Raw genomic sequence first — 115,343 nt, forward strand, 5'->3', positions numbered from 1 at the left:
TACCTCATCCTCGATGAACCGCTGAACGGCCTCGATCCGGGAAAGCGGAAAACCTCCTGCGACGCGATGCGCAGCGAAGTGGCGCGGGGACGCAGCGTGCTCATTTCAAGCCATCTACTCGACGACCTGGCAGACCTTACCAACTCGTTCTACTTCATCGAAGCCGGCACGCTCGTGGAAAAGATCAAGTCGTCCTCGCAGACGCTCAAGCAGGAATACCTCGATACATACGAGGGAGGTGAATGACATGAAACTATTTGAACAGCTGAAGTCCAATGCGTCGCGCATGGCTGTCTACGCCATCCTCGTGGCAACGGCTTTATGCGGAATCGCGGCACCCGTCTATGCGCTCAACGGGGAGAAAGGCGATGTCGAACCCGCGTACATGGCTTCGACGGTTAAGGACCGGTACAAAGCCTTCTCTGGAGACACGTTTTACGTAGCAGAGTACGACACGACCTACCGTCAGCTTCGCTACAACAAGGGCTACGACTATCTAGGCGCAGAGGCAATCAGCTATACGTCGGGTTGGTACCGCTCCAACTATGGACACATAACCCAGTTCAAGTGTAACTACCGTGTGTACAACTAAAGCAACCGGCTGGGACGAGGGGCGACGCAAAAGCGTCGCCCCCGTTTTTAACCATGTCAACTGAACCTAGTTCAGTTTGGTTGATTTCCGATCTCAGCCGAACACATTGAGCGGAAAGGCCGTTCCCGCAGTCAGTCGAACGTCCCCGGGGCCCTTCTCAGGCCCCGGGGACGGCATTTTCCCAGTTGAAGGAACGGTGGAGATGTGTTTCGATGGGTCAGATTCGTGTCGTTCCGAAAAGACCGTGAACCTTTTGTGGGACACGCGGCGCCGTGGTACCATAGCCAAGTTTGTTGTCTTGGTCGGAAACCAAGACGCCTTATGCGCTGATCGGTAACCAGCGCCTGACCAATAAGGAGTCCTACCATGAAGCAGGGTATCCATCCCCAGTATGTCGAGTGCACGGTGACGTGCTCCTGCGGCAACACCTTCAAGACGCACGCTACCGTGTCCGAGATGAAGGTCGAGCTTTGCAACGAGTGCCATCCGTTCTACACCGGCCAGCAGAAGTTCGTCGACACCGGTGGACGCGTCCAGCGCTTCGCCGACAAGTTCGGTGGCGCCGCTGCCGCCCAGCTCAAGAAGGCTGAGGAGGCCAAGGCTGCCAAGGCCGCCAAGGCTGCTGAGGCCGAGGCCGCTCGCAAGGCCGCCGCTGAGGCTAAGGCTGCCGAGAAGGCTAAGCGTGCCGCTAAGTTTGCCGAGGAGGCTGCCAAGCAGGCCGCCGAGGCTCCCGCAGAGGCTCCCGTCGAGGAGACCGCTGCCGAGGCCGAGACCACCGAGGCTGCTGAGTAAATAGCTCGCCGCGGAATCACTCGCATTCATGGCATAAGGGCCGTGCATCCGTTTGGGTGCGCGGTCCTTTTCTTTTTATTGGTGCAAACCAACCTGCCCCCATTGCACCAAATGGCAGAGAGGCGGCGTTTGCCCAGATAAAAACTGCCAAAATAAACCAGTCCCCTTTTGGCAGGTTGGTCGTAGTTATTACGTGGCGGTCGAGGTCGACCGTATAGGCCGCGCCTTGTTTGGCTAAAGTACAATCATCTGTGTTTAACTCGCCCGCAGCTGCACGGCGTGGGCGATGGCCAAAAAGGAAAACCACATGGGATTCATGTCAAAGCTGCTGTCCTTTGGATCCGATAAGGACCTTAAGCGCTATTACAAGATCGTCGACCAGATCAACGGTCTTGAGCCCCAGTTTGAGAAGATGACCGAGGAGGAGCTCCGCGGCCAGACCGATAAGTTCCGCGAGCGTTACGCCAACGGCGAGTCGCTCGACGACATGCTTCCCGAGGCCTTTGCCACCGTGCGTGAGGCTTCCAAGCGCACCATGGGCATGCGCCACTTTGACGTGCAGCTCATTGGCGCCATGGCACTGCACGAGGGCCACATTGCTGAGATGAAGACTGGCGAAGGTAAGACCCTCGTCTCCACGTTGGCCGGCTATCTCAACGCTATTGCCGGCAAAGGCGTACACGTCGTTACTGTCAATGATTACCTTGCCAAGCGCGACTCCGAGTGGATGGGCCGCATCTATAAGTACCTGGGCATGACCGTCGGTCTGCTCCAGAACAACATGCCGCTCGAGCTCAAGCGTCCGGCCTACCAGGCAGACGTCACCTACGGCACCAACTCCGAGTTCGGTTTCGATTACCTGCGCGACAACATGGTTACCCGTCCCGAGCAGCGCGTACAGCGCGGCCACAACTACGCCATCGTCGACGAGGTCGACTCCATCCTGATCGATGAGGCCAGGACGCCGCTCATTATCTCGGGCGCTGGCACCAAGTCCGCCAGTACCTACAAGGACTTCGCGCGTGCCGTGCGTGGCCTTGAGCGCGGCGAGGACGTGTCGCACGACATGCTCACCGCCACCGAGGATGCTGAACCCACGGGCGACTACGTCATGGACGAGGCCAAGCATACCATCGCCGCCACCGAGCGCGGCCTTAAGAAAATCGAGCGCCGCCTGGGTATCGATGACATCTATGCCGATCTCTCCGGCCAGCTGGTCAACCACCTGCAGCAGGCGCTGAAGGCCCAGTACATGTTCCACCGCGATAAACAGTACGTGGTCACCAACGGCGAGGTCAAGATCGTCGACGAGTTCACCGGCCGCATTATGGAAGGCCGCCGTTACTCCGAGGGCCTGCACCAGGCCATCGAGGCCAAAGAGGGCGTGCTCGTACGCGAGGAGAACCAGACCCTGGCCACCATCACCCTGCAGAACTACTTCCGTCTGTATGACAAACTCTCTGGCATGACCGGTACGGCGCTTACCGAGGACGCCGAGTTCCGCGAGATCTACAAGCTGCCCGTCGAGGTCATCCCCTCCAACAAGCCCGTGCAGCGCGTGGACCACGAGGACCTGGTGTACCGCACCATTCAGGCCAAGTACAACGCCGTTGCCGACGACGTTGAGCGTCGTCACGCCAAGGGCCAACCGGTCCTGGTGGGCACCGTCTCCATCGAGAGCTCCGAGAAGCTGTCCGCCGCCCTTACCAAGCGCGGCATCGCACACGAGGTCCTCAACGCCAAGCACCATGAACGCGAGGCCCACATCGTTGCCCAGGCCGGACGCTACGGCGCCGTGACCATCGCTACTAACATGGCCGGTCGTGGTACCGACATCCTGCTGGGCGGCAACCCCGACGAGCTGGTGCGCGAGCGCCTGGAGTACGAGGGCCTGACCATGGAGGACGTGACGCCCGAGCAGCTCGAGCAGTTTAACGCCGAGGCCAAGGAGACCTGCAAGGCCGAGCGCGAGCGCGTGCTTGCCGCCGGCGGCCTGACCGTTATCGGAACCGAGCGCCACGAGTCCCGTCGTATCGACAACCAGCTGCGCGGCCGCTCCGGTCGTCAGGGCGATCCGGGCGAGACCCAGTTCTACCTGTCGCTCGAGGACGACCTCATGCGCCTGTTCGGCGGCGACAAGATGGACCGCGTCTCCAAGATGATGGTCACGGCCGACATGGGCGACGACATGCCCATTCAGCACAAGATCATCTCCAAGGCCGTCGAGAGCGCCCAGCACAAGGTCGAGAGCATCAACTTCTCCATGCGTAAGAGCGTCCTTGAGTACGACGACGTCATGAACAAGCAGCGCCAGGTCATCTACGCCGAGCGCAATAAGATTCTGGACGGCAAGGACCTGACCGACCACATCACCGAGGTCATGCACGACACCGTGTACCGCTGCGTGCAGGAGTTCTGCACCAAGGACAGCCACGATGGCGAGCGCGACCTGGAGGGTCTGCGCAAGTGGGTTGTGGAGCTCACCGGCCACATCGATACGCCGAAGTTCCCCGACGAGGATTATGAGGCCCTGGCTGCCGATGTCCTGGCTTACGTAGAGAAGTGCTACAACATGAAGGCCGAGCGCTTGGGCGAGGACCTGATGCGCGAGCTCAACACCCAGGTCATGCTGCGCGTCATCGATACCCGCTGGATGAACTACCTGCAGGAGATGGACTACCTCAAGACCGGCATCGGCCTGCGCGGCTTTGGCCAGCGCGACCCGCTGGTTGAGTACAAGACCGAGGCCTACGGCGCGTTCCAGATACTCGTCGATACCATGTACGAGGATTATCTGCGTACGGTTCTGCGCATCGAGATCAAGGCTGCCCCGCGTGCCGTGGAGCACAAGGAGGAGCCCGCGCTCGAGGGTGCGCACTTCTCCGGTCCTGCCGAGGTCGATGGTGACAACGGCGGCTCGGTGCTGCGCAAGCAGGCGCAGGTGCAGGCCCGCACGGCTGTCCAGGGTGGTCCGGCTGCCGTCAACAACGGTGGCAAGGTGACCACCTATCGCAAGTCCGAGAGCGACGATCCGTACGTCAACGTGGGCCGCAACGACCCGTGCCCCTGCGGTAGCGGCAAGAAGTTTAAGTACTGCCACGGCAGGAATCGTTAATGGCTGAGGCTTTAGAGGTAACGCCCGCCGAGCTGGACGCGTTTGCGGACCGGCTCGGTGAGGTCGAGTCGTATCTCCACCTGGACGAGAAGCGTACCCGCGTGTTCGAGCTCGAGGCCAAAAGTGTTGCCCCTGGCTTTTGGGATGACGCCGACGCCGCCCGTGCCACCATGGAGGAGATCGCGCGCACCAAGGAAGATATCGCTGCTGTGGACACCGCGCGCGGCGAGCTTTCCGATGCCCGCGCCGCGCTGGAGCTTGCCGAGGAGATGGGGGATGACCCCGACGCCGCCGCCCTTCGCGAGGAGGCTGCAGCCACGGCTGAGCGCCTGGCCCGTGCCATCGATGAGCTTGAGCTTTCGAGCTGGTTTACCGGTGAGTTCGATCACGGCGATGCCATTGTGACCATCAAGCCCGGACAGGGTGGTCTGGAGGCCCAGGACTGGACCTTCATGCTCTTTAAGATGTACATGAAGTACTGCCAGCGTCGCGGCTGGAAGGTCACCATCAACGACTGTCCCGCGGCCGAGGTCATCGGCATTGACCGTGCGACCTTTACCGTCGAGGGCAAGGACGCATTTGGCATGCTGCGCGCCGAGGCCGGCGTCCACCGCTTGGTTCGCATTAGCCCCACCGACGACAAGAAGCGCCGCCAGACCACGTTTGCCGGCGTCGAGGTCATCCCCGTGCTACCCGATGATATCGACATCGAGATCAGTCCCGATGACATCCGCGTGGACGTGTACCACGCGAGCGGCCCGGGCGGTCAGGGCGTCAACACCACCGACTCCGCCGTGCGCGTGACGCATTTTCCCAGCGGCATTGTGGTCACCTGCCAAAACGAGCGCAGCCAGATTCAGAACAAGGCCGCGTGCATGCAGATCCTCAAGGCTCGCCTGTACGAGATTGAGCTCGAGAAGCGCGCCGAGGCGCTCGATGAGATCCGCGGACCCAAGACCACGATTGGTTTTGGCAACCAGATTCGCAGCTACGTGCTCTACCCGTACCAGATGGTCAAGGACTTACGCACGGGCGTGGAGACCAGCAATGTCGAGGCCGTCCTTGACGATGGCGACCTGGACCCGTTTGTTATTGGCTACCATCGCTGGGCTACCGGCAACGCCGATGCAGAAGGCTCGGAGGTCTAAAACATCGGGTGGCTTCAAGCCGATGCCAAGCCCAACGGTTGGACGGGTTTGTATCCAGAATAAACCCTGCGCAGGGGTGGTTTTTGTCCGGCGAATCGGTAGAATCGAATACAAGAAGAAGTTCAAAGCGCATCCGTTTGGGTGCGCTTTTTTGAGGGAGGCAGCATGGCATATCGTCTGGACATCAAGCGCATTCTTTCGATGAACTTCTTTCACGACCTGCCCCAGATCATGTTGGGGTGTGCCTTGGCCGCCATCGCGACCGACTTGTTTTTGATTCCCAACGGTCTTGCCGCCGGTGGCGTTACGGGCCTTGCCACCATTATCCAGGCGGTCGGCGCGGCGCGCGGCCTATCGCTTCCCGTTGGTATTCAGACGATCGTGATGAACGCCTTGCTGTTGTTGGTCGTTATGCGCGAGGGCGGCATGTTCTACGTGGTGCAGACCGCGACGGGCTTTGTGCTGCTGGGCTTCTTTACCGATCTGTTCGCCCCGTTTGTAGCACCTCTGGCGGATGCGGACCTGATGCTCCCTGCCATGTGGGGCGGCATTATTACGGGCATCGGTTACGGCATGGTGTTGCGCGCCGGCGCCAACACCGGCGGCTCGGACACGATTGGCCAAATCATCTCGCGTAACACCTCGCTGCCGGTGGGCTCGACCGTCATGGCGATCGATGTTGCCGTATGCGCGCTATCGGCTCCGGTCTTTTCAATCGAAAACGCACTGTATGCAGGCCTTTCGATGGTCATTAGCGGCTACGTGATCGATGCCGTGGTCGATGGTGGCAACAAACGCCGTATGGTACTCATCATCTCGGACAAGTTCCCTGATATCGCTGCCGATATCATGTATGGCCTGGGTCGTGGTTGTACCAAGTTTAAGGCGACTGGCATGTATTCGGGTGCCGAGAAGCCAGTGATTATGGTCATCGTGAGCCGTCGAGAGCTCAATACCCTCAAGACGATCGTGCGCGAGCGCGATCCTCATGCCATCGTGACGGTTGCCGACGTTACGGAAGCCTTCGGCGAGGGATTCAAGGACATTAGCGCGTAGGGTCGATCGCGTTCCATCCAAAAGACGTTCACATTGATAAACCGTTTCATCAGCGGTTCTGCCTGCTAAATTGTTCAAATAATGATAAAAACTCTGGTAAAGCCATCAGTTTCCAGCATAATGAATGACGTACGTGCATTGCGGCTGTGTTGGGATTACCTTTCCGTGCCGTGCGCATTTTGTCTAATGAGGATGAAAGGAAGGCACAATGAGCGACGAAGAGCTCAAAAAGGTTGCCAACGAGGTAAGGAAGGGCATCGTCACCGGCGTGCACGCTGCCAAGTCCGGCCATCCGGGCGGTTCGCTCGGCGCTGCCGACATCATGACCTATCTGTACTTTGAGGAAATGAACGTCGACCCGGCCGATCCCCGCAAGGCCGATCGCGACCGTTTTGTGCTCTCCAAGGGCCATTGCGCTCCGGGCCTGTACGCCGTGCTCGCCGAGCGTGGGTTCTTCCCCAAGGAGGATCTCGAGACGCTGCGCCATATCGGCAGCCACCTGCAAGGTCATCCCAACATGAACGACACCCCGGGCGTCGATATGTCCACCGGCTCGCTCGGCCAGGGCATCTCCGCCGCCGTGGGCATGGCGGTTGCCGCCAAGCACTGGGGCGATACTTACCGCACGTACGCCCTGCTGGGTGATGGCGAGAGCGAGGAGGGCCAGGTCTGGGAGGCAGCCATGTTTGCCGGCAACCATCAGCTCGATAACCTCTGCGTGATCGTCGACCACAACGGCCTGCAGATCGACGGCCCCGTCGAGGAGGTCAACGACCCCATGCCGCTCGCCGACAAGTTCCGCGCCTTTAAGTTCCACGTGGTGGAGCTTGCCGACGGCAACGATTTCGATCAGATCCGCGCCGCCTTTGCCGAGGCCCGCGCCACCAAGGGTCAGCCGACCGCCATCATCGCCGAGACCATGAAGGGCAAGGGCGTTTCCTTTATGGAGAACCAGGTTGGTTGGCACGGCAAGGCCCCCAACGATGAACAGTTTGAGCAGGCCATGGCAGAGCTCACGGCCGCCGGAGAGGAGCTCTAGGATGGCAGACGTCAAAAAAATCGCCACGCGCGTAAGCTACGGCGAGGCCCTCGTCGAGCTCGCCAACGAGCACGATGACTTTGTGGTCCTCGACGCCGACCTGGCCGCCGCCACGCAGACCGGCAAGTTCAAGGCCGCCTGCCCCGATCGTTTCTTCGATGTGGGCATTGCCGAGAGCAACCTGATGGGCGTCGCCGCCGGTATCGCGACCACCGGCCGCGTTGCCTTCGCGAGCACCTTTGCCATGTTTGCCGCCGGCCGCGCCTTTGAGCAGGTCCGTAACTCCATCGGCTACCCGCATCTCAACGTTAAGATCGGTGCCACGCATGCCGGTATCTCGGTGGGCGAGGATGGCGCCACGCACCAGTGCTGCGAGGATATTGCCCTCATGCGCGTCATCCCCGGCATGACTGTGATCGTTCCTGCCGACGACGTCGAGGCCCGCGCCGTAACGCGCGCCGCCTACGAGTGCGACGGTCCGGTGTACATGCGCTTCGCTCGTTTGGCCTCGCCGGTTATCAACGACCCCGAGACCTACAACTTCGAGTTAGGTAAGGGCATTGTCATGCGCGAGGGCGCCGACGTCACCATCATCGCCTGCGGCCTGATGGTCGGCGAGGCTCTCGAGGCCGCCGAGCAGCTCGCTGCCGAGGGCATCGACGCCGAGGTCATCAACATGCACACCATCAAGCCCATCGATGCCGACCTGATCGTCAAGAGCGCCACCAAGACCGGCCACGTCGTGACCGTCGAGGAGCATTCTGTAATCGGTGGCCTGGGCAGCGCCGTTGCCGACGTCCTGTGCGAGCAGTGCCCGACGCCCCTCAAGAAGATCGGCGTCAACGACACCTTTGGCGAGTCCGGCCCGGGTGCCGAGCTCTTGCACAAGTATGGCCTGGACGCCGCCAACATCGTGGCGACCACCAAGGAGTTCTTGGCATAAGGCAAGGCGGATCTCAAGGACTGCTTCGCCAGAACTATGGAAACCCGGCAGGGGCGCTCTCTTGGAGAGCGCCCCTGTTTCAGTTGCGGTGAAATAAGGACTGATTAGACCTTTTAACTGGTAAAACAGTCCCTATTTCACCGCAACTCATGAAGACGCCCCTCAAGCACGGTCCCATCAGGAAAAAGGGCATATATCGACAAAGCGCAATTCAGACCCTTCCAGCTTTGTATATGCAGCACCTCAAGATAAACGCGGCGACCCCTTAGTTATCGCAGGCCGGGCACAGGGTTACTCTCCAAATCTTTCCGCAGGACGGAGGAGCCCCCGCCGCGCGAAGCGCGCAGCGGGGGCTCCGACATGTCCGAGGACGATTTGGAGAGTAACCCTGTGTCCGGCCGACGGGATCCCTAACCACGCCATGCTTCTTATGTGCAGCAAAGCTAATGCTGCTAAAATACAAAGCGCTCATGTAGTTTAAACGCACGACGATAAGGAGCACCAGTGGGTAACCACTTCCGTACCTCCGGTGCGGGCGATGATGCCCCCAAGACGCAGGCAGGCGTCCAGGGCAGTCGTTTCGCCACTCCGGATTCAGAGGGCCAGCCTGTTGCTCAGGCCCCCGCTCAGCCGGCAGATCAGGCACAGCCGGCATCCGATCCCTTTGCCTACAATCCAACCAGCGATGTCGCGCTTTCCGGCACGGCGGGTTTTGAGCCCGTTCAGGCCGTGACCGCTCGCGTGGAGCAGCCTCAGGCTGGTGCCGCCACGCCGCAGCCTACCATGGCCGGCATTCCCGACCCCTTGGCCCCTGCGACGCCGGCTCCTCAGCCTGCGCAGTCCGGTCTCTTTGCCGCTATTCCCGACCCCACGCAGCCTGCTGCCCCGGTGGTCGAGAGCGATCAGGCAGCCGAGGTCGCAAGCCTCGATAACGCGCTCAACAACCCCGATTTTACGTCGGTGTTTGCGCCCATCGATCCGCAGGCCAGCCGCAAGAAGATGGCCAAGCAGGCCGGTGTCGAGCCCGTCATCCTTATGGAGCATGTCACCAAGATCTATCCGGCACAGCCCAACAAGCCTGCACTCGACGACATCAACATCGAGATCTATCCGGGCGAGTTCGTCTTCCTGGTCGGTCACTCCGGCTCGGGTAAGACCACGCTGCTGTCGACGCTCAACCGCGACGTCAAGCCGACGAGCGGCCGCATCCTGGTTGCCGGTCAGGACCTCATGAAGATCAAGAACCGCAAGGTTCCGTTCCTGCGCCGCCAGATTGGCGCCGTGTTCCAGGACTTTAAGCTTCTGCCGCAAAAGACCGCCTACGAAAACGTGGCGTTTGCCCTGCAGTGCATCGGCAAGCCCAAGGGCGTCATTCGCAGCCAGGTGCCCGAGGTGCTGCGCCTGGTCGGTCTGGCCGATCAGATGGACTCGCTGCCCGACCAGCTTTCCGGTGGCGAGCAGCAGCGCGTTGCCGTCGCCCGTGCTATGGTCAACCGTCCGCCGCTGCTGATCTGCGACGAGCCCACGGGCAACCTCGACCCGGCGATCTCGCTGGGCATCATGAAGCTGCTTGAGCGTATTAACCGCACCGGCACCACCGTGATCGTCGCCACGCACGACCGCGAGATGGTCGATAGCATGCACCGTCGCGTGATCGCCCTCGAGGGCGGTCACGTCATCCGCGACCAGGAGAGGGGAGGTTACGGCAACTATGGCACCAACTAACGTGGGCTACTCCTTCAAAGAGGCAATCAGCCACTTCTTCCGTAACTGGACTACCTCGCTCGGCGCCGTCATCACGATCTTCCTTTCGCTGTTTATCATCGGCCTGTTCATCATGGGCTCTGCGATGCTGAACTCCGTGATCGGCACCGTCGAGGATCAGGTTGTCATCAACGCGTTCATTAGTGATGACGCCGATCAGGCCGATGTTCAGGCTTTTGAGGCCGAGCTTAAGACGTGGAATAACGTCAAGTCCGTGACCTATAAGGACAAGGACGACGCGCTGGCCGAGTATACGAGCAAGATGTCGGGCAACGCCGACGCCACCATGAGCGCGCTCGATGGCCAGAACCCGCTGCCGGCTTCCTTCGCTATTGAGATGGACGATCCGTCCAAGGTCGAGAGCACGGCAAAGAAGCTCAAGAAGGATGCCGATTTCCAGAAGATCGCGGATGACGGCGACGTCAACGCGAGCGTGCTGTACGGCCAGGAGGAAGTGAGCCGCCTGTTCCAGGTGACCAACTACATCCGCATCGCCGCCGTGGTGCTCGTTGGTCTTCTGACCTTTATCGCATTCATCTTCATCAACAACACGATTCGCCTGTCCATCACGGCGCGTCGTCGTGAGATTGCGATTATGCGTCTGGTCGGCGCCAGCAACGGCTTCATTCGTGGCCCGTTTATCACCGAGGGCGTGCTGCAGGCCATTTTGGGCTCGCTGCTTTCCATCGGCGTTCTGGAGCTGCTGCGCAATCTGATGATTCCGCGTCTGCAGGAGAGCATCGGCTGGATGTCGTTTGCCCTGCCGATGCAGTACTACCTGGTGACCTATGCTGCGCTGATTCTGGTCGGTGTGATTATCGGTCTCTTTGGTTCTGCCATCGCCATGCGCCGCTACCTGCGCGTGTAGGCATGCTTGGAATTCATCCCTTCCAACGGGTCGTCTCTTATGGGGCGGCCCGTTTTTTGATCCCTAGGGGACGGCAGGAAAGCGAATCATTTGGGTAGACTCTTTGGAGTTCGCAATCGATAGTTAGGAGGCGCCATGGGGCGCAATAACAAGCATAAGCGTGGAGCTCGCAATCAGCGCGGGCCGGTGCGCAGCGAACGCCGTCCGAGCCTGACCGGGCGCGTGCAGCTCCATGAGCACAGTGCCTATGTCATAACCGAGAATGGCGACTACAAGGTCATGGGCCGCGGCAAGCGCGAGATTATGGATGGCGATACCGTTGCCGTGAGCATTAAGAACAGCCCGCACGGTGAGCGGCGCGCCGTGATCGAAGGCGTGGTTGAGCGCGCAGCCATAAGCGTGGTGGGTACGTACCAGACCGCCGGTCCGCTTGGTGTGATTGAGCCGCTCGATTCGCGCCTGAAGGCCGACTTCTTCATTTTGCCCGAGGATACCTCGGCGGATCGTCTGGGTGTCCACCCGGGTGATGCCGTTGTCGCGCGCATTTTGACCTACCCGACGCGCCTGGAATCGGGCACTGTGACGATCGAACGCCGCATTGGCGGAGATGACGCGCCCGATTTGGGCGTTCAATATGTGATGGCGCGTTACGGCTATACCGATAGCTATCCCGAGGCCGCTCTGGCCGAGGCCGAGGGGCTTTCGCTCGATGTGTCCGCGGCGCTTAAGGACCCGCTCCGCCGCGATCTGCGCGACCGCTTTGTCATCACGATCGACCCGGTCGACGCGCGCGACTTTGACGATGCCATTTCGTTGGAGCGCACGCCCGAGGGTGGCTACAAGCTGGGTGTGCATATCGCCGACGTTTCACACTATGTGGCTTGGGACGGGCATATCGATCTTGAGGCTCGCCATCGTACGACATCGGTGTATCTGGCCGATCGCGTGCTTCCCATGCTGCCCGAACGCCTGTCCTGTGACCTGTGCTCGCTTCGCCCTGACGAGGACCGTCTTGCGTTTACCGTCGATATCGAGCTCGATGAGCAGGGTCGCGTGCGGCATTACGATCCGTACCCCAGCGTGATTCGCTCGCGTGTGCGTATGGACTATGACGGCGCCGAGGCGCTGCTGGTGCGTGCCGGCGCGGTTGAGTATTCGGTGCTGGAGGGTGCAGCCGAGGATGTTGCGGCTGCCGAGACCTCGCGCGAGGAAGCGCTTGAGCGCGGTCTTGCGTGCGAGGAGGCCGCCCGCGGCTACAACATCGACCTCGGCGATTTCCTTGTCGCCGCTAACGAACTCGCCGAACTTCGCCGTCGTATTCGTCGCGCCCGCGGCTCAGTCGATTTTGACACGGCCGAGATTCGCGCTCTATTGGATGAGGACGGAGTGCCCGTGCAGATTGTGGCGCGTGAGCGTTCGTGTGCCACGTCGCTTATCGAGGAAGCCATGCTGCTCGCCAACGAGTGCGTTGCAGAGTGGCTGGCAGACCGTGATATCGAGGCCTGCTATCGTGTGCATGAGGATCCGAGCCCCGATAGCCTGCACGGTGCTGCCGTTGCGCTGGCGCAGCTAGGCATCATCGACGATCGCCGTGCTGCCGGTATTGCCCTGGGGAGCCCCGATGAGCTGCAGGCTGCAGTTGATGCTGCCGCCGGTACGGCCAACGCACCGCTCGTCAACACGCTGCTTCTGCGCAGCATGCAGCGCGCGCTGTACAAGCCGCGCAACGAGGGCCACTTTGCGCTCGCCGCGCCGTGCTACTGTCACTTTACGAGTCCCATCCGTCGCTACCCCGATCTGGTGGTGCACCGCGTGCTCAAACTGCAGTTGGCCTATGAGCGGCTCGGCGGCAAGGACGCCTTGGTCCGTACGCCGCGGCTGATCGGCAAGGGGCGCGAGTCGCTGCCGCGCATTCTGCCGCAGATCTGCCGCGCATGCAGCGATGCCGAGCGCGCGGCAGATGCCGCCAGCCATGCGACGCAAAAGATCAAGATTGCCCAGTACTATGAGGACCGTCTGGGCGAGCGCTATGCCGGAACCGTCTCGTGGGTTAGCAGCATGGGCCTTTTTGTGCGCTTGGATCTAACGCAGGTCGAAGGCTTGGTTTCGATCAAGAGCCTGGGCAACGAGTGGTTCGAGTTCGACGAGGACGCGCTAACGCTCACAGGTGCCGACACGGGCGCCCGTTACGAGCTGGGGCAGCGCGTGATCATCGAGGTCTCGCGCGTCAATACCACGCGTGGGCACTTGGACTTTAAGCTTATCCATTAGCCAAATCCCGACTCATGGTGGGGGAGCGGAGGGCGGCCTTTCGGGACCGCCCTTCGCATTTGAATCGTGAGTACCTTGCCGTCTGCTCGGCCGCCCGCTTACCTGCTATTTGAGAGGTAAAACCTACCAAAATAAACCTGTCCCTTTTGGCAGGTTTACAAGAAAGCGGGGATGAGATGGCGACGGTGTACGGTTATGCGCGGGTGAGTTCGCGCGATCAGAATCTGAATCGGCAGCTGGATGCGCTGGGCGCCTATGGCGTGGGCTCAGCGAATATTTATGCCGACCATGCGAGCGGCAAGGACTTCGATCGACCGCGTTATCGCGAGCTGCTGCACGTCCTGGGAGACGGGGACGTGCTGGTGGTGCTTTCTATCGACCGACTTGGTCGTAATTACTCCGAGATTCTTGAGGAATGGCGACGCATTACCAAGGAGCTCGGGGTTGCCATTGTGGTGTTGGACATGCCATTGCTTGACACGCGCGCTAGGGCCAGCGGCGCGCCGGATGTGACCAACGTCCTGATTGCCGATATTGTGCTGCAACTGCTGAGCTACGTGGCGCAGGTGGAGCGCGAGAATATCCATCGGCGCCAGGCGGAGGGAATTGCAGCGGCGCGGGCGCGAGGGGTCCGTTTCGGTCGACCCCGCAAGCCGTGCCCTCCTCAGTTTGAGCTGGTGCGCGATAGCTATGAGGCGGGCGATATTACCCGCAGCCAGGCAGCAAAGTGCCTGGGCGTGTGCGTGGGGACGTTCGATCGCTGGATGCGCGAGGCGGGGTAGGGGTTTGCGTCGCTTTGTCGCTTCCTGTTGCGATTCAAATTTTGATACGGTGACGATGTCATTTGGGGCTACACTCGCTGATATTCAAAAAAAGGAGGTTGGCCCTTGGCGCGCGTAAAACAAATAATCGGATGGACCGCGATCGTTCTGTTCGCTGTAACGCTGGCGGGCATCTGGGTGCTGACGGAGCAAAATGCGGTGGAGACGTCGTTGCTGAGCGAGTCCACCGCGCGTGTGGTGGAGGGTCAGGCTACGGGCGTTCAGGCCGCCGATGCCACGGGTGAAGCCCAGACGGAGAACGGAATGACCGGGGGCACCGATTCGGCTGCCTCGAATGTCCGGTCTGGCCGACTTGCTTCCATTCGCATGTGGGTGGGCGCGAACGTCCGTCGCGTTGCCCATACCGTAGAGTTTTTCTTCGTCGGATTGTTCGCCTCGGTGATCGTGGCTTGCTTTTCCAGGCGTCCGTGGAGCGTGTGCTCCCGTTGCGTGCCCGTATTGCTCTTTTGCGCCGCCTGCTCCGTTGGCGATCAGGTACATAAGATCTTTGTTCCCGGCAGGCATTTCGACGTTATCGATTTAGGATTCGATGCTGCGGGCTATATCACCGCTATGCTGTTGGTATTGCTGGCAGCGGCGTTGGTACGCCATGCGACTCGGCCGATCGGCGCCCATGCGAGGCGCTAGCCGGTAACAAACCCGTTTCTGATAATGCGACCTTGTTGAATTATTTTGTGTCGCGCGTATTTCCGAGCGGTCGGATTTGAGGGGCGAGCGGTAGAACGCTCGCCCTTTGTGCGCCACGATGCGGCACAATGTACCGCAAAAGCTGTTTGTATCCGGTACGAATCGTTCGTTGGTCTTTAATTCTTCTCAACGGAGGTGTTTGAGATGGCAAACGGATTGCTTTTGCGGCTTCGCGAGCGTGAGCTCAGCGCGTGCCCGGCGGAACGCAATGTCATCGCATATGTAAGCGCTCATCCGCACGAGGTGGTCGGGCTGTCCGTCCGCGGTCTTGCCGATGTCACGTTCTCCTCGCCCTCGAGCATTTTGCGCTTTTGCAAGCGTTTGGGTTTTGCGGGCTACAAGGAGTTCCAGCGCGAACTGATTGCCGAGCTGGCGCTCTTAGGTGACAAGAAAGACGTAGCCCTCGAGGACATCTCCATGGATGACAGCGTCGAACGTATCGTGGGGAAGGTGATGAAAAGCAACGTGCGCACGATCGAGGCGACGGCGCGAACGCTCGATTACACCGTCTTGGAGCGATGCGCGGCCCGTCTTAAGCGGGCACGCGCGGTCAATCTGTTCGGTATTGGTGCCTCTCGTTTGGTCGCGCACGACCTGGCGCAAAAGCTCATGCGTGTCGACAAAGAGTGCCATCTGTACGACGACTGGCATGATCAGCTCTTATGTGCCAAGAACATGCATGAGGGCGATATGGCAATCGCCTTTAGCTACTCGGGCTTGACGCAAGAGGTGCTGGACTGCACCGTCGAGGCTCAACGTCACAACTGTCCCGTTGTGGCCGTTACCAAAGTAGATGGATCATCCAAGCTTGCCACCATGGCCGATGCCGTGCTCGGCGTTGCTGCGAGTGAACCCTTGGTCCGCAGCGGTGCCATGGCTTCGCGTATGGCCCAGCTTATGGTTGTCGATGCCCTGTACGCTGCTTACGTTGCCAGCGACTACGAACGGGCGACGCATGTCATTAAGCAAAACTACATCGAGAAACAGGAAAGATGAGGTGAATGAAATGCTCGATTTAACAAAATTCACGACCGAACAGCGTAATCAAAGGTCAATGGACCTCGATACGATGACATCGCTGCAAATCGTCACGACGATGAACGATGAGGATCTTCGTGCCGTCCAGTCGGTCACGAAAGTGTTGCCCCAGGTTGCCACAGCAATCGACTGGGCTGCTGAGGCACTCGAGCGCGGCGGGCGCGTCTTTTACATGGGCGCAGGCACCAGCGGTCGTCTGGGCGTACTCGACGCTTCGGAGTGTCCGCCCACGTTTGGCGTGTCACCCGATCTGATTGTCGGGCTCATTGCCGGAGGCGAGACGGCGTTTATCAAGGCTGTCGAAGGTGCCGAAGACAGCGATGAGCTTGGCGCGAACGACCTGCGAGAGCGTGGACTCTCGGACAAGGATCTTGTCGTTGGCCTGGCGGCAAGCGGTCGTACTCCTTATGTGGTGGGCGGCCTTGTGTACGCCAAGGCAGCTGGGTGCAAGACCATTGCAATTGCCTGCAACCAAGGGTCGAAGATCGGGGAGAGCGCAGATCTTGCCATTGAGCCCGTGCCCGGTCCCGAGGTGCTGACCGGCTCAACGAGGCTCAAGGCGGGAACGGTTCAAAAGCTCATTCTCAACATGATTTCGACCGGTGCCATGGTCAAGATTGGCAAGGTATACCAAAACCTGATGGTCGATGTGCAGCAGACGAACGAGAAGTTGGTGGTGCGCGGCCAGAACATCGTGATGGAGGCGACCGGCTGCACGCGCGAGCGCGCCGTTCAGGCGCTTGCAGATGCCGGCGGCCACGTAAAAACCGCTATTGTCTCGGTACTGCTGGACTGCGATGCCGAGCAGGCTGCGGTGGCTCTTGAGCGGGCGCGAGGCCATGTCCGTGCTGCGGTGAGTGGCCATGAGAAGAGCAATGCCGACGCCCAATAGGTGCGCGGCGTGAGCTGATATGACATCCAGACGAGATACCCAATACAAGGAGGAGTTATGACGAACAAAGAGCTGGCTCAAAAGCTGCTGGACCTTTTGGGCGGTAAAGACAACGTGCTGGCAAACGCGGCGTGCATGACGCGCCTGCGCGTGACCGTCAAAGACGCGGGCAACGTCGACACGGAGGGCATTAAGGCACTCGACGGCGTGATGGGCCTGGTCGAGGACGACACGATGCAGATCGTGCTGGGTCCGGGCAAGGTGAATAAGGTGCTCGAGGAGTTCTCCAAGCTCACTGGCCTTGCGAAAGGCGTTGCCGACGAGAGCGTGGTTGACGCTGCGGCCACAAACAAGGCCGCGCAGAAGGCCAAGTACGAGTCTAAGCCGGTTCAGGCCTTCCTCAAGAAGATTTCCAATGTCTTCGTCGCCCTGCTTCCCGGCATCATTGCGGCTGGCCTCATCAACGGTATCTGCAACGTCATTAACGTCTCGACGGCAGGCGCGCTTGCAGGCGAGTGGTGGTACCAGGGCATTCGTTCCATGGGCTGGGCCCTGTTTGCCTATCTGCCCATCTTGGTGGGCTATAACGCGGCACGTGAGTTTGGTGGCTCCGCTGCGCTGGGCGGCATCGCCGGCATGATGTGTATCGCCAACAGTGCCATGCCCCTGCTTGCGCCTGGCGCGGCTGATCCTGCCACTGCCATTCTGCTGCCGCTCACCAGTGCGCAGTACAACCCCGCAGCGGGCGGCATGATCGCGGCTCTCATCGCTGGCGCATTTTTTGCCTGGATGGAGCGTCAGATTCGCAAGGTTATGCCCAACGCACTCGACACGTTCTTGTCTCCGCTGCTGGTGCTCATCATCGGCGCCTTTGCTCTGATGCTCGTCATCCAGCCGGTTGGCGCATGGCTGACGACTGCCATCTTTAGCGTTTTGACCTTTATCTTCGAGAAGCTGGGCGTCCTGGGCGGCTATATCCTGTCGGCAGGCTTCTTGCCGCTGGTTTCCGTCGGCCTGCATCAGGCGCTCACGCCGATCCACGCTATGCTCAACGATCCCGACGGCGCTACCAAGGGTATCAATTACCTGCTTCCCATCCTTATGATGGCTGGCGGCGGCCAGGTCGGTGCCGGTTTGGCGCTGTACTTTAAGACCAAGAACGCCAAGCTCAAGAAGTACGTCGCAGAGTCCATTCCCGTTGGAATCCTGGGTGTGGGCGAGCCTCTGATGTATGCTGTTACGCTGCCGCTCGTTCGTCCGTTTGTGACGGCCTGCCTGGGTGCCGGATTTGGCGGCGCGCTCGCGGCGCTGCTTCACATCGGCACGGTTTCTCAGGGCGTTTCCGGTCTGTTTGGCCTGCTGATCGTCGTTCCTGGCCAGCAGCTCGGCTACGTTGCCGCTATGCTGCTTGCCTATGCCGCCGGCTTTGTCCTGACGTGGTTCTTTGGCGTCGACGAGCAGAAGATCAACGAGTTCTTTGGCGAGTAGTTTGATATCGCGAGCCGTGTTGCTCGGGGCTCGCGGTGCGCGGCAGATTTCTTGATGCTATGGTTGTGCCGGCGGGGCTAACTGCTCCGCCGGCCTTTTTTAAAGGAGCGTTGAAGCGTGAAAACGGGTATTTCGATTTATCTTTCCAGCCCTCTGCAGGATATTGAGCGGACGATTGAGCGTGGTGCCGCGGCGGGTGCGCGCTATGCGTTCACCTCGCTGCATATTCCCGAGGATGGGGGAGCGGCGTATGCCGATAAGGTCCGTCATGTGCTGTCGCTGCTTTCCGCCCGCGGCATTGCGCTCATTGCCGATGTGGGGCCTCGCACGTGCGATTTGCTCGGGCTTGAGCGCATCGAGGACCTGCGCGATCTGGGGTTGGAATACCTTCGTTTGGACTATGGCTTTAGCGACCAGCGGGTCGCGGAGCTGTCCGGTGTATTTCACATTGTGGTCAATGCATCGACGGTGAGTTCTGATGAAATCGCATCGTGGCGTGAGGCCGGTGCCGATGTGACTCGTTTTGCCGCCTGCCACAATTTTTACCCCAAGCCTTATACCGGTTTAGCTCTGGAGGACATTGCTCGGGTGAATCTTCGTCTTGCGGCGCTTGGATTCGAAATCATGGCTTTTGTGCCGGGTGATGCTAACGTTCGCGGGCCGGTATTCGAGGGACTGCCGACGGTCGAGGCGCAGCGCGGTCGCGCGTCAAAGGTTGCTCTCAATATGCTTGAGCTTGCACATGGCGCCGATTGCGACATTGTGTTGGTCGGCGACCCCGATCTATCCGATGCGGGCTGGGCGCAGTTTGCTCAAGTTTCCGCCGGATACGTGGATTTGCAATGCGAGCTTGAGCCCGGTTATGCCTATGTGCGCGGGCAGATTCATCACGACCGGCCCGACTCGAGCGTCCTCATTTTTAGGTCTCAGGAGTCACGTACGACGCTTAAGCCGGATTCCGTGCCGACGGATGTCGGAGCCGGCCTGCCGCGAAAGGCGGGGTCGATCGCTGTGAGCAATAGCGGATATGGGCGCTACGAAGGCGAGCTTGAGATTGCGCGGGTCGATCTTCCCGGTGACGAGCGCATGAACGTTGCGGGCCATATCACGCCCGAGGCAATGGAGCTGCTGCCGTTCATTAAACGCGGATTCGGGGTACGGTTCGTTTAGCGTGTGACCCGTGGGCTACAATTGGCCCATCATACGAAGGCGCCTCGTGTGGCGTGTGCCTGCGTTGGCCGATCTATATTCGGAGGATTCCCATGACCGTACTGTTTGTTGAATATCCCAAGTGCTCGACCTGTAAGAAGGCCAAGGCATGGCTGGACGAACATGGGGTAGAGTATATCGATCGCGATATCGTTTTGGACAATCCCACGGCTGATGAGCTTGCGACCTGGATTGCTCGTTCGGGGCTGCCGGTGCGGCGCTTCTTTAATTCGTCGGGCATGAAATATCGAGAGCTGGGCCTGAAGGCGCGTCTGGATGCGGGCATGACGGATCGGGAGTGCTACGAGCTGCTGGCGACCGACGGCATGCTGGTCAAGCGTCCGCTGCTGGTGGGCGACGACTTTGCGATTCCCGGCTTTAGGGAATCGGCTTGGGCCGAGGCGTTGCTGTAGCGGCTGCGGAAAGTGCGTCCCGGAATTCGCTTCCAGAATGGGATGCACTTTCCCAAAGTGGCCGGTTGCGGAAAGCACGTCCCATTCTGAGCTTCGATTGCGGGACACGGTTTCCGGTTGAGGGCTCAACGGGAAAGTGGGGACCAGTTTGAGCTTGAAATCTGGGACGCACTTTCCGCCGGCGGGCCTGCCCCAGTCAGTCCGCCAGCTGTGCCCATTCGTGCGGATCGTAGACCTTTACGTGTTTGTTGGGCTTGCCGCTCCAGTACTCCTCGTCCATAAAGGGCAGATATGCCTGAACGCCGGGGCAGATAAAGGGAATCCGCTGCTGTTGCAGTCGCTCGCGCTGGCGCTGCTCCAGATGCGCCTCGGATATGACGGTCGGCATGCCGGACAGCTCGACGAGGCTTGCCTGGATTCGCTTAAGGTCGGGGAGTCCCGCGTGCCATGACATCCGCATGATCAAAAAGGATGCACGGCGGTATTTTGCCTGCACCACAGTAATGGCGGGGCGCAGTGTGGGATGGATTTTGTCCCGTTCGGGCCAAAGGTCGGCAGTGATCTCGAGGCCCAGGGTCTCCCATAGGTAATCAAGCTCTTCGTCCATGGCGCCTCATATCTACGCGATCATTGATACTTCGATTGTGTTGCCTGGCGCTATCGTTTTCACGGTAGAATCTGCCAACGGTTGACGGCTACCGCTCGCGGCGTTTTGCCCTTCGCGTACAGCGGTTGGCTTCACAGGTCCTTCACGGGTTGGACTAAATTAGGCCAATTTGACTGAATTTCAAAAAAGTCAAAATTGGGGCTTGCGTCACGGCGAGACTTCCCGTATATTTCTTTCTTGCGCAAAGGCACAGCCGAGCGCAGCGATGCAGTCATTGGGATGTCGTCTAATGGCAGGACAGCGGATTCTGGTTCCGTCAATGGGGGTTCGACTCCCTCCATCCCAGCCATTGCATTTGCTACATATGGCCCGTTCGTCTAGCGGTTTAGGACGCCGCCCTCTCAAGGCGGAGATCACCAGTTCGAATCTGGTACGGGCTACCAAAATTGAACGCCCGGGCCTCGTAAGAGACCCGGGTTTTGTGTATTGACCGTATATACGGCGCCTGCCGTGTTTCGCTCAGATCGAGGAGTAGCCATGGATCTGCCCATCAGCTTGCAAGACATCACGTATGCCGAGAACTATCTGGCGCAGGGCGACTTGGCTACGGCGACGCCGCTGCTGGAGCGTCTGGTGGAGCTCGCCGAGGAGTATATTGATGCTGAGTGCAAGACGGAGGAGAAGCGTCAATACTTTAGCTTCGATAGCAAGTTTGAGCGCTTGGCCTATCGCCGCGTGGAGAAGGATCCGCGCGAGCTCGTGCAGGTCGAGGTGCCGTTTGACCGCCTGTACTCTGACATGGCGTTTGCCTACATTCGCCAGCAGGATTATGTGAGCGCTCGTAATGCCCTGATGCAGGCTGTGCGTTGGGACCCCATGAACTGCAACTATCGCTTGGATTTGGCCGAGCTGTTCCGCGCACTCGAGGACAAGCAGGAATGGGCATCGCTCTCGTTCTCGGTGCTGGAGCGTGCAAGCGATGGCAAGTGCGCCGCCCGCGCTTACGCCAATCTAGGTCAGTACTTCTTGGAGCCCGAGACCGAGAACGTTTCGGCTGCCGTGGGCTGCGCGCGTCTGGCGCTGCGCCTGGCGCCCAACGATGCGCATACGACGCGCCTGCTCAACAAGATCCATACCACCTATCCGGATGCCGCTGATGAGAGCGACGACCACGTGATGGGTGAACTGGCCCTGCAAGGCGTGCCGACCTCGCCTTCGGCCGAGATTGCCATCTGCCTGATTATGTGCGCGACCGATGCTGCAAGTGACGGCGACAAGCAGGAGGCGACGCGCCTGACGGTGCGTGCTCGCGACTTGGTGGGCGAGGAGGCCTGCGCGGCGATTATCAAACTGGTGCGCGAGAGCGATGCCGAGCTCAATGCCGAGCGCAAGGCAAAGCGCGAGACTGCGGGCTCAAACGCCGATGGAGCCAAGGAGGCCGGCGATGCCCAGTAAGCGCGAGCGCAAACTCATTTCCAAGAATCGCTCGGCACATCACGAGTACTTTATCGATGAGACGTTTGAGTGCGGTATTGAGCTGAGCGGCACCGAGGTCAAGTCGATTCGCGAGCGCGCCTGTCAGATCACTGACACTTTTGCGCTGATTCGTGGCGGCGAGTGCTGGCTCGTCGGACTGCATATCCACCCTTATAGCCATGGTGGCGTGTGGAATCGCGATCCCGACCGTCGGCGTCGTCTGCTGCTGCACCGCAAGGAGATCGACTTTCTTGACGGCAAACTTCGCAACCGTGGTTATGCGCTGGTTCCGTTGGAGCTCTACTTTAATATCGACGGCCGCGTAAAGCTGCTGCTGGGTCTGGGTCGCGGCAAGAAGCTCTACGACAAGCGCGAGGACATGGCCAAGCGTGATGTCCAACGCGAAATCGACCGCGCCCTTAAGGAACGCAACCGTTAGGCACTCTGCATAAGTTGCGGTGGAATACGGACTGTTTTGCCTGTTTGAGGGGCTATTCAGTCCCTATTTCACCGCAACTGCGGGCGTCTCATCTTTCTTACTGTTCTGACACATATGTCTCAAAGGCGGCGTCCGTTATGGGTGCCGCCTTTTTTTGTGGGTACATACATTCATGAGGTTCCAACCCGAGCTAGGGGAGTGATCGTTATGGACAAAACTGCGTTCTTTACCATGCCGAGTGGCCTGTACGTGGTGAGCGCCGCGGCAGACGGGCTGCGCGCCGGCTGCGTCATCAACACTGCGGTGCAGGTGACGTCCATGCCGCCGCGTATTTCGGTTGCCGTGAACAAGGACAATGTCACCTCGGGCGTCATCGCATCGGCCAAAGCGTTCGCGCTGACCGTGATCGATCAGACGGCCGATATGCTCTACATTGGCAACTTTGGATTCCGTACCAGTAGCGACTATGACAAGTTTGCCAAGTACGAGACCCACGAGACCGCGCTGGGCATGCCCTATGTGCCCGAGCACGCGGCGGCGCTGTTTAGCTGCCGTCTGATTGATGCCGTGGATGTGGGCACGCACCTGCTCTTTATCGGTGAGGTCGAAGATGCCGAGCGTCTGAGCGGCGAGGCCCCGCTGACCTATGACTACTACCACAAGGTGTTAAAGGGCAAGACGCCGCCCAAGGCTTCGTCGTATCAAGGCTAGAAATGTTCTAAAAATACTTGCATTATATTATTGAGAATATATACTAATAAGCAAGTACACCAGCAGTCACGTTCGAGAGGAAAACATCATGGCTGAGGAGAAGAAGACGTATAAGTTCGTGTGCACCGTTTGCGGTTACGAGGTTGAGGTCGACACGCCCGAGCTGCCCGAGGACTACGTGTGCCCGGTGTGCGGCGTCGGTCCCGATCAGTTTGAGCTCGTCGAGGAGTAACTCGCAGGCACACGGCGAAAGCCGAACATAGCTCTGTCCAAGGGTCCCGGTCGAATTCTCGGCCGGGACCCTTTTGATTTATCTGACGGTTTAAAACGGTCTCACGTGTTACAGATTAAGACGTTATATCTGGACAGTCACGCCATCCCAATTACATCCCCGTTAGCAGCACGATGTCGAGAATCGTCACGATGACGCCGATCCCTACGAGCAGCGCGTTGAGCGGGCGCGAGTTGGCGTATTTGCCCATAACGCGGGCTGAGCTGGTGAGCCGTATGAGCACAAAGACCGTAATCGGCAGCTGAAGCGACAGCAGCGCCTGACTCCAAATGAGACCCTCAAAAGGATTCGGGACGACCAGGCACGCCGCCACTGCGCCGACGAAACAGGCCGCCACTCCGATCGAGGAATGTCGGTCGTGGATGTCATATTCCTCGTAGAACATGCCCGCGGTGATGGTGCCCGCCGCCATGCCCGCCGTCACACTACTCGAGAGCCCCGCAAATAGCAGCGCCACGGCAAAGATGGTCGAGCTTGCCGGGCCCAGAATGGGGGAGAGCGTGGCCGCTGCGACGGCGAGGTCGTCTACGACCATGCCGTGCGCAAAGAAGGTCGTTGCGGCCAGGATGACCATGGCCGAGTTGATTGCCCAGCCCACGCCCATCAAAAGAGCGTGTCGAAGAGCTCGTAGCGCAGACGTTCTTCGATAACCCGCTCGCCTTGGCCTTCGAAGTGCATGGATTGGATGACTTCGGAGTGCAGGAAGAGGTTGTGGGGCATAACGACCGCGCCTAGGACACTTACGATAATCGCTGCCGAGCCGGTGGGCATACTGGGTGTGATCCAGCTTGTGGCGGCTTGCGGCCAGTCGATCTTGACTAGTGCAAGCTCGGCTAAAAACGAAAGTCCCACCACGCCCACGAAGGCGATGATCCAGCGTTCGGCACGCTTGTAGGAGTTCGTCATGAGCATCGCCATCGATACTGCCGCCACGATGATGCAGCCGGTGCGCACAGGCAGCTCAAAGAGCATTTGAAGGGCAATCGCGCCACCCAGGACTTCGGCCATGGCGGTGGCGACCGTGGCTAGATACGCGCTGCCGAGTATCGCACGCCCGACGAGGCGGGGCAGGTGGCGCGTCGTGGCCTCGGCAAGACACATGCCCGTGGCGATGCCCAGGTGCGCCGCGTTGTGCTGCAGCACGATGAGCATGATCGTGGACAGCGTGACGATCCACAGCAGCGCGTAGCCAAACTGCGAGCCGGCGGCCATATTGGAGGCCCAATTGCCCGGGTCGATAAAGCCAACGGTCACGAGCAGCCCAGGGCCGATATGCCGTGCGATGTCGAGTCCGCCGTGGCCACCGGTGCGCCGGGAACCAAAGTGTTGTTTGAGATGGTTGATCATGGTGCGCTCCTGCGTGCCGTTTGCTTGACGCCGCAAAGGATACCCGTTTTAGGCTCGAAGTTAACCAAGACTAACAAAATAGCTGTATTTGAATAGGATGAGGAAGGGGACTGCCGAAATGTCTTGATCTGTAACAACTAGGGATGGAAATTGGACCTAGCTGTTACAGATCAAGACAGGAAGAAATGGTTCTATGGAAAATCTCGATCTGTAACAGCTGACCGCCAAAACCGGCCCTTCGTGTTACAGATTGAGACATTCGGAGCCGTCTCTCAAAAACATCTCAATCTGTAACAGTTGGGCGCCAAAATTGGGTCTTCCTGTTACGGATTGAGATGTTTGAAGCGGTGAGCATACGGGCTGAACTTGGGGGCCTATGTTGTCGCCCTTGAGGTCGGCGGTGTCCACTCGTAGGGCGTGCGTTAAGCGATTGTTTCGAAACGGGCGGGAAACACAACGGACCGGTGATGCTTCTAGTATGCCTAGTCAACTGACTGTCTAACACCTAGGGGAGGATCGCGATGCAGGCAGATTCCGCTCAGCAGCAGGGCCTTTATCGCCCCGAATTCGACCACGATGCATGTGGCATCGGCGCGCTTGCCGATATCAACGGCGAGCGCCATCACCAGATTCTGGACGACGCACTGTCCATTCTGGTCAACTTGGAGCACCGCGGCGGCACCGGACTCGAGAAGAACACCGGCGACGGCGCCGGAATCCTGTTTCAGGTTCCGCATCACTTTTTCCGCAAAGAGGCTCAAAAGTGCGGCCAGATTCTGCCGGCAGAGGGCGACTATGGTGTGGCCATGCTGTTCTTCCCGCAGGACGACAAGGGCGTAGAGGATGCCCGCCGCGTGTTTGAGGAGGGCTGCGCCGAGGCCGGCGTGCCGCTGCTCTTTTGGCGCGAGGTGCCCGTCGACCCGCACGACCTGGGCGAGACGGCCCGCGCCTGCATGCCCACAATCTTGCAGGCCTTCCTGGGCCGCCCCGACGACACGCCCGCCGGCGACGCCTTCGAGCGCCGCCTGTATGTGTGCCGCCGCACCATCGAGAAGAAGGCCGACGCCGAGTTCGCCCTGCGCGACAAGATCTTCTATGTGTGCTCCATGAGCTCGCGCACCATCGTGTACAAGGGCATGCTTGTGGCCACGCAGATGCGCCGTTTCTTCATCGACCTCAACGACGCCGCCGTCAAAACGGCCGTGGCGCTCGTCCACTCGCGCTACTCCACCAACACCACGCCCAGCTGGGAGCGCGCACATCCCAACCGCTTTATCATCCACAACGGCGAGATCAACACTCTCAAGGGCAACGTCAACTGGATTCGCGCCCGCGAACCCAACCTGTACAGCCCCGTGCTGCAGCACGATCTTGAGCGCGTGATGCCCATCATCAACCGCGAGGGCTCCGATTCCGCGATTCTGGACAACGTACTCGAGTTCCTGGTCATGAACGGCCGTCCGCTCACGCGTGCCGCGTCCATGCTGCTGCCCGAGCCGTGGGACCACAACGACAGTCTGAGCGAGGAGCGCCGCGCCTACGACGCCTACCAGTCCATGCTCATGGAGCCGTGGGATGGCCCGGCGGCCATCGCCTTTACCGACGGTCGCACGCTGGGTGCCGCCCTCGACCGTAACGGCCTGCGTCCCGCCCGCTACTATGTGACGCGCGACGGTCGCTTTATGCTGGCAAGCGAGGTGGGCACCATCGAGGTGCGCCCCGAGAACATCCTGACGAGCGGCTGTCTGGGGCCGGGCCAGATGCTCGAGGTCGACTTTGCCCGCGGCCGCGTGATCTACAACGACGAACTGCGCGCCCGCTATGCCAAAGAAAAGCCCTACCGTGATTGGATTGCCGAGGAGACGCTGACCGTTGACGCGCTCGATGAGCCCGTTGCGGCAACGCCCGCCGAGGACGCCGAGGTGCCCGCCGCCGTACGCATGGCCAAGCTCGGCTATCACTGGGATGATGTTGACGAGGTCGTGCGCCCCATGGCCCAGCAGGGCAAGGCCCCGCTCGCCTCGATGGGCATCGATGCGCCGCTGGCCTGCCTGTCCAAGAAGACGCGCTCGTTCTTTGACTACTTCTATCAGCTGTTCGCCCAGGTCACGAATCCGCCGATCGATGCCCTGCGCGAGCACATGGTCACCTCGACCACGCTCTACCTGGGCAACCACGGCAACCTGCTCGAGGACTCCCGTACGGCCTGCCAACTGGTGCGCCTGGAGCGCCCGTTGCTCAACGAGGAGGAGTTCGAGCGTATCTGCGCCATCGACCGCGTGGGCTTTAAGACCCGCCGTTTCCGTGCCGTCTACCGCCGCGATGCCGGCGAGGGTGCGCTGCAGGCTGCGCTCAAGCAGCTTGCAGAGGACGTTGAGGCCGCGGTCCGCGACGGCGTGAACATCGTGGTGTTGAGCGATCGCGCCGGAGCGGGCGAGGTGCCCGTGCCGTCGCTGCTCGCCGTGGGCTGCGTGCACAACCACCTGATCCGCGCCGGCGTGCGTACCTTTGCCGACATCGTGGTGGAGTGTGGCGACGCCGTGTCCCCGCACGACTTTGCGGCGCTGGTGGGCTATTCCGCGAGCGGTATCTATCCGTACAACGCGCATGCGTGCATCCGCGACTTGGCGGCGCACGGCGATCTGGACGTGACAGCCGAGCAGGGCATCGCCAACTACAACAAGGCCGCGACGGCGGGCATCGTCTCCATCATGTCCAAGATGGGCATCTCCACGGTGCAGAGCTACCACTCCGCGCAAATCTTTGAGGCCGTCGGCTTTACGCCGGAGTTCGTCAACGCGTACTTCGCCGGCACGGTGAGCCGTGTGGGCGGTATGGGTGTCGAGGACGTTGAGCGCGAGCAAAACGAGCGTTACGACGCCGCGCTCGCTATCCTTAAGAGCCCGGCTCCCGATCAGCTGCCCACGTTGGGTCTGACCAAGTGGCGCCCGCTCGGCGGCGAGGATCACCTCATCGATCCGCAGACTGTCTACTTGCTGCGGACCGCCTGCCGTGAGGACAGCTACGACACCTTTAAGGAGTACAGCGCCCGCCTGCACCGCACCGGCCGTGCCGTGCGCCTGCGCGACCTGCTGGACTTTGATGCCGGCGGCCGCACCCCGGTGGCACTCGACGAGGTCGAGCCCGCGCTCAACATCGTTCGCCGCTTTAACACCGGCGCCATGTCGTACGGTTCCATCAGCAAAGAGGCACACGAGTGCATGGCCATCGCCATGAACCGCCTGCACGGCCGTTCCAACTCGGGCGAGGGCGGCGAGGATCCGCGCCGCGAGACCCCGCTGGCTAACGGTGACTCCAAGAATTCCGCCATCAAGCAGGTGGCAAGCGCGCGCTTTGGCGTGACGAGCCGCTACCTGTGCAGCGCCTTTGAGATTCAGATCAAGATGGCCCAGGGCGCCAAGCCCGGCGAGGGCGGCCACCTGCCCGGCAAGAAGGTCTACCCCTGGATCGCCGAGGTCCGTCAGTCCACGCCCGGCATCGGCCTGATCTCGCCTCCGCCGCACCACGACATCTACTCCATCGAGGACCTGGCGGAGCTTATCTTCGATCTTAAGAACGCCAACCCCGGCGCACGCGTGTCGGTCAAGCTGGTCAGCGAGGCCGGCGTCGGCACCATCGCCACCGGTGTGGCCAAGGGTGCCGCCGACAAGATCTTGATCAGCGGCCACAACGGCGGCTCCGGTGCTGCGGCGCGCGATTCGATCTGGCACGCCGGTCTGCCGCTGGAGCTTGGCCTTGCCGAGGCCCAGCAGACGCTGCTGCAAAACGGCCTGCGCTCACGCGTGGTGCTCGAGGCCGATGGCAAGCTCATGGACGGCACCGATGTTGCCGTCGCCTGCCTGCTGGGTGCCGAGGAGTTTGGCTTTGCGACCATGCCGCTCATCTCCATGGGCTGCCTCATGCAGCGCGACTGCCAGCAGGATACCTGCCCGGCCGGCATCGCTACGCAAAACTGCCGCCTGCGTCGCGGCTTCCGCGGCAAGCCAGAGCACGTCGAGCATTTTATGCTCTTTGTTGCCGAGCAGCTGCGTGAGGTCATGGCGAGCCTGGGCTTCCGCACCGTCGACGAGATGGTCGGCCATCCCGAGTGCTTGCGCCAGATTGAGGTCCCGGGCAACCGCAAGGCCAACCTGCTCGATCTGTCGCCCGTGCTGGCGAGCGCGACCTGTGAGTTTGGTGCCCATATCCCGGATGCCGACGGCCGTCACTTCCTGCCCCAGATGGCTGCGGACAGCGAGCTCGACAAGACGCTCGACTCCACGTTGTTTGTGCCCTATACGGCCGATGCCCGTGCGCACCTGCGCCCGATTCGCTTCCGCGCCGATATCGCCAACGTCAACCGCTGCGTGGGCACCATCTTGGGCAACGCGGTGACCAAGGCGCATCCCGAGGGCCTGCCCGCCGGCTCCATCACCATCGATTGCGATGGTTCGGCCGGTCAGAGCTTTGGCGCCTTCCTGCCGCGCGGCATTACGCTCAACGTGTGCGGCGACGCCAACGACTACTTTGGCAAGGGCCTTTCGGGCGGCGAGGTGTCGGTGCGCCCCAACCCGCATGCGACCTACAAGTTCGACGAGAACATCATCGTGGGCAACGTTGCGTTCTTTGGCGCTACGAGTGGCCGCGGCTTCATTAACGGCCTGGCCGGCCAGCGCTTTGGCGTACGCAACTCCGGTGCCACGGTGGTGGTCGAGGGCTGCGGCAACCATGGCTGCGAGTACATGACGGGCGGTCTGGCGCTCATCTTGGGCGAGGTCGGGCAGAACTTCGCCGCAGGTATGACGGGTGGCGTGGCTTATGTCTTCGATCAGTACGGCACGCTCGATGCCCGCGTGAACCACGAGAGCGTTGAGCTCAAGGCCCCGACGGCCGGCGAGCTGGCGCAGATTCGTGCGCTCATCCAGGAGCACGTGGACGCGACTCAGAGCCCGCGCGGCATTAAGCTACTCTACAGCTTTGAGACGATGAGCAAACACTTTGTGAAGGTCATTCCGACCGAGTACGAGCGCGTGCTGGCGATTGTCGCCGCCGCCGAGGCCATCGGTAAGACGCATGCGCAGGCTGAGGAGCTGGCGTTTGACATTGTGACCGGTCGCGCGAGCGCCGCGGATGTCGCTCGCTTTGATGTCGCGGGCGGTACTGCGGGTGCTGTGCCCGTGGCTGCCAGCCCTTTTGCTTCGACCAAGAAGGAGGCGTAAGTGCCATGGGTAAGCCAGGTGCTTTTCTTGATATCGATCGCGTGGCCCATGAGTTGCGCCCCGTGGAGGAGCGCAGCCGCGATTTCGATCCGCTGTTCGTGGAGCTCGACGACGATGCGCGCCGTGCCCAGGCGAGCCGCTGCATGATGTGCGGCGTGGCGTTTTGCCAGATGGGCGCGAGCTTTGGCAAGGCACGCCTGAGCGGCTGCCCGCTGCACAACCTGATTCCCGAGTGGAATGAGCTGGTGTACCGCGGCCGCTGGGATGAGGCTGCCGAGCGACTGTCGCTCACCTCGCCCATGCCCGAGTTTACGAGTCGCGTGTGCCCGGCGTTGTGCGAGGCCGCGTGCAACCTGGGTTCGGTCGATGGCCAACCCACGACGATCCATGACAACGAGCGTGCGATCAGCGACCATGAGTGGGCAAATGGCGGTCCGCGCCGCTTTGAGCCGGCAGGGGAGGATGCACCCACGGTCGCTGTGATTGGCTCTGGCCCGGCTGGCCTGGTGGCTGCATGGGAGCTTGCACGTCGCGGTGCCCGTGTGACGGTATTTGAGCGTGACGACCGCCCGGGCGGCCTGCTCATGTACGGCATTCCCAACATGAAGCTCGAGAAGTCTGTGGTCGAGCGTCGCGTGGCACTCATGCGCGAGCTGGGCATTGTGTTCGAGCTGGGTGCCGACGTGAGCGATCCCAAGGTTACCGCCAAGCTCGACGACTTTGACGCCGTCGTGGTGGCTGCCGGCGCCCGTGCTCCGCGTGGGCTTTCGGCTGCGAACATTGATGCCCCGGGCGTGGTGTATGCCGTGGACTACCTGACGGCTTCGACCGTCTCGGTGCTCGATGGCGGCGAGCCTGTCATCGATGCACGTGGCCTGGACGTCGTCGTCATTGGCGGCGGCGATACCGGTAACGACTGCGTGGGCACCGCGGTACGTCAGGGTGCGCGCAGCGTGCGCCAGTTTGAGTTCTTGCCGGCTGCGCCCGATAAGCGCGCGGCGAGCAACCCCTGGCCGCAGTGGCCCAACGTTAAGAAGACCGACTACGGCCAGCAGGAGGCTATCGCTGCGATGGGCGGCGAGATGCGTGCCTGGGGCGTGGATACGCTCGAGGTGCTGCTGGACAAGAAGGGTGCGGCCGCGGGTCTGCGCGTGGTCGATCTGGACTGGTCGGCGGGAAAGCCCGAACGCATTGCAGGTTCCGAGCACGAGGTGCCGGCCCAGCTGGTGCTCATCGCCTGCGGCTTTACGGGTCCCGAGCATGGCGTGTTCGATGCGGTAGGCGTGCCTGTTGCCACCGCTGGTCGTCCGCTGCCTGTGATGGCTGCCGAGGGCTCGCACCTCGCGGCGCGTGTCGACGGCGTCGCCGCGGATGCCGCGCCGGTGTATGTTGCCGGTGACGCTCGTAACGGCAGCTCGCTCGTGGTGAACGCTATGGCCGACGCCCTGGCCTGCGCAGCCGAAGTCGCCGAGGCGCTGGAGCTGTAAGGCGGCTGTCCACAGCTGAATCGACAAGGGCTGTCCCCAACGGCTGGCCCAAATGGAACGTCCCCAAGTGCCGGCAGCTGGGGACGTTCCTTATGTGCCGGCATTCGGGGACACTCCTTGCGGGTTTGCGACCGATTTGTTCGTTTGCCGACGTACGGGTGTTCATTTGTCGACTTCTTGGGCTGTGGTCACCTGTTGTTTCTGTGGTGGCTACGGGCATCTGGTTCAAAAGAGCGGGTTGGCCGTCTATGTTTACCTGCGGTTTTGTTGCGGCGCGCATATTCGGTCAAGTGTCCCGTCAAGTGTTTGGTCAGCAGTTGGTTTGCAGCCGGCGGCCTATTTTGTCCGTGCTGACAGTGGCTGCCCACCCTCCTCGTAAGCTCAAATTGAGGTTCATCAGTTTGAGGAGGATGCCGTGACTGACCACGTTTTAGACCGAGCTCATCTGGCCGAAGCCGTCGGCAACGATATTGCCGACATGGCCCATTTTTGGATGCTGCGGAAGTTTCAGTTTTTGGAGCCGGCGCGCGAGCAGTTTGAGATTATTGTCGACCCGTGGCTCAGCTATCGCACCGAGCCTTCCCAAAACGAAATCATGGCCTACAACATGGCGTTTACCGATTGGCTGCTCTTCGAGCGCCCCTATCGCCATGGCAAGACGCTGCTCGAGCTGTATGTTGATGAGCCGCCGGCATCGTTTTCGCCTGCCTCGCTTAAGCGGCTCGAGCAGGTGCGCGACACACAGTATTTCTCGCGCTTTGGCATTTTGGACAAGGATCCTGCGAACGGCATGGTTGCGCTGAAGGATACGCGCGCCGACCTTCGCTTTGATGTCTACGACCCGCATATCGTGCAAAAGGAGCATTGGAGCGACGGCGCGATCGCGGTGCGCCTCGCCTGCGTCGACGATGTCTGGCTGACGGCGGGACAGCTCTATCTGTATGACATCGCGCGCCTGAGTGACACGGCGGTCGATGGACCGGGTGCGGTGCATCCCGAGGATCTGCAGGACGGCTTTGACACCTCGTGCGTTAGCTTCTTTTTGCGCCTGGTCCGCGACATCATGGGCGCCCAGGGGCGCTACGTGAAGTCCCTCAACATCTACGAACAAGAATGGGAGTAGGGGATGTGACTGGTGCCGCCCTACAGCCCTGACTTTGTCTCAATCTGTAACGTTTGGCGGCTGTTTGGGCCCGTAACTGTTACAGATTGAGACGGAAGGTTGGCGGCTGCCGAAAGATCTTGTTCTGTAACAACTAGAGGCTTAAAGACTGTCTTCCTGTTACAGATCAAGACATTTGCCAGCGGAGGCAACGGTGACGATGGTCCATTTGTCTGACGTGGTGGTGATGAAAGTGTCTAATACCGTTCTCAAACACAAACATGCGACTCGCAACACGTTGGCGCGGAATAGGATGCTCGCGCGGCTCACGGAGACGGCCAAGCAAGGTGCGCTGCTCGCAACGCATGACAATACCGAGCTCATGTGGCTGCGACGCCATGTTGGAACCGACGATATCGCGGAGCCCGAGCCGTACCTGTTCTGTTTTCAGCATGATTGGGATGCATTGACGCCGGCGGAGCGAGCGCTGAGGACTATCAAAGGGCTTGCGGAATTTCATCCCGATTGGGCGTTTTGGGGTTATGACGCGGCACTTTTGTGGGGCCTGGAGGTGCCGAATGATCTGCTCGGGCCGCGTTTTCTTGTTAAGACGGGTTGTTCGGTGACGTTGAGCAGCGGGTGCAGGTTGTTGCGTCCTCAGATGGCGGGAGCGCTTGAGCGCGTCGACGGCGTGCGGGTGACGTCGTTTTGGCGCACGGTGGAGGATTGTCTGCTGCGTGCGCCGTTTTCGTATGGTCTGGCGATCGCCGATTCTGCATTGCGGGCGAAGGGCGTATCACGTGGGGATTTGTGCGAGCGCCTCCGCGCCGATTGCGAGGGCAGGCGAGGGTATCGCAGGGCACAGGCGATTGCGTCGTATGCGGACGGGCTGTCCGAAAACGGCGGCGAGTCTCGGTTCCGAGCGTTCTTTATTGCGTACGGCTTTCCGGTTCCGGAGCTGCAGGCGGAGTTTCGCGACCCGCTCGATCCGAGCCAGGTGTTTCGCGTCGACTATTTTTGGCGGCTCGAGGACGGGACGTGTGTCATCGGCGAGCTCGACGGAAAGGGGAAGTACACCTTGCAGAACGGTGAGGGCCGGGAGTCGGTCGACCCATTCGTGGCAGAGCGTCAGCGGGAATCTCATCTGACAATGCTCGGGCATAAGGTGCTTCGGTTTACGTTTAACGAACTCAAAGACCCGGGGAAGCTGGTCGAGAAAATGAGGTTGGCGGGTATTCCTCGGCAGGCTGAATTGGCTGAGGAGTGGAGACGCCAGTGGTATGGGCGCTGAGAGGTTTTGTCTCGATCTGTAACGTTTAGAAGTTGTTTGAGTTCGTAATTGTTACAGATCGAGACAAACCGGTGAAACGTCGACCGAATGTCTCGATCTGTAACATCAAGGGGCCCAATAACCCTGTACCTGTTACAGATCGAGACATTCCCCTGATGTTGCTGGGGTGGGGCTGCAACGTATTCCGTCCCCCACATCCCCTCTTCCCTCCGTTAACCGATATGCTCGACTTTAGGTCGCTGCATTAGGTGATAATGGACAAATGTTCATGTTAATCGTGAGGGAGGAGCTCGATATGGCGTCTGCCGATCGTCCCACGTTGTTTATCAATGCGACCGTCTTGGATGGCTCGGAGCATATGGAGCCGCAGCCCGATATGGCCGTGGCCGTTGAGCGCGGTGTCATCACATGGATGGGGCCGAGTGCTGTGGCGCAGGCGCCGGCGGGCGCCGAGGTCATCGACCTGGCAGGGGCGTATCTCATGCCGGGCCTCATCAATATGCATGTGCATCTGTGCGGTTCGGGCAAACCGGTTTCGGCGGGCGATGCGGGCGCGCTGATGAAGAAGCTCGATAATCCCGTGGGGCGCGCCATCGTGCGCCATATCCTCAAGGGCAGCGCTCAGCAGCAGCTGGCAAGCGGCGTGACCACGGTGCGCGGCGCGGGCGACCCGCTGTTTGCCGATCTGGCCGTGCGCGATGCTATCGATGCCGGCAAGTATCAAGGTCCTCGCCTGGTGGCGCCGGGAACGGGCGTCACGGTGCCGGGCGGCCATGGTGCGGGCTTGTTCGCCCAGGTGGCAAACAGTCCCGCCGAGGCAGCCGAACAGGTGCGCGACCTGTATGCGCGCGGTGCCGACGTCATTAAGCTGTTCGTAACGGGCGGTGTGTTCGATGCGACCGAGGTGGGCGAGCCGGGCGTGCTGCGTATGCCGGTGGAGGTTGCCGCGGCGGCGTGCAAGGCGGCGCACGATATGGGCCTTCCGGTCATGGCCCATGTCGAGAGCACCGAGGGCGTGAAGGCCGCGCTTGAGGCCGGCGTTGACACGATTGAGCACGGCGCTCCGTTGACACCCGAAATCTTGGAGCTGTATCGTGGCGCCGCGGGCACACAGCTCGAGGGGCGTGCGCCGAGTGTGACCTGCACTATCAGCCCGGCGCTGCCGTTTGTATTGCTCGACCCGAAAAAGACCCATTCTACCGATACGCAAAAGAAGAACGGCGACATCGTGTGCTCGGGCATCATCGAGAGCGCCCGTGCCGCACTGGAAGCTGGCGTTAAGGTGGGCCTTGGCACGGACTCGAGCTGCCCGTTCGTGACGCAGTACGACATGTGGCGTGAGGTGGCCTATTTTGCCAAGTATGTCGGCGTGGGCAACGCCTTCGCGCTGCATACGGCCACGCAGGTCAATGCCGAGCTACTGGGGTTGGGCGGCGAGACCGGCACAATCGAGTGCGGCAAGGCCGCCGATATCCTGGTGACGCGCAAGAATCCGCTCGATGACCTGTGCGCACTGTGTGAGCCGACGCACGTGATGTGTCGCGGTGATCTGGTGCGCAAGCTCAAGGTAAAGCGTATTCCCGAGGTGGACGCCGAGCTCGACGCGATTATGGCCATGCCTGCCGAGGCGTTGGCCGAGGAGCTTGCCCGCGATGGCGTGGCGTAAGCGCGCGATATGGCGATGCGACAAAGGGACAATCCTTTTGTCATAATCAGAAAAAGCCGAGGTCCCAGTGCGAGGCCTCGGCTTTTATTTGTCCCATGGTATGGCGGCTATGAGCGCGTCTCCATCTTGGCATGGCACTTGGGGCAGGTGACGCGGATCTTGCCTTTGCCCTTGGGAACGGAGAGCATCTGGCCGCAGTTGGGGCACTTGAGATAGGCCGTGGTCTTGCGGCCCTTCCACATCTTCTTGGCTGTGCGCTTGGCACGTTCAAAGTCTTCCTTGCTAGTACCGGCTGCGCGCGAGGCGTTGGCCGCTGCAGCTCCGCCGCCCAAGCTAGCTACAAACTTGCCCAAGCCGGGTACGTTTGCAGTCGCGGCGACAAAGGCCTCGTTCTCCTTGTGACGTGCGTCGATATTTTTGGACAGGCCGCGCAGCACGCCGATCACGATGACGGCGATGGCGATCCAGCTGAGCCACTGGAAATGTGCGAGCGACCCGATCATCGCGAGGATGATGCCGAAAAAGCCGAGCACGATGGTGAGTTCGTCGGCGCCGTTGCGACCTTTCATAAAGTTATCCATGCAAACTGCCTCTCATTCGATATGCTGCACGCCTTTATACCCCATTTGGTGCATGGGGGACAGGTTAATCTGCACCAAGGTGGTGCAAACGTACCTGTCCCCCATGCGCCAAGGTGGTGCAAAGAAACCTGACCCCAATGCGCCAATTACTTGGCGAGCTTGTCGACGACGCGTTCGATTTCGGCGAGCTTGGCGGCTTTGAGCTCCTCGTTACCCGATTCGATGGCCGAGGCGACGCAGCCCTCGATATGGGCCTTGAGCACATCGGCGTTAATGCGCGCGATGAGTGCCTGCGTCGCCATGAGCTGCGTGGAGATGTCGACGCAGTAACGGTCCTCCTCGACCATCCGCAGGATGCCGTCGATCTGCCCACGCGCCGTCTTGAGCATGCGGGTCACCGATTTGTGATCTGCCATCATGGCGAGTCCTCGTTTCTGGTCGATCTTCCGGATGTCCCCATCAGTTGCTAGGCGGCGGTCACGGACAGGGCGTGGAACTTCTCGCCGGCGCCTTCGACGGCGGCGGCGAGCTGCTCGGCGGTTATGGTGTCGGCGCACTCAACCTGGACGGTCTGGGTCTCGTGATCGGCATCGGCGTCGGTCACGCCGGCCACGTTGAGCAGCGCGGTCTCGACAGTGGCGTCGCAATGGCCGCACATGAGGCCCGAAGTCTTGATCGTGTAATTCATGGTTGTCTCCTTATCGATTGAGATTATCTGACAGTTTAGTTGTGAACAAGGTCATCTTAAAGGTGCATTGAGGTGCCCGAGATTGCCCCGAAAGAGGAGCGAAGCGTACTTGGGTACGCGAGCGACGGTTTGAGGGGCAAGGTCGGGTGCCTCAACGCGCCGTCTTGGGTTTAAAGGATTTTAGGCGCAGAGCGTTGCTTACGACACATACGCTCGACAGACTCATGGCCGCGGCGCCAAACATCGGCGAGAGCTGCCAGCCGGTGAGGGGGAAGAACACGCCCGCGGCCAGCGGAATGCCGATGCCGTTGTAGAACAGCGCCCAGAACAGGTCCTGCTTGATGTTGCGGATCGTGGCGCGCGACAGCTCAATAGCGCGGGCGACATCCATAAGATCGCTGCGCATGAGCACCACGTCGGCACCCTCCTTGGCGATGTCGGCGCCGGTACCGATGGCAAGGCCCACGTCGGCGCGCGCCAGGGCGGGGGAGTCGTTGATACCGTCGCCTACCATGGCGACCTTGCCGCCCGCGTCCTGCAGTTCGCGCACGTGGCGCTCCTTGTCGGCGGGTAGAACGTCGGCGATGACCTGCTCGCTGGTGAGCCCCACGCGGCGGGCGATGGCCTCGGCCGTCACGCGGTTATCGCCGGTGAGCATGCGCACGTCGACGCCGAGCGAGCGCAGCGCGGCAATGGCTCTGGCACTCGTCTCCTTAACCTCATCGGCCACGGCAATGGTACCGGCAAGCTCACCGTTCTTGGCAAAGAACAGCGGCGTCTTGCCCTCGGCGGCAAATTGCTCGGCGAGCCCCTCGGGCACGGTGACTCCCAGCTCGTTCATCAGCTGCACGTTGCCGGCGGCAATGGCGTTTTGACCTTCGCGCGCCGTGACGCCACGGCCGGGCACGGCGGCAAAGTCCTCGACCATGCGCGCGACGATTCCGCGTGTCTCGCACTCGGCCATAATCGCCTCTGCCAGCGGATGCTCGCTCTGGCGCTCCAGTGCGGCGGCCAGCTTGAGCAGCGCTTTCTCGCTCATGACGGGCGCGCCGTCGACGCGCTCGGCAACCACAATGTCGGTTACGGCCGGCTTGCCGCGGGTAACGGTGCCCGTCTTGTCGAGCACCACGGTGCCCGCGTTGCGCAGATTCTCCAGCGCCTCGGCGCTCTTAAACAGAATGCCCATCTCGGCGCCCTTGCCGGTGCCGACCATAATGGCGACCGGCGTGGCCAGGCCCAACGCGCACGGACAACTGATCACCAGCACGGCCACGGCGGAGGTGAGCGCTTCGTTGACGCTGCCGGTCAGTACCATCCACGCCACAAAAGTCACGGCCGAGATCGCAAACACGACGGGTACGAACACGCCGGCGACCTTATCGGCCATGCGGGCGATGGGCGCCTTGGTGGCGGTGGCGTCCTCGACGAGCTGGATGATCTTGGCGAGCGACGTGTCGGCGCCCACGCGCGTGGCACGGAAGGTAAACGATCCGGTGCGGTTGACCGTGGCGGCGTTGACGGTGTCGCCGGCGGTCTTTTCCACAGGGATGGACTCGCCGGTCAGCGCGCTTTCATCGACGGCCGAGGCGCCCTCGAGTACCACGCCGTCGACGGGGATGGACTCGCCGGGGCGCACGCGCAGCACCTGGCCGGGCAGGATAGCATCGACGTCGACGGTGGTCTCGCTGCCGTCATCGGCCACGACGGTCGCGGTCTTGGGCGCCAAGTCGATCAGCGCCTCGATGGCACCGCCGGTCTTGGACTTACTGCGCGTCTCGAGGTATTTGCCCACGGTGACGAGCGACAGGATCGTGCCGGCACTCTCAAAATACAGGTTGTCCATGCCCGTCATCATGGCATTGTGGACCTGCCCGGCGGCCAGCTGGTCGGCCATGATAAACATAGCGTAGAGCGACCAGGCGATGGACGCGGTAGCGCCGACCGCGATGAGCGCATCCATGGTGGGTGCGCCGTGCGCGAGCGATTTGAAGCCGTTGATAAAGTACGCGTCGTTGACGTAGACGATAGGGATGAGCAGGACGAGCTCGGTAAGCGCGAGCGTCATGCTGTGGGTGTGGTCGGTGAAGATGCCGGGTAGCGGCCAGCCGAGCATATGGCCCATGCCTATGTAGAACAGCGGGATGAGGAAGATGATCGAGATGATGAGGCGGGTGCGCATGGCGGAGGCGGCGACCTCCAGCTTTTTGGTGGGCGACTCCATATGGGCGGCGCCGGACCTGGCTTGCGCGCTGCCGCTTGGGGCGGCTTCGGTGCCCGCGCTGACGGGCGATGCCGAGTAGCCCGCGCGGTCGACGGCGGTGCAGATGTCGTCGGGCGTGACCTGCGCGGGGTCGTAGTCGACCAGCATAGATCCGGCGAGTAGGTTGACCGCGACGCTTTGGACGCCGTCGAGCTTGCTGACGGCGCGGTCCACGTGCGCCTGGCAGGCGGCGCATGTCATGCCACCCACGTCGAACTTATCTTGAGCCATGGCTTCTCCTTTCTGTGGCGTAGTGTCAGAAATGTTAACCTGCCGATACTATACACCCATACCCCCTGGGGGTGTCCAGTGGAGATGAAAATGTATGACATTTCGTTACAGAAGGGGTCAACTGCCGGGCCGGCGGACCGTCCGGCGAACATCTCAATCTGTAACAACCAGACCCGTTTTTGCCGAGTTACTGTTACAGATCGAGACATTCCGTCGGACATCAACTCAGAATCTCGATCTGTAACATCTGACAGAGAAAATGACCCCTTACTGTTACAGATCAAGACAAACAATTTGGCGGCAAGCTAATGTCTCGTTCTGTAACATCTAGCAGCAAATATGACCTCTAACTGTTACAGATTGAGACAGACTGCCCGGGGTCAACTCAAATGTCTTGATCTGTAACATCTAGAGAGGTTTTTAACCCCTTACTGTTACAGATTGAGATGTTGTCTCGCGGGGCTGGGGTTTTGTCTCGATCTATAACATCTAGACCGGTTTTTGGGTTCTAACTGTTACAGATCGAGACAATTGCCGGAGAGGGGGCCCGTCACGGCAAGACGCCCGCCGCCTAGATACAGAACCCGGGGATCACGCAGGTCCGCTTCTTGGGGTTGTTCGCGGGCGTTGCGTACGTAAAGACGTCGCCGTCGTGGCCCACGCGGTTTATGTAGAGCGTGCCTTCGGTCTCCGACGTGTCGGGGCTCACCGTGCGCTCCCACCAGCAGGTGTCCTTACCTTTCCACTGGCGCACCATGGTCGAGTTGGTGGAATACGCACTCACCTTGAGCTCGCGGAAGAGCTGGTACTCCTTGCCCTCGCCGTTGTAGATATCTGCCAGGTAGTGATAGTCCTCGACAAACGAATCGGGCGGCTGCACACCGCAGAGCTCGACCATGGCGGGCAGCCAAAGGGTTGCGGGCAGCTCGCTCAGGCACGAAGTGCTTTTGGCGACACCCACATTGTTCGAGGTCTTCTTGACCGATTTGATAAGCGCGCGCAGCTCGTTGGGCAACAGCTTGAGGGCGTCGCTGTCGAGCCATTCTCGCAGCTCGCAATCTGCCCAGCCGGCACTCGGCGGTTCAACCGCAGCGTCGCGCTCGGCAATACCCGCATCGAACATAAACGTCAGCCCGGCCTTGCCCGTACCATCCAATAGCTCGTCGTGGCGGATGCCCACAAGCTGGGCCCCGACCTTCAGCCCGTTGGTGAGCGTTACACGCTTGGTGCACGGATAGGGGATATGCCCATCGGCGTCGAGCAGGTGGTAGCGCTTGGCAATCTCGCGTGCCTCGCTACGGGTCTCGGCGGCCTTAATCTTGAGCGAAATCTCCTGTAGCTGATCCCAGGTGTAGTCGTCAAGCGAGCTGCGGATGCCGACCAGGTAGTCGGGAATGCCAAAGCCATGGGTTGCCGCGCCAATGACGCCGAGCCCCGCAACGGCTGCAGCGACGCCGCCGATAATAAAGCGGCGGCGGGTTATGGCATCATGTCGGGTCTGCTCCAGAATTTCTCGCGCGCGCTCGCCAGCGACGTCGACCTTAAGGTGCGTACCGGAGTCGATGTCGATCACGGCGTCATTGCCCGCGCCCTCCCGGCCCTCGGATTCTGCAGCGGGGAGGTATGTCGAGAGCACCTCGAGCATCTGCTGCTCGGTGGGGCGATCGCCCTGCTCGACCGAGATGCCTTTCATGATGATCTGGATGAGCGCTTCGTCGTCATCGCAACGCGGCTCGAGCGGCACCGGCTTGGTCTTGGTCTTTATGAGATAGAACGAGCCGGTTGCCGCAGCGCCCGTCGACTCGACATCGAACGGTTTACGACCGCTGTAGAGCTGGTACAGAATGCTCGAAAGCGCGTAGACATCGATGGCGGGCGAGCGGCGAAGGGCCGCGATGCCTTCGATATCCTGCGTGAGCATTTCGGGCGCGGCATATGCGGGCGTGGCAAAGCGCCAGATGTCGGCACGTCGGGTGATCGTATCGTCGCTGAGGGCCATGGTCGCGGAGCCCATGTCGATGAGGCAGGGGTCAAAGGAGCAATCGGCAATCTGCTGCTCGAGCGTTCGACTGGTGGTGCGGAACATGATATTGGCGGGCGACAGATCGCGATGGACGACCGGATTCACGAGGCCTTGGGTCATCAAGAGCGCGCGAAGCACGGCGTTTCCAACGGCGGCGACCATCTGGGTGGTTAGCCCGCCCGAGGTATCGTGCGGAAGCAGGGGCAGCGCCTGCTTGAGCGAGGTGCCCTCGACCCACTCCATGAGGATGAGCGGGTCGTCCTCACAAGAGCCGTAGCCATAGACGCGCGGGAACCCGCGCAGGTGCGAGACGGTACACAGATGACGGTACTCCTCGAACAGCGCAGCGGTGTTGGCCAGGTGCGCTGCCGATTGCTCGGCGGAGCGATCGGGTGCCTGACCAGAAAGGATGGCGTTGTCTTTGAGCAGCTTGACGGCAAAGACCTCGCCGCTTGTGTTGGTCGCGCGAAGCACGTGCCCGATATTGCCGTTGTTGCGGTGGTCCGTCTGGAGAATAAGCGTCATAAACCGACGCTTGGCGTCGTCCTCGGCGCTGGGGTCGACCGCCACGGCGGTATCGAACGTATCGAGACGGATGAGTTTGTCGCCATAGGCGCTATCGGTAGTATCCATGGCGTTCCTTTGTCTGGCATGGGTTACCGCACGTTTACGCGAGCAGTGCGGATATCGGTAAAGTACCATGATAGCCGCACTGCCCATGTATACCGCTGAGTATTGTCGTTTACGATGCAGAAGGTAGAAGACGAAAGACGGACGGCGACCGTCTTTCGATCGCCGTCCGTGCTAGTCCACAATGACGAGAAATGTCGTGTAGAGACCCAGATGGAGCCTGTCGCTGTTTTCGATTTCCACCGGGGGATAGATCTTGCCGGGCTCGCGTTGGTCGCGCGGCGGCTCAATCACAATATCGCCGTCGCCTGCACCCGATTCGAGTACCGTGCCGTTGGTCGATCCAAGGCCCTGGGCGTACCAGTGCTCACCCTCAAGCCAAATGCGAAGATGCTCGCGCGATGCGTCGGCGCCCACATCGGTGATGCTGGGCGAGGTTTTGGGCAAAGAACCAATCACGGTGCCGCGCGGATCGCGTGTGAGGGGATGGATTTGCATGTCGGCGCAGTTGTCGGCATGGGTTCTGAGCAGACCGAGGTTGGGAGCGACGGTGCGCGGCTGCTCCAGGCTGCTCATAAAGCCACGTCCGACGGTAGTTTCGGTGGTGCCAAAGTGCCCGCCCGTCTTGCTGTCGCAAAAGCGCTCGACGGTGGCCACGCCCTGAACGGGATCGGCGAGCGCCCCCGTTGCCACAAAGAGCATAAGGTAAAGCGTGCTTTTCTCGCGCACGGCATTGCCGTCAAAGTTGTCGATGCGATTGAGGGCATTTGCATATAGGCGGCTGTCCAGCTTGTAGCTGGCGAGAGCCGACATCATTTCGTTGGCGGCCGGACCGCGATAGTGCTCGGCGATTGCCCGATAGGCGGACTCGCCGCCGCCGAGCTTGCTGCAGATTGCCGAGGAAAGGTTGAGCGTGGCGACGGTAAAGTCGCTGTAGATGGAGGGCGCGCACTGGTCAGGCTTGCGATGGACGATGTAACGGGTGAGATACGAGCGGTTGGAAGAGCATTTCTCGAGCAGGGTACTGCCGAGATAAGAGTTTCCATTGATGAGCATTCGGGCGATCTCGAGATGTTTAAGACCGCCGAACGAGCGAATATCGTTATAGAGGACCGAGCAAGGCGTCTCTGCTGCCACGGATACCTCCTTTGATTGCTTCCTAGCCAATATGGCGATAGGAATTAATGGCCCCCGGTGGGCGACGTATTAAATGGCTGCGCAATATATAGCGTAACCAAAGCAACATTATAGGCCACATGTTCGAAATTGCAGGAAGAGCGAGAGATTTGGTTTGGATTGAACGGAAATCCCCCTCTGTCTTGATCTATAACAATTAGGGCCGATTTTACTCGTTAACTGTTACAGATTGAGACAATCAGCCAGGCCCGCCCCGTCCGCCTCGTCATCTGTGGTTTACGTGGGGGCATACGGAGTGCGGGTATACTAACCGGCGGCGAATCTGCTCCATCGCTTAGGGCCGCTGCGTCTGGACGGCGCGTGATAGGGCTGCCAAAGCGATCGCCAGCGTGCTGAGCAACGTCCTCTCTGTGCGCACCTGTTTTGTATGTATTAGCGCACTACCAAGCACGCCCGCGCGGCCGCATGCCGCGCTCATGACGCGTGCAGATAAGGAACAACAACATATGCGTAATTCTGTATCCGACGTCACCGACGCCGAGATTCTGGACGAGGCCCGCGAGGCCATGACCCAGGCTGCCTTCGATGCCGCCGATGAGGCCAATGCTGCCCAGGCCGCCGAGTCCGCTACCGAGAGCCTGCCCGCCTTTAACGAGCTGGGGCTTTCGGACGAGATACTCCGTGCTATCGAGAACCTGGGCTACACGGCGCCGACGCCCGTGCAGGCCGGCTCGATCCCCGTGGTGCTCGAGGGTCGCGACCTGCTTGCCGCCGCTCAAACCGGCACCGGCAAGACGGCCGCCTTCCTGCTGCCGACCATGAACAATCTGGAGCACATTGCTCCGCCCAAACCCGTGCGCGAGCGCGGCGGCCGCAACCGCCGTCGCGGTGCCAAGAAGCCCGAGGGCAACGGCCGCGGCCCCGTGATGCTCGTCATCACCCCCACGCGCGAGCTCGCCCAGCAGATCGACGAGGTCGCGAGCAAGATCGCCGATGTCACCGGCCATGTTGCCGTGACCGTCGTGGGTGGCGTGAGCTACAAGCCGCAGACCGCGGCACTCAAGTACGGCTGCGATATCCTGGTCGCCACGCCGGGCCGTCTGGTCGACCTGATCGAGCAGGGCGCCTGCCACCTGAACGAGGTCAAGGTGCTGGTACTCGACGAGGCCGACCGCATGCTCGACATGGGCTTTTTGCCCGCCGTCCGCCGCATTGTGCGCGAGACGCCGGCCGAGCGCCAAACGCTGCTGTTCTCGGCGACGCTCGACGAGGAGGCCGTGGGCGAGATCACCGACCTGGTGAGCGATCCGGCTCGCGTGGAGATCGCGCCCGCCACGTCGACCGCCGACACCGTCGACCAGTTTGTGTTCCCGGTGTCCATCGAGGCCAAGAATAACCTGTTGCCCGAGTTCCTCAAGAAGGAGGGCCCGGAGCGCACCATCGTCTTTATGCGCACCAAGCATCGCGCCGACAGCTGCTGCCGTCGTCTGGAGCGTAAGGGCATCAAGGCCGCCGCGATTCATGGCAACCGCAGCCAGGCCCAGCGCGAGCGCGCGCTTTCTGCCTTCCGCGACGGCACCGTCGACGTGCTGGTGGCAACCGATGTTCTCGCCCGCGGCATCGACATTAGCGACGTGCGCTACGTCGTGAACTTTGACGTGCCGGCCGAGCCGACCGACTACATCCACCGTATTGGCCGTACGGGCCGCGCCGGCGAGCTGGGCTGGGCCATCACGTTTGTGACCGAGCAGGATGTCGATGAGTTCTACGAGATCGAGAAGCTCATGGACAAGACCGCCGACATCTACGAGGCCGGCGACCTGCATGTGGGCCCCAATCCGCCCGCGGTTGACCCCGAGCGCGATCCTGCGGCCTTTAAGGTGAAGAAGAAGACCAAGCGCGGCAAGTCCAAGAGCAAGAAGAAGCTTGAGCAGGCGCGTCGCGACGGCAAGCGCAACGGCGACGATTACGGCGATGTTGCCGGTCGTTCCAACCGCGGTCGCGACGAGCGCCGCGGCGACGGCGAGCGTCCGAGCCGTCCCAAGCGCGGCGGCAAGACCCGCGTGCGCGAGGGCGTTCAGGCTCGCGTGGACGAGGCTGTTGAGAGCGTGGCTCGCGAGGTAGCTGCCGAGGAGCGCGGCGGTGCTGGTGCCGCTGAGCAGCCTGCGCGCGGCAACCGTGCCGAGCGTCGTGCCAAGCAGTTCCAGGGCGAGGCACACCGCCGTCGTCGTGAGGACGAGGACCGCGGCGGTCGTCGTCGTGTCGAGCGCGAGGACGAGGGCCGTGGCTCGCGCGGTGGCAAGCGCGGTGCGGGCGACCGCCGGCGTTCCGGTCGTGATGACGAGCGCGGCGGCCGTGATGAGCGTCGCGGCGGCGAGGGTCGCGGTGAGCGTACTGCCCGTGGCGGTGAGTCCCGTGGCGGCAAGCGCTTTGAAGAGCGCGGTAGCCGCGGCGGCGAGCGTCGCGAGGGTGCTCGCGGCAATGGCGGCCGCGGCGGCGCTGGTCGTTCTAACGAGTCGCGTGATCGTCGTGACCCGCGTGCCAGCCGCGATCGTCGCGATGACTGGCGCAACTACGACGATACCCGCGAAGAGCGTCGCGGCGGCTATCGTGGTGGTCGTGGCGGCAACCAGGCCGGCTCCCGTGGCGGCCGTGCCGGCGGTCGCGATAACCGTGGCAGCTACGGCAACAGCCGTGGCGGCAAGCGCGGTGGCAGCTCCCGTCGCCCCGGCGACGGCGGCGGCAAGCGCAAGTAAGATGCGCATCGCGCGCTAGCGTGAGACAAGCTAAGGGCCCGAGCAAACAACGCTCGGGCCCTTTTGTTTGCCGTGTCCATCGCTAATTCAAACGTGATGTTCTCGGGAATGCATCTGGGGGATGCCGAGGACCTATTTTCTGCCATGCAGCAATGGGTCCCATGGGGTGCGCCGTGCATTTTTTGGAGTATTCTGCAGTTCGAGTTGTCTGCATATGATTCGACGTCGCCAACGGTGGCCTTCGGATATCCCTAGCGAGCGTTCCGAGTCAGATTTCGCCGTTTTCCGGAGCAGGGGCGCGTCATTCTCGCCATGTCGGGACTTAGAATGATACGGCGCCCTACAGTTTTGCCCACCCGCGGCGGTGCTGACGCGGTCACGTTGCAGAATACTCCGTTTTTTGCACGTGCCGGGATGGGGTACCTCAGGAGAACGCGGCGGTATCCAGTAAGTATATGCAATCTGTACCGTAATTGATACAAAACGAAGAGGCAGACAGCGTAGGGTGGGTGCATTGGGGTGCTTGGTGCACCAAAACGGGGATCCCATGCGCCGTATACTCTGGCTGGATGTGAAAGCGGCTTGACGCGTTGCCAGGCGTAGGGGAGGGTGCCTCGATGAGCGTATTCGAAATTGTGTTTAGTCCGACGGGTGGAACGCGGAAGGTGTCTGGCCTTGTGGCCGGGGCACTGGGCAAGAATACCGTTACCGTCGATCTGGCCGATAGCGGGCTAGATTTCAGCGCTGTCTCGATGACTGAGGACGACGTGGCCGTAATCTCTGTGCCGGCGTATGCCGGTAGAGTCCCTGCCGTGGCGGTCGACCGACTGAACATGGTTCACGGCAACGGAGCGCGGGCCGTTCTGGTGTGCGTCTACGGAAACCGCGCGTTTGAGGACACGCTCGTAGAGCTGGAGGACGTTGCGAAGCATGCGGGATTCCAGGTAATCGCGGCAGTTGCAGCCATTGCAGAACATTCCATTGCGCGACAGTTTGCTGCCGGTCGTCCGGATGCGCAGGATGCGGCGCAGCTCGCAGAGTTTGCGCAGCAAATTCAGCAAAAGCTGTTGGCTGAGGATGCATCCGAGCCCTCTATTCCCGGCAATCGTCCTTATAAACAAGCCAGAGGTCACCGCATGGCACCCGAGGCAACAGAGGATTGCGTCTCCTGCGGTGCATGCGCCGCGGCGTGCCCCGTTTGTGCTATCGACAAGGGTGACCCCAAACGAGCAGCTGGCGAGGCGTGCATCTCCTGCATGCGCTGCATTGCCGTATGCCCGCGAGGCGCTCGTAAGCTTGATCCCAACAAGCTATCCGCTGTTTCCCAGATGCTGAGCAAGGTTTGCGTCGTGCGGAAGGAATGCGAGCTCTTTGTCTAGCGCATACGAAATTGGTGCAATGGGGCCAGGTTAATCTGCACCAACCTGGTGCAAACAAACCTGTCCCCAATGCACCAGAGTGAGGAGTGTCCCCGAGTGCCGGCAGAAAAGGAACGTCCCCAAGTGCTGCCTAAATACCGTTTATCGAAGAAAAAATACCGCTCACCGGTCATAATGACTATTCTGGCTTTGGGCTTGTCTACAATAGCTCCCGTAAAAAGAAATGCGGAAGGTTACCGAGTCCCTCGGACGTGGGCCTAACCAAAGTCTTTGAACGGATGTGTCTCTATGGACGCATTCGCTTGATTTTGGTTGGGCTATATTTATGAAGGGACATGCCACCATGGGTTTCTTTTCTCGCCTGATGGGCGGTTCGGATGAGCAGAAGACTGCAACTTCCGAGTTCGAAATCCTCGCTCCTGTTTCCGGCGAGCTTGTTCATCTAGAAAATACCAATGACCCCGCTTTTAGCAGCCGTGCCGTGGGCGATGGCGTTGCCGTGGTTCCCCAAGAGGGAACGGTGTGCGCTCCTGTTTCCGGTACCGTCGCGGCGCTGTTCCCGACCGAGCATGCACTGGGCATCATGTCCGACGACAGCTCTGCTCAGGTGATGCTGCATATCGGAATCGACACTGTTAAACTTGAGGGCAAGGGCTTCCATGCGCTTGTTGCCCAAGGTGACCATGTCGACGCGGGCCAGCCCCTCGTTGAGGTCGATTTTGACGCGGTCCGCGCCGCCGGCTTCGATCCCACGGTCTTCGTTATTGTATGCGAGCGTTCGGAGAACTCGACTCTTCGTGAGCATGCTTCCGGCCCTGTTGCTGTTAAAGAGCCTGTCGTCTGGCTTTCCGAGTAAATTCTTGTGGTGGGTACCGTGGTTATCAAGCGAGTTTTCAACAATAACGTCGCAATGGTCACTTCGGACGATGGCTCCGAGCTCATTGTCATCGGTCGAGGCCTCTGCTTTGGCCGTCATGCCGGCGACGCTATCGATGAAGCATCGGTCGAAAAGACCTATGCGCTGCAGGAGGGCACTTCTCAGGATTCGCGTACGATTGACCGCTTGGCACATCTTTTGGAGTCCATTCCCACCGTCAACCTCGTGATTGCCGAGGACATTGTTCAGATGCTCCGTCGAGAGCTCAATGTTGATGTCAACGACAAGATTCTCATTGCTCTTGCAGACCATATCAGCCTTGCTTTGGAGCGCGAGCGCAAGGGCGTCTCCTGCGAGAATCCGTTGCTGCTCGAGATCCAGCAGTTCTATCGCAAGGAGTATGCGCTTGCGGGCCGTGCGCTGCAGATTGTCAAGGAGTATATGGGCTTCCAGATGAGCGAAGAAGAGCAGGGTTTTATTACGCTGCATATCGTCAACGCCACCATGCCGCAACGCTCCGACCGTCTCATCATCTCGGTCCAGCTTGTTCGCGACGTGCTCGCGATTGTTTCCGAGCGCTATGCCACGACCCTCGATGACACCTCGCTGCCTTACGAACGTTTCGTTCGTCACCTGCAGTTTTTCGCGCAGCGAGCGTTCGATCCTGCGGCCGGGCAAATCAATGGTGACGCGCTGTTCCGAATCGATGAAACGGTGTACCCGTGCGCATTCTCGTGCGCGGACGCCATAGCCGCCCACTTGTCGTCTACCTATAACGTTGTCGTTACCAATGCCGAGAAGAGTTATCTCGCTTACCACATTGTTAACCTGCTTGGAGAACCTGGTCTCTAGGCATAACGTGCCCACACATCGATTGATATGAGGCAGGGCTTATGGCCTTGTCCAGGGCACATCTGTCTTAATTTGCGGAAAAGGAAGGGGAGTACCGCTATGACCGCAAAAAAGAAGTTCAATTTCAAAGCGCCGTTGGAGGTGTTCGCGAAGTCAATCGTTCAGCCGATGATGTATCTCTCGGTTGCCGGCATTCTGCTCATCGTGGGCATTATTCTGACCAACAAGACCATTTGCGCCTTGATCCCCGTACTGGGCTCCGGTCCGTTCCAGCTTGTGGGCGCCGTTGTCTATCAGTCGCTGATGTTTATCATCAACAACCTCTCGATTCTGTTCTGCGTGGGCATCGCCGGCGCCATGGCAAAGAAGAACAAGGGCCATGCTTCGCTGATCGCCCTGATGTCGTTCTTCCTGTTCCTGCAGGCTAACAACATCGTGCTCAACGCCACCGGCTCTCTTGCCGAAGCGAGCGGCATGCTCGGTCTTACCGGAACCGGTCAGAGCACCGTTATGGGCATTCAGGTGCTCGACACCGGCGTGTTTGGCGGCATCATTCTTGGTTGCATCACCGGTGCCGTGTTCAACAAGTACTCGAACAAGCAGTTCCCCATTGCCCTTTCGATGTTCTCGGGCGTTCGTTTTCCGTTCCTGATCATGATCATCATTTCCTGGATCATGGGTGCTGGCTTCTGCATCGTTTGGCCTCCGGTTCAGGGTGCCATCTCCTCCGTCGCCGGCATTATTAAGGAATCCGGCAACATCGGCCTCTTTATTTACGGCATGCTCAACAAGCTGCTCGTTCCTACCGGTCTGCACCACCTCATCTACACCCCGTTCCAGTTCTCCGATGTGGGTGGCACCCTGACGCTGGGCGATCAGGTTATCGCCGGCGCCTATCCCATCCGTGTCGCCGAGATGGCAATGACGGGCCAGCCCTTCTCCGATAGCACCTACTTCAACAGCTACACCTTCAACAACCTGTGGCCCTACATCGGTATCGGTCTCGCCTTTATCTTCACCGCTTACAAGGGGAACAAGGATAAGACCAAGGCCGTTATCATCCCGCTGATCATCACCGCCGTGCTCTCCTGTGTCACCGAGCCCATGGACTTCCTCTTTGTCTTTGCCGCTCCCGTGCTCTTTGTCGTTCACTCGGTTCTTTCCGGTATCTTCCTGGTCCTGCTCAAGGTTCTCTCCGTGCCCGCTTCGACTGCAGGCGGCATCATCAACATCGTGGTTTCCAACCTGGTCCTCGGTGCCGACAAGACCAACTGGCCGGTTATGCTGGTGCTTGGAGTCGTCAACGCCGCGCTGTACTTCTTCCTCTTCACCTTCCTTATTAAGAAGCTCAACCTCCACACGCCTGGTCGCGAGGAGGAGTCCGAGCTCGCCGAGTCCGTTGCCGAGGGCGAGGCCGCCGCGTCTGTCGCGGTGAAGCAGGGCGCTGTTGCCGCAGCTCCCGCAGAGGGCGTCGATGCAGGCATTGCCGACCTGGTCGCAGGTCTTGGCGGCAAGGACAACATCGAGGAGCTCGAGAACTGCTTTACGCGTCTCCGCGTGAACGTTAAGAACCCGGACCTCATCGATGAGAACCTCATCAACCACGTGCCCAACAGCGGCATCAACCGCAACGGCAACAATATCCAGATCATCTTTGGCATGAAGGTCGCCGAGATGCGCGACAAGGTCGAAAACGCAATTGAGAAGGAGCAGTAAACAATGATCATTACTCTGTGTGGTGGCGGATCCACCTTTACCCCCGGCATCGTCAAGTCCATCGCCCTGCGCAAGGACGAGCTCGACGTTGACGAGATTCGTCTGTACGACATCAACGAGGAGCGTCAGCGCAAGATCGGCGTGCTCGTGGACTGGATTTTGCACGAGGACCTTGGCCTGGACATCAAGCTTACGGTGACCACCGACAAAAAGACGGCTTTTACCGACGCGAGCTTCGTGTTTGCCCAGATGCGCGTGGGCGGCTACGCCATGCGCGAGCAGGACGAGAAGATTCCGCTGCGCCACGGTTGCGTGGGTCAGGAGACCTGCGGCTGCGGCGGCCTTGCCTACGGCATGCGCACCATCTTCCCCATGGTCGAGCTGATCGATGACGTTGAGAAGTACGCCAAGAAGGACTACTGGATTCTCAACTACTCCAACCCTGCTGCCATCGTGTCCGAGGGCTGCCGCGTGCTGCGTCCCAACGCTCGCATCATCAACATCTGCGACATGCCGATCGCGATCATCGACGTGGTTTGCGCCGCACTCGATATCGACAAGAAGGATGTCGAGTACGATTACTTTGGCCTCAACCACTTTGGTTGGTTCACCTCGATCCGCCACAAGGGCGAGGAGGTGCTCCCGCAGCTGCGCGAGTACATCAAGGAGCATGAGATTCTGCTGCCCGACTCCTACCTCAAGGGCATGGGCTCGCTCATGGCAAAGAAGCCCGAGGAGGCCACTGACGAGCACCCCGAGCAGAACCGCCACACCAAGGGCAGCTGGTACTACGTCTGGAAGGGCGAGTACGAGATCATGGAGTGCTTCCCGGAGTACCTGCCCAACACGTATCTGAACTACTACCTGCAGCAGAAGGAGTTCGTCGAGCATTCCAACCCCGAGCGCACCCGTGCTAACGAGGTTGAGGAGACGCGTGAGAAGAACCTCTTCGACGGCATCGACCACTACGAGAAGACGGGCGAGATCGACGAGAGCACGTTCTATGCGGGCAGCCACGGCGACTGGATTGCCGATCTGGCTATCGCTCTGAAGAACGACACCAAGCAGCGCTTCCTGGTCATTTGCGAGAACAAGGGCGCTATCCCCAACATGCCCTACGACGCTATGGTCGAGCTGCCTGCCTACATTGGCAAGAATGGCCCCGAGGTCATCAGCCGCGACAACATTCCTCTGTTCCAACAGGGCCTCATGATGCAGCAGCTGAACTCCGAGAAGCTCGTGGTCGAGGCTACGATCGAGGGTTCTTACGAGAAGGCGCTCAAGGCCTTTACGCTGAACAAGACCGTGCCTTCGATGAAGGTCGCCAAGGAGGTTCTCGACGACATGATCGAGGCCAACAAGGGTTACTGGCCCGAGCTTAAGTAAAAGCAACAGGGTCGCTGGCCGCATACCTGGAGCAATGCCCCGTCCACGTGATTGCGTGGGCGGGGCATTGTCATTTGGTAACGCGTTTTACCAAATATGGCATTTATCTGCGGTAATGTTCTATTTCACCGCCGAGGGTGACATTTCATACCGCCTGCCGAACTGCGTGGAGACCTAACAACTTTTTAGGTCAGTGTTGTGCGTGTAGCAACTTCGCCCGGCCTCGCCTCCGGGCTGCCATGTGAGAGGGGATCTTATGGCTCGACTGCACGTAATGGAACGCAGCCACGCTCAGGCCGTCATGGACGACCTGCACGATGCGCTCGGACGTCGTCTGGCGGTGAGTTCGCTCGCCCCGTGCCCCGTTGAGTTTACGGCAGCGCTCGTCAATCTGTGCTCCACCCAGAGCTGCGGCAAGTGCACGCCCTGCCGCGTGGGCCTGAGCGCGCTGAGCGACCTGCTCGCCGATGTGCTCGAGGGCCGCGCCGACGAGTCCACGCTCAACTTGATTGAGCGCACCGCCCGCACCATCTACCTTTCGAGCGACTGCGCCATCGGCTACGAAGCCGGCGCCATGGCGCTTACGGCTATCCGCGGTTTCCGTGACGATTTTGAGCACCACATCCGCGAGCACTCCTGTGGCTTTGACCGCGAGGCCCGCGTCCCGTGCGTCTCGGGCTGTCCGGCGCATGTCGACATTCCCGGTTACATTTCGCTCGTCGAGGCCGGCCGCTATGCCGATGCCGTCAAGGTCATCCGCAAGAATAACCCGCTGCCGCTCGTTTGCGGCCTGGTGTGCGAGCATCCCTGCGAGATGCATTGCCGCCGTGGCATGGTCGACGACCCCATGAACATCCTCGCCCTCAAGCGTTTTGCCGTTGAGCACAGTGACCTCAACGACCACAAGCCGCATGTAGTGGACAACACCGGTAAGCGCGTCTCCGTGATCGGCGGCGGCCCGGCTGGCCTTTCCTGTGCCTACTACCTGGCCGTGATGGGCCACAAGGTGACCATTTTTGAGCAGCGCCACCACTTGGGCGGCATGCTGCGCTACGGCATCCCCAGCTATCGTCTGCCGCGCGAGCGCCTGCAGGCCGAGATCGACTGGATCTTGAGCGCCGGCATCGACGTTGAGCTCGATCACTCCGTGAACGGCGAGGAGCTCGCTCGCCTGCGCGACGAGTTCGATGCCGTCTACCTGGCCATCGGTGCCCATAGCGACAAGAAGCTCGGCCTTCCGGGTGAAGAGGCGCCCGGCGTGGAATCGGCCGTCAAGATGCTGCGCGCCATCGGAGACGACGAGCTGCCCGACCTGAGCGGCCAGCGCGTGTGCGTCATCGGTGGCGGCAACGTGGCCATGGACGTGGCGCGCTCTGCCGTGCGCTGCGGTGCCGAAAAGGTGAGCATCGTCTACCGCCGTCGCATCTGCGATATGACGGCCCAGGACGCCGAGATTGCCGGCGCCCAGGCCGAGGGTTGCGAGGTTCTGGAGCTCACGGCGCCGCTCGCCATCGAGACGGGCGAAGATGGTCGCGTGAGCGGCCTGCGCGTGCAACCGCAGATTATCGGCGAGCCCCGCCGCGGTCGTCCGGCTCCGCGTGCCGCCGCTACGCCCGAGCGCGTCATCCCCTGCGAGCGCGTGTTTGTCGCCATTGGCCAGGACATCGATTCCAAGCCGTTTGAGGACATGGGCATCGCCTGCAAGTGGGGTTGCGTGGTCACCGACTCGGACGGTGCCGTGCCCAACTTCGATGGCCTCTTTAGCGGCGGCGACTGCCAGACCGGTCCCGCCACCGTCATCCGTGCCATCAACGCCGGCCGCGTGGCTTCGGCAAACATCGACCGCTATCTGGGCTTCGACCACAAGATCAAGCTCGACGTGGAGCTGCCGACCGTGCAGTTTAAGGGCAAGCACGAGTGCGGCCGTTGCGAGCTGGGCGAGCGCGAGGCCGGCGAGCGCATTCACGATTGGAATCTGGTCGAGCAGGGTCTCACCGAGGAGGAGGCGCGCCAGGAGGCGAGCCGCTGCCTGCGCTGCGACCACTTTGGCTTTGGCGCGTTCCGCGGAGGGAGGAACCTGGAATGGTAGAGCTCAACAAAACCACCGTCGGCGACAACAGCGAAAACGGAGCGCACAACATGGTCAAGCTCACTATCGATAATTGCGAGGTCGTGGTGCCCGAGCACACCACGATCCTGGACGCGGCCAAGTCCGTCGGCATCCAGATTCCCACCCTGTGCTACCTACGCGATCTAAACGAGATTGGCGGTTGCCGCGTGTGCGTGGTCGAGGTTGAGGGCTGCGACCAGCTGGTTGCCGCCTGCAACAACTACGTGCTCGACGGCATGGTGGTCCACACCAACAGCCCCAAAGCCCGCGAGGCGCGTCGCACCAACGTGCAACTGCTGCTGTCCCAGCACGACTCGCGCTGCACGAGCTGTGTGCGCAGCGGTAACTGCAACCTGCAGACCATTGCCAACAACCTGGGCATTTTCTATCTGCCGTATCAAAGGCATTTGGCGGGCGAGGGCTGGGATTTCGATTTCCCCATCATCCGCGAAAACGACAAGTGCATTAAATGCATGCGCTGCATCAAGGTGTGCGAGAGCGTACAGGGCCTAGGGATTTGGGACCTGACCAACCGCGCCACGCATACCGCCGTGGGCACCCGCGGGCGCGTGCCGATCGGCAAGACCGATTGCGTCGCGTGCGGCCAGTGCATCACGCATTGCCCGACGGGCGCGCTGCGCGAGCGCGACGACACCGAGACCGTGTTTGACGCGCTTGCTAATCCCGACAAGATCGTGCTGGTGCAGATCGCGCCTGCCGTGCGCAGCGCCTGGGGCGAGGAGCTCGGCATATCTCGCGAGGAGGCAACCGTCGAGCGTCTGGCCTGCGCACTGCGCCGCGTTGGCTTTGAGTACGTGTTCGACACAGATTTCTCGGCCGACCTCACCATTATGGAGGAGGGTTCCGAGCTGCTCGAGCGCCTAGGCGCCGCCGCTAAGGGCGAAGGCGACAGCCGCGGCTGGCCCATGTTTACGAGCTGCTGCCCGGGTTGGGTGCGCTTTGTGAAGGCGCGCTATCCGGAGTTTGTCGACAGCCTGTCCACGTCCAAGTCGCCGCAGCAGATGTTCGGCGCCATCGCCAAGACATACTACGCCAAGGTGCTGGGCGTTGAGCCCGAGCGCTTGTTCGTGGTGTCCGTGATGCCGTGCACGGCCAAGAAGGCCGAGTGTGCGCTGCCGAGCATGGTGGGCGAGGACGGCACGCCCGACGTGGACGTTGCGCTGACGGTGCGCGAGATGGTGCGCATGATTCGCGCGAGCCACGTGAGCGTGGACACGCTGGTCGAGGAGCCGCTCGACACGCCGCTGGGCTTTGGCACGGGCGCGGGTGTGATCTTTGGCGCCACGGGCGGTGTGATGGAAGCTGCTGTGCGCTCGGCCTATTACCTGGTGACGGGCAAGAACCCCGACGCCGATTTCTTTACCGACGTGCGCGGCCTGGACGGCTGGAAGGAAGCCGTGGCCGATATCGATGGCACCAAGGTGCGCGTCGCCGTGGCACACGGGCTGGGCAATGCCGCCCGCCTGCTCGACGCAATTCGCGACGGCCGTGTGAGCTATGACTTTGTCGAGGTCATGGCGTGCCCCGGCGGCTGCGTCGGCGGCGGCGGTCAGCCCATCCACGACGGCTGCGAGCTGGCAGCCGAGCGCGGTCAGGTGCTGTGGGGCCTGGATGCGAAGGCGGACATTCGCTTCTCGCACGAGAATCCCGATGTCCAGGCGTGCTATAGCGAGTTCTTGGGTGCGCCGCTCTCGCCGCTGGCCGAGGAATTGCTGCATACCGACCATCACGCATGGACGATGCCTAACGAGGGGACGTGCTAGCGATGCGCGCGTTTGATTTTGAAATGTCGCGCCGGGGGTTTGCCTCGGCGCTCGCCGCGGGCGCCCTGTCACTTGCGCTCGCGGGCTGTGGCGGCGGGGCTGCCGGTGCCGGGTCCGCCGCGGGCTCGGCTGCCACGGACGGCGCCGGTGCTGCCGCAGAGCCGGTCGAGGTACACGTCGCCTCGCTCAAGGGGCCGACCTCGATTGGCCTGGTGCAGTTTATGGACCAGGCTGCCGATGGCGAGACGGACAATGAGTTCGACTTTGCGATCAACACTGCCGCCGACGAGATTGTGCCCAAGGTCATTCAGGGCGATATCGATATCGCCCTAGTGCCCGCCAACGTGGCGAGCGTGCTCTACAACAAGACCGAGGGCGCGGTGCAGGTCATCGACATCAACACGCTGGGCGTGCTGAACGTGGTGACGGGCGATGCGAGCGTGGCCTCGTTTGGCGATCTGGCGGGCCATACCGTCTACATGACGGGCAAGGGCACCACGCCGGAGTACGTCATGAACTACCTGCTAGAGCGCGCGGGCCTGACCGGCCAGGTGGCGCTTGAGTTTAAGAGCGAGCCCACCGAGGTACTGTCGGCGTTGCTTGCTGATCCGTCTGCCGTGGGCGTGCTGCCCGAGCCGTTCAAGACGGCGGCCATCGCCAAGAGCGAGGGCAAGCCGTCGGCACCGGTGAGCCTGACCGATGTGTGGGACGAGCTGGCAGGAGACACGGACTCGCGCTTGCTGACGGGTGTGACCGTGGTGCGCCGTGCCTTTGCCGAGGAGCATCCCGAGGCCGTGGCGGAATTCCTGAGCTGCCATGAGGCGAGCGTGAAGGCCGTCAATGCGGCGCCGGCAGACTGGGCGCAGGCCGTAGTCGATGCGGGTATCGTCGATAACGCCACGATTGCCGAAAAGGCGATTCCCGGGTGCATGCTCGTGTGCCAGACGGGGAAGGATATGAAGGCCGCGCTCGGTGGGTACCTGAAGGTGCTGGCCGATGCGGACGCGAGCGCCGTGGGCGGCAAGCTCCCGGCTGATGATTTCTACTACATGGAGTAACCCGTGCGTGCGTTTGCTCGACAAATGATAGAGCGTATGAAGGCGGTGGCGGCAGCAGGTGCCGTTGCCGCCTTTTGGCTTGCCGTGTGGGTCTTCGTGGCGGCGCTGGTGGCACAGCCGCTGATTTTGCCGGGTCCGGGTGCTGTTGTGGTGGCGTTGCTGCGGCTGGTATGCGATGTCGGCACGTGGGCGATTCTGGCGGGCTCGGGTGTGCGGATTCTAGGCGGTTTGGCGCTTGCCGCGGTGTGCGGTGGTTTGCTGGCCGGAATTTCGTCGCGCTCGCGGGCGTTTGCCCGCTTGGTGGCTCCGGCGCTTTCGTTTGTTAAGGCGACGCCGGTTGCCTGCGTGGTGGTCCTGCTGCTCATTTGGCTGGGGTCGGCGCGCGTAAGCATTGCGGCGGTCTTTTTGATGGCGCTGCCGGGAGTGTATTTTTCGCTGGTCGAGGGCTTGACGCAAGCGGATAAACCGCTGGAGCAGATGTTTCGTCTGCATGGCGTGCGGGGTTGGCGACTGTTTTGTGCCCACACCTGGCGCGAAGTCCTGCCGTTTGTGCTTTCGTGCGCCCGCGCCGTGATTGGCATGAGCTGGAAGGCCGGCGTGGCGGCGGAGCTGATCGGCATGGCGGTGGGCACCGTGGGTGAGCGCATCTATCAGGCGAAGCTGCTCATCGAGACGGCTGACCTGCTGGCGTGGACCGTGTTGGTCGTGGCGGCATCGTGGGCATGCGAGCGCGTGCTGGTGTGGCTGCTGCGGGCTTCGGGGCCCGCAGCATGGCGTGCTGCTGTGCGGGCGCATGGGCGTTGTCCTCGCGGACGTGCAGGCGGCTCTGCTGGCGGCAGGGCTGCTGCGGAGCTTGCGCTCGCCGTGGGCGATCGCGCTCCCTGGGCTCCGGCGCTCGACGGACTGGTGCTTCGTGTGCCCGCCGGTGGGCGCGCCTGCGTGATGGGCACCTCGGGCGTGGGCAAGTCGACGCTGCTTGCGCTGGCGGCGGGGGAGTGCGCGCCGTGCTCCATGGTGTTTCAGGATGTGCGCCTGGTAGAGGGCGCCTCGGCTTTGGATAACGTGCTGGTGTGCGCCGACGCGCGCGTGGACGCCTCGAGTGCCGCGGCCCTGTTGCGCCTGCTGGTGCCGGGGGTCGATGTGCATGCTCGTGTGGCCGAGCTCTCGGGCGGGCAGCGCCGTCGCGTCGAGATTGCCCGAGCCCTGCTGTGTCCGGGCGGCGCAGTGATTCTGGACGAGCCCTTTACCGGCCTAGATACCGCTGCGCGCGACGCATGCGCCGAGGTCGTGCTCGACTTGCTCGACGGCCGCATGCTGTTGCTTGCTACGCACGATGCCGTCGACGCTCAGGCCCTCAATATCTCGGACATCATCACGCTCTAAATACTTATTCAGCAACAAAATGATCCGTTTTTCTCCGTCCCCATAGGGTTGGGTATGGTATTCTATCTGCGGGGTAATACTTAGGATTACGAAGTAATACCAACGCAGTAGAAACAAACTCCAGATGCGGGCCAATCGGGTTGCCTTCACAGCCCGTCGCCCAGCCGCGTGGCCCGCATCTATCCGCACCACCGTCGTTTCAAAAAGGAAGCGCCATGGCAGAACACATGACCCCGGTTGTCGCGAAGGTCTTGCCCGAGGAAAAGGCGGCCTTCGCGGCGGCAACCCAACTCGTAGGCACCACGCCGTCCAACGCCATCCGCATGTTCATCGCTGCCTTCAATCGCTGCGGCACCTTTCCGTTCGACATTTCGCCCAGCGGGGCCTTTGGCAAAGACTGTCCCCAACAGCTAGTCGTTGAAGAACGTCCCCAATGACTAGTCGTTGGGAGGAGGTCGGCATGCTCAATGCGCTGGTTTGGGCGCTTGCCTGTTTTGGCGTCGTCGCTGCCGATATTGTCCTGAGCATGGTTTTGTTCTCCGTTCTGGACATCGTGTCGGCGCTGACGGGTTTCCCGATCGACAACCTCGATATTCAATGGTTTCAAGCCGTCGCTCAGACGGCGTCGTTTTTGATGGCGCTGCTATGGTGGCGTTATTTGTGGCCGCGGTCGTTTATCGCGCGCTGGCAAGGTGAGCGTCCGCTTGGCGGGGGAGTGCGTAGCGCGTGGAAGCGCATTGCCTGCGTTATCGTGATCGGCTTGGCACTGCAGGTGGTCGTTGGCTACGTGACCGACGCCGTACTGTCATTGTTGCCCGAGGTCGCGGCCGATTACAGTGAACTTGTCGAGGAAACAGGCATGGGCGACACCAGCTATCTCGCCGTCCTGACTACGGTGCTCGGCGCTCCGTTTTGCGAGGAGCTGCTGGTGCGCGGCATCATTTTTGAGTTTTCGCTCCGAGCGTTTAACCCGCAGTGTCGCCCACTTTGGAAGCGCCGACGTCTCGTGCGACCGCAAGACGGCGCCATGGTGCCCTGGGCGGCCCCGAGTACCTGGGGTATCGCCGCGGCGATTGTGCCGCAGGCGGCAATCTTCGGCTTTATGCACATGAATTGGGTACAGGGCTGCTATGCGGGTGCCGCCGGCCTCATCTTTGGCTGGGTACTCGTGACCACCGGAAAGCTCCGCTACACGATCCTGCTGCATTTTGCCTTTAACGCCGGGTCGTATCTCATGGGGCTGCTGTGGTTTGTGAGCACACCGCTCGACCTTGTGGTCACGGTTGGCATCGCCGGCTTTCTGCTGGTAGAGGCGATGCGCTCGCTGCTTCGATTGTGCATTCCCGTGTCGCGCGAAGCTGATCGGTCTGAGTAATAACGCCTTTAATTAGACCGATGCGTCCTGAACGCACCTGGCGTTTCGCCGAATGCTTCTTTAAATTTTGAGTAAAAGAATGACATGTTGGAGATGCCGACTTTTCGGGCTACATACTGCACGCTGCGCTCGGTGTTATTGAGAAGATATGCCGCCTCTGTGAGCTGCTGGTTGAGCTTGATTTGCGAAAACGTTTTGCCGGTTTTTTGCTTGATCAAGCTGCTGAGATAGCTGGTGCTATAACCCGTATCGCTCGCAATGCTTTCGAGCGTGCAGTCGCCGTAGCTTCGCTCAATATGATTCAGAATCGACACGATGCGCTCGTCCGACATGATTGCCTGGTTATCAGTTGCGGAGCGTCGGTACAGTCCTCGAATGAGAACAAGGAATAGGCTGACGGCGAGGTGCCTCATGAGTTCATTAGAGTAGGCATCTTTAAAGTGATATTCGATAAAGAGCATCTCGATGAGGCGTCGCGCATGTCGGGCGTATTCCTCTGGGAGAATGAGATATTTGCGGGCCTCACGGTTTTTGGACACAAAATCAAATAGGAGATTCGTTAATGGTGACGCGCCGGGTAGCTGGCTCAGGAACAACGAATCGAACATTTCTTTTTTGAAGACGATTGAAATGACGATATCGTGCTCGCCCTTAACGTACGGAACGCTTCTGACTACGCCGGTGTTGCAAATGAGCACGTCGCCCTTTTTAAGGAGTAGTCGCCGTCCGTTGACGATAAACGTGCAGACGCCGTCGTACACGTAGTTAAGCTCCATATCCCGATTCATATGAGGAGGAATGTCAGTAAAGCGCGACTCCTTGATAAGGCCCACGGGGTTTTCGTCGAGGGTTTCTTTCCAGTCAAACAGATAGACCTCTTCGCCGTTAATGGTTGTGGTTTCCACCCTGTTATATCGCGGGCTGAGCTCTCCTGGATGCGTGCGATGCCACTCTTCGGTCTCGGTATGCGTGTAGAGCAGCTGTTTGAGATTCGAATCCATGGGGTGCTCCAGGGGTGAACGGTAGAATCGATGCCTTAAACGGTATTATATCTAAAAAAATGTTATAAGCCCATGCTTTCTATGCGATATCTTATGCATCTTGTTCTTCCTAGTATTGGGTTATCCGCTGGAGCATCCGATCAAGGAGGGCAAATGAGTAAGTTAAAACATGGGTTTGACTCCGACTTTTTATGGGGCGGAGCCATATCGTGCTCGCAGGCCGATGGCGCTTGGAATGAGGGCGGAAAGGGAAAGTCGACGCAGGATTGTCGATGGCTGGATGGTACCTGGACTCATGACCAGATTGAGGACAAGCATCAAAACAACCCCTTCTGCCATGACGAACTAATGAACGCTCTCGCAGATGATGGTGTTGAGTTCTACCCGTTTAGGCGCGGTAACGACTTCTATCATCACTACCGTGAGGACATCGCGCTTTTTGCGGAGATGGGCCTCAAGCTGTTCCGCACCTCTATTTGCTGGAGCCGGATCTATCCTAACGGAGATGATCTTGAGCCTAACCGCGAAGGCATCGAGTGGTATCGAAGCATGCTGGGTGAGTGCAAAAAGCACGGCATTAAAACCTTCGTCACCATGCTCCACTATGACATCCCGGTAAATCTTGTCACCACATATGGGGGATGGAAGAATCGCAAGACGATTGATTTCTTCGCCCGCTATGTCGAGACAATCGTTACGGAATTGGGCGATCTGGTCGATTTCTGGCTGCCTTTTAACGAGTTCAATGCAGCGCGTTTTTCGCCTTGGGACGGGGTCTGTCTGGTCAAAGACGAAGAGGGGGAGAACTTCGATCGAGCCATCTTCCAGTGCCTGCACCACGAGTTCGTTGCCAATGCGCGTGCCGTCGAGATTGTCCATCGTCTTTCGCCCGATACTCCCGTTGGCGGCATGATCGCTCGATTCTGTACGTATCCCGCCACCTGCCGTCCCGAAGATAACATGCAGGCTATTCACGACGACCAGTATTCCAACTGGTTCTATACGGATGTGATGGCTCGTGGAAAATACCCCGCTTATATGAATCGCTATTTCGACGCGTGCGATATCGAGATTCAAATGGAGCCGGGCGATGAAGAGCTCATCGCTCGCAACACGGTCGACTTCCTGGCCTTCTCGTACTACTTTTCCCAGGTATCCACCTGCGATCAGGGATGGGAGAAGACTGCGGGAAATCTGGTCATGGCAAACAAGAACCCTTATCTCGAGACGAGTGAGTGGGGCTGGCAGCTCGATCCCATTGGCCTGAGGGTTACCCTTAACCAGATGTATGACCGCTATGGGCTGCCCCTGTATATCGCCGAGAACGGCCTCGGTACATCTGATGTAGTCGAGGAGGATGGCAGCATCCACGACGAGTATCGAATCGATTATTTGCGCCAGCACATAAAGTGCCTTAAGGAAGCGGTGATCGATGGCGTTGACGTGCGCGGATACATGATCTGGGGATTCATTGACCTTGTTGCCTGTGGTCCTCTTACGATGGACAAGCGCTACGGGCTTATCTATGTCGATCTGGATAATTGCGGCAACGGCACTGCGGAGCGCTCGCGTAAAGACTCTTTCTATTGGTATCAGAAATGTATCGCCACTAATGGCGAGGATCTTGGGTAGGAGTGATTGTTGTGGCAGACAAGAAGGAACTGGCCGCTCGTGTCCTCGAGCTCGTGGGCGGCGCCGATAACGTTGTTATGGCAACGCACTGCATTACAAGGCTCAGATTCAACCTGAAGGACGATAGCAAGGCAGACCTGGAGGCCCTTAAGACGCTTGACGGCGCCTTGGGCGCGCAGGTTAAAGACGGGCAGTGGCAGGTTATCATCGGCGCCAGCGTGGGGTCGGTATATGACGAATTGGAGCCCATGCTAGGCGACAGGATGGGTGGCGAGGTCTCCGCCGACGCCGAGCAGCCTGAGCTCCAAAAAGGTTCGGCTCGCGTATTCGATATCATCACCGGCATCTTCTCCGCTATCATTCCCGCACTGGTGGCGGGAGGCATCGTAAAGGGCATCCTGGCTGCTATCGCGGCTTTTGGAATCGACACGGGTGCCGGCGACTTTGCGATATTCAATATGATTTCGGATATCCCGTTCTACTTCTTGCCGTTTTTGCTGGCAATGTCTACAGCTGATAAGTTCCGAGTCAACCGTTCGCTTGCGCTTTGTGTTGCCGGATCGCTGATGTACCCGACCATTGTCAACGCTGTCGGTACGGGCGAGACGCCCCTTGCGCTGTTCGGTTTTGCGGTGCCGATTTTTAGCTACGCCGATTCCGTGTTCCCGGTTATCTTTGGCGTCATTGGCTTGTCTTTTGTATATCGCGCAATCGACAAAGTCGTGCCGGATCTTTTTAAGCTCGTTGTCGTTCCGGCGCTCTCCCTTGCTATCGTGATTCCCGTCAACCTGTTTGTGCTCGCTCCGATTGGTGCCTGGTGCGGTCTTGGTCTTGCCAACGGTATCGTTTGGCTATTCTCGACGTTAGGCCCCGTTGCCGGTTTTCTGCTGGGCTTCTTTATGCCGCTTATCGTGCTCTTCGGCATGCATCAGTCAACGAGCCCTATCCAGATTTCCAATATCGCAACGCTTGGGTATGACTATCTGCTCCCGATCTCTTTCTGCCATAACCTCGCCGAAAGCGGTGCGTCTTTTGGTGCAGCCCTGCGCATGACCGACGAAAAGCTCAAGTCCGCTGCAATGACGTGCGCCTTCTCAGCATTTATGGGAATTTCCGAGCCCGCCTTGTTTACCGTTCAGGTTCCTAACAGGACTCCGCTTATCGCTGCGATGATTGCGGATGGCATTGGCGGTGCGCTTACCGTTGTTCTCGGCGCAAAGTGCTTCGGCTTTGTTATGCCCGGCATTACCTCGTTGCCCGTTTATGCCGATCCAAGCGGCAATCCCATGAACCTGATCATGATTGTCGTCTGCATCGCTTTGACTTGGGTTATCTCTGCGGCGCTCTCGTTTGCGCTCTATGGTCGTTTCGACAAAAAGTAACGACGTTTTGAGATAGACAATATTAATCGGCCGCTCGCCGGGGAATCGTTCTGCGACGCCCCAGCGAGCGGCATTTTATTGGTGGGGCGTGTCGTGTCGCCAACGGCGGCATGCCGCCTCGCCGCGCTAGTTGCGTCTGCCGCCTCCGTTGGCGCCCTGACGCCCCTGTGCCGCGCGATTGCGACCGGCAGTGTTCTGCGCGCGGGACATACCGCCGTGACCCTTGCTGCCCTTGGGCCCCTTGCCGGCGGCGCCACCGTGGGCCTTGCCGCCCTTCTTGCCGGTGCCATGCCCACCGCCGGCAGACGTCTCGCCCGGGCGTGGCGGCACGGGGCGAATCAGGCAATGCTTGGTATAGCCGATCAGATCACGACGCCCGGCCTTCTCTAGCGCCTCGCGCACCAGCTTGTAGTTCTCGGGCTTGCGATACTGGATGAGCGCGCGCTGCATGGCCTTCTCATGCGGGTCGCGCGCCACGTAGATCGGCTGCATGGTGCGCGGATCTACACCGGTGTAGTACATGCAGGTCGACATGGTGGACGGGGTGGGGTAGAAGTCCTGTACCTGCTCGGGCATGTAGCCCATGTCGCGCACGGCTTCGGCAAGGTCCACGGCTTCCTTCATCGTCGAGCCGGGATGGCTCGAGATTAGGTATGGCACCACGTATTGCTTAAGACCATATTCGCGGTTCAAGCGTTCAAATTTGCGGCAGAATGCGTCGTAGACAGCTCGGCTCGGCTTGCCCATCACGGACAGCACCGCGTCGCTCACGTGCTCGGGCGCTACGCGCAGCTGGCCCGAGACATGGTGTTCCAGCAGCTCGCGCAAAAACTCGTCCGAGGCATCGGCCATGGTGTAGTCAAAACGGATGCCGCTGCGCACGAAGACCTTTTTGACGCCCGGCAGCTGGCGCAGGTCGCGCAACAGCTGCGTGTAGCCGCTTTCGTCGACCACCATGTTCTTGCACACGCTCGGCCACAGACAGCGCTTGTTCTTGCACACGCCGTGCTTGAGCTGCTTGTCGCAGGCGGGACGGCTAAAGTTGGCCGTCGGTCCGCCTACGTCGTTGATGTAGCCCTTAAACTCGGGATCGCGCGTGAGCAGCTCTGCCTCGCGCATGATCGAGTCGTGGCTGCGCATCTGCAACACGCGACCTTGGTGGAAGGTGAGGGCGCAAAACGAGCATTCACCAAAGCACCCGCGGTTGGAGCTGATTGAAAACTTGATCTCGGCAAAGGCCGGCACGCCGCCCGCGGCATCGTAGTCGGGATGCCAATCGCGTGCGTAGGGGAGCTCGGCCACCTCGTCCATCTCATCGGTCGTCAACGTCGCCGACGGCGGGTTCTGCACCACATAGACGCTGTTGGGATAGGGCTCTACCAGGCGATGTCCGGTGATGGGGTCCATATTCTGCTGTTGCACGTTAAAGCTGCGTGCGTAGTTGAGCTTGTCGGCGGTAAGGTCGTCCCAGCTGGGTAGCAGGTCGTAGTCGTAGACCTCGTCGAGCGAGCCTGTGCGGTAGACGGTGCCGTTGATATAGGTGATCTGATCGATGGGCAGCCCCGCGTCGAGCGCGTCGGCAATCTCGACAATCGCGTGCTCGCCCATGCCGTAGATGAGGATGTCGGCGCCCGAGTCGAGCAGCACCGAGCGCTTGAGCTTATCCTGCCAGTAGTCGTAGTGGGCCAGGCGGCGCAGGCTTGCCTCGATGCCGCCGATGATGATGGGGGCGTCCTTAAACGTCTGGCGGATGAGGTTGCCGTAGACCGTGACGGCTCGGTTGGGACGGCGCCCCTCCTCGCCACCGGGGGTATAGGCGTCGGTGTGGCGGCGGTGCTTGGTCACCGAATAGTGGTTGACCATGGAGTCCATGTTACCGGCACTGACCAAAAAGCCCAGGCGCGGCTCGCCGAGCACGGTGATGCTGGCGGGGTCGGTCCAGTCGGGCTGGCAGATGATGCCAACTTTGTAGCCGTGCGCGTCGAGTACGCGGCTGATGATAGCCATGCCAAAGCTGGGATGGTCCACGTAGGCATCACCGCAGATGTAGACAAAGTCGCACTGGTCCCAGCCGCGCGCGTCCATATCGGCGCGGCTGACGGGGAGGAATTTGTCGCGGCCCGGGCGCCAGGGACGGGCGGGCGCTGCCGGGGTATGAGTGGCGTGGCCGCCCTGGGCCTTACCGCCGCGCTTTTGCTGCTGGCCCTGTTTGCCCTGCTGACTGCGCTGGTTGTTCTGAGCGTGCTGAGGCTTTTTTGCCACGATCCCTCCCGGTGTTTGTATGCTGCACGTAATTGTAACCAGTCTTTTTGGGACGGGGCTAAAAAGACTGGTGGAGTACATGGGCTGGCGGATCGGCGCGTCGATGCGGGTGCCGTACCCGCCGTTTGTTTCCAGACTGTGTATCTGCGCGTTGGGGAAGCCGTCTCGCGCGCACGCCATGTTGTCAATGGGTTACAGTATGAACGGCGGCTATGTTTCCGCCAACGCACGAGAGAGTCGTCAACAAGGAGGATGCACGACGATGCAGCGTGCCAAACAGATATCGGAGTCTATTGAGCTGGGCATCATCTTGGCGCTCGCCGGTGGCTTTATGGACGTGTATTCGTACATTGGGCGCGACCATGTTTTCGCCAACGCGCAGACAGGCAACATCCTGCTCGTGGGCGTGAGCATCTCGGAGGGCAATTGGGCACTTGCGGGGCGCTACTTCTTCCCTGTGGTGTCGTTTGCCGTGGGTATTATGCTTGCCGATCTGGTACACGAGCGTTTTGGCAGCTTGATCCACTGGCGTCAGGTGACGGTGTTCTTTGAAGCCGTTATCTTGCTGGGCGTGAGCTTTATTCCGGGCGGCGATTTCAACCTGCTCGCCAACTGCCTCACTTCGTTTGCCTGCGGTATGCAGGTCGAGAGCTTCCGCAAGATCCACGGTCACGGCATCGCTACGACCATGTGCATCGGCAACTTGCGCAACGCGCTGCAAAACGTGGACGATTACATCATCACCCACAGGCGCGGCTTTTTGGAAAACGGCCTGCTCTACTTTGGCGTGATCTTTATCTTTGTGTTTGGCGCCGTGTTGGGCAACTGGTGTATTGAGCGCATGGGCCTGCACGCCATCGTCGTGGCGAGCTTGCTGCTGTTTGTCGCGTTTGCCATCATGTTCATCGACCGCGAGCGCGACTTGCGCTTACGCTGGAAGGTTGCGGCCGAGGCTTGGAAAGAGGGCTGTCGAAAGTAACCGAATGCGGCAAAGGGGCTGTCCCTTTGCCAGATAGATCGATAATGGGGAGGGGACGGCCATCTCGGCCGCCCCCTTTTTTGAGTCTTAAGCCTAAGGTGCATGTTTGTAATGACAAGATTTGACGTCAGCAAAGCGTGCTGCTTAAGGCTATAGAATAAAAATGTCATCTTTCTAGCTATAATTATTAGTTGAGGGGATGGACATATGCCAGAGCTTTTTATTCAAAATAAGACGACAGTAATCAAGTTGATGGCGCTCTGCATTTTATCTGCCCTGGTGGAGCTGTCTGTTGTTAAAGCTGAATCGTTGATAATAGACTATGGCCTGCTTCGCTCTAATTATCGTAACGTTTTATGCATTGGGTTAGGCCTGCTAGTATTGCTCTCTGTTGAGCTGGTGACAAACCTGTTCAGATCAAAATATGCGGAGCAATTGGCTTCCGATGGCACTAACTGCTTCTATAGATTGCTTGCCCGCCATGCTTTAGAGCGGCCCTTAGTTTTAGCAAAAGACAGTGACTACCTGTTATCGCGCATTGAAGAGGCTGGGAACCTACAGCCGATGATTGGAATATTTACAACTGCGTTTCTTCCGTGCCTAGTGACGGGTTTGGTATCGTTTGTGGCACTATCTAATATCTCTTTGTTGCTTTTGATTCCTGTTTGTGTTTCGGCATTGTTTATTTCGCTTCTATATCCGTTCGCTCTTAGTAAGCTATCGACTAAGAGCGAAAAGGCATTGGAGGCCCAGGCGAGGGGTTCTGCTTATTTAGCCCAACTAATAAATTGTCGACTTTACATTCGTATTTCTCGTTCAATTAACTTGGAATTACTTCGCTATAAAAAGATGCTTAAAGCCTGCAGGAACTCTCGAGTTGAGGAGAGTGTCTTTGCGAGATTGGCAACTGAAATAGTTGACGCTGGCAACATCATTACTGGCCTGCTTTCAGTTCTGCTGCTTATTTTCCTTGTGTCAAAGCGCGGACTGACGGTCGGGATTGCGGTGCAGAGCTATCAACTTGTACTTCTATGCTATTCTCCTTTTCCTCTTGTTCTGAATTGTTGGGCTCAGCTTCAGCCGTCGTTTAGATCGTTGCACCGTGTCTTGGAATTACGTCGTCTTTTGGAAGCTGAAAAACCTAATTTGATATGTTTCGATCACGCTGATCGAATTAGTTGGAAAGGAATCATTCTCTCGTTTTCGTCGAACGAAACTAATGAGAGGATAACAATTCCAGATTGCACGATACAGGCACCTTGTCTGGTTTTAGTAAGCGGCCCTAATGCATGTGGTAAATCTTCATTTCTGGAAGTATTGAACGGATTATTGTCGCCAGTTGCTGGCAGACTGTGTGTTAATGAGTCTACTGTCATTTTCGATGGTTCGACTTTAATCCAGCTACCCTGCGCAACTATGCCGCAAAGACATTTGATAATGGGGGGAACTTTCAGGAAGGCTCTTTACTATGGTCTTGTAGATATTGACTCTGAAAAACTCATCTATCTTTTGAAGGGTTTTAGCCTCGATAAATTATTTGAAGTAAATCCCATCATTGGAGCTAGGGGACACAATTTGTCTGGCGGAGAACTGGCTTCTCTATTACTTTGTAGGGCCTTTCTGAGCAGTTATTCTATTATTATTTTGGATGAGCCTTGCAACAATTTAGATAATGCTTCGATATCCTTTTTGAAGATGGTGGTTGCGCAGGAGATGAAAGAGCGAATCGTCATCATTGCGGATCATGGACATGGTTTCGAACAATTTGCAGACTATGTAATACAGTTTCAGGAGCCAGAAAAAACTATCTAGCTCCTGAACGTTGCTACGAACTGCTTTTTGCGATTTATTCGAGATGCTCTTCAATCCGAGCCCTCAGAAGGGCAATGGCTGTGGGTATTCCAATTGCGGCGGCCAATTCGGCTTTATCCAAAACCTGTATGCTAAAGCACGATTGTTTATCACATTGAAGGACGATAACTGAAGATAGCTTCACTTCCCGTTGGCTGAATATGTCGTAATCTCCAAATAGGAAGTTACCTTTTATTGTGTAATTCGGTATGTTCGTTACGCACTTCATCTCAAGTCTGTTTAGGCCATAATCGAACACCGCAACTTCCTTGTGTTCGATGATGAGCGCAACCCTGGGCATGTTACTAAAACCACCGTCGACGACAGTAAAGAGTTTTTCATTTGCATCGTCATAAACGGTATATTTTAGACTCAATAGCTGTCCTAGTGGACCCGTGAACCCATGTCTTTTGATATTGAGGTTGTCTCCAGCTGGGTTGATGAGAGCTAGAGCATGCGGATAAGGGTTACCTTCAATTGAGATTCGATATTCGTTTGTAGCCGTCTTGCTCGATTTAGGACCAGTAGCCACCACGCGTCATCGCCTCGATCGAATTGGAACCGACTTCTGCTTCGTGCGGAGAATTGCGCAGTATGTTGCAGTACATGCAGCTGCAATAACCGCATGGGCAATTTCTAACAAAATGAATGACGCTATTTACTGCATGTATGTTAAATGGACGAATACTTCTCATGATCTGCCTCCCATTGTTCGATTGTTTCTGACTGTTCTATTACCTTCTTCACCTCCTCAACACTGTTGAACCCTAGGTTTTCAATCGACGAGTACTCAACGTAAACAGAAAACCTGCTTTCAAGATAAATAAGCAGTCGAACTAAATCTGATGAGGACAAGTTGAATGGCGGGTCGGTCAATTGCTGATTTCTTAGATTTTGGTCAAATTGAGTCAAATCCAAATCTCTAATATTGCTTATCGCTTTTTCGATTTCTGCGTAGATGGTTTCATCTTTACGATATGCTGTCATTTCAGCACCCCAATATCGAAATCAAACAACTCGTTCTCGATTGTTTTGCAGCATAGTAATGATTCTTCTGGATCTAAGCTGGCTGAGAAACAGGGCATTCCTCTTAGTCGAAGTTCTCTTGCTGCTTGAATTGCTTTATCGCTAGATGAATAGCTTATTTGAAATCTATGCGTCTCCAACCCTTCAGTGGCGTCAAGTACTTCGTTTGTAATTTCAAATTGAACTTTCTCTGCTTGCGTAAGCGTTTCAATTATGGGCATGAGCCCAAGCATTATGTCGTAGTCGGCTATCGTGTATGGGATATTGATAATGGCCAAGTCAGGGCAGAAAGCTCGACATGCAGCAATCGATCCTAATCCGTAATCTCCGAAAATGTGGTCGTCGTATTTCATAAGCACATTGGGCGTTTCTAATAGAGCTAGGTCGGATTTATCATTCTCAATGATGAGGTTGATCTGCTCATTCATTTTGATGACGGCGGATTGGCCACCATCAAAACTAAGGGTGTTGCAGCCCCAGATTTCATTTAAAGGATTGAAGCTCAAAGCGCATAGATTGGGATGGTGCTTTCTCATCTCGCTAACGATGCTACTAAACGTAATTGTTGAATCGGCGGGTGTATATAGATTCCCGACAACAATTTTTGGTATCAGGGCTAATTCCTGCATGTCGCTTTTGCTAGACTCAATTTGTTCAGTGGCGAGTTGGCTGACAACCTCCTTATTTACAGAATGTGCATAGGTTTCAGCGTGTTTACTAAATTCTATGAGTCCTGCGGCGCTTTCTTTCGTCGATAAAACGACAACCAGGTCTGATTCATCGATTGTCGTTACATAGTTAATTCGATTTCTTATGCCAATTTCTTTGCAATTAACAAGGTTGGCAACATCTACGCCGTCCGGTAGAATGCCGCATGGTGTTGATACCCGAATATTGTAGCCAATTCCTAGCAATCCAATTAGAAGAGGATAGTCAGCTCTCGTGAAAGATATAAGTCCAATTGTCTTCATGATTTTTATCGCTTGTTCCTTTTAAGAGCCGTTGTAATGGACACTTCGTGTCTATGAAGCTCAAAGCGAAGTATTTTCTGATTAAGTCGATCAAAGGCAATTCGTTTTGAGTTGTCGCATGCTGTTCGCTTGTAATCAGGGCTAATTACTCCTTTGCAATCTGCGCTTTTAATGCATTGAGTGCACAGCTGAAATGCCCAACATTTTTTACATGAATCGCTGGTCAGCTTTGAAACATTGATCATCTTTTCAATTTGACCTAAATCAAATCCTGAATCCAATGTACCGATATACATGTCCTTGGTTGTTTCGCTGACCCTTTCGCAAGGAAGAAGCGCTCCTGCTGTTGTCACAAATAGACGCGTAACTCCTGGCTCGCATGGACCACCGGGTATAGCTTTTGTTGGGATGTTCGAAGGTGCAAATCGCTTAATGTTTTGGTTGATGCTTGCAAGCGTATATGAAGCGAGCCTATCGCTGCGGTTTCCTTTTTCGATCTTGCGCTCGTCCATAATTCTTGCTTTAAATAAGGCGTAATTCAGTTGACTTGAGAACTTGTCATTGTAGGGGGCGATACGTCCGTTGCGTTCCAAGTAGTTGAATTGAACATCGCAAGCCTCGATATCCTTATCATTTATAAAGGAAGAGACTGTTTTATAGATGTTGTTCGTGTCGACTACGGCATTAAAATGAATATATTTGTTGCGTTCAGGATGGTTGTCTAAAATCATATGAACATTGTCTATAACTGCTTGGTATGAGGACTCACCATTAGCGTAATGCCTAGACTTATCATGGATTTGCTGCGGCCCGTCAAGACTGATTAGCAAATAGAATTCATGCCCAGAATCGAAGAAGAATTTAACCATATCTTCAGATAAAAGAGAGCAATTGGTTGTAATTCGAAATGAGATGTGTTTTCCTTCAAATACCTGTTCTGCATATTGAGTAATTAGCTTAATTTCACTAAATCGAAGGAGAGGTTCTCCTCCATAAAATGCTACGACCGGGTTTGGGTTGTCAATCGAGTGCATCTTAAAGAATTCGATTGCATGTTTGGCCGTCGAAACAGACATAGAGTTATGACTGTGGGTTCTGTTGTATAAGGAGTTTTCGGAATAGATACAGTAATCACATCGGAAGTTGCAAGATTGAGTCAGCTGAAGGGTTATCATCCGTAAATTTCTTTCCAGCTTAACTTTCAAAAGGTCAATTGATGGATAAGCGACATCCTGCAATGGCGAATCGCAGCAGTAGCCACATGATTGTAGTAACTGGAATTCTTGGTCTGATTTATAGGAGTTGGGGCAAACTTCGCCTGCTTGGACTTCTGAGATGTAATTGAAGAGATCTTTGCTTACTGCAAGTATCTCGTTTCGGTTGGCATCATAAATATAGTGGCCCAAGAGGGTCTTTATGGGTAGAACTAACATCTCTACCGCCTCTTTCATTTCACTAATGTTATTTTAGTGAACTAAGATGTTTACTATAAGGTATCCATTTATAAACGTATTGTCAAACATATATTGCTAAAACAGAAACAATTTATAGACTGAGTGGTCGTATTCTTTGGGCGATTGCTCCTATAATCTAGCCTTCGCTGTTGTCGGGAGGGAAGGTCTAGGACTCCGTTATTATGTTGAAACGCTTTAACACCTTTGACGTTCTCACGTGTTTTTTGTTTCAAAAGCGTTAGGATGGGACTCGTAGCGTGGGGCGTAATGGGTGCCCCGCACACGATTGGAGGCTATCAATGGCTAATCGTTTCGTTCTCAATACCATCTCTTATCATGGTTCCGGCGCCATCAAGGAGATCCCCGGCGAGCTCCAGCGTCGCGGCTACAAGAAGATCTTCGTCTGCTCCGACCCCGATCTGGTCAAGTTCGGCGTTACCGCTAAGGTGACCGACGAGCTCGACGCTGCCGGCATCGCTTGGAGCCTCTACTCCGAGATTAAGCCCAACCCCACGATCCAGAACGTCAAGGACGGCGTCGAGGCCTTCAAGGCCGCCGAAGCTGACGCTATCGTGACCATCGGTGGCGGCTCCTCCATGGACACCGCTAAGGCCATCGGCATTATCATCAACAACCCCGAGTTCGCCGACGTCCGCAGCCTCGAGGGCGTTGCTCCGACTAAGAACCACGCCGTGTTCACCATCGCCGTGCCGACGACCGCCGGTACCGCCGCCGAGGTGACCATCAACTACGTCATCACCGACCCCGAGAAGGTCCGCAAGTTCGTGTGCGTTGACACCAACGACGCCCCCGAGGTCGCTGTCGTCGACCCCGATATGATGGCCTCCATGCCCGCTGGTCTGACCGCTTCCACCGGCATGGACGCTCTGACCCACGCCATCGAGGGCTACACCACCAAGGGCGCTTGGGAGCTCTCCGACATGTTCCACTTTGAGGCTATCAAGCTGATCAGCGAGAACCTGCGCGACTCCGTCGCCGAGGCCAAGTCCGGCAAGCCCGGCTCCGGCCGCGAGGGCATGGCTCTTGGCCAGTATGTCGCCGGCATGGGCTTCTCCAACGTTGGCCTGGGCATCGACCATGCCATGGCTCACACCCTGTCCGCTCACTACGACACCCCGCACGGCGTCGCCTGCGCCATGCTGCTGCCGATCGCCATGGAGTTCAACAAGCCGGTTTGCGCCGAGCGCCTGGCCAAGGTTGCCGTCGCCATGGGCGTTGACACCACGGGCATGAGCACTGACGAGGCTGCCGATGCCGCTATCGCCGCCGTTAAGCAGCTCTCTGCCGACGTGAACATCCCGCACGTCTGCGAGGCCATGAAGGCTGACGAGATCGAGGTCCTGGCCAAGGACGCCATGGCCGACGCCTGCTTCCCGGGTAACCCGCGCGAGGCGACGCTCGACGACGTCATCGAACTCTTCAAGAAGATCTGCCCGGCTGCCTAGCCTCGTTTGGTGTTCTTTCGCCTGTAGGCGTATGGTCTTTTGACTTGCCACTGGCCCCGCCGCGCGTAGCGCGGCGGGGCTTTTTGTGCTGCGTCGATGCCCCGAGATGGGCAAAACCAAGGCATACTGCCCGCTGCGGATAGGTGGTGCACTTCCCAGCGTGCATTTTTGGGAGTATTCAGCAAGCTCTTAAAAATGCATAACGTTTTGAATGGCCCGTAGTGGCCCGCAGACGCCCATCGACAGCCATTGTGGGCGGGCTATCGATGAGCGGAGGGGGTTGTTACTGAGTTTTTGCTTTGCGACGACCTGCAACACTGCTGTAACCGCGTCGTTTTGTCGTTTGTGATGGGGCCGTTGGGGCCCACGGTGCTGAATACTCCGTTTTTTGCACGGTCCAAGGTGGGGTACCCTGAGACGAAATAAAAAAATGCCTCATTTTTATGCAGATACCGATAGAATTTATGCAAGATTCGGGTTGTAAATCGTGCGCGTGCACAAAGTCGGCGCGAGGACGTCTGGAGGTGGCTCGGCTCCCAGAGCCTTGCGCGTGCAGAACGGTTAAAATCGGGACTCGGTCTTAGTTTTGCTTGGAAGGATGCACATGGCTTCTGTAATCGATGCTTCTCTAGAGGAGACGCTCTCCTATATCGCGGGACAGCTTAAGACACTGACTTCTATTGCTTCGCCGACGGGCTATACCCGTGCGGCGACTGATTATCTGATGGAGACCCTGCGCGATATGGGGTTTGGGCCTGAGCGTTCTAATAAGGGTAACGTGCTCGTTGAGCTTGGCGGCGAGGGCGAGCCGCTCGTACTGGCGAGCCATGTCGATACCCTAGGCGCCATGGTGCGTTCCATTAAGGACAATGGCCGCCTGCGCCCCACGGCGCTCGGTGGGCATCAGTGGTCTACGGCCGATGGCGAGAACTGCACCGTCTACACGCGCGACGGCAATGTCTACACGGGCGTGGTTCTTAACACCGAGCCTTCGGCGCACGTGGCCGACGAGCCGGTCAAGACCATCGAGAAGAACATGGAAATCCTGCTCGATGAGAATGTCGACAGCAAGGACGATGTGCTTGAGCTGGGCATTCAGACCGGCGACATCATCGCTATGGATCCGCGAACCACGGTGACGGAGAGCGGCTACATCAAGAGCCGCTTCCTGGATGACAAGCTGTCGGCGTCGATTCTGCTGGGTCTTGCCCGCGCTGTTGCTGATGGCGAGGTGTCGCTTTCGCGCAAGGTGTCGCTGCTCTTTACCGTGTACGAGGAGGTCGGCCACGGCGGTGCTTTCGTGCCGGCCGACACGCGCGAGATGATCAGCGTTGACATGGGCTGCGTGGGCGACGACCTGGGCTGCACCGAGCGCATGGTGTCGATTTGCGCCAAGGATTCGGGCGGTCCGTACAACTACGACCTGGTAACCACGCTGTCCAACATCGCGCGCGAGCTGGAGCTCGATTACGCCATCGATGTGTATCCGCACTACGGCTCGGACGTTGAGGCCACGCTCTCGGCCGGCTACGACATCCGTCACGGCCTGATCGGCCCCGGCGTGTACGCGAGCCACAACTACGAGCGCAGCCACATCGACGGCGTGCGCAATACCTACGAGCTGGTCCGCGCCTACGTACAACGCTAGCGATGCAGCGGCCTCGGCTGATACGGCAGTACCGACCGAGGCCGTCCTCTCTAAGTTGCGGTGAAATAGGGACTGTTTGGCGGTTTTAAACGCTTAAACAGTCCTTATTTCACCGCAATTTATGAAGGGGATGGGGCTACTTAAGTGCGCCGGTTACCGTGCCGCCGCCGAGGACGATGTCGCCGCGGTAGACTACAACGGCTTGGCCGGGGGCGATGGCGCGCTGCGGGTCGTCAAAAGTTAGCAGCATTTGCCCGTCTTCGCCGCGCGCAAGGGTCGCTGCCTGGTCTTTCTGACGATAGCGGTACTTGGCACCTACGCGAATGCCACCGGACGTGAGCTCTGCCTTCATGCGGTCGGCAGGGGCACTCCAGATCCAGTCGTTGGCCGTGAGCGCTGTGGCCGTTAGGTCCTCGGCCTCGCCCAGATGCACGGTGCTGCTGTCGGCGTCGACGCCCGTTACGTACACGGGATGCGCCATCGCGACGCCCAGGCCCTTGCGCTGACCGATGGTGTAGCGCAGCGCACCGTTGTGGCGCCCGACCACGCTGCCGTCGCGCCACACAATGTCGCCCGGTGCAGCGGGATGTCCGCAGCGGCGCTCGATATAGCCCGCGTAGTCACCGTCTGGAATAAAGCAGATGTCCTCGCTTTCGGCCTTCTTGGCGTTGGTAAAGCCCTGCTCGGCGGCAATGCGGCGCACGTCGCGCTCTTTGTCCAGCCCAGCCAGCGGAAAGATCGTGTGCGCCAGGCGTTCCTGCGTAAGCGAATACAAAAAGTAACTCTGGTCCTTTTTGGGGTCCTCGCCGCGGTACAGCTGCCAGGTTCCGTCGGACGCCTGGCTCGTTTTGGCGTAGTGGCCCGTGGCGATGTAGTCGCAGCCCATATCCAGCGCCGCATCCAGCAATGCGCCAAACTTAATGTGGCGGTTGCAGATGATGCATGGGTTGGGCGTCAGCCCCTCCTGATAGGCGGTCACGAAGCGCTCGATAACGTTGCGGTCGAAGGCCTGCTGCAGGTCGAGCACATGGTGGGGCATCCCCAGGCGCTCGGCGACAGCCTTTGCATCGGCGATGTCGCGGTCGACCTTACTCATGCCCGTGACGGGATCGGGCGCGGGGCAGGTGAGGCGCATGGTGGCGCCGACGCATTCGTAGCCCTGGCTTTTGAGCAGGTACGCGGTCACGCTGGAATCGACGCCGCCGCTCATGGCGACGAGCACGCGCTTGTTGTGCATGGGGAGGTTCTCCTTGGTGGCATGTGGCCAAAAAAGAAAAGCGGCGCGGGAGGCTGGTTCCGCGCCGCAGACATTGTAGCAAGTTCGGACGTCTCGTGGGACACCCTGATTGGATGGGCTCAGGCTGCCGGGAGAGAGGAGACCGGCTCGTCCGTGGGCTCAACCTATGGGCGACAGGCCCTTAGTCCTGGAACAGTGCCGTGGACAGGTAACGCTCGCCGGTGTCGGCAAGCAGGGCCACGATGGTCTTCCCCTCGTTCTCGGGGCGCTTGGCCAGCTGCAGTGCGGCCCACACGGCGGCACCGGACGAAATGCCCACGAGCACGCCCTCCTTGTGGCCCACGGCACGGCCGGTGGCAAAGGCGTCGTCGTTCTCGACGGGGATGATCTCGTCATAGACCTGGGTGTCGAGGACGTCGGGCACAAAGCCGGCGCCGATGCCCTGGATCTTGTGCGGGCCGGCCTGGCCCTTGGAGAGCACCGGGGAGGTGGCGGGCTCGACGGCGACGACCTTAATCTCGGGGTTCTGCTCCTTGAGGAACTCGCCCACGCCGGTCACGGTGCCGCCGGTTCCAACGCCGGCGACGAAGATGTCGACCTCGCCGTCGGTGTCATCCCAGATCTCGGGGCCGGTCGTGGCCTTGTGGATGGCGGGGTTGGCGGGGTTCACAAACTGGCCGGCGATAATGCTGTTGGGGGTCTCCTTCTGCAGCTCCTCGGCCTTGGCGATGGCGCCCTTCATGCCCTTGGAGCCGTCGGTGAGCACGAGCTGTGCGCCGTATGCCTGCATAAGCTTGCGGCGCTCGACGGACATGGTCTCGGGCATGGTGATGATCACCTTGTAGCCGCGAGCCGCCGCCACCGAGGCGATGCCGACGCCGGTGTTGCCACTCGTGGGCTCGATGATGGTGTAGTCGCCGCCGCGCACGAGCTTGCCGGCCTTCTCGGCCTCGTCGATCATGTTCTTGGCGACGCGGTCTTTGACGGAGCCGGCGGGGTTGAAGTATTCCAGCTTGACGAGCACGCGGGCCTTGAGGTCCTCATCGGCCTCAAAGTGAGTGAGCTCCAGAAGCGGAGTGTGGCCGATAAGCTGATCGATGGACGTGTAAACATTGCTCATGGTGAACCTCCAAAGTGTTCAAATGACTGGATACCGTGTGGTTTTACGGTGTGTGTAGCAGCGAAACCCACAAACCTTATGGGTTGTTCGTTTTGCTGTTGGCAAGCATAGTAGACAGTAAAGCCTAGTAACGCAATAGGAAATAGAAGATTATTACGAGTCGATTAACCATCTTGACCGGAACGGGTATTTTCAAAACCAATATTTCGGCTAGAATTTCTACGGACTAAATGACCGAAAGGCAGCACTATACATGTTGGTTTCTACTAAGGGCAGATATGCCCTGCGCGTTATGGTCGATCTGGCCGAGCACCAGGCAGCCGGTCGCATCCCGCTCAAAGAGATCGCGGCGCGACAGGGGATTTCCGAGAAATATCTCGAGAACATTTTGGCTACGCTCGTGCGCGCCAACATGCTCTCGGGCATGCGCGGCAAGGGCGGCGGCTATGTGCTCACGCGCCCGCCCGAGCAATACACGGTGGGCGAGATCTTGCGCCTGACCGAGGGCAGTCTGGCGCCGGTCGCCTGCCTGGATGGCGACTGCAAGGGCTGCTCGCGATCTGATGAGTGTCCCACGCTCGACGTGTGGAAGAACCTGGACAAGCTCATCAACGACTACCTCGACGGTGTGACGCTCGATCAACTTGTCGCTCCCAACCATGGCTACGACTACGTCATCTAACCCACACCTGCATTTGGGGACGGGGTGGAAATGGTAGATTTTCTCGCCCTTTGAGACTTGGCAAATAAGAAGGCCGCCCATTTTTGCGATGGGCGGCCTTCGTTTTGGGCTGTTGAGACGGACACGGCCGGAATGGCCGTTTTAGTCCTCGGCGATGCTGTCGAGGATGCTGCGCGTGATGGACACCAGGATGCTGCCCATAAAGGCCGATCCAAAGCTGGCGATGGAGATGCCGACGCCCAGCAGGTTGACCGACAGGTAACTCGCGAGCTCAAGCATAAAGCTGTTGACGACAAGCTGGAAAATGCCCAGCGTAATGATCGTGAGCGGCAGCGAGATGACCGTGAGGAACGGTTTGACGAACGAATCGACAATGTTCAGGAACAGTCCCACAAAGGCAAAGCAGACCCAGGTCTCGGCAAAGCCGAAGGGTTGGATACCGGGGACGAGGAACGTGGCGATCGCGATGGCGATCGAGGTGAAGAGCCAGTTAAGCATAAAGCGCATGGCGTGAATCCTTTCTTGCGCCGGGATTGCTGGCGTCGCGTGAAGCGGCTTACGGCGGCGACCTGGATGGTTGCGCGGGCGCGCCGCGGTGTTTGGGCGCCCATTGTCTCAAATATTCGTGGAGCTTACGTGCGCATATGGTTTCTAAACGGCGTTCGTCCTGAAAAACGCGCCGCTGGCAGAGAGTCTTGTCGCTTTAGTTTGGTGGTGTGCTACACTGCTACGGGCAAAAGCCACAGGCGTTGCCCTATTGCATAGAACGGGCGAACGATGCCCGATGTCAGTATCAACTTCGATGCCTTTTGGCGGGTTTGGCGGTGATCGATGAATATCGAGAACATGTTTGACAAGCCTGATGTCAAGCAGCTGGTCCACGCATTTAGCCTTTTGGACGACGAGAAGGATATCCAAGCGTTTTTGACCGATATCTGCACGCCGCGCGAGATTTGCGACCTTTCTCAGCGTTTGCAGGTTGCGCGCTATTTGGACGAGGGCGAGCCTTATGTTGAGGTTCAGGCCCGTACCGGCGCTTCGTCCACCACGGTGAGCCGCGTTTCAAAGGCGCTGAACGGCGAGTACGGTGGCTACCGCAAGATCCTCATTAAGTTGGAGGATGGCGAGTAGGCCAGCGACAACATTGAATTACGAAGAACCGTCCCTCCGGGGGCGGTTTTTATATGCCTGCAATCGGCTGGTGCGTTGGGTTCAGGTTGCTTTGTACCAAAAGATGGAACTGCGGTGGCAATGTGTCCGCTTGGGCGGGTAGGATGGATGCATTGATTATTGCGAACGGTTTGAGTGGAGGACCATGCCTGTTCGAATCTATACCACCAATGCCGGCACGGATTTGAGCGATGCCGAGTCGGCGCTGCTTGCCGACCTTATTGTCCGTCACGGGCGTGCCGTGTTGCTGGCACCAACGTTTGCCGAGCTCGATCTGTGCCGTCATGATGCGGCGGAAGCCGGCATTTCGCTGGGTATCGACTACAAGACACCCGCATCGTGGCTTCGCTCGCTTTGGGAGCTTTTGGGCGACGGGCGCGGTTTCGTCGACAACCTGCAACGTCAGATGCTGTTTTCGGATATGATTGCCCGCCGCGACGATGCCGACCTGCAGCCGCTTTCGCGTAGCCAGGGCACGGTGCGCATGCTCGCGCGCATGGCCCGCGATGTGCTGCCGGGTGTGGCGGGGACGACGGCCGAGCGATGCGGTGGCAACAATTGCCAGCCTGAGCCAAAAAGCGATGCCGAGGCTCGTGTGTTTGAGCTTTTGCGTGCCTACGCGGGCGGTTTGGACCGTCGAGATATGGTCGAGCCCTGCGAGGCAGCCGACATTATGGCCGGTGCCCTGGCCGATAGCCTGCCGGCGTGCGCCCGCGCCGTATGCGTGCGCGGTACCACGTCGTTTACGCACGGTCTACTCGAGCTGCTGTCTGCCGTGGCGAACAATGGGGGAGAGGTCGTCGTGCTGCTTGCCCGCGAGCAGGCGGCGATGCGCGAGGAGCTTGCCACGGCATTTGATGCCCGCGGTGTGCTGTTTGAGATCGCGCCGCTGGGGGAGGACGCCGTCGCGTCTGATGTCGCTTGCGGGGCCGCCGCTCAGCCTGCCTTTATTGAGGTCGCCGGCCCCCATGCCCGTGCTCATGTCTATGCGGACGCCATCGATAAGTTGGTGAAAGCGCACAAGGAGTCCAAGGCCGATAAAGCTACTGCAACGCCCGCCGACCCCGTGCGCGTGCTCGTCGTTTCTGCCCGGGCACCCCAGCTGTTCGGCGAGCTCGCCGCCCGTTTGGCGGCGCGTCACATTGCGGCCGAGACGACTGAGTTCACGGCGTTTTCCCAGTCCATCGCGGGCAGGCAGTTTACGGCGCTCGCCAACCTGATCGAGCGTATGAAAGCCGCCGACGAGGACACCGCTTCCAAGACTGAGTGGTGGCCCGCGCCGGAGCTTACCGACTGGATCTACAGTCCGCTTTCGGGCGCTGATGCCGTCAATGCCCGTACCTTCGATAAGAATATGCGTCTCTCGCGCAGCAAGACTACCGCGGGCGTCAAGAGCCTGCTGCAGAGCGTTCAGGGCCAGGTGAGGGGCGCGCGCAAGGCGACGAGCGACGATAACTGGTTTAAGAACGTACCGTGTGTGGTCTCGGACGTGTTCCAGGCGCTGTGGCGTGACAAGCCCGTGACGGCGCTTAAGGCCATGCTTGCCGTTGCCGAGGCGTTGCCCGATCGCGCTCTAGGCGGCCTTGACGGCCAGGCCCGTCGCCAGGCAGAGACGGCTTTGCTGCGCCATGCCATCGACATCCTTATGAACGATGCTCGCGCGCTCGACGTGTCGCAGGCCGCGACCGTGCCGGTTCTCGACGGCGTTCGAACCAAGGTGGACAAGCGCAGTACCGCCTACGATTACGAGACCTATGAGGTCGATCGCACACCACGAGCACAAGTGCGCTTCGCGTCGCTTGCCGATGCGTCGGTTCTTCGCCCTGGCAGCTACGATGCCGTGCTGTTTGCCGATGTCGACCTGGACAGCTATCCGCTTTCGCACGAAGAGGGCCCGCTTGCCACGTTGACAGCCGAGCTGCGCCGCGACGGCGTGTCTTTGGAGCCCGCTGCCCTGCTGCGCGTGCGCTTTGGCCGTGCGATGCAGGCGGCGAGCGGTCCGGTCGCGCTCGCCCGTGTGACGCACGATCGCCAGGCACGCGAGTGCTACCCGGCAGCCGTATGGACCGAGCTGTGGGCACATGCCGAGGCCGCTGGCGCTGCCAAGCCCATGCGCGTGGGCGAGGGCGATATCATCGCCGACTTCGATCCCGCGGCAGGCGAAGGCCTCAAGCGCGAGCGCGTGACCTGTGAAGCCCCTCAGCATCTGAGCGCCGAGGCCGTGCCGTATTTGGTCCTGTGCCGTCGCGATGGCGAGGGTGAGGACGCGCCGCTCGTGCCGCGTCTGACGTCCGCCTCGCAGATCGAGGCCTATTCCACCTGCCCGCTGTGCTGGTTCGTCTCGTATCGCGTCAAGCCCCAGTCTATTGACGCGGGCTTTGGCAACATGGAGAAGGGCAACTTTGTCCACGACGTGCTGGAACATCTGCATGCCCGTCTGCCCCAAGAAGGCATGGAGCGCGTGACGCCCGAGAATCTGCCGCATGCACAGGAGCTGCTGCACGAGGTCTTTGACGAGACGTTGGCCGAGCACGCCGGCAAGCGCGGCACGGAGGGCCCGCTGGTGCCGCTCTCCCCGGTGGAGGAGCGTCAGGTGGCCGAGATCTTGCCGCAGCTGGAGGGTGTGCTTGCCTACGAGTCCGAGGCACTTGCCCCCTTTGCCCCGCGCTACCTGGAGTTCGCCTTCAACGAGCTCAAGGTCGAGTATGCCGGTTGGCCGCTTGGCGGGCGCATCGACCGCGTGGACGTGGACGCCGAGAATCGTGCCGTGGTGATCGACTACAAGCATCGCACGGGCGTTGAGGAGTTTAAGCTCGCCGACCCTACGGTGCGCGACGAGGAATCGGGCACGGCGCCCATCGACGATCCGCGCTGGTTGCCACCACATACCCAAACGCTTATCTACGCCCAGGCCATGCGCCGGGCGCTGGATTTGGACACCCGCGCGGCGCTCTACTTTTCGACCAAGGGCGGCAAGCCGGCGTTGCGCGGTGCCGCGAGCGCCGAGCTGCTCGAGGAAGAGCGCGGCGACGGCCGCATCCCGGGCCTTAAGAAAGGTTTCCCCGGCGAGGGTGGCAGCATGGACTTCGACGTCCTGCTCGATCGCGTTGAGGCCGGCATCGCCGAGCGCCTGCGCGAGCTCGAGGCGGGCGACGTCGCCGCTGTCGATCCGACGGCGGCGCAGACCGCGCATGCGCGCTGCTCGTATAACCACGAAGGAACGTTTGTAAGGAGGGACGTGTAGACCATGGATCTTTCGACTTTGATGCCGCAACAGCTGCAGATTGTCAAAACGCTCGACCGCCCGCTGTTTGTCTCGGCGGGCGCCGGTTCGGGTAAGACCTTTACCCTCACGCGCCGCATCGTCTATGCGCTCTCGCCCGAATCCGGTCCGTTCGTTGAGCATCTGGACCAGGTGCTCGCCATTACCTTTACCAAAGATGCCGCGGCCGAGATCCGCGACCGCGTGCGCCGTGCGCTTATCGACGAGGGTATGGACGAGGAGGCACTGACCGTCGACGACGCGTGGATTTCGACCATTCACGGCATGTGCTCGCGTATCCTGCGCGCGCACGCGCTGGAGCTGGGCATCGACCCCGAGTTCACGGTGCTCACCGATACCGACGAGCTCATGGATCAGGCTGTTGAGCATGTGCTGGGTCGCGCGACGGCACCCGATGCCGCCCCCGAGCTCGCGGCATCGCTCAAGGCCCTCTATGCCTGGTATCCCATGGCGGGCGAGGGCGGTTCCTTTGGCGGCGGTACGACCATCAAGGGTCTGGTGCGCGACCTGCTGGAGCTGTCGAGCCAGTTGCCGGGCGGTATGGACGACGTGCGCGTGGCGCGCGGCCAGGCCGATACCTCGGCACTCGCCGATGCCTATCGCGCGGCGCTGGGTGCGAGCAAGGCCTCGACCGAGAAGGCGCAGGCGGCGCTCGATGCCATCGACGCGTTCGAGGCGAGCGGCAAGACCATGGCCGATGCGGCGCGACTCATGATGTCGTGTACCATGCCGCGCGCGAGCAAGGCATTCCCTAAGGAGCAGGCCGAGCTGCTCAAGGCCGAGGCCGCCGATGCGTTTATCAATATCGTGCTTGCCTGCGGTGGCCCGGCGCTCGATGCGCTGGTGGGCCTGGCCCGTTCCGTGGAGGCGGAGTACCGTGCGCTCAAGGCCGACCAGTCCGCGCTCGACAATAACGATCTGCTGCGCATGGCATATGAGGCGCTGCGCGATTATCCCGCCATCCGAGCCGCCTACGAGGGCCGCTTTAAGATGGTCATGATCGACGAGTTCCAGGATACCGACCAGATGCAGGTCGACCTGATCCGTTACCTGACCGGCGCGGGGGAGCGTGCGCTTTGTACCGTGGGCGATGCGCAGCAGTCGATCTACCGCTTCCGCGGCGCCGAGGTCGAGGTCTTCCGTCGCCAGGAGCGCAAGGTGGGCTCGTCTACCGCGCCCGAGGCGACTGCCGCGGCCGACGCCCCTGCTGGCGAGCTCGTTAAGCTCGTGCGCAACTTCCGCAGCCATGACGAGGTGCTGCGTTACGTGGCGCGCGTCTTTGATGGCGACGATGGCGGCCTGATGCAGGGCTTTTTGGATCTTGAGGCGAGCGACGGCCGCAAGGACACGCTGGTGGCGGACGCCTCGCGTCGCCAGGCCCTCTTTGTTGCCGGCGGCAGTACGCAGGAGCGCACGCAGGCCAAGGCCCGCGCGATCGCCGAACGCTTCCGCGCACTTGCCGATGCCGGCCAGCCCCAGGGCGGCATGGTGCTGCTGCTGGGCCGCATGACCAACGCAGATGTCTACGCGCAGGCTTTCCGCGATCAGGGACTCGACTGCGTTATCGCGGGCGGCTCGGTCTTTGCCCAGGCTGCCGAGGTGCAGACGGTGCGTGCCCTGGTCTGCGCGCTCGCCAATCCGGCCGATACGGCGCAGGGCCTTATGCCGCTGCTCGCCTCGCCGATGTTTGCGCTCGGCGCCCAGGAGTTCCTGGCGCTGGCGACCAAACTCGACGAGCAGACAGGCGAGACGTCGCGCCGCAACATCGATGCGGGCATCATGAGTGATTTCGACGTGCCGGGTTTGCAAGACTTGCCGCTGGTGACGCGCGCCCGCGAGGTACTGCGCTATGCGCTTCGTCGCGTGGGCCGCGATTCGTTCGCCGCCATCGCGCGCGACGTGGTCAACGCCTCCGGCTGGTTTGTGCGCCTGGGACAGCGTGGTCCCGAGGGCAAGGCCATTGCCGCCAACGTGCTCAAGGCGCTCGACGCCGTGGCTGAGGCTGAGGCCGAGTTCGGCAACTCGCCGCGTTCCATCGCGCTGGCCTTCGACCGCTTCTTGGCGGGCAAGGAAGCCCCGGGTGCCCTCAACGAGGAGGGCGACGGCGCGGTGCGCATCATGACCGTGCATGCGTCCAAGGGTCTGGAGTATCCGGTCGTAGCGGTTGCCGAGTGTTTTGGCGTGCGCAAGCCGTCCGGTGCGGCTCATATGGGGCGTGTCGAGGGCGGAGCGCAGGTCGTGGCACTGCCAGCTCGTTTTGATGGCGTTAAGCTCGCCGATGGGACCTTTGTGAAGGGCGATGACGTCAAAAAGCAGTTTGAGCATGCGTTTAAGGGCAAGGGCACGTCGCTGTGGTTGCCGCCGGAGCTCATGGAGGATGTCTGCGCGACGGGTTCTCCCGCCGAGGCATTCGTTCGCCTGCGCAACGACGACCTGCAGCTTTCGCTCGAGGAGCGGGCTCGTCTGCTCTATGTCGCCATGACGCGAGCGCGTGAGCTGGTCATTCTGGCGATGGATGCCGGCGTGAGCCGCGGCAAGGTGACGGCGCCGACCTTCGACGTCGAGACCGATCTGACCTACGATGTGCTGCGCCGTATTTTGCCGACCGACGCTCTGGACATGCCGCAGCTCGATGCCGACCGTCTGGTGTTCGACAACTCCCAGCCGGGCGACTACGAGCTCATCTCGCTGGCGGACTTTACGTTTGGTGAGCAGGCGTTTGAGGCTAACGCTTCGCTGGATGCCGAGGGCAGGCTCGTTCGCGGCGATGTCGATGTCGCTGATAATGCTGCGCACTCAACTGTGCCCGGTCCTGCCGACCCCAAGCCCGATGCGTTTGAGCTCGTGTATCCCCAGGCAGTGGGCGTGCGCATGGGCATCTGTCCGTTCCCGGTGCGTGACTCGTATAGCTACTCGTCAATTGCCGTGGCGCTGCATGCCGAGTCCGAGGACCGTGCCGCCGAGGCGCTTGTTCCCATGGACGAGTCCGGCGATGATGCGGAGTCGGATGGCTCGGAGATGGCCGATGCGGACGTGGCTGCTGTCGAGCCCGCCGGCAACCCCATGGCGCTGGGCTCGGCCTTCCACGCCGCTTGCCAGTGGCTCATCGAGATGGGTGCCGATGCGCTGCCCGTTGAGCGTGCCGACGCCCTGGCTCGCTTGTGGCGCCTGACGCCGGAACAGCGCGAGCGCTTCGATGTCGCTCTGGATCGCTGGCTCAAGTCGTCGGTTCGTGCCGAGCTGCTCGCGTGGCCGTGCATCCGTGCCGAGGTGCCGTTCTTCTCGCTGGGCTGCGAGGACGAGGATATCGCCCGCTACGGCGCCTATGCCGAGGGCGCCATCGATGCCTTGGCAACCGACCCGGCGGATCCGTCGCGCGCACTGGTCATCGACTACAAGACGGGTGGCACGCCGGATGAGACGCCGGAGCAGCTGCTCGAGAAACACGCCTTGCAGGCGCGCGTTTACGCCGACGTTCTGCACAAGGCGGGCTTTGAGGTCGTGACCGTCAAGTTCGTTCGCGTGGAGCGGGCGAATCCAACCATCTTCGTCAATCCCGCCGAACCTCAAGTGGTCACCTACAACCTCTAGTCCTCAGATAACTTGCGGTGGAATACGGACTGTTTTGGTCAAAAAAGCCGCCAAACAGTCCGCATTTCACCGCAACTCAATAGGAGCCGTGTGGGTTTGGCTAGGTTCGGGTGCTGTCCGTGCCGTGGGGTAAAATCGTTCAGTCAGAACACGAACCCGCATCGGAGCTCATCACATGGCATTCGTCCATCTGCACAATCACACTGTTTTCTCCATGCTCGACGGCGCAACCCGTATCCAAGATATGGTCAACCGTGCCGTTGAGCTTGGCATGCCCGCCGTGGCCATTACCGACCACGGCTACATGTATGGCGTGCCCGATTTGGCGCTGGCTTGCGACGCCGTCAACCACAATACGCCCGAGTACAAAACCTGGAGCCACGACAAGGCCTTCTTGGAAAAGGACCGCCGCGACGAGCTGGTGGAGCCCGATCCCGAGGAAAACCCGCGCGAGCATGCCCAGTATGTGAAGGACATGGCCATGTGGGACGAGAAGGGCAACATCGACGAGCTCAAGCCGCCCCTGGTCATCAAACCCATCTTTGGCTGCGAGGTCTACTTTACGCCGGACGAGACGCTCGCCCGCGACCACAAGCCCGAGCTCTACCACATGATCCTTCTGGCCAAGGACCAGGAGGGCTACGTTAACCTGATGCAGACGGTCTCTGAGGCCGCCGTGCAGGGCTTTTACTACAAGCCACGCGTGACGCTCGACAACCTGCGTCGCCATGCCAAGGGCATGATCTGCACGAGCGCCTGTATCGCCGGCATCATCCCCAAGTACATCGACCGCGGTGACATGGAGGGCGCCATCAAGTGGGCCGAGACCTTCCGCGACACCTTCGACCCCGGCGACTTCTACATCGAGATTCAGGAACACGGCATTACCACCGATAACGGCCTGACCGACGAGCAGATGGACCGCACGCTCATCGACATTGCCAAACAGGTAGGCGTCAAGGTCATCGCCACCAACGACTTCCACTACCTGCGCCGCGAGGACGCCCCCGTGCAGGACGTCATCATGTGCATTGGCATGAACGCCAAGGTCGACGACCCTAACCGTATGCGCATGACCGGCTCGGAGTTTTACATGAAGACCGAGGAGGAGATGCGGGCGATGTTCCCGTATTGCCCCGAGGCCTGCGACAACACGCTCGAGATCGCCGACAAGTGCTACGTGGAGCTGGACTGGGACTCCATCATCCTGCCGCGCTTCCCGTTGCTCGACCCCGGCGAGACGCACGAGAGCCAGTTCCGCCGCGAGTGCGAGAAGGGCCTGCGCCAGCACTACGGCGACGACTGGGCCACGCGCGAGATCGGTGGCGTCAACATCAAAGAGCGCTTTGAGTACGAATACAAGGTCATCTGCGACAAGGGCTTTGCCGCCTACTTTTTGATCGTTGCCGAGTACGTGCAATGGGCCAAGGACAACGGCATCGGCGTCGGCCCCGGCCGTGGTTCTGCCGCCGGCGCTATCGTCGCCTACGCCATGAACATCACCGCGTTCGACCCGCTCGAGAACGGCCTGATGTTCGAGAGGTTCCTGTCCCCGCAGCGTACCGAGATGCCCGATATCGATATGGACTTCGACGATGAGCGGCGCCTCGAGGTCGTGGAGCACGTTCGCCAGCTCTACGGCCCCGAAAAGGTCACCCACGTCATCACCTACTCGACCATCAAGGCCAAGCAGGCCATCAACGACGCCGCGCGCGTCCTGGACTACCCGGTCTACATGGGCCAGCGCCTGTCCAAGATGGTCTCGAGCGACCCCAAGGTCAAGCTCAAGCAGGTGCTCGACAAACAACCCGGCAAAGAGGATCTGTTTAACCCCGACTTTGCCGAGGCCTATAAAAAGGACGACGACGCCCGCCGAATCATCGACACGGCGCTCTCGATCGAGGGCCTCACCCGTGGCGAGGGCGTGCACGCGTGCGCCGTTCTGATCTGCCGCGACCCCGTCAACGAGCACGTGCCCACCAAGCTCGACACCAAGGGCGGCGTCGAGATTACCCAGTACGAGGGCCATACCGTTGCCGACATGGGCCTGCTCAAGATGGACTTCCTGGGCCTGCGTACGCTGACGGTTATCTCCAAGGCAAAGGCCAACATCAAAAAGAACTTCGGCATCGACATCAAAGAGGAAGAGATTCCCTTTGACGATCCCGAGATCTTTAAGCTCATGGGCTCCGGCCATACCGCCGGCGTCTTCCAGGTCGAGTCCGCCGGCATGACGGCCACGATCAAGAACATGAAGCCCACCGAGTACAAGCACGTCGTAGCATTGATCGCCCTGTACCGACCGGGCCCGCTGGGCGCCGGCATGGTTTCGTCCTACATCAACCGTATGAACGGCAAGGAGCCGGCCGTCTCCTACGACGACCGCCTGGACGACATCCTGGGCGAAACCTACGGCACCATGGTCTACCAGGAGCAGGTTATGCTCATCTCCGTCGAGATGTGCGGCTTCTCCAAGGGCGAATCGGACTCGCGTATCCGTAAGCCCGTGGCTAAGAAAAAGATCAAGCTGCTCACGTCGACGGTGCTCCACTGGGAGGATGGCTCGGACGAGACCACCTACGACCACTGGATGAACGGCGCTATCAAGAACAACTACACGCGCGAGGTCGCCCAGAAGATTTGGGACGATGTTCTCGAGTTCGCATCCTACGCCTTCAACAAGTCGCACTCCGCCGGCTACGCCATCCTGGTTATGCAGACGGCGTGGCTCAAGGCGCACTATCCGCACGAGTACATGGCGGCCGTTCTGACGTCCTATACGGGCAAGACCGACAAGATCGTGCACTATGTCTCGGCATGCCGTCACGACGGCATCCCCGTGCTGTCGCCAGATGTCAACGAGTCCGGCACCGAGTTCACGGCTACCAAGGAAGGCGTGCGCTTTGGTCTGGCCGGCATCCGCGGCGTGGGTACCGGCGTGGCGCAGGCGATTATCGCCGAGCGCGAGGCGGGCGGTCCGTTTAAGACGCTGCACGACTTTGTCGAGCGCGTGGACTCGAGCCAGGCCAACCGTCGCGTGATCGAATCGCTCATCAAGGCAGGCGCCTTTGACTCCACGGGGTATCCGCGTCGCCAGATGATGCACTTTGTGGACAAGAACAACCCCGAGAACATCATTGACGCCGCGATAAAGCGCCAGAAGGACCGCGCGAGCGGCCAGACCTCGTTCTTCGATATGTTTGGCGACGTTGAGGGCTCGGGCTTCGAGGTCAGCGTGCCCGATCCGGACGGCCAGGAATGGGACCGCCACCTCAAGCTGAGCCAGGAGAAGGAGGTCCTGGGCATCTATGTTTCGGACCACCCGCTGCGCCCGTTTGAGTACGCGCTCAGCAAAGCGCGCGACTTCTCGTTCTCGCAGATCGATACCGGCTACGAAGTGCAAAACCCCACGGGCGGCACCATCAACCAGGAGATCCCCGAGGGCAAGGCACTGTGGTGGGCCGGCATGGTCTCGAGCGTGTCCAAGCGCGTGACCAAAAACGGCGACCCCATGGGCATCGTTCAGCTCGAGGACATGGAAGGCGAGGCCACCGTCGTGGTGTTCCCCAAGACCTACAAGGAGGCCGAGGGGTACCTGTACGGCGAGGTCGATCCCGAGACCGGCGCACAGCTGTCCGATGCGTTTGTTCGTATTAAGGGCAAACTCGAGCGCTCGGACCGCGGCGACCAGATCATCGCGCAGGAGATCGTGCCGCTGGAGCTCAACGAGGAGAACAACAAGCCCAAGGTGTTTGAGGTCATGGTGCCCAACAGCCGCTTTAGCCAGGGCAACATGGCGCGTCTTGCCACGGTGCTCACCGCTAACCCGGGCGGCGACCGTGTGGAGATCTTTATCGAGCAGGTGGACGGACGCGTGCTGCGCGCCGAGGTGCCTGCCAAGGTCAACGCGCGCTCGATTCCGCTGCTGGCCGAGGCCAAGGCAATTGTGGGTAACCAGGGTCGCGTGACGGTGATCTAGGGACGGCGTTGCTGAGAGGTACTCGGTGCGAGATTGGAGGAAGTGATGGCACAGGGGACGTTTGTGCAGGCGCTCCGGAAAGAGGCGGCGCTGAGCGGCACCTTTATGAAGGGCCGCTCGCTCATGCTCAACGGCGCCGTGCTGTCGATCGAGGACAGCGGCTCGCGCTTCTCCAAAAACGTGACGGTTGAGGGTGCAGTGCGTGGCTCGCGCGGCGACCTGTACAAGACGCACGTGGCGCTCGACATGGACGAGCACGAGGTTATCGACTACGACTGCGATTGCCCCGCCGCCTTCCGCTATTCCGGCATGTGCAAGCACGCCATCGCCACGGCGCTGGCGTATCTGGATGCCAGTGGCGCCGAGCCCGTCGAGGGTTTGCGCACGCCGGTCCGCACGTTTACAGTACCGCCCGCACAGTCCAAGCAGCCCACGCGCCCCGCGCCCACCGCATCTGCGGTCAACCCCAACTTTCCCTTCCCGGCGCCCGTCCCCACGAGCCCGAGCCTTGTGGCGGCGCTTTCCGATCTTTCGGACGCGCGCATGGACGAGCTCGCGGTCATGCGTCGCAAGCTCGCCAGCACCATTGACCCCGATGCGCCCAAAGCGGTGCTGGAGCCCTCGCTGGTGCCGTACTACAATCCGCTGTTTGCCGATCGTTTTAACTGGGCGCTCGAGTTTCGCATTCGTAGCGGTTCGGTGTCCTACGTGGTTAAGGATATCGACGGCATGGCCGATGCCTATGTGCGCGGCGGTACGTTCTCCTATGGCAAGAAGCTTACGTTTGCCCATGTGCCCGAGGCTTTCGATGACGTGTCGACAAAGCTGCTCGACTTTATCGCAATGACGGTCGCCTACCTAGGCGATATTACGAGCTCGCGCTCGGCGTCGTATGACTTTGTCCGCAACGGTTTTGTCGCCGAGCGTCAGTTGCCGGTATCCGAGCATTCCATCGTGTCCGTGCTGGACCTGCTGCGCGGCAGGACCATGTCCTTTGAGCCTGCTTGGTCGCGGGGAACGACGACGCATCGCGCCTACGAGGTGGCAGTCGAGCCGTCGCCGCAGGGGGAGGGCGAAGTCCCGGCTAAGCGCCCGCCGCTCCTTGCCGCCAAGATTGCACCGGCGGCGGGAGGCAGCTACGACTTGCGCCTGCCGGCCGATACGTACTGCTTTGTCGCAGGCGACGCAGCCTATCTGGTCGATACGCGCCGCGCGCGCCGTACCGACACGGCGTTTGCCCAGCATGCGGCGCCGTTCCTATCGCACTTGTTGCCCTGCCGCATGCCGGTCCATATCGCCGCCGACCAGGTGGGCGAGTTCTGCCGCATGGCGCTGCCGATCTTGCGCGACTACACCGACCTGACCGCTCCCGCCGTACTTGACGCCGTGGCGCCCGAGCCGAGTTTTGCCATGGCGATTGGCGTCGACGATGGCCTTGTGACCTGCAAGATTACGGTGGCCTACGGCGATTGGTCGGCAGATCTCTTTAGTCTTGGTGCTCCGGGCAGTCCTTTCGAAGAGCAACGCCCCGGCGTTCCGCCCCGCGATACGCTGGCGGAGTTTCGCGTTATGGACACGGCTGCCCTGTACTTTGATTTCCGCGAGGGCGGCCTGGCGTTTGAGGAGCGCGATGACGAGAGCCTGTTCCACTTGCTGACCGAGGGCCTGTCTGCCCTGTCTGAGCTTGGAGAGGTCATGCTCAGCGACCGCCTGCGCCAGATTTCGGTCCGCCCTGCGCCCAAGCTCTCGGTGCGCGCCACCGTCAAGAGTAACTTGCTCGACGTCGAGCTGGGTGCGAGCGGGCTTTCGGCGGGCGACCTTGCCATCTATCTGGACTCGTATAAGCGCCACCAGACGTTCGCGCGCCTTACGTCCGGCGACATCGTTCGCCTGGATGAAGGTGCCCGCGCTGCGTTTGGCCTTGCCGAGGACCTGGGCGTCGATGCCGTCGACCTGCTCGACGGCGTGTCGCTTCCCGCGTCGAGTACCCTGTTCGTCGACAGCATGCTTGCGCGCACGCCCGCGCTCGAAGCCGATCGCGATGCCGCATTCCGTCGTACCGTCGAACGCCTGGATACGCTCGGCAAGATGGACTTTACGGTGCCGACATCTCTCAAGGCCACACTGCGCGGCTATCAGGTCGACGGCTACCAGTGGTTCGGCTCGCTCGAGCACCTGGGCCTCGGCGGTATCTTGGCCGACGATATGGGCCTGGGCAAAACGCTGCAGATGATCGCACATATCCTGGCGCGCGTGGAGGCGGGGGACACTAAGCCCACGCTCGTGGTGTGTCCTGCGTCGCTCGTGTATAACTGGACTGCCGAGCTGGAGCGTTTTGCCCCGTCGCTCGATGTGTGCGCCATCGTGGGCGCCAAGGCTCAACGCCGCGTGCAGATCGCCGGCGTGGCCGAGCATAACGTGGTTGTGACGTCGTATGACCTCATGCGCCGCGATATCGACGAGTATGCCGAGCAGGACTTTGCCCGCGTTGTGCTCGACGAGGCCCAGTACATTAAAAACCCGCTCACCCAGGTGGCCCGCGCCACCAAGCGCCTGCCGGCCGGTGTGCGCTTTGCCTTGACGGGCACGCCCATCGAAAATCGCCTGTCCGAGCTCTGGAGCATCTTCGACTTTTTGATGCCGGGCCTGCTTGGCACGCGCGAGTCGTTTGCCAAGCGCTTCGAAAGCCCGGTCGAGCATGCCGAGGGCGATAGCGCCGCTCGCCTGCGGGCGCTCGTGTCGCCGTTTGTGCTGCGCCGTGTTAAGGAAGACGTGGTGGCCGACCTGCCTGAGAAGATCGAGGACACCGTCATGGCACAGCTTACCGGCGAGCAACGCAAGCTCTACCTGGCCAACCAGGACCGCATCGCCCAGCAGGTGCAGCACCGCGAGGCTGGGGAGTTTAAGAAGGACAAGCTCAAGGTGCTCGCCGAGCTCACCAAGCTGCGCCAGATCTGCTGCGACCCGCGTCTACACTACGAGGATTACAAGGCGGGGAGCGCCAAGCTCGATACGTGCATGGAGCTCGTGCACGGCGCACTCGACGGCGGGCATCGCATCCTGTTGTTCAGCCAGTTTACGGGTATGCTCGATATCATCGGTAAGCGCTTGGCCAAGGAGGACATCGCCTTCCTTAAGCTCACGGGCGCTTCGTCTAAGGAGAGCCGCGCCAAGATGGTCGCGCAGTTCCAAGCGGGCGAGGTTCCGGTCTTTTTGATTTCGCTCAAGGCGGGCGGCGTGGGCCTTAACCTGACGGCGGCCGACGTGGTCATCCACTACGACCCGTGGTGGAACGTGGCGGCGCAGGACCAGGCGACCGACCGCGCGCACCGTATTGGCCAGCAACATACCGTGACCGTGTACAAGCTCATCGCCAAGGACACGATCGAGGAGCGCATTATGCAGATGCAGGAGTCCAAGCGCGACCTGGTCAACAGCGTGCTCGGCGGCGACGGCATCTCGTCGGCGCTGTTTACCCGCGAAGATGTTCTGGCGCTGCTGGGCGGCGACGGGCGCTAACCCGCTCGGGTGGGGCCGCCAGGGCGGATAGCGCACGCTGCCCCATCGTCCCCGCCCGTTATGTGTTCATTTGCAATGCCGTGGATGGTTTGTCTGCCTTTGGGCATAAGAACCGTCAAGAACATTGGCACGTCAGCAAAGGAGAACATCATGGCGAAATTCTTTAAGGACCCCGACGGTAAGCTCATTGCCGCCCTTGGCAACGACGTTGCAACCCCTGCCGGTTGCACGGAACTGACCGCAAACACTGAGGACGCGGCGCACGAGAAGCACGTGCCTGTTGTCGAGACCGAGCGCGACGGTCACGTGATTCGCGCACGCGTTGGCTCGGTCGAGCACCCCAGCCTGCCCGAGCACTATATTGAGTGGATCGCCCTTGAGGCCGAGGGCCGTCTGGAGGTCCATTACCTTGAGCCCGGCATGAAACCCGCAACGTTTTTCGCGGGCGGCTCCAAGACCGGTACCGTCTATGCTTACTGCAACCTGCACGGGCTGTGGTCCGCGACGTTCTAGGAGCGCGCCCCCGCTCGGGGTATCATAGCTAGCATATGCACATGCAAGCGCCGACTGCATTATGCGGCCGGCGCTTTTACTACGATTTCGATGGTTTACGACGGAAAGGGCTGAGCCATGAAGCTCGCGCTTGCACAGATCGATATGCGCCTGGGTGATATTGAGGGCATTTGCGGCCGCATCGAGGACCAGGCTCGTCTGGCCCACGAGCGCGGGGCGCGCGTGCTGTGCGTTCCGGCTCCGCTCTTTATGGGCGCCATGCCCGGTGGCCTGGTGGGCGCTGCCGACTTTGAGCACGACATGCTTGCCGGCTTGACTGGTGTCGCCGAGCGCATCCAGGAGCTTGACATGATCTGCATCGTGCCCGCGGCGGTTTCGTTTGAGGGCCAGCCGCTGCTCGACTACATGATGCTCAAGGACGGTCATGTGGTGCCGGCGCGTTCGAGCATTGCCTTGCAGCGTGGCGAGAACAACGACACGCGTTGGGCGCCGCCGGTGTTCGACGTGGACGGCGTGCGCATCACCGTGATTTTTGACTTGGACCGCGAGCTCGAGATGTTGCCGACCGGCGTCGACCTCATCGCGTATTTCCAATTCAACGCGTTTGACATGACCGACCGCGAGACTGCCGCCATTGCCGCCGTTCGCAGCGGCGCCTACCGCAAGATCGCATCCAAGCGCAGCGTGTGGTTTGCCTGCATGGCGCCGGTCGGCGCCTATGACGAGTCGGTGTATACCGGCGGATCGTTTGTGCTCGACGACTGCGGGCGCGTGGTGGCCCAGGCGCCGTGCTTTGAGGAGAGCCTGCTGGTTCAGGAGATTCAACGCGGCGTGATGCTCGATGCCCTGGAAGATCACGAACTGCCCGAGTTCCGTTCCGAGGAGTGGCTGTGGCAGGCGCTGGTGCTCGCCGTGCGCGACAACGCCCGAGCCCACGGTGCGTCGCGTGCTGTGGTGGCACTCGAGGGCGACTTGCCGTCGTCCCTGCTGGCGGCGCTGGCCGTCGACGCTCTGGGCCCGCGCAATGTGATTGGCCTGGTGCTGGGGCGCAACCGTATCTTTACGCCAGCGCAGGAAGAGACCGAGGCTGCCCGCTGTGCCGCCGCCCGCGCCATCGCCGAGCGTCTGCACATTCGCACCGTCGAGCGCGATGCACCGGATGCGGCGCGTGTGCTCGATCGCGGCGTGTCGGCGGGCGATGCCGAGCGTCTGCGCTCGCGCACGCTGGGCCTCATGCTGGAGGACACAGCGCTCGAGCTGGGTGCGATGGCGCTGAGCCCGCTGTCCAAAACCGAGTACGCGCTGGCGGCGCCGGCGCTTTGCGGCGGCTACCAGGGCGATTACGCGCCCTTTGGCGATGTGTACCTGTCGACGCTTGAGTTTGTGGCGCGTGTGCGCAACCGCACGTCTGCCGTGGTGCCCCAAGAGCTCGTGACGCTCAACGCGGTGGAAGACTGCATGGAGCGAGTGCTGGCGCAGGCGCTCTCGACGCTCGACGGTCCGGTCGATATGCTCGACCGCGCGGCACAGCTGCTCGGCGGGCTTGAGCCGGGTGAGGTCGATGGCGCGCTCGAGGCGCATGTGGACCGCAATCGATCTTTCGACGATATCCCGATGGCCGCTGGCAAGCCTGAGGCCTGCTCGCTGCTGCTGATGCTCGTTCGACAGGGTGAGGCTGCCCGCCGCATGTTGCCGACGGCACCGATCGTCTCGTCCCGCTCGTTTGCCGAGCGCTCTTGGCCGTACATGCTCGCGTGGTCCGACCTGGGGCTTAATGGCAAGGAGCGTATGTCGGTCGATTCGCTGGCGCGCGCCGAGGTGCGCCGTTTTGCTGACGAGGATACGAGCGAGCGCATGCGAAACGAGATGATGGGCGTGCTGGGCGAGCTACTGGGTATTTCGCCCGAGCAGATGGAGGAGCTGCGCTCTGAGGACGGTCAGCGTCGTTTGCACGAGGGAATGAAAAAGTTCGAGGGCGAGGTTCAGGACGCCATCGATAAGATGATGGGCGGTCAGGGCGGCTCGCAAGGTAGTCCCCAGGGTGGTCCGATGCCGCATCCGCCGGTGGATCCCCGTCAGTTTCCCTTTTTCTCGCAGAACTAACTATGGGATAGGGCCAAGGTTACGCGGTTTTACCAAACCGCGTAACGAGTCGACGCTGCGCGAGCCCCTGCCGGGCAATCTGCCGCTCAAACCGTCGCTTGCGTACAGAAGTACGCGGCGCTCCTCTTTCGCGACACCTTGCCACGGCAGGGACTCGCTCGCTGACTTATGCTCAACCTATGGTTCAACCTTGCTTGCTAGATACGGTCGCTGTTGTGTTATTCTAGAACAGACGTTCGTGAATGATGCGCGGGGCCTTGTCTTGTGCTGTGCTTGTGGCGAGGGGAGGTTGGCTTGGTTATCTTGGGCATTGACCCCGGTTTGGCCCATACGGGTTGGGGGATTATCGAGGAGCGGCGCGGCGAGGTTCGCTGCCGTGCCTACGGTTGTATCGAGACCAGCGCGGGCAGTCCGCTCGCGGTGCGCCTGTCGCATATCGCCCGCGACCTCAAGGGTGTCGTGGAGCGTTATCGACCCGATACCGCTGCTATCGAGAGCATTTACTTTGGTGCCAACGTTCGTTCGGCCATCCCCACGGCGCATGCCCGCGGTGCTGCGCTTGTGGCGCTTTCGGAGTGCGCGCTCGAGATTGGCGAGTACACGCCCATGCAGATCAAACAGGCTGTGGTGGGCACCGGCGCCGCGGACAAGCGGCAGGTCGCCTACATGGTACGCACGTTAACACAGCTCGACCACGACCCGCATCCCGACCATGCCGCCGATGCCCTGGCCTGCGCCATCTGCCACGTAAACCTCAGCCGCACCCGCGCCCTCACCGGTGGCGAGTTCTATCAACAGAGAGGAACCGGATACTGATGATTTCCCAGCTCCACGGAACGCTTGTCGAGTCCACGATGAGCTCTGCTGTCGTCGATGTGTCGGGCGTTGGCTTTGAGCTCGGCATCTCGGGCAGTACTGCGGCTACGTTGCCGACGCCCGGCGGCGAGGTCCGCCTCTACACGCGTATGCAGGTGCGCGAGGACGCCATGACACTTTTCGGTTTTTCCTCTAAGGATGAGCGCACGATGTTCGACCGGCTCGTGTCCGTTTCGGGCGTTGGCCCGCGCCTGGCGCTCGCCGTGCTTTCCACTTATACCGTGGGGCAGCTGTATTCGCTGGTGATGGCCGAGGACGACAAGGGCATGGCCAAGGTACCAGGTGTGGGCAAAAAGACAGCTCAGCGCCTGATCCTGGAACTCAAGAGCACCTTTGCCAAGGATAAGGGCTTTGTGCCGGTCGACGTGATTCCCGGCCAGGTTGCGATGCCCGTGCCCGCTGCCGCTCCCTCGGCCATCGATGACGCCCGTGCGGCGCTCCTGTCCATGGGCTTTAGCCCGCAGGAGACCGATGTTGCCCTGAGCGGGTATGACGGGCAGAATATGCGTGTCGAGGATCTGCTCGGCGCGGCGCTTAAGCGACTCGGAATGGATGCGTGATGTGGGAAGCCGATGACTCTCAGGACCTGTGGGCGACGCCCGGCAACTCGCCGGCGGCATCCATGGCGCACGGCGAGCGCATGGTGGGCTCGGAGCTAACGCCCGAAGACCTCGATGTCGACCGTACCCTGCGCCCTCAGCGCCTGGACGACTACTGCGGTCAGGAACATATCAAGCAGAGCCTTCGAGTGCTGATCGAGGCGGCGCAGAGCCGTGGCGAGACGCTCGACCACGTGATCTTCTCGGGCCCTCCGGGCCTGGGCAAGACCACGCTGGCCACCGTTATCGCCAACGAGCTGGGCGCTCAGATCAAGACCACGAGTGGCCCTGCCATCGCGCGCACGGGCGACCTAGCGGCCATCCTTACTAACTTGCAGCCGGGTGATGTGCTGTTTATCGATGAGATCCACCGCCTCAACCGTTCGGTCGAGGAGGTCCTGTACCCCGCGATGGAGGACTTTGCCCTCGATATCGTGATTGGCAAGGGTCCGGCGGCGCGCTCGATTCGCCTGGATATCCCCAAGTTTACGCTGGTGGCGGCAACGACCCGCTCAGGCATGTTGACCGGCCCGTTGCGCGACCGCTTTGGCATTTCATATCGCCTGGATTACTACACGGTCGAGGAGCTCGCGCAGATTGTGACGCGCTCGGCGACTATCCTGGGCGTGACGATCGACCATCCCAGTGCACTCGAGATCGGCTCGCGTTCGCGCGGCACGCCACGTCTTGCCAACCGCCTGCTCAAGCGCGTGCGCGATTACGCACAGGTGCGCGGCAACGGCCCCATCGAGCTCGATATCTGCCGCCAGGCGCTCGAGTTCTTCGAGATCGACGAGCTCGGTTTGGACTGGATGGATATTCGCATTTTGGAGACGCTCGCTAAGACGTTCTCCGGTCGTGCCGTGGGACTTACGACCCTTGCCAGCGCGGTGGGCGAGGACCCTGGCACGCTCGAGGATGTCTATGAGCCGTATCTGCTGCAGTGCGGGTTGATGATTCGTACGCCGCAGGGCCGTCAGGCGACCCTTCGCACCTTTGAGCACTTGGGTATTGAACCTACCGTTTAGGGCGCTTTGTTTTGGCTAGTCTGTAGGCTATCGCTGAGCATTGGATAAACATATCGCCATTCATCGGTTACGGGTGTTTTACTATTGCGCGCCCGTGCTATGCTGAATTGGTCTTTTTCTCATTCGGTAACGAAAGGACCGCCCATGCCTACTGACATCGAAATCGCACGTTCCGTCACGCCGCTGCCCATTACCGAGGTGGCTAAGAACGCCGGCGTCGACGTAAAGCACCTGATTCCGTACGGCTTCGACAAGGCTAAGGTTGACTATTCACTGCTCAACGAGCCGACCGATCACCAGGCCAAGCTCGTCCTCGTGACCGCTATCAACCCAACGCCTGCGGGCGAGGGCAAGACCACCACGACCATCGGTCTGGCCGACGGCCTGCGCCGTCGCGGTGTTAAGAGCGCCGTGGCCCTGCGCGAGCCTTCGCTCGGCCCCGTCTTTGGCGTTAAGGGCGGTGCTGCCGGCGGCGGCTGGGCTCAGGTCATCCCCATGGAGGATATCAACCTGCACTTTACCGGTGACTTCCATGCCATCGGTGCTGCCAACAACCTGCTGGCCGCCATGCTCGACAACCACATCCAGCAGGGCAATCAGCTCGGTATTGACGTTAAGCGCATCACCTGGAAGCGCGTCGTCGATATGAACGACCGTCAGCTGCGCCACGTCATCGACGGCATTGGCGGTAAGGCCCAGGGCGTGCCGCGCGAGGACGGCTTTGATATCACCGTCGCCTCCGAGGTCATGGCAATCCTGTGCCTGTCTACGAGCATTAACGACCTCAAGGAGCGCCTGGGCGAGATCGTCGTCGGCTACAGCTTTGCCGGCGAGCCTGTCCGTGCCCGCGACCTTAAGGCCCAGGGTGCCATGGCCGCGTTGCTTAAGGACGCGCTCAAGCCCAACCTGGTGCAAACGCTCGAGGGCACGCCCGCGTTTGTCCACGGCGGCCCCTTCGCCAACATCGCCCACGGCTGCAACTCTATCATGGCCACGCGTATGGCGATGCGCTTTGGCGATGTTGCCATTACCGAGGCCGGCTTCGGTGCCGATCTGGGTGCCGAGAAGTTCCTCGACATCAAGTGCCGTATGACGGGCGTTCGCCCCAGCGCCGTCGTGGTCGTCGCGACCGCTCGTGCGCTGAAGTACAACGGTGGCGTCGCCAAGGCCGACCTCAACGAGGAGAACCTCGAGGCACTCAAGGCCGGCATGCCCAACCTGCTGCGTCACGTCGACAACATCCAGAACGTTTATGGTCTGCCCTGCGTGGTCGCCATCAACCGCTTCCCGACGGACACCGAGGCCGAGCTTGCGCTCATCGAGTCCGAGTGCCAGAAGCTCGGCGTCAACGTTAAGCTTTCCGAGGTCTGGGCCAAGGGCGGCGAGGGCGCGCTCGAGCTTGCCGATGAGGTCATGCGTCTGATTGAGCAGCCGAGCGAGCTCAAGTTTGCCTATGAGGACGGCGCCGATGTGGCCGACGCTCTTGAGGCCATTGCCACCAAGGTCTACCGCGCCGACGGCGTTGACTTTACGCCGGCCGCCAAGCGCCAGCTCGCCGAGCTGCGCGAGAACGGCTTTGGCAACCTGCCGGTGTGCGTGGCCAAGACGCAGTACAGCTTTAGCGACAACGCCAAGGCCCTGGGCGCTCCCGAGAACTTCCGCATCACGGTGCGCGAGCTCAAGGTTTCCGCCGGTGCCCACTTTGTGGTCGCACTGACTGGCAGTGTTCTGACCATGCCGGGCCTGCCCAAGGTTCCCGCGGCCGAGAACATCGACGTCGACAACGACGGCAACATCACCGGCCTGTTCTAAGCCTGTTGCCCCTAGCTGCCTGCCCGCCCCGCCGTGCCCCCAAGGCCCGGCGGGGCTTTTTTATCCTTAGGCCCGCGCATGTCTTGTAGATACCGACGGGCTCTGCCCATCATAGGCTTTTGCGCGGGTAGAATGCATGGATAACTTGAGGCTCACGCGCGACGGAAAGGAATCGTTGCATGGATCAGGACAAGACAACCGTGATGGGCGGCTACGGTTCCGCGCAGGCTGGCGATAGCGCCGATGCGACCCGCGTTGTTCCCAACCCCGGCTATACCGACCCCGCCGCGACGCAGCCTTCTGCCGAGCCCACCCGGGTTATGGGCTATGGCGACACGGCGCAGGATTCTTACGCTGCATCTTCGCAAGGCCCCTATGGCAACGCAGCTCCGGACCCGTTTGATTACGCGCCGCAGGATTCTTATGCCGCCTCGACGCCGAATCCCTATGATGACCTGCCGCATAATCCCATTCCGCAGCCTCAGCAGACGACGTATATGCCTCGCACGGCGCAGTCTCGCTACGAGTCGCGCGAGCCGTATCGCGAGTACCCCAAGTCGATTCCGCAATATGGCGAGGACGAGGAGAAGAAGCCGTCGCGTTCGTCGAGCGTGATCAAGAAAATCCTCATCGTGCTGGCGATCTTCTTTGCGCTGTCGGTTGTGTTTGCCATTGTGTCGGGCATGCTCAACAAGCGAGGGAGTTCAACGGCCGATACCGCTGCCGAGCAAACTGAGACTACCCAGTCCGGCACCGTCGATCTGAGCGATATCCCGGGGCAGTACTGGTCCAACGCCAAGAAGATCCTCAAGTCGCGCGGCGCCGATCTTTCGAATGCCGTGGTCCTGACTGATGATGGCTCAACGCCCGTCGTCGATGCCAACTGGGTCGTTACTTCTGCCTACTATAACGACAACGGCAACCTCGAAATTCAACTCACGCACAAGAACAGCTCGGGCAACTCGTCCGACGGCCAAAGCGGTACCGACAGCTCGAGCTCCAATACGCTGGAGGACTTGAGCAACAAGGCACAGGAGTTGGGAGACAAGGCCCAAGAGCTGGGCGACACGGCCCAGAACCTGGGCGACACCGCTCAGAACCTGGGTGATATGGCGACGGATGCCTGGAACGCGCTGCAAAACGGCATCTCGGGCGTGCAGGGAAACTAGCTGGTAAGTGGGCTACAGCTGCTCTGCTGGACGGTCGGGCGAGCTAAAGCCCGAATCAAACGTGACGACGCATGAGACGTTGGGCCGGCGCTCGTGCACGATGCGCGTGACGAGCTCCAGCAGCTCCTCGTCGGATATGTCAAAGCCGTCGGGACGCACCAGGTCAAACGAAACGAACCCGTCGTGCTCGTGCAGGTCGTGGATGGAGAGCGCGGGATCGATCTGCATGACGCCGCGCTTGACCCAGCCGCGCAAGTCATCGCCGGTTGTCGCGATGGGGTCGCAGTGCAGCGTGATACCAATGCCCATCTGGCGCTTGATGTCGTGCTCGATGGTGTCCAGAATCTCGTGGTGCTCAAACGCGTCGCCCTCGCCGGGCATCTCCACGTGGGCGCTGGCAAACTGACGACCAGGGCCGTAGTCGTGCACCATCAGGTCGTGTGTGCCCAAGACCTGCGGATAGGACATGATTTTGTCGCGGATTGCCTGGACGAGCTTGGGGTCGGGCGCTTGCCCCAACAGCGGGCTGATGGCGTCGCGCACTAGGCCCATGCCACTGATGCAGATAAAGATGCCCACACCCAGGCCTGCCCAGCCATCGAGGTCAAAGCCGGTCGTCTGCGAAATAAGCGCCGCCACCAAGACCGAGCCCGAGGTAATGACGTCGTTTTTGGAGTCCTGCGCTGTGGCGATGAGCGTCTCCGAGTCGATGCGGTCGCCCAGCGTGCGGTTGAATGCGGCCATCCAGAGCTTAACGAGCATGGACAAGACGAGGGCGGCTAAGGAGAGCACCGAATATGCAGTGGGGGAAGGCTTGATGATCTTAGCGACCGACTCGAGGATCAGGTTGATGCCGACGGCGCAAACCAGGACGGCGACGAATAGGCCGGCTAGGTACTCATAGCGACCGTGGCCATAGGGGTGGCCTTCGTCTGCCGGGCGGCTGGCAAGGCGGAACCCGAGCAGGCTCACGATGTTGCTCGAGGCATCGGAGAGGTTGTTGAAAGCGTCGGCGATGAGGGAGACGGAACCGGCGAGCAGGCCCGCGATGCCCTTGGCTAGGCACAGGGTGATGTTGAGGCTAATGCAGATGAGGCTTGCGGCAAAGCCCGCGTTGGTGCGGCAAGATGCATCGACCGGCTCGCCCTCGCTGCCGGGAACAAGCGTATGTACCAGCCGATTTACAAATAGCATAGCGGTCGTCCTCACAATCATGTTTAAGGGGATAGTGTAGCTCGCGCGGGGGCGCCGTGCATCGATGCTCAGAAAATGCAGCAATAGTCTGCCGATGCTAACGAGCGAGCCTTCTCGTCTGCCTGGGTGGTCCATTTTGGGCCACATGGGTATGGGCATGTGCCTGCTTGCTCGACATACTTAATGTCGACAGCCCCTGTGCAAAGGAGGACGTTTCCATGGACGAGATGTTTGCCATTAAATGTCAAAACTGCGGCGGCCCTATGTACTCGCACCAGGCTAAGCGCAGCTTTGAGTGCGCCTATTGCGGCACGGTGGTTCCGTGGCGGGCGGACGCCGGAGAGCCCAAGAGCGCTTTGGGTATTCGCCATACGCCGTTGACGGTGGTGGATGGACTGCTCAAACTCACGCATGTGTCGCAACTCGAGCGCCCGCAGGACCCGGACTGGTATTTCTTCAATGCGCACTGGCGCAATCAGTCGGTCCTGGAACATCTGCTGTGGGAGGATCGCGGCACGGCGCAGGAGTTCCAAGAGGCCACGCATGTGAGCATTCCTTGCCCCTTCTGCGGAGCGTCCTTTGAGGGCGAGTCAACGCAGCGTGTGTTTGAGTGCCCGTCCTGCGGCAATAAGATCGGCATTGCGGACCTGCTCAAGCCGGGGACGTTTAGCAAGCGCCTGACCATGGGCGTTGGTGCGGAGTATGTGCCCGAGCAGGGTATTCCCTGCGAAATCTCGCCGCAGCAGGCACGTGCCAACGCGCTGCAGCTGGTGCGCCAGTATCCGGATGCCTTTGCCGGGCACGACGTGGAAGACGCGATCCAAAACGACATGATGCTCTTCTATTTCCCCATGGCGCTGGCGGACTTGCGCATGATGGCGAGCTTCCCGGGCAAGGGCCTGAGCAAGGAGGCCTTGGTGTACTACGAGGTGCTCGACTGGGCATACCCCAGGGCAAACTACCTGGACGTTCGCCTCATGGGCATTTTGGAGCCGTGGGACTTTGCCAAGGTCGGTCCGTTCGATCCCGCCATGCAGGAAGGTGACTTTCGCGTTGTCTCAGTCGATGCGTCTACCAAGGACCAGGTGGTCATTGATAAGTTGGCGCTCGACGTTGCGGGCAACGACGCCGAGGCTGTACTGGGGCTCAATAAAAAGAGCATTCGCATGTGGGCGCGCAAGGCCCGCAAACATAAGGACGGCCTGGTGATGGTGCCGGTCTACTTTGTCGATCGTCCGGCGACAGACGGCCGCGATGGCGAGCAGGTGCGCATTGCCGTAAACGGCCAGACGGGCCGCGCGGCCGCGGTGGTGTTTAGCGACAAGCGCGAAACGCATATCGTGGCGTCGCTCAGCCCGAGCCTGCATCTGTCCGGCGAGAGCACCGTGCACGCCACGCCCGTCGAGGTCAAATACGTTAAATCGCCCTTCCTGTACCAGATCGTGCGCCGTGGAGGCGGCGAGCAACCGCGCCAGGTTGCAGCCGCCGTCGAGGGTTCCTACCGAGAGGAGAAGCCCAAACGCCGCGGTCTGCTGGGTGCGCTATTTGGGAAGTAGGGGAGTAGCACCGGTTGTTGCCGTAAGGTGATGGCCGGGGGTGCGGGGCAGCTCTCAGGAGTGCGGGCTGCCGTCTGATTGTTTGAGGGTGCCAGATGTAAATAAACAGTGGAGCGGCTGCAAAAGAGCCTCCTCACTGGGTAAAATCAGGTTGTGCCGCGGAACCCGCTCCTCAGCTAGTCACACTTCGGAAGCGCGGGCAACGCAGGTATTATCGTCTAAAGGGCCGGCTGCAACCGGCCCTTTTCTGTGGCAGCCAATGGACCCACATCAGACGAAGGCCGCGTCTTTGCCTGTCAGGTCACGCTCGCCAGCCACGGCTAGAATGTCGTTGCCGGCGTCCATGACCGGTATTGTTTCGTAGCGTGCGTCGCAACCGCGAGTGCGCCTGCGACGGCTGCGGTGGCTTCGGTCGCAACGTGCTGCTACCCTTGCGTTTCGCCATTAGTCGCTTCGTTGATGGCGCGGTACTCGGCGCTTAGTTCGCGCGCCAGCTCTTCCTTGCTTGGAAGATACGGCAGGTATTTGGCGGCAAACACTTGGTCGTTGTCTTCGGGCAGCGTGTACTCGACAATCGAATCGCTTTTGTCCGCGCAGAGCACGATGCCTATGGGCGGATTGTCGCCTTCGTTCATGAGCTCGCGCGTGTAGTAGTTCACATACATTTGCATCTGGCCCAGGTCCTGATGCGTAAGGTCGTCCGTCTTAAGGTCGATGAGCACGAAGCAGCGCATCAGATAGTTGTAAAAAACAAGGTCAATATAGAAATGGCGCCCATCAAAGGTGATGCGCTTTTGGCGCGCCTCGAAAGCGAAACCACGGCCAAGCTCCAGCAGGAACTTCTGAAGATGCGTGATGAGCGCCTGCTCTAGATCGCTCTCGCGAAACGCAGTATCGTCCGAGAAACCTAAAAACTCCAGTACATATGGGTCGCGGATGATATCCTCGGGGCGACGAGCCGGGGCGCTCTTTTGGATTTCCTGGGTGACGGCCTCCTTGTCCTTGCTGGCAAGTAGGCGCTCGCGGAACATGGTGTTGATCTGGCGTTCGAGCTGACGCGTGCTCCAACGAGAATCGGCGCATTCGTTCATGTACCAGGTGCGAGCATCAGGGTCGGAAATGCGCATCAACCTGCGGTAATGAGTCCAGCTCAATTCGCTACGCAGTGCGTCGCGAATTGGAAACGCAAGAAAGAACTGACGCATATTGCGAAGGTTTGCGATGCCAAAGCCTCTTCTGAAATCCGCGGTAAGCCTTCTGGAGAGGCCTGCAATCAATGCCTCTCCATATGCTGCGCGCTCCTCTCCGCCCTGTTCATCTACAATACTCTTGCCGATCTCCCAATATGCCTCAACCATCGCAAAGTTAACGGCGGTATAGGCCTTGTCGCGAGCGGCGTTGAGAATCGAGGAGACCTGCTTGTAAAAACCTTCGGTCACGATTGCCGATTCTCCACGGTTTACCAGTTCGCCCATCACTGTCGCCCCACTTTCCTCTTGTGGAATGCATCTTTATCGCATTTAGTTTAAAGCCTCGCGCGGACACGAATTGCTTTGCTGTCTGGCACCTTCGCATGGGAGCCTTGCGGTGACTAAAATGTGGCCATAGAGACAGTTTTAGCGAACCCCACGGGAGTGACGCGTATGGACAACAACACGCTGCTGTTCCAGGACAAAGGTTCGGGTAGGTTTAAAGACGTCAAGATCTACCCTAACCGCATCGAGGTGCTCAAGAAGGGCACTTTTGGTGGCAAGCACACCGAGATTGTTTATCTTAAGGACATTACGGGGGTCAGCAGGATCAAGGGCCGCGACGTTTTCCTACGCAACAGGCTGTTGACTGCCTGTGTCTTTAGTCTGAGCAGCCGCTCCCAAGCTCAGGAGTTCGTGAATGCGCTGAACATGGTGATGTAGCCGATAACGGTGTTCGGGCTAAGGTAAAAATCGGGGCGCAGAACGGTATTCTGCGCCCCCCAATTGAGTCGATGTGTCTAAAAGGCGGGCTTGCCTATTCGCTGTCGTCCCCAACGTTTTCGCGGTCATTGGCAAGCATCGCCGCGCCGGCGACCGTTGTCGCCATGGCGGCAGCGGCGAGCCCGGCGGCAACGCCAGAGCCGTCGCCCGTGTTGGCGAGCTTTCCGCCCGAGCTCTTGCCCTGGCCTCTCTTGTTGCTCTTGCCGTTCTTGTCGGCGCCGCCTGCGTTGGAACCCGTGTCGCTGCCGGTGCCGCCCGCACTGCCCGAGGCCGCTACGGTAAAGCTTGCGGCTCCGTCGCTGGCGAGCGTGTAGTTCTGCGCCGCGTCGCCCAAGAGACCGTTCACGCGCACCCAGTACGTTCCTGCGGCAAATGTTTCGCCCTCGGCCATTGCCGTGCCCGGAGCGCCGTCCGCGTCGTGCACAAACTCGAGCTGGGCCGTGCAGGCATCGGTTTCGAGCTTGCCCTCGAGTGATGCCGCAATCTTGGCGCGCACGTCTTCGCCGGCCTTAAGGCCTTCGAGTCCCTCAAAATGGGGCGTCAGCGCGCGTGGATCGATATCGATGGGCACAGAGCCCTGCAGCCCCGTAACGGTCTCGTTGCCCAGGGCGTCGACATCCACGTATTCAATGGCAAACGCATGGCCCGAAGCTGTCGCGTTGAGCGCGTTGCTGCTGTCAGCAAGGCGGAAATGACCCTCGCCAACGGTCTTGCCATCCTGGAATGAGGCATCGCTCAGCGAGTCGCCGTACGTCATGCGCATGCGGGTCGGGAGATAGTACGGGAGATAGTACGAAGCCGTCTGCTTGTGCTCCGTATCGTAATTGCGCTGGTAGATGCTCCGGGCCAGCGCCGCATCAACAAAGTCGGATGCGATGATGCCAATGTGCTTGAGGTAATCTGACTTTGTATCCTCGGTGCCGCTGGGGTTGATGTACGGGCTCTTATACAGATGCTCGTTGACTACTCGTGCCGAGGTAAAAGGATTGCCTCCGTGCGACAAGCCCGTGCAGCTGGTGTAGTTGATAGACCAGCAGCGCTCCAGGACTTGCTCCTTGGCCCCGTTGTCGTCCTCGACATCTACCTCGTTGCGCGTGCGCCCGGTCGTTTCCTTCAGCGCATTATCGACCCAGCTGAGCTTGTCGGTTCCCGTGAGTTTGTACTTGTCCTGGGCGTATACCTTGGTGCAATAGGGCTCTTTGTCGCCTGTTTCCCCCGCGGCTTCAAAGCCCCGCGCGTCTTGGACGAGACACATAGTGGCGCTGTCGGAGTGAGCCTTGATCTTGTCATCCCATTCGGTAAGGTCGAGGCCCCACGTGTGGCCGCTTACACTGTTGCCGGCGAGCCTAAATCGACGCAGCAGAACGATCTTTCCGCGCACCTCGTGTAGCGCGGGGATTCGGCTCGACGTATAGAACAGTTTGGGGTTGTCGTCCAAAACCTTGGCGAAAGCCGTCGTAACACTTTCGTCGGTAGCCTCGTCGTTGCCTCGTGATACAAGCATGACGAGCGCTTCTGTCGGGTTTTCGTTCAAAAACGTTTTGAAGTAGCCTATGACATCGGAAAGATGCATAAAGTACGCGTCTTTTTTGAGCAGGTAGTAATCCCCGTGGTCGATACCGGGGTCGTCGCCCTTTCCGAGCCGGATATCAAAATAGCGAATGCCTTCGAGCAGCTGCGTGGGAATGTAATCCTGCTGGCATTTTACTTGCGAGGATTGGGGCTCAGTGTCGTTGTCCACGCTGCAGGTGCCCGAATCGTGCGTACCCGGGATGCTCAGCTCGTCGAGGAACTTGTTGTCGTCGACGTATTTCATCCAACATGGCCCATCGACGTAGCTGCTGTACGTGATCCAGTCGAGGCTGCTAACCGTGGCATCGTTCTTTTTCATGTCGTAACCGATAAGTTCGAGCTCCCACGGAATGCTCTTACTCTTATGGCAGATCTTATTGTTGTCCTGGTCTTCGCCGTTCGATTCTATTGCCAGGTACTTAATGTCTTTTTTCTCGGTTTCTTTCTCGACCGTGCGGTCTCGGATGATATAGGTTCCGTTTGATTGACGCTCGAACGCAAAAGCGCGGCTGGGCTTGTTGTCATACTCGCCGCCCCATACGTGGATGACCTTTCCATCTTTGTCAGAGTCGTCGTCGACCGACCAAATGCTGTAGCCCGTCTTTTTATGCTCTTCGAAATTGAGCAAGGTGCGGATAGCATACCAGTTTGTATCGTCATTCTTGGTCGTTACGTTCTCAAGGATGAGCTTGCTGGACGTGCCGTCATTAAACAGATGGCAGACGTTGCCGATGACGTTGCCGTCTTCGTTAACGCTTGCGGTACGAAAATAGCCCGCGGGGCGAAGGCGAATGACGAAATTGTCGAGGCTGACCGACGCTGTGGCAGCGTCGTCTGCAAATGCCGCTCGTGGGCCAATGCCCAATGCCGCGGTTTCGGGCAGGCTTGCAAGTGGCGACAACGCCGCGAGTCCAAGGCCCAACGTAAATGCTCGGCGGCTGATGGCGTGGTGTTCGGTCATAACTTCTCCATTCGTAGAGTGCGGTTATGCGATAGTTTTGGTCACTATACTGCTCAGATGTTTAAAGATGCTGGTTTAATTGTCTGCGCGGCGCAATAAATCGGCGGGCGGACGTGTTGGGGTGCTTGTCGTTTTCGTACTGTTGCTACATTTGGAGCGGTTCCGGCGTCCGGCATCCTCGCGTTCGTTGGCTACCGGCATAAGAAAGGGAGGGTCGGTTTACCGGCCCTCCCTGGGTACGAAGCGCTGGGGTACCGTCGCTTGTTTGCACTGCGCCCGTGTTTCCCGCTGCGCTCGCCAGTTACTTAGCGCTTGATCTCGATATCGTCGAGCTTGACGTCCATGGCCTCGGTCTTGGCCTCGGCGATGTCGTCGGCAAATTCCAGAGACTTCATCATGGTCTCGACGGCGTCCTTGTGCTCCTCGACGTTGTCGATGCGCACATACACGCTGCCACCGTCAACGTCGGTGAAGTACTCGGTCGTCACGCCGCCCGAGTGTGTAAAGTAGGCGTTGCGCCAGGTCTTGCCGTTGTACTTGACGGGGTCATTCTCGGTCCACTCAAAGCTGGCATTCCACTTTGCCTCGTAGTCGAACAGTTCATCGGCGTTCTTGTCAGAGTCGAAGACGGGGATGAAGCGATCGCTGGCGTGCTCGCTCTCGGTGAACTTAAACTGGGCCCTATCGGCCGTGTCGCCGGCAACGTCGGTGATCTCGACGTCCTCGGGGACCTCGACCTTAAACCAAATGAAGTCGGTCCTCATGTCCACGGCTGGCTTTTCTGCTCCGCCGCCACCTCCACTGCCGGTAGCGCCGCCGCTGCCACCGCAGCCCACCAGGGCAACCGCGGCAAAGAGACTGATGCAGAGGGTGAGAATCGCAAAGGCCTTCTTTTTCATGGTCGTGTCCTCCTCGATCTGTAACCGCCCATGGATTACCTGCCTTTACTGTACGCGTGGACGGCTCGCTAGGGTGGGCCATGTGTCCCATTCTGGGGGCTGGAATTGCGCCGACAAGTGGCAATATGTGCGGTCGCAAAAGAGGGGAGGGCCGATGCTGTCGGCCCTCCCCGGGTTGGGCGCCCGTTGTTTTAATGGGGCGCATGTGCGCGGGTGCGCGTAGGCGCGTGCGGGTGTCCCGTTACTTGATCTCGATGCTCGAAATCTCGACTTCGCGTGCCTCGGAAACTGCCTCTTCCATGTCATCGGGGAACTCGATGGAGTTGAGGAGTGCCTCGGCTTCTTTCTTGTGCTGGTCGAAGTTCGAGATGAGGACGTAGACGCTTCCCGGCTCAACATCGGTAAAAAGCATGGTTGAGATGCCGCTGTTGTCCTCGTATGTTCCGACGAGCCACGTCCTGCCGTTATACTCGACGGACCCGCCATCCTTCCACTGGAACGTATCCCCCTTCTTTTCCGCCTGGTCGGCGTGGGATTCCTCGGCCGTCAGCGCTTTTTTCCAAACGGGGATAAAGCGATCGGCCGAGGCGTTCTCGTCTTCGGGGAAGGTGAGCTGGACCCTGTCGGCATTCTTGCCGGCAGAGTCGCTTACGCCGACGCCCTCGGGCATCTCGACCTTAAACCAGATGCAGTCGGTCTTCTTGGCGACGGGGGCCTTTTCCTTGCTCTCGCTCTTGGGGGCGCTGCCGCCGCCCGATGCGCTCCCGCCGCAGCCCACAAGGGCGAGCGCGGCAAAGAGGGCGATGCAAAGGGAAAGGATTGATAGGGTCTTTTTCATCATGGTGGCGTCCTCCTTGTCTGCTGATGACATCACGGCGCCGCATGCTGTTGGGGTACTGATTGCGCTGGCGGCGGATGTCTCTGTGTACTGTGCGACTTATGCCTCCGTTCATCGCTTGTGGCCGTTGCGCGGCCGTTCCCCAACGGGTTCCTTACTGGCCGTTCCCCAACGGGTTCCTTACTTATAGATATGCCCCAGCTTGTGCTGCTTGGGAGTCTCGAAAGGTGGGCCATGTGTCCCATGTTTGCGTTGGCATGGCCTATCGTGTGCCATAGAAATCCGCGATGGCCAGGTGCGCTGACGCTCGCGTACTTATGGGCTAGACTTAGCACCATTACGTGATCGATGCGGTCGGCCGGCGTCGGCCGCCCGACCGATATATATGACTTGAAGGTGCGTGTGCGTATGAGCCAAGAGATGATGGATAAAACCTGTCGCGGTTTTGCCGAGGCGCTGGCCGCGCGCGAGCCAGTTCCCGGTGGTGGCAGCGCGAGCGCTTTTGTGGGCGCGCTGGGCGCCTCGCTGTGCGGAATGGTTGCCCGCTACGGTGCGACCAATCCCGCGCTTGCTGATCGTGCGGATGACCTGACGCGTGCGTTTGCCCAGGCAGACGAGTTGGCGCAGGAGCTTGTGGGTCTGGTCGCCGAGGACGTTCGTGCGTACGGCCAGGTGTCCGCTGCGTACGGTATTCCGCGTGAGGACCCGGCCCGACCGGCTGCGATTCAGGATGCGCTGCATGTGGCCGCTATGCCGCCGTATCGCATTATGGATGCCTGCGGGCGCGCACTGGCGCTGCTCGAGGACATGGCCGACAAGGGTTCGCGTCAGCTGCTGTCCGATGTGGCGTGCGGCGCCGTATTCTGCCGCGCCGCCATGCAGGGCGCGAGCTTGACGCTCTTTGCGAACACCACGTCTATGAAGGATCGTGCACGCGCCGAGGAGCTCGAGACGGCGTGTGATGAGTTGCTCGACACATGGTTGCCGCGCGCCGATGCGCTGGCGCGCCGCGCCTCCGACGCTGCAAGAAAGAGGGGATAGCCATGGCTGAGCTACTGAAGGGTGCTCCCGTCGCCCGCGCTTTGACTGAGGAGCTCGCTGCCCGCTGCGCTGCGCTGCGCGAACGCGGTGTTGTTCCGACGCTTGCTATCGTGCGTGTGGGTGAACGCGAGGACGACCTATCCTACGAGCGCGGCGCCCTTAAACGCTGCGAAAAGGTTGGCATCGAGGCGCGTCGCGTGTTGCTTCCTGCCGGTGTTTCGCAAGACGAGCTGTTGACGGCCATCGAGGACATCAATGCCGACTCGGCTGTTCATGGCTGTCTGATGTTTCGCCCGCTGCCCGCCGGCCTTGACGAGAACGCCGTCGCCGCAGCGCTCGATCCCTCCAAGGACGTTGACTCCATGACGCCGGCTTCGCTGCTCACCACGCTTTCGGGGCGCGGCGAGGGTTTTGCCCCCTGCACAGCTGAAGCCGTGCTTGCTTTGCTGGATCATTACGGCGTTGAGCTGGACGGCGCCAAAGTTGCCGTGGTCGGACGCTCACTGGTAATTGGCCGCCCCGTTGCCGCCATGCTTACGGCGCGCAACGCAACCGTGACGACGTGCCATACGCATACGCGCGATCTTGCCGCCGAGTGCTGTGCTGCCGACATTGTGGTTGCCGCCGTTGGACGCGCGCGCACGATTGGCGCAGATGCGGTCCGCGAGGACCAGGCGATTATCGATGTTGGCATTAATTGGGACGAAGCCGCTGGCAAGCTGGTCGGCGACGTCGATTTTGATGCCGCGGAGCCGGTTGTTGGCGCAATCACCCCCGTGCCGGGTGGCGTGGGCGCCGTGACGACAGCAATTCTCGCCAAGCACGTGATCGAGGCGGCTGAGCGCGCGGTAAAATAGGCGTTTGGAGGCTGTTTAGGGGGTTGGTTAGATACCCCGTGGTCAAAAAATGCCAAATATGAGTACTGTTGCCAAGTTAGTCACATATGTTTGAGATCATTTTGGCTCTTTAGCGATAAGTAATATCGTTAAAGAGCCAATTTTATTGGACGTATGGGGAATTACTAGACTCAGTTTTTGGACAGGTGAGGATTCCCGGCGCCCGGAACAGTGCAATTTGCTGCCACTAAATTTGTGACAGTACTCATATTTGGCATTTTTTGACCACGGGGGCTGCCGAGGCCGTGGTTTCGCCCTTTTTGCGTCGAAGCGATACACTGTTGCCGTTTGATTTCTTCGCTCAAGGAGGATGCGCATGCCGTGCACAACGATTTTGGTTGGTAAGAACGCGAGCTACGACGGGTCGACGCTTGTCGCGCGTAACGAGGACTCGTCCAACGGGGTGTTTGAGCCCAAGCGCATGCGCGTAGTGCATCCCGACGAGCAGCCGCGCGTCTACACGAGCGTCCTGAGTCACCTGACCGTTGAACTGCCCGATAACCCCATGCGCTACACGAGCGTCCCCGATGTTGTCCCGGGCCACGGCATTTGGGCCGAGGCGGGCTTCAACGAGCTCAATGTTGGCATGTCCGCAACCGAGACGCTCACCACCAACGAGCGCGTTCGCGGCGCCGATCCGCTCGTGGACTACGTGCCCGCCAAGGGCAACGAGGGTGAGGACGGCTATGTGCCGGCGCAGCCCGGTGGCCTGGGCGAGGAGGACATGGTGACCCTGGTGCTGCCGTATGCCAAGTCCGCCCGCGACGGCGTGCGTATCTTGGGCGACCTGCTCGAGCGCTACGGCACTTACGAGAACAACGGCATCGCCTTTAGCGACGTGGACGAGATCTGGTGGCTCGAGACCATCGGCGGTCACCACTGGATCGCCAAGCGCGTGCCTGACGACGCCTATGTGACCATGCCCAACCAGCTGGGCATCGACAGCTTTGACCTGGATGACGCCGAGGGCGCCCAGGCCGACCATATGTGCTCCGCCGACCTGCGCGTCTGGATGGCCGAGTGGCATCTGGACCTGACGCTGGGCGTCGAGAGCGACGGCCCGGCTGCCGTCTTTAACCCGCGCGAGGCCTTTGGCTCGCACAGCGACAGCGACCATGTCTACAACACGCCGCGCGCCTGGTACATGCAGCGCTGCCTCAACCCCAGCGACGTGTGGGATGGCCCCGACGCCGACTACACGCCCGAGAGCGACGATATCCCCTGGAGCCGCGTGCCCGAGCGCAAGGTGACCATCGAGGACATCAAGTACGTGCTCTCGAGCCACTACCAGGGCACGGAGTACGACTGCTACGGCAGCAAGGGCACGCCCGCTACGCGTGGTGCCTATCGCCCCATCGGCATCAACCGCAACAGCCAGCTTGCCGTGTTGCAGCTGCGCCCCTATGCGCAGCCGGCCTACCGCGCCGTGCAGTGGATGGCCTTTGGTTCCAACTCGTTTAACGCGCTGGTTCCGCTGTACGCCAACGTCGAGACTATGCCCGAGTACTATGCCGACACGCAGGCTCGCGTGACGTCCGAAAACTTCTACTGGGCCAACCGCCTGATCGGCGCGCTGGCTGACGTCCGCTTCCATGAGTGCGGCCGCGCGGTCGAGGATTATCAGGAGAAGATCGGTGGCATGGGCCACAAGCAGATCCATGACGTCGACGCTGCCGTAGCCGCTCTGCCCGAGGTCGAGGTGCCTGCCGAGCTTGCACGTGCCAACGAGGCCTTTGCCGAGCGTGTTCGCGTGGAGACCGATGCCCTGCTGGGCGAGGTGCTTTACACCACGAGCTGCGCCATGAAGAACTCTTTCGCGATGAATGACAACGTGAGGTAGGGATTTCCCGTCGATCGAATAGCGCTAAAACGCTTTGTCGCTTTCGCTCAATCTTGGGTACAAGAACGCCAATGCAGTTGTTTGTGATTGGAGATAACCATGGTTATGAAACTCGATCAGCTTGTTAACGGCGCCATTAACGTGGGCTTTGGCGCTGCCGCCGTTGCTGTCGAAGGCGGCAAGAAGGTCCTCGACGACCT

84 protein-coding genes, 2 tRNA genes and 2 pseudogenes (1 of these 88 running past the window's edge) are annotated in these 115,343 nt (G+C 60.1%); 66 read left to right on the forward strand and 22 right to left on the reverse strand.

The genetic code is table 11. The features are described from left to right. From ACESWY_RS04540 to ACESWY_RS04625, 18 genes and pseudogenes are all read left to right on the forward strand, one after another. Positions 1–246, forward strand: a pseudogene (locus tag ACESWY_RS04540) (hypothetical protein); the annotation flags it as partial. A gap of 1 nt (position 247) precedes the next feature. After that, positions 248–592, forward strand: coding sequence for a hypothetical protein (locus tag ACESWY_RS04545; protein ID WP_006235302.1), 345 nt, complete (start codon positions 248–250; stop codon positions 590–592). A 366-nt stretch (positions 593–958) separates the two neighbouring features. After that, positions 959–1,384, forward strand: coding sequence for a 50S ribosomal protein L31 (gene rpmE, locus ACESWY_RS04550; protein ID WP_055285657.1), 426 nt, complete (start codon positions 959–961; stop codon positions 1,382–1,384). A gap of 307 nt (positions 1,385–1,691) precedes the next feature. Continuing rightward, the gene (secA, locus tag ACESWY_RS04555; RefSeq protein WP_373093136.1) at positions 1,692–4,499 is read left to right on the forward strand and encodes a preprotein translocase subunit SecA; all 2,808 of its coding nucleotides are present in this window, start codon (positions 1,692–1,694) and stop codon (positions 4,497–4,499) included. Then, positions 4,499–5,647 (forward strand): peptide chain release factor 2, encoded by a 1,149-nt coding sequence (gene prfB / locus ACESWY_RS04560; protein WP_195521201.1) that lies wholly within the window; start codon positions 4,499–4,501, stop codon positions 5,645–5,647. Before secA ends, prfB begins: the two co-directional genes overlap by 1 nt. A gap of 165 nt (positions 5,648–5,812) precedes the next feature. Then, the gene (locus ACESWY_RS04565) at positions 5,813–6,703 is read left to right on the forward strand and encodes a YitT family protein (protein ID WP_195247200.1); all 891 of its coding nucleotides are present in this window, start codon (positions 5,813–5,815) and stop codon (positions 6,701–6,703) included. A gap of 208 nt (positions 6,704–6,911) precedes the next feature. After that, on the forward strand, positions 6,912–7,742 hold the full coding sequence (locus ACESWY_RS04570; RefSeq protein ID WP_225093804.1) for a transketolase: 831 nt from the start codon (positions 6,912–6,914) through the stop codon (positions 7,740–7,742). Position 7,743: 1 nt separating this feature from the next. Next, on the forward strand, positions 7,744–8,685 hold the full coding sequence (locus ACESWY_RS04575) for a transketolase family protein (protein ID WP_117769460.1): 942 nt from the start codon (positions 7,744–7,746) through the stop codon (positions 8,683–8,685). Positions 8,686–9,189: 504 nt separating this feature from the next. Further along, positions 9,190–10,410: a cell division ATP-binding protein FtsE gene (gene ftsE, locus ACESWY_RS04580; RefSeq protein ID WP_022094244.1), complete on the forward strand. Its 1,221-nt coding sequence runs from the start codon at positions 9,190–9,192 to the stop codon at positions 10,408–10,410. Further along, complete coding sequence (gene ftsX, locus ACESWY_RS04585) at positions 10,397–11,317, forward strand: permease-like cell division protein FtsX (protein WP_117769462.1); 921 nt, start codon at positions 10,397–10,399, stop codon at positions 11,315–11,317. The genes ftsE and ftsX overlap by 14 nt, the downstream gene beginning before the upstream one ends. Before the next feature lie 135 nt (positions 11,318–11,452). Beyond that, on the forward strand, positions 11,453–13,588 hold the full coding sequence (locus ACESWY_RS04590; RefSeq protein WP_373093135.1) for a ribonuclease R family protein: 2,136 nt from the start codon (positions 11,453–11,455) through the stop codon (positions 13,586–13,588). A 176-nt stretch (positions 13,589–13,764) separates the two neighbouring features. After that, on the forward strand, positions 13,765–14,370 hold the full coding sequence (locus ACESWY_RS04595; RefSeq protein WP_055285671.1) for a recombinase family protein: 606 nt from the start codon (positions 13,765–13,767) through the stop codon (positions 14,368–14,370). 105 nt (positions 14,371–14,475) lie between these two features. Then, the gene (locus tag ACESWY_RS04600; RefSeq protein WP_373093134.1) at positions 14,476–15,057 is read left to right on the forward strand and encodes a VanZ family protein; all 582 of its coding nucleotides are present in this window, start codon (positions 14,476–14,478) and stop codon (positions 15,055–15,057) included. A gap of 204 nt (positions 15,058–15,261) precedes the next feature. Beyond that, positions 15,262–16,113: a MurR/RpiR family transcriptional regulator gene (locus tag ACESWY_RS04605; RefSeq protein ID WP_271759124.1), complete on the forward strand. Its 852-nt coding sequence runs from the start codon at positions 15,262–15,264 to the stop codon at positions 16,111–16,113. A 10-nt stretch (positions 16,114–16,123) separates the two neighbouring features. Continuing rightward, positions 16,124–17,047: an N-acetylmuramic acid 6-phosphate etherase gene (gene murQ, locus ACESWY_RS04610; RefSeq protein ID WP_368135244.1), complete on the forward strand. Its 924-nt coding sequence runs from the start codon at positions 16,124–16,126 to the stop codon at positions 17,045–17,047. Positions 17,048–17,104: 57 nt separating this feature from the next. Then, on the forward strand, positions 17,105–18,535 hold the full coding sequence (locus ACESWY_RS04615) for a PTS transporter subunit EIIC (protein WP_195625107.1): 1,431 nt from the start codon (positions 17,105–17,107) through the stop codon (positions 18,533–18,535). Between the two features lie 117 nt (positions 18,536–18,652). Next, the gene (locus tag ACESWY_RS04620; RefSeq protein ID WP_373093133.1) at positions 18,653–19,705 is read left to right on the forward strand and encodes a MupG family TIM beta-alpha barrel fold protein; all 1,053 of its coding nucleotides are present in this window, start codon (positions 18,653–18,655) and stop codon (positions 19,703–19,705) included. A gap of 92 nt (positions 19,706–19,797) precedes the next feature. Continuing rightward, entirely contained in the window at positions 19,798–20,157 is a 360-nt protein-coding gene (locus tag ACESWY_RS04625) for an arsenate reductase family protein (RefSeq protein WP_118226386.1), read from the forward strand. Between the two features lie 196 nt (positions 20,158–20,353). On the opposite strand, the gene ACESWY_RS04630 is transcribed toward ACESWY_RS04625, so the two are convergent. Further along, positions 20,354–20,764: a hypothetical protein gene (locus ACESWY_RS04630; protein WP_006235322.1), complete on the reverse strand. Its 411-nt coding sequence runs from the start codon at positions 20,762–20,764 to the stop codon at positions 20,354–20,356. A gap of 275 nt (positions 20,765–21,039) precedes the next feature. On the opposite strand from ACESWY_RS04630, the gene ACESWY_RS04635 reads away from it, so the two are divergent. The 6 genes from ACESWY_RS04635 to ACESWY_RS04660 all read left to right on the forward strand — a co-directional run bounded on the left by ACESWY_RS04635 (position 21,040) and on the right by ACESWY_RS04660 (position 23,622). Then, positions 21,040–21,113: transfer RNA gene (locus tag ACESWY_RS04635), tRNA-Gln, on the forward strand. A gap of 17 nt (positions 21,114–21,130) precedes the next feature. Beyond that, a tRNA-Glu gene (locus ACESWY_RS04640) sits at positions 21,131–21,207 on the forward strand. A gap of 94 nt (positions 21,208–21,301) precedes the next feature. Continuing rightward, positions 21,302–22,219 (forward strand): tetratricopeptide repeat protein, encoded by a 918-nt coding sequence (locus tag ACESWY_RS04645; RefSeq protein WP_035137397.1) that lies wholly within the window; start codon positions 21,302–21,304, stop codon positions 22,217–22,219. Next, entirely contained in the window at positions 22,209–22,679 is a 471-nt protein-coding gene (smpB, locus tag ACESWY_RS04650; protein ID WP_035137396.1) for an SsrA-binding protein SmpB, read from the forward strand. Before ACESWY_RS04645 ends, smpB begins: the two co-directional genes overlap by 11 nt. 207 nt (positions 22,680–22,886) lie before the next feature. Continuing rightward, positions 22,887–23,390, forward strand: coding sequence for a flavin reductase family protein (locus tag ACESWY_RS04655; RefSeq protein ID WP_055310340.1), 504 nt, complete (start codon positions 22,887–22,889; stop codon positions 23,388–23,390). A gap of 88 nt (positions 23,391–23,478) precedes the next feature. Further along, the gene (locus tag ACESWY_RS04660; RefSeq protein WP_035137395.1) at positions 23,479–23,622 is read left to right on the forward strand and encodes a rubredoxin-like domain-containing protein; all 144 of its coding nucleotides are present in this window, start codon (positions 23,479–23,481) and stop codon (positions 23,620–23,622) included. A gap of 151 nt (positions 23,623–23,773) precedes the next feature. Here ACESWY_RS04660 and ACESWY_RS04665 read toward each other — a convergent pair. Then, positions 23,774–25,029 (reverse strand): annotated as a pseudogene (locus ACESWY_RS04665) (Nramp family divalent metal transporter). Positions 25,030–25,550: 521 nt separating this feature from the next. Between ACESWY_RS04665 and gltB the strand changes: the two are divergent. The 5 genes from gltB to ACESWY_RS04690 all read left to right on the forward strand — a co-directional run bounded on the left by gltB (position 25,551) and on the right by ACESWY_RS04690 (position 35,794). Further along, positions 25,551–30,248 (forward strand): glutamate synthase large subunit, encoded by a 4,698-nt coding sequence (gltB, locus tag ACESWY_RS04670; protein ID WP_373093132.1) that lies wholly within the window; start codon positions 25,551–25,553, stop codon positions 30,246–30,248. Between the two features lie 5 nt (positions 30,249–30,253). Next, on the forward strand, positions 30,254–31,735 hold the full coding sequence (locus tag ACESWY_RS04675; protein ID WP_373093131.1) for a glutamate synthase subunit beta: 1,482 nt from the start codon (positions 30,254–30,256) through the stop codon (positions 31,733–31,735). Positions 31,736–32,150: 415 nt separating this feature from the next. Beyond that, positions 32,151–32,858 carry a hypothetical protein gene (locus ACESWY_RS04680; RefSeq protein ID WP_373093130.1) on the forward strand — a complete coding sequence of 236 codons (708 nt, stop codon included), beginning with the start codon at positions 32,151–32,153 and terminating at the stop codon, positions 32,856–32,858. A gap of 193 nt (positions 32,859–33,051) precedes the next feature. Continuing rightward, positions 33,052–34,128 (forward strand): hypothetical protein, encoded by a 1,077-nt coding sequence (locus ACESWY_RS04685; RefSeq protein ID WP_373093129.1) that lies wholly within the window; start codon positions 33,052–33,054, stop codon positions 34,126–34,128. A gap of 268 nt (positions 34,129–34,396) precedes the next feature. Continuing rightward, positions 34,397–35,794 carry an amidohydrolase family protein gene (locus tag ACESWY_RS04690; protein WP_270226340.1) on the forward strand — a complete coding sequence of 466 codons (1,398 nt, stop codon included), beginning with the start codon at positions 34,397–34,399 and terminating at the stop codon, positions 35,792–35,794. Between the two features lie 107 nt (positions 35,795–35,901). Here ACESWY_RS04690 and ACESWY_RS04695 read toward each other — a convergent pair whose 3' ends face one another. The 6 genes from ACESWY_RS04695 to ACESWY_RS04720 all read right to left on the reverse strand — a co-directional run bounded on the left by ACESWY_RS04695 (position 35,902) and on the right by ACESWY_RS04720 (position 43,344). Continuing rightward, on the reverse strand, positions 35,902–36,375 hold the full coding sequence (locus tag ACESWY_RS04695) for a hypothetical protein (protein ID WP_373093128.1): 474 nt from the start codon (positions 36,373–36,375) through the stop codon (positions 35,902–35,904). A 146-nt stretch (positions 36,376–36,521) separates the two neighbouring features. Next, positions 36,522–36,791, reverse strand: coding sequence for a metal-sensing transcriptional repressor (locus ACESWY_RS04700; RefSeq protein WP_443984548.1), 270 nt, complete (start codon positions 36,789–36,791; stop codon positions 36,522–36,524). A gap of 50 nt (positions 36,792–36,841) precedes the next feature. After that, entirely contained in the window at positions 36,842–37,063 is a 222-nt protein-coding gene (locus ACESWY_RS04705) for a heavy-metal-associated domain-containing protein (protein ID WP_373093126.1), read from the reverse strand. Between the two features lie 151 nt (positions 37,064–37,214). Next, positions 37,215–39,554 carry a heavy metal translocating P-type ATPase gene (locus ACESWY_RS04710; protein ID WP_373093125.1) on the reverse strand — a complete coding sequence of 780 codons (2,340 nt, stop codon included), beginning with the start codon at positions 39,552–39,554 and terminating at the stop codon, positions 37,215–37,217. Between the two features lie 571 nt (positions 39,555–40,125). Next, the gene (locus tag ACESWY_RS04715) at positions 40,126–42,210 is read right to left on the reverse strand and encodes a protein kinase domain-containing protein (RefSeq protein WP_373093124.1); all 2,085 of its coding nucleotides are present in this window, start codon (positions 42,208–42,210) and stop codon (positions 40,126–40,128) included. A gap of 171 nt (positions 42,211–42,381) precedes the next feature. Continuing rightward, positions 42,382–43,344, reverse strand: a complete 963-nt coding sequence (locus tag ACESWY_RS04720) for an FHA domain-containing protein (protein ID WP_373093123.1) — start codon at positions 43,342–43,344, stop codon at positions 42,382–42,384. 506 nt (positions 43,345–43,850) lie between these two features. Here ACESWY_RS04720 and ACESWY_RS04725 point away from each other — a divergent pair. From ACESWY_RS04725 to ACESWY_RS04780, 12 genes are all read left to right on the forward strand, one after another. Then, positions 43,851–46,100, forward strand: coding sequence for a DEAD/DEAH box helicase (locus ACESWY_RS04725; protein WP_373093122.1), 2,250 nt, complete (start codon positions 43,851–43,853; stop codon positions 46,098–46,100). Between the two features lie 677 nt (positions 46,101–46,777). Continuing rightward, positions 46,778–47,479: a 4Fe-4S dicluster domain-containing protein gene (locus tag ACESWY_RS04730; RefSeq protein WP_373093121.1), complete on the forward strand. Its 702-nt coding sequence runs from the start codon at positions 46,778–46,780 to the stop codon at positions 47,477–47,479. A 343-nt stretch (positions 47,480–47,822) separates the two neighbouring features. Continuing rightward, on the forward strand, positions 47,823–48,335 hold the full coding sequence (locus ACESWY_RS04735; RefSeq protein ID WP_158549283.1) for a PTS sugar transporter subunit IIA: 513 nt from the start codon (positions 47,823–47,825) through the stop codon (positions 48,333–48,335). An 18-nt stretch (positions 48,336–48,353) separates the two neighbouring features. Continuing rightward, positions 48,354–49,208 (forward strand): PRD domain-containing protein, encoded by an 855-nt coding sequence (locus ACESWY_RS04740; protein WP_373093120.1) that lies wholly within the window; start codon positions 48,354–48,356, stop codon positions 49,206–49,208. A 99-nt stretch (positions 49,209–49,307) separates the two neighbouring features. Next, positions 49,308–50,924 carry a PTS transporter subunit EIIC gene (locus ACESWY_RS04745; RefSeq protein ID WP_373093119.1) on the forward strand — a complete coding sequence of 539 codons (1,617 nt, stop codon included), beginning with the start codon at positions 49,308–49,310 and terminating at the stop codon, positions 50,922–50,924. A 3-nt stretch (positions 50,925–50,927) separates the two neighbouring features. Beyond that, positions 50,928–52,310 carry a 6-phospho-alpha-glucosidase gene (locus tag ACESWY_RS04750; RefSeq protein ID WP_117655571.1) on the forward strand — a complete coding sequence of 461 codons (1,383 nt, stop codon included), beginning with the start codon at positions 50,928–50,930 and terminating at the stop codon, positions 52,308–52,310. A gap of 256 nt (positions 52,311–52,566) precedes the next feature. Further along, entirely contained in the window at positions 52,567–54,399 is a 1,833-nt protein-coding gene (locus ACESWY_RS04755) for an NAD(P)-binding protein (RefSeq protein WP_195234728.1), read from the forward strand. Continuing rightward, positions 54,393–56,204 (forward strand): [FeFe] hydrogenase, group A, encoded by a 1,812-nt coding sequence (locus ACESWY_RS04760; RefSeq protein WP_443984547.1) that lies wholly within the window; start codon positions 54,393–54,395, stop codon positions 56,202–56,204. The genes ACESWY_RS04755 and ACESWY_RS04760 overlap by 7 nt, the downstream gene beginning before the upstream one ends. A 2-nt stretch (positions 56,205–56,206) precedes the next feature. Then, the gene (locus ACESWY_RS04765) at positions 56,207–57,262 is read left to right on the forward strand and encodes an ABC transporter substrate-binding protein (protein WP_161144801.1); all 1,056 of its coding nucleotides are present in this window, start codon (positions 56,207–56,209) and stop codon (positions 57,260–57,262) included. Positions 57,263–57,265: 3 nt separating this feature from the next. Further along, positions 57,266–58,645, forward strand: a complete 1,380-nt coding sequence (locus ACESWY_RS04770; protein WP_138112956.1) for an ATP-binding cassette domain-containing protein — start codon at positions 57,266–57,268, stop codon at positions 58,643–58,645. Between the two features lie 215 nt (positions 58,646–58,860). Further along, the gene (locus ACESWY_RS04775) at positions 58,861–59,082 is read left to right on the forward strand and encodes a type II toxin-antitoxin system RelB/DinJ family antitoxin (protein WP_138112954.1); all 222 of its coding nucleotides are present in this window, start codon (positions 58,861–58,863) and stop codon (positions 59,080–59,082) included. Further along, positions 59,079–60,020 (forward strand): CPBP family intramembrane glutamic endopeptidase, encoded by a 942-nt coding sequence (locus ACESWY_RS04780; protein WP_195568675.1) that lies wholly within the window; start codon positions 59,079–59,081, stop codon positions 60,018–60,020. Before ACESWY_RS04775 ends, ACESWY_RS04780 begins: the two co-directional genes overlap by 4 nt. Positions 60,021–60,028: 8 nt before the next feature. On the opposite strand, the gene ACESWY_RS04785 is transcribed toward ACESWY_RS04780, so the two are convergent. After that, positions 60,029–61,021 carry a helix-turn-helix transcriptional regulator gene (locus ACESWY_RS04785; RefSeq protein WP_138112950.1) on the reverse strand — a complete coding sequence of 331 codons (993 nt, stop codon included), beginning with the start codon at positions 61,019–61,021 and terminating at the stop codon, positions 60,029–60,031. Between the two features lie 153 nt (positions 61,022–61,174). Here ACESWY_RS04785 and ACESWY_RS04790 point away from each other — a divergent pair, with 153 nt between their 5' ends. Beyond that, positions 61,175–62,653 (forward strand): family 1 glycosylhydrolase, encoded by a 1,479-nt coding sequence (locus ACESWY_RS04790; protein ID WP_035137362.1) that lies wholly within the window; start codon positions 61,175–61,177, stop codon positions 62,651–62,653. 11 nt (positions 62,654–62,664) lie between these two features. Next, the gene (locus ACESWY_RS04795) at positions 62,665–64,035 is read left to right on the forward strand and encodes a PTS transporter subunit EIIC (RefSeq protein ID WP_055250969.1); all 1,371 of its coding nucleotides are present in this window, start codon (positions 62,665–62,667) and stop codon (positions 64,033–64,035) included. Between the two features lie 126 nt (positions 64,036–64,161). Here the strand turns inward: ACESWY_RS04795 and ACESWY_RS04800 are convergent, their stop codons facing one another. Continuing rightward, positions 64,162–66,297 (reverse strand): YgiQ family radical SAM protein, encoded by a 2,136-nt coding sequence (locus ACESWY_RS04800; RefSeq protein ID WP_373093118.1) that lies wholly within the window; start codon positions 66,295–66,297, stop codon positions 64,162–64,164. A 262-nt stretch (positions 66,298–66,559) separates the two neighbouring features. Here ACESWY_RS04800 and ACESWY_RS04805 point away from each other — a divergent pair, with 262 nt between their 5' ends. Together ACESWY_RS04805 and ACESWY_RS04810 are read left to right on the forward strand one after the other, a co-directional pair. Then, a complete protein-coding gene (locus ACESWY_RS04805) occupies positions 66,560–67,276 on the forward strand; it encodes a YoaK family protein (RefSeq protein WP_373093117.1) in 717 nt (238 codons plus the stop codon). Positions 67,277–67,483: 207 nt separating this feature from the next. Then, on the forward strand, positions 67,484–69,088 hold the full coding sequence (locus tag ACESWY_RS04810; protein ID WP_347491774.1) for an ATP-binding cassette domain-containing protein: 1,605 nt from the start codon (positions 67,484–67,486) through the stop codon (positions 69,086–69,088). Positions 69,089–69,122: 34 nt separating this feature from the next. On the opposite strand, the gene ACESWY_RS04815 is transcribed toward ACESWY_RS04810, so the two are convergent. The 4 genes from ACESWY_RS04815 to ACESWY_RS04830 all read right to left on the reverse strand — a co-directional run bounded on the left by ACESWY_RS04815 (position 69,123) and on the right by ACESWY_RS04830 (position 72,575). Continuing rightward, the gene (locus tag ACESWY_RS04815) at positions 69,123–69,662 is read right to left on the reverse strand and encodes an LURP-one-related/scramblase family protein (RefSeq protein ID WP_373093116.1); all 540 of its coding nucleotides are present in this window, start codon (positions 69,660–69,662) and stop codon (positions 69,123–69,125) included. 137 nt (positions 69,663–69,799) lie between these two features. Next, a complete protein-coding gene (locus ACESWY_RS04820) occupies positions 69,800–70,114 on the reverse strand; it encodes a hypothetical protein (RefSeq protein ID WP_270226907.1) in 315 nt (104 codons plus the stop codon). Further along, on the reverse strand, positions 70,111–71,124 hold the full coding sequence (locus ACESWY_RS04825; RefSeq protein ID WP_373093115.1) for a hypothetical protein: 1,014 nt from the start codon (positions 71,122–71,124) through the stop codon (positions 70,111–70,113). Before ACESWY_RS04825 ends, ACESWY_RS04820 begins: the two co-directional genes overlap by 4 nt. A gap of 5 nt (positions 71,125–71,129) precedes the next feature. Next, complete coding sequence (locus tag ACESWY_RS04830; RefSeq protein WP_373202143.1) at positions 71,130–72,575, reverse strand: radical SAM protein; 1,446 nt, start codon at positions 72,573–72,575, stop codon at positions 71,130–71,132. A gap of 302 nt (positions 72,576–72,877) precedes the next feature. Here ACESWY_RS04830 and fucO point away from each other — a divergent pair, with 302 nt between their 5' ends. Both fucO and ACESWY_RS04840 read left to right on the forward strand, forming a co-directional pair. Continuing rightward, on the forward strand, positions 72,878–74,044 hold the full coding sequence (gene fucO / locus ACESWY_RS04835) for a lactaldehyde reductase (protein ID WP_195502787.1): 1,167 nt from the start codon (positions 72,878–72,880) through the stop codon (positions 74,042–74,044). 604 nt (positions 74,045–74,648) lie between these two features. After that, a complete protein-coding gene (locus ACESWY_RS04840) occupies positions 74,649–75,692 on the forward strand; it encodes a M42 family metallopeptidase (protein WP_373093113.1) in 1,044 nt (347 codons plus the stop codon). 136 nt (positions 75,693–75,828) lie between these two features. Here ACESWY_RS04840 and mnmA read toward each other — a convergent pair whose 3' ends face one another. After that, positions 75,829–77,052, reverse strand: coding sequence for a tRNA 2-thiouridine(34) synthase MnmA (mnmA, locus tag ACESWY_RS04845; protein WP_267471454.1), 1,224 nt, complete (start codon positions 77,050–77,052; stop codon positions 75,829–75,831). A 58-nt stretch (positions 77,053–77,110) separates the two neighbouring features. Beyond that, on the reverse strand, positions 77,111–78,049 hold the full coding sequence (gene cysK / locus ACESWY_RS04850; protein ID WP_055310201.1) for a cysteine synthase A: 939 nt from the start codon (positions 78,047–78,049) through the stop codon (positions 77,111–77,113). Between the two features lie 253 nt (positions 78,050–78,302). Here cysK and ACESWY_RS04855 point away from each other — a divergent pair, with 253 nt between their 5' ends. Beyond that, the gene (locus ACESWY_RS04855) at positions 78,303–78,731 is read left to right on the forward strand and encodes an RrF2 family transcriptional regulator (RefSeq protein ID WP_022094857.1); all 429 of its coding nucleotides are present in this window, start codon (positions 78,303–78,305) and stop codon (positions 78,729–78,731) included. A gap of 141 nt (positions 78,732–78,872) precedes the next feature. On the opposite strand, the gene ACESWY_RS04860 is transcribed toward ACESWY_RS04855, so the two are convergent. Beyond that, positions 78,873–79,238, reverse strand: a complete 366-nt coding sequence (locus tag ACESWY_RS04860) for a phage holin family protein (RefSeq protein WP_035137358.1) — start codon at positions 79,236–79,238, stop codon at positions 78,873–78,875. Between the two features lie 324 nt (positions 79,239–79,562). On the opposite strand from ACESWY_RS04860, the gene ACESWY_RS04865 reads away from it, so the two are divergent. The 12 genes from ACESWY_RS04865 to ACESWY_RS04920 all read left to right on the forward strand — a co-directional run bounded on the left by ACESWY_RS04865 (position 79,563) and on the right by ACESWY_RS04920 (position 102,373). Continuing rightward, entirely contained in the window at positions 79,563–79,862 is a 300-nt protein-coding gene (locus ACESWY_RS04865; RefSeq protein ID WP_022094855.1) for a YerC/YecD family TrpR-related protein, read from the forward strand. A gap of 184 nt (positions 79,863–80,046) precedes the next feature. Further along, on the forward strand, positions 80,047–83,145 hold the full coding sequence (locus tag ACESWY_RS04870; RefSeq protein ID WP_373093112.1) for a PD-(D/E)XK nuclease family protein: 3,099 nt from the start codon (positions 80,047–80,049) through the stop codon (positions 83,143–83,145). 3 nt (positions 83,146–83,148) lie between these two features. Continuing rightward, entirely contained in the window at positions 83,149–86,775 is a 3,627-nt protein-coding gene (locus tag ACESWY_RS04875; RefSeq protein ID WP_373093111.1) for a UvrD-helicase domain-containing protein, read from the forward strand. 175 nt (positions 86,776–86,950) lie between these two features. Further along, on the forward strand, positions 86,951–90,754 hold the full coding sequence (gene dnaE / locus ACESWY_RS04880) for a DNA polymerase III subunit alpha (RefSeq protein WP_138374810.1): 3,804 nt from the start codon (positions 86,951–86,953) through the stop codon (positions 90,752–90,754). A 45-nt stretch (positions 90,755–90,799) separates the two neighbouring features. Then, positions 90,800–94,273 carry a DEAD/DEAH box helicase gene (locus ACESWY_RS04885; RefSeq protein WP_373093110.1) on the forward strand — a complete coding sequence of 1,158 codons (3,474 nt, stop codon included), beginning with the start codon at positions 90,800–90,802 and terminating at the stop codon, positions 94,271–94,273. Between the two features lie 150 nt (positions 94,274–94,423). Then, the gene (locus ACESWY_RS04890) at positions 94,424–94,786 is read left to right on the forward strand and encodes a desulfoferrodoxin family protein (RefSeq protein WP_089572163.1); all 363 of its coding nucleotides are present in this window, start codon (positions 94,424–94,426) and stop codon (positions 94,784–94,786) included. Positions 94,787–94,903: 117 nt separating this feature from the next. Next, positions 94,904–96,889: an NAD(+) synthetase gene (locus tag ACESWY_RS04895; RefSeq protein WP_373093109.1), complete on the forward strand. Its 1,986-nt coding sequence runs from the start codon at positions 94,904–94,906 to the stop codon at positions 96,887–96,889. Positions 96,890–97,183: 294 nt separating this feature from the next. Continuing rightward, complete coding sequence (gene ruvC / locus ACESWY_RS04900) at positions 97,184–97,705, forward strand: crossover junction endodeoxyribonuclease RuvC (RefSeq protein WP_035137351.1); 522 nt, start codon at positions 97,184–97,186, stop codon at positions 97,703–97,705. Beyond that, positions 97,705–98,325 carry a Holliday junction branch migration protein RuvA gene (ruvA, locus tag ACESWY_RS04905; RefSeq protein ID WP_099431955.1) on the forward strand — a complete coding sequence of 207 codons (621 nt, stop codon included), beginning with the start codon at positions 97,705–97,707 and terminating at the stop codon, positions 98,323–98,325. The genes ruvC and ruvA overlap by 1 nt, the downstream gene beginning before the upstream one ends. Then, positions 98,325–99,392, forward strand: a complete 1,068-nt coding sequence (gene ruvB, locus ACESWY_RS04910) for a Holliday junction branch migration DNA helicase RuvB (protein ID WP_117735946.1) — start codon at positions 98,325–98,327, stop codon at positions 99,390–99,392. Before ruvA ends, ruvB begins: the two co-directional genes overlap by 1 nt. A 144-nt stretch (positions 99,393–99,536) precedes the next feature. After that, the gene (locus tag ACESWY_RS04915; RefSeq protein ID WP_089572156.1) at positions 99,537–101,204 is read left to right on the forward strand and encodes a formate--tetrahydrofolate ligase; all 1,668 of its coding nucleotides are present in this window, start codon (positions 99,537–99,539) and stop codon (positions 101,202–101,204) included. A 179-nt stretch (positions 101,205–101,383) separates the two neighbouring features. Further along, positions 101,384–102,373 (forward strand): hypothetical protein, encoded by a 990-nt coding sequence (locus ACESWY_RS04920; RefSeq protein ID WP_373093108.1) that lies wholly within the window; start codon positions 101,384–101,386, stop codon positions 102,371–102,373. Between the two features lie 12 nt (positions 102,374–102,385). Here the strand turns inward: ACESWY_RS04920 and ACESWY_RS04925 are convergent, their stop codons facing one another. Next, positions 102,386–103,567, reverse strand: a complete 1,182-nt coding sequence (locus ACESWY_RS04925; protein WP_373093107.1) for a cation diffusion facilitator family transporter — start codon at positions 103,565–103,567, stop codon at positions 102,386–102,388. A 218-nt stretch (positions 103,568–103,785) separates the two neighbouring features. Between ACESWY_RS04925 and ACESWY_RS04930 the strand changes: the two genes are divergently transcribed. Then, positions 103,786–105,123, forward strand: a complete 1,338-nt coding sequence (locus ACESWY_RS04930) for a TFIIB-type zinc ribbon-containing protein (protein WP_373093106.1) — start codon at positions 103,786–103,788, stop codon at positions 105,121–105,123. Between the two features lie 425 nt (positions 105,124–105,548). On the opposite strand, the gene ACESWY_RS04935 is transcribed toward ACESWY_RS04930, so the two are convergent. Next, complete coding sequence (locus tag ACESWY_RS04935) at positions 105,549–106,598, reverse strand: PDDEXK nuclease domain-containing protein (protein WP_373093105.1); 1,050 nt, start codon at positions 106,596–106,598, stop codon at positions 105,549–105,551. A 168-nt stretch (positions 106,599–106,766) separates the two neighbouring features. On the opposite strand from ACESWY_RS04935, the gene ACESWY_RS04940 reads away from it, so the two are divergent. Next, complete coding sequence (locus tag ACESWY_RS04940; RefSeq protein WP_138340451.1) at positions 106,767–107,036, forward strand: hypothetical protein; 270 nt, start codon at positions 106,767–106,769, stop codon at positions 107,034–107,036. 94 nt (positions 107,037–107,130) lie between these two features. Here the strand turns inward: ACESWY_RS04940 and ACESWY_RS04945 are convergent, their stop codons facing one another. The 3 genes from ACESWY_RS04945 to ACESWY_RS04955 all read right to left on the reverse strand — a co-directional run bounded on the left by ACESWY_RS04945 (position 107,131) and on the right by ACESWY_RS04955 (position 111,369). Continuing rightward, positions 107,131–109,629 carry a phosphatidylinositol-specific phospholipase C gene (locus tag ACESWY_RS04945; RefSeq protein WP_373093104.1) on the reverse strand — a complete coding sequence of 833 codons (2,499 nt, stop codon included), beginning with the start codon at positions 109,627–109,629 and terminating at the stop codon, positions 107,131–107,133. Positions 109,630–109,934: 305 nt separating this feature from the next. Further along, positions 109,935–110,528 (reverse strand): hypothetical protein, encoded by a 594-nt coding sequence (locus ACESWY_RS04950; RefSeq protein ID WP_373093103.1) that lies wholly within the window; start codon positions 110,526–110,528, stop codon positions 109,935–109,937. A 241-nt stretch (positions 110,529–110,769) separates the two neighbouring features. Further along, positions 110,770–111,369: a hypothetical protein gene (locus tag ACESWY_RS04955; RefSeq protein WP_373093102.1), complete on the reverse strand. Its 600-nt coding sequence runs from the start codon at positions 111,367–111,369 to the stop codon at positions 110,770–110,772. A 405-nt stretch (positions 111,370–111,774) separates the two neighbouring features. Here ACESWY_RS04955 and ACESWY_RS04960 point away from each other — a divergent pair, with 405 nt between their 5' ends. The 4 genes from ACESWY_RS04960 to ACESWY_RS04975 form a co-directional block, all read left to right on the forward strand. Next, entirely contained in the window at positions 111,775–112,407 is a 633-nt protein-coding gene (locus ACESWY_RS04960; protein ID WP_161159940.1) for a cyclodeaminase/cyclohydrolase family protein, read from the forward strand. A 2-nt stretch (positions 112,408–112,409) separates the two neighbouring features. Then, positions 112,410–113,264, forward strand: coding sequence for a bifunctional 5,10-methylenetetrahydrofolate dehydrogenase/5,10-methenyltetrahydrofolate cyclohydrolase (locus tag ACESWY_RS04965; protein WP_368135086.1), 855 nt, complete (start codon positions 112,410–112,412; stop codon positions 113,262–113,264). Positions 113,265–113,619: 355 nt separating this feature from the next. Then, entirely contained in the window at positions 113,620–115,143 is a 1,524-nt protein-coding gene (locus ACESWY_RS04970) for a C69 family dipeptidase (RefSeq protein WP_373093101.1), read from the forward strand. Positions 115,144–115,242: 99 nt separating this feature from the next. Next, positions 115,243–115,343, forward strand: the 5' portion of a protein-coding gene (locus tag ACESWY_RS04975; RefSeq protein WP_117583986.1) for a hypothetical protein. 316 nt of this gene lie beyond the right edge of the window; 101 of the gene's 417 nt are visible here — the first part of the coding sequence; its start codon is at positions 115,243–115,245; the stop codon falls past the right edge of the window.

Source organism: Collinsella aerofaciens ATCC 25986 (assembly GCF_964237925.1).
In the GTDB taxonomy this organism is placed as follows: domain Bacteria; phylum Actinomycetota; class Coriobacteriia; order Coriobacteriales; family Coriobacteriaceae; genus Collinsella; species Collinsella aerofaciens_BJ.

Bases quoted from the DNA above. Each gene is read 5' to 3' on its own strand.
- ACESWY_RS04860 (WP_035137358.1), bottom strand. From the start codon at position 79,238: ATGCGCTTTATGCTTAACTGGCTCTTCACCTCGATCGCCATCGCGATC.
- ACESWY_RS04625 (WP_118226386.1), top strand. From the start codon at position 19,798: ATGACCGTACTGTTTGTTGAATATCCCAAGTGCTCGACCTGTAAGAAG.
- ACESWY_RS04630 (WP_006235322.1), bottom strand. From the start codon at position 20,764: ATGGACGAAGAGCTTGATTACCTATGGGAGACCCTGGGCCTCGAGATC.
- secA (WP_373093136.1), top strand. From the start codon at position 1,692: ATGGGATTCATGTCAAAGCTGCTGTCCTTTGGATCCGATAAGGACCTT.
- ACESWY_RS04725 (WP_373093122.1), top strand. From the start codon at position 43,851: ATGCGTAATTCTGTATCCGACGTCACCGACGCCGAGATTCTGGACGAG.
- ACESWY_RS04925 (WP_373093107.1), bottom strand. From the start codon at position 103,567: ATGCTATTTGTAAATCGGCTGGTACATACGCTTGTTCCCGGCAGCGAG.
- ACESWY_RS04645 (WP_035137397.1), top strand. From the start codon at position 21,302: ATGGATCTGCCCATCAGCTTGCAAGACATCACGTATGCCGAGAACTAT.
- ACESWY_RS04655 (WP_055310340.1), top strand. From the start codon at position 22,887: ATGGACAAAACTGCGTTCTTTACCATGCCGAGTGGCCTGTACGTGGTG.
- ruvA (WP_099431955.1), top strand. From the start codon at position 97,705: ATGATTTCCCAGCTCCACGGAACGCTTGTCGAGTCCACGATGAGCTCT.
- ACESWY_RS04755 (WP_195234728.1), top strand. From the start codon at position 52,567: ATGGCTCGACTGCACGTAATGGAACGCAGCCACGCTCAGGCCGTCATG.
- ACESWY_RS04750 (WP_117655571.1), top strand. From the start codon at position 50,928: ATGATCATTACTCTGTGTGGTGGCGGATCCACCTTTACCCCCGGCATC.
- ACESWY_RS04830 (WP_373202143.1), bottom strand. From the start codon at position 72,575: ATGAAAGAGGCGGTAGAGATGTTAGTTCTACCCATAAAGACCCTCTTG.
- ACESWY_RS04890 (WP_089572163.1), top strand. From the start codon at position 94,424: ATGGCGAAATTCTTTAAGGACCCCGACGGTAAGCTCATTGCCGCCCTT.
- ftsX (WP_117769462.1), top strand. From the start codon at position 10,397: ATGGCACCAACTAACGTGGGCTACTCCTTCAAAGAGGCAATCAGCCAC.
- ACESWY_RS04545 (WP_006235302.1), top strand. From the start codon at position 248: ATGAAACTATTTGAACAGCTGAAGTCCAATGCGTCGCGCATGGCTGTC.
- ACESWY_RS04690 (WP_270226340.1), top strand. From the start codon at position 34,397: ATGTTAATCGTGAGGGAGGAGCTCGATATGGCGTCTGCCGATCGTCCC.
- ACESWY_RS04775 (WP_138112954.1), top strand. From the start codon at position 58,861: ATGGCAGAACACATGACCCCGGTTGTCGCGAAGGTCTTGCCCGAGGAA.
- ACESWY_RS04765 (WP_161144801.1), top strand. From the start codon at position 56,207: ATGCGCGCGTTTGATTTTGAAATGTCGCGCCGGGGGTTTGCCTCGGCG.
- ACESWY_RS04820 (WP_270226907.1), bottom strand. From the start codon at position 70,114: ATGACAGCATATCGTAAAGATGAAACCATCTACGCAGAAATCGAAAAA.
- ACESWY_RS04715 (WP_373093124.1), bottom strand. From the start codon at position 42,210: ATGGATACTACCGATAGCGCCTATGGCGACAAACTCATCCGTCTCGAT.
- gltB (WP_373093132.1), top strand. From the start codon at position 25,551: ATGCAGGCAGATTCCGCTCAGCAGCAGGGCCTTTATCGCCCCGAATTC.
- rpmE (WP_055285657.1), top strand. From the start codon at position 959: ATGAAGCAGGGTATCCATCCCCAGTATGTCGAGTGCACGGTGACGTGC.
- ACESWY_RS04955 (WP_373093102.1), bottom strand. From the start codon at position 111,369: ATGATGAAAAAGACCCTATCAATCCTTTCCCTTTGCATCGCCCTCTTT.
- ACESWY_RS04935 (WP_373093105.1), bottom strand. From the start codon at position 106,598: ATGGGCGAACTGGTAAACCGTGGAGAATCGGCAATCGTGACCGAAGGT.
- ACESWY_RS04780 (WP_195568675.1), top strand. From the start codon at position 59,079: ATGACTAGTCGTTGGGAGGAGGTCGGCATGCTCAATGCGCTGGTTTGG.
- ACESWY_RS04810 (WP_347491774.1), top strand. From the start codon at position 67,484: ATGCCAGAGCTTTTTATTCAAAATAAGACGACAGTAATCAAGTTGATG.
- ACESWY_RS04940 (WP_138340451.1), top strand. From the start codon at position 106,767: ATGGACAACAACACGCTGCTGTTCCAGGACAAAGGTTCGGGTAGGTTT.
- ACESWY_RS04865 (WP_022094855.1), top strand. From the start codon at position 79,563: ATGAATATCGAGAACATGTTTGACAAGCCTGATGTCAAGCAGCTGGTC.
- ACESWY_RS04805 (WP_373093117.1), top strand. From the start codon at position 66,560: ATGCAGCGTGCCAAACAGATATCGGAGTCTATTGAGCTGGGCATCATC.
- ACESWY_RS04970 (WP_373093101.1), top strand. From the start codon at position 113,620: ATGCCGTGCACAACGATTTTGGTTGGTAAGAACGCGAGCTACGACGGG.
- ACESWY_RS04920 (WP_373093108.1), top strand. From the start codon at position 101,384: ATGGATCAGGACAAGACAACCGTGATGGGCGGCTACGGTTCCGCGCAG.
- ACESWY_RS04760 (WP_443984547.1), top strand. From the start codon at position 54,393: ATGGTAGAGCTCAACAAAACCACCGTCGGCGACAACAGCGAAAACGGA.
- murQ (WP_368135244.1), top strand. From the start codon at position 16,124: ATGCTCGATTTAACAAAATTCACGACCGAACAGCGTAATCAAAGGTCA.
- ACESWY_RS04710 (WP_373093125.1), bottom strand. From the start codon at position 39,554: ATGGCTCAAGATAAGTTCGACGTGGGTGGCATGACATGCGCCGCCTGC.
- ACESWY_RS04675 (WP_373093131.1), top strand. From the start codon at position 30,254: ATGGGTAAGCCAGGTGCTTTTCTTGATATCGATCGCGTGGCCCATGAG.
- ACESWY_RS04930 (WP_373093106.1), top strand. From the start codon at position 103,786: ATGGACGAGATGTTTGCCATTAAATGTCAAAACTGCGGCGGCCCTATG.
- ACESWY_RS04885 (WP_373093110.1), top strand. From the start codon at position 90,800: ATGGCACAGGGGACGTTTGTGCAGGCGCTCCGGAAAGAGGCGGCGCTG.
- ACESWY_RS04825 (WP_373093115.1), bottom strand. From the start codon at position 71,124: ATGAAGACAATTGGACTTATATCTTTCACGAGAGCTGACTATCCTCTT.
- dnaE (WP_138374810.1), top strand. From the start codon at position 86,951: ATGGCATTCGTCCATCTGCACAATCACACTGTTTTCTCCATGCTCGAC.
- ACESWY_RS04915 (WP_089572156.1), top strand. From the start codon at position 99,537: ATGCCTACTGACATCGAAATCGCACGTTCCGTCACGCCGCTGCCCATT.
- ruvB (WP_117735946.1), top strand. From the start codon at position 98,325: ATGTGGGAAGCCGATGACTCTCAGGACCTGTGGGCGACGCCCGGCAAC.
- ACESWY_RS04870 (WP_373093112.1), top strand. From the start codon at position 80,047: ATGCCTGTTCGAATCTATACCACCAATGCCGGCACGGATTTGAGCGAT.
- ACESWY_RS04945 (WP_373093104.1), bottom strand. From the start codon at position 109,629: ATGACCGAACACCACGCCATCAGCCGCCGAGCATTTACGTTGGGCCTT.
- ACESWY_RS04785 (WP_138112950.1), bottom strand. From the start codon at position 61,021: ATGGATTCGAATCTCAAACAGCTGCTCTACACGCATACCGAGACCGAA.
- ACESWY_RS04660 (WP_035137395.1), top strand. From the start codon at position 23,479: ATGGCTGAGGAGAAGAAGACGTATAAGTTCGTGTGCACCGTTTGCGGT.
- ACESWY_RS04895 (WP_373093109.1), top strand. From the start codon at position 94,904: ATGAAGCTCGCGCTTGCACAGATCGATATGCGCCTGGGTGATATTGAG.
- ACESWY_RS04965 (WP_368135086.1), top strand. From the start codon at position 112,410: ATGGCTGAGCTACTGAAGGGTGCTCCCGTCGCCCGCGCTTTGACTGAG.
- ACESWY_RS04695 (WP_373093128.1), bottom strand. From the start codon at position 36,375: ATGGATAACTTTATGAAAGGTCGCAACGGCGCCGACGAACTCACCATC.
- ACESWY_RS04615 (WP_195625107.1), top strand. From the start codon at position 17,105: ATGACGAACAAAGAGCTGGCTCAAAAGCTGCTGGACCTTTTGGGCGGT.
- ACESWY_RS04875 (WP_373093111.1), top strand. From the start codon at position 83,149: ATGGATCTTTCGACTTTGATGCCGCAACAGCTGCAGATTGTCAAAACG.
- ACESWY_RS04840 (WP_373093113.1), top strand. From the start codon at position 74,649: ATGGCTTCTGTAATCGATGCTTCTCTAGAGGAGACGCTCTCCTATATC.
- fucO (WP_195502787.1), top strand. From the start codon at position 72,878: ATGGCTAATCGTTTCGTTCTCAATACCATCTCTTATCATGGTTCCGGC.
- ACESWY_RS04855 (WP_022094857.1), top strand. From the start codon at position 78,303: ATGTTGGTTTCTACTAAGGGCAGATATGCCCTGCGCGTTATGGTCGAT.
- smpB (WP_035137396.1), top strand. From the start codon at position 22,209: ATGCCCAGTAAGCGCGAGCGCAAACTCATTTCCAAGAATCGCTCGGCA.
- ACESWY_RS04700 (WP_443984548.1), bottom strand. From the start codon at position 36,791: ATGGCAGATCACAAATCGGTGACCCGCATGCTCAAGACGGCGCGTGGG.
- ACESWY_RS04575 (WP_117769460.1), top strand. From the start codon at position 7,744: ATGGCAGACGTCAAAAAAATCGCCACGCGCGTAAGCTACGGCGAGGCC.
- ACESWY_RS04745 (WP_373093119.1), top strand. From the start codon at position 49,308: ATGACCGCAAAAAAGAAGTTCAATTTCAAAGCGCCGTTGGAGGTGTTC.
- ACESWY_RS04950 (WP_373093103.1), bottom strand. From the start codon at position 110,528: ATGAAAAAGAAGGCCTTTGCGATTCTCACCCTCTGCATCAGTCTCTTT.
- ACESWY_RS04565 (WP_195247200.1), top strand. From the start codon at position 5,813: ATGGCATATCGTCTGGACATCAAGCGCATTCTTTCGATGAACTTCTTT.
- ACESWY_RS04605 (WP_271759124.1), top strand. From the start codon at position 15,262: ATGGCAAACGGATTGCTTTTGCGGCTTCGCGAGCGTGAGCTCAGCGCG.
- cysK (WP_055310201.1), bottom strand. From the start codon at position 78,049: ATGAGCAATGTTTACACGTCCATCGATCAGCTTATCGGCCACACTCCG.
- ACESWY_RS04790 (WP_035137362.1), top strand. From the start codon at position 61,175: ATGAGTAAGTTAAAACATGGGTTTGACTCCGACTTTTTATGGGGCGGA.
- ACESWY_RS04960 (WP_161159940.1), top strand. From the start codon at position 111,775: ATGAGCCAAGAGATGATGGATAAAACCTGTCGCGGTTTTGCCGAGGCG.
- ACESWY_RS04590 (WP_373093135.1), top strand. From the start codon at position 11,453: ATGGGGCGCAATAACAAGCATAAGCGTGGAGCTCGCAATCAGCGCGGG.
- ACESWY_RS04595 (WP_055285671.1), top strand. From the start codon at position 13,765: ATGGCGACGGTGTACGGTTATGCGCGGGTGAGTTCGCGCGATCAGAAT.
- ACESWY_RS04705 (WP_373093126.1), bottom strand. From the start codon at position 37,063: ATGAATTACACGATCAAGACTTCGGGCCTCATGTGCGGCCATTGCGAC.
- ACESWY_RS04735 (WP_158549283.1), top strand. From the start codon at position 47,823: ATGGGTTTCTTTTCTCGCCTGATGGGCGGTTCGGATGAGCAGAAGACT.
- ACESWY_RS04570 (WP_225093804.1), top strand. From the start codon at position 6,912: ATGAGCGACGAAGAGCTCAAAAAGGTTGCCAACGAGGTAAGGAAGGGC.
- prfB (WP_195521201.1), top strand. From the start codon at position 4,499: ATGGCTGAGGCTTTAGAGGTAACGCCCGCCGAGCTGGACGCGTTTGCG.